This window comes from Streptomyces sp. NPDC001530, assembly GCF_042894545.1.
GTDB lineage: Bacteria > Actinomycetota > Actinomycetes > Streptomycetales > Streptomycetaceae > Streptomyces.
This window is the reverse complement of record NZ_JBIAVS010000021.1, coordinates 1-113,397: the sequence shown is the minus strand read 5'-3', so window position 1 is coordinate 113,397 and position 113,397 is coordinate 1. Positions and strand designations below refer to the sequence as shown.

Genomic DNA, 113,397 nt, shown 5'->3' with positions numbered 1-113,397 from the left:
CGGCGGCATGTCCGACAACATCCGGACCGCTTTGTACGACGCCGAGTACAGCGTGGCTCTGGTCTCGCGGGTCTCCGACGCCGAGCCCATGCTCGTACGCGTCGTCGGCAAGCACTGCGAGAGCGGCGACATCGTCGTGAAGGATGCCTTCCTGCCCTCCGACCTGGCCCCCGGCGACCTCATCGCGGTCCCGGCGACCGGCGCGTACTGCCGTTCCATGGCCAGCAACTACAACCACGCGCTGCGCCCGCCCGTCGTCGCCGTCAACGACGGCGAGGCCCGGGTGATCGTCCGGCGTGAGACGGAGGAGGATCTCCTGCGTCTCGATGTGGGCTAATAGCCGGGTCTCCACAGGGGCTCATAAAACAGGCCCTGGGGCGGCGAAAGATCTCCTGTGCGCCGCCCCTGGGAAAATGAAATAGATGTCTCACGATCCGGACGAGGGATAGAAACTCCCGTCCGGTGAGTGAGACTGGTCCAACCGAAGACGGTATGAGGAAACGAGGTCGGATGATGCGTACGCGTCCGCTGAAGGTGGCGCTGCTGGGCTGTGGGGTTGTCGGCTCAGAGGTGGCGCGCATCATGACGACGCACGCCGATGACCTCGCCGCCAGGATCGGAGCGCCCGTCGAGCTGGCGGGCGTGGCCGTACGGCGGCCCTCCAAGGTCCGTGAGGGCATCCCCGCCGAGCTCATCACCACCGACGCCACCGCGCTCGTCAAACGCGGGGACATCGACGTCGTCGTCGAGGTCATCGGCGGTATCGAGCCCGCTCGCTCCCTCATCACCACCGCCTTCGAACACGGCGCCTCCGTGGTCTCCGCCAACAAGGCGCTGCTCGCCCAGGACGGGGCCGCGCTGCACGCGGCAGCGGACGAGAACGACAAGGACCTCTACTACGAGGCCGCCGTCGCCGGCGCCATCCCGCTGATCCGGCCGCTGCGCGAGTCCCTCGCCGGCGACAAGATCAACCGCGTGATGGGCATCGTCAACGGCACCACCAACTTCATCCTCGACAAGATGGACTCCACGGGGGCGGGCTATCAGGAGGCCCTGGACGAGGCCACCGCCCTGGGATACGCCGAGGCCGACCCGACCGCCGACGTCGAGGGCTTCGACGCCGCCGCCAAGGCCGCCATCCTGGCCGGGATCGCCTTCCACACGCGCGTGCGCCTCGACGACGTCTACCGCGAGGGCATGGCCGAGGTCACCTCCGCCGACTTCGCCTCGGCGAAGGAGATGGGCTGCACCATCAAGCTGCTCGCCATCTGTGAGCGGGCCGCCGACGGAGGGTCGGTCACGGCGCGCGTGCACCCGGCGATGATTCCGCTGAGCCACCCGCTCGCCTCCGTGCGCGGCGCGTACAACGCCGTGTTCGTGGAGTCGGATGCCGCCGGGCAGCTCATGTTCTACGGGCCGGGCGCCGGCGGCTCCCCGACCGCCTCCGCCGTCCTCGGCGACCTCGTCGCCGTCTGCCGCAACCGGCTCAGCGGCTCGACCGGGCCCGGCGAGTCGGCGTACGCCGCGCTGCCCGTGTCGCCCATGGGCGACGTCGTCACGCGCTACCACATCAGCCTCGACGTCGCCGACAAGCCGGGTGTTCTCGCCCAGGTGGCCACCGTGTTCGCGGAGCACGGCGTGTCGATCGATACGGTTCGCCAGCAGGGCAAGGACGGCGAGGCCTCTCTCGTCGTCGTCACCCACCGTGCGTCCGACGCGTCCCTGAACGGGACCGTCGAGGCGCTGCGCAGCCTCGACACCGTGCGGGGTGTCGCCAGCATCATGCGGGTTGAAGGAGAGTAACCAGCAATGACCCACCAGTGGCGTGGAATCATCGAGGAGTACCGGGACCGGCTGCCGGTATCCGACAGCACGCCGGTCGTGACGCTCCGTGAGGGCGGTACGCCGCTCGTGCCCGCGCAGGTGCTCTCCGAGCGCACGGGCTGCGAGGTCCACCTCAAGGTGGAGGGCGCCAACCCGACCGGGTCCTTCAAGGACCGCGGTATGACCATGGCCATCTCGAAGGCCAAGGAGGAGGGCGCGAAGGCCGTCATCTGCGCCTCCACGGGCAATACGTCGGCTTCCGCCGCCGCCTATGCCGTACGGGCCGGGATGGTCTCCGCCGTCCTCGTCCCGCAGGGCAAGATCGCGCTCGGCAAGATGGGCCAGGCCCTCGTGCACGGCGCGAAGATCCTCCAGGTCGACGGCAACTTCGACGACTGTCTGACGCTGGCGCGCGCGCTGTCCGACAACTACCCGGTGGCGCTGGTCAATTCGGTCAACCCGGTGCGCATCGAGGGCCAGAAGACCGCCGCGTTCGAGATCGTGGACATGCTCGGCGACGCGCCGGACATCCACGTCCTGCCGGTGGGCAACGCGGGCAACATCACCGCGTACTGGAGGGGGTACACGGAGTACGCCGCCGACGGCGTCGCCACGCGGACCCCCCGGATGTGGGGTTTCCAGGCCTCCGGATCCGCCCCGATCGTGCGCGGCGAGGTCGTCAAGGACCCGTCGACCATCGCCACCGCGATCCGCATCGGCAACCCGGCCTCGTGGAAGTTCGCGCTGGCCGCGCGGGATGAATCGGGCGGTCTGATCGATGAGGTGACGGACCGTGAGATTCTGCGCGCCTACCGGCTGTTGGCCGCGCAGGAGGGCGTCTTCGTCGAGCCCGCGTCCGCCGCTTCGGTCGCCGGTCTGCTCAAGGCCGCCGAGCAGGGCAAGGTCGACCCGGGGCAGACGATCGTCTGCACGGTCACCGGAAACGGCCTCAAGGACCCCGACTGGGCCGTCGCGGGCGCCCCGCAGCCGGTCACGGTCCCGGTGGACGCGGTGACGGCGGCGGAGCGGCTCGGCCTGGCGTAAAGATTGGCGTAAAGCCTGGCGTAAGGGTGGAGCGGCTCGGCCCGGCGCACAACTGTCGGCCATGCCGCGCGCGGCCTGCCTGACGGAAAGCAATCTGGCGGAAAGCCGCCTGGCGCAAACCCGCCAGGGCAGGCCAGAGACAGGCAGACCTCGTCAGTGACGGGCGGAAACCTCGTCGAAGTCGGGCGGAAAATCGCCAGAAGCCGACGGAAACCGCCCGACGCACGGGCCACCCCTACGGCAACCCGACAGGGGGTGCACAGGGGGCTTACGACACGCATCGTGCGCCTCCTGTGCGCCCTATGTCGCCACAGAACCTTCCTTCGATAGGCTGTACCGAACCCGCCCGCCGCATATGCCGCGGTGCCCCGCCGTCATTACGGCCTCCGGGTCTTCCGTACGTATCGCAACTCATCGCAATTCATCTCAGTTCATCGACATCTCGTACATTACGCAGCTCAAGGAGAGTCATCGAGCGATGGCCGGTCCAGCGTTCCGCGCCGCCGCCGTCCGGGTGCGCGTCCCCGCCACCAGTGCCAACCTCGGCCCGGGCTTCGACGCCCTAGGCCTGTCACTGGGGCTGTACGACGACGTGGTCGTCCGGGTGGCCGACTCCGGGCTGCACATCGACATCGCGGGGGAGGGCAGCGAGACGCTCCCGCGCGACGAGAGTCACCTCCTCGTACGCTCCCTGCGCACCGCCTTCGACCTGCTGGGCGGACAGCCGCGCGGCCTCGAGATCGTCTGCGCCAACCGCATCCCGCACGGTCGGGGCCTCGGCTCCTCCTCGGCCGCCATCTGCGCCGGCATCGTCGCCGCGCGCGCCGTGACCATAGGCGGGGACACCAAGCTCGACGACGCCGCGCTCCTGGAGCTCGCCACCGAGATCGAGGGACACCCCGACAACGTCGCGGCGTGTCTGCTCGGCGGCTTCACGCTCTCCTGGATGGAGGCCGGCGCCGCGCGGGCGATCAGAATGGATCCCGCCGATTCCATCGTTCCGGTGGTTTTCGTACCGGGCAAGCCGGTTCTCACCGAGACCGCGCGCGGACTGCTGCCGCGCACCGTGCCGCATGTCGACGCCGCCGCCAACGCGGGCCGCGCCGCACTGCTCGTCGAGGCCCTGACCCGGCGCCCCGAGCTGCTGCTGCCCGCCACCGAGGACCGGCTGCACCAGGAGTACCGCGCCCCGGCCATGCCGGAGAGTGCGGCCCTCGTGGAGCGCCTGCGCGCCGACGGCATCCCCGCGGTGATCTCCGGCGCGGGCCCCACGGTCCTCGCCCTGGCGGACCAGGCGTCGGCCGACAAGGTGGCCGATCTCGCAGGTCAGGGCTGGGCCGCCAACCGGCTGGAGCTCGATGCCCAGGGGGCGAGCCTGCTGCCGCTGGCGCCCGTCGGGGTCAATTAGGCGCGCACGGTTGCCGGATTTGGAGAGGGGGAATGTTTGTTGGATCCGGTAGTGTTAACCTCAAGTCTGCACCCGAACCCACCATGTCGAGGTGCTTCGTGTCCCCGTCCGGGACAACCATTCTTCCGGGAGCCTCCCAAACTGCTTTGTGCCATGCATTGGGTGCTATGCGCTGAGCAGTACTGAGCACGCTCCGGAACCGGCGTGACCGAGCCGATGTCACCGCAATTCAGTGCCACGGCTCCGGAATCGTCATCACCAGATATGTCTTCCGCCGCTTTGGCGGACCACCGCCCCGGCACGGTCCACACATCAAGGACCAAAGCCGGACAGCACAACCGGTCGCCGAGCCAGACAGGCCGACGTCCGCTCCAGGGAAGGACCCTTCGTGAGCGACACCACCGATCTGATGGGCGCACGTGTCGAGGAGACCGCTGCCGCGCCCGCCACGGACGCCTCCGCGCCTGCCACCGGTGCCGGCTCCCGGCGGCGCCGCGGTACCGGCCTCGAGGGCATGGTGCTGGCCGAGCTGCAGCAGGTCGCATCCGGCCTCGGCATCAGGGGCACCGCGCGTATGCGCAAGAGCCAGCTGATCGAGGTCATCAAGGAGGCGCAGGCTGGCGGGGGTGCCCCGGCCGCCAAGGCCGAGGCCGCCACCGAGACCAAGCCGAGGCGCCGTGCCACCTCGAAGGCCCGTACGGGCGATGAGGCCGCTGCTCCGGCCGAGAAGAAGGCCGAGAAGCCCGCCGCCGAGAAGGCTGTGGCTCAGCAGCAGATCGAGATCCCCGGCCAGCCCGCCAGCGACGACGCTCCCGCAGAGCGCCGCCGTCGCCGGGCCACCGCCGAGGCCGGCAGCCCCGAGACGGTTGCCGCCGAGGCGAAGAGCGAGCCGAAGGCCGAGGCGCCGGTCCAGGCGCAGGGCGAGCCCAAGGGCGACAGCGCCGAGGGCGCCGACGGCCGTCAGGGCCGCCGTGACCGCCGTGACCGTGACCGTGACCGTGGCGGCCGTGACCGTGACCGCCGTGGCGGCAAGGGCGACGAGCAGCAGGGCGGCCAGGGCGGCGGCCAGCAGCGTCAGGACCGCCAGGACCGTCAGCAGCAGGGCGGCGGCCGTCAGGACCGCCAGCAGCGCGACACCGGTCCGCAGGACGACGACGACTTCGAGGGCGGCCGCCGCGGCCGTCGTGGGCGCTATCGTGACCGCCGTGGCCGTCGTGGCCGCGACGAGATCGCCGAGCCGCAGCTCGCCGAGGACGACGTCCTGATCCCCGTCGCGGGCATCCTGGACATCCTCGACAACTACGCCTTCATCCGTACGTCGGGCTACCTGCCGGGTCCCAACGACGTGTACGTCTCCCTCGCCCAGGTCCGCAAGAACGGTCTGCGCAAGGGTGACCACGTCACCGGCGCGGTCCGGCAGCCGAAGGAGGGCGAGCGCCGCGAGAAGTTCAACGCGCTCGTGCGCCTGGACTCCGTCAACGGCATGGCGCCCGAACACGGCCGCGGCCGCCCGGAGTTCAACAAGCTGACGCCGCTGTACCCGCAGGACCGCCTCCGCCTGGAGACGGACCCGGGCATCCTCACCACCCGCATCATCGACCTCGTCGCGCCCATCGGTAAGGGCCAGCGCGGTCTGATCGTGGCCCCGCCGAAGACCGGCAAGACCATGATCATGCAGGCGATCGCCAACGCGATCACGCACAACAACCCCGAGTGCCACCTGATGGTCGTCCTGGTCGACGAGCGTCCGGAAGAGGTCACCGACATGCAGCGGTCGGTCAAGGGCGAGGTCATCTCCTCGACCTTCGACCGCCCGGCCGAGGACCACACCACGGTCGCCGAGCTCGCCATCGAGCGCGCCAAGCGCCTGGTGGAGCTGGGTCACGACGTGGTCGTCCTGCTCGACTCGATCACGCGTCTGGGCCGTGCGTACAACCTCGCCGCCCCGGCCTCCGGCCGCATCCTGTCCGGTGGTGTCGACTCGACGGCCCTCTACCCGCCGAAGCGCTTCTTCGGCGCGGCGCGCAACATCGAGGACGGCGGTTCGCTGACCATCCTCGCCACCGCGCTGGTGGACACCGGATCCCGCATGGACGAGGTGATCTTCGAGGAGTTCAAGGGCACCGGCAACGCCGAGCTCAAGCTCGACCGGAAGCTCGCCGACAAGCGCATCTTCCCGGCGGTGGACGTGGACGCGTCCGGTACCCGTAAGGAAGAGATCCTGCTCGGCAACGACGAGCTCGGCATCGTCTGGAAGCTGCGCCGGGTGCTGCACGCCCTCGACCAGCAGCAGGCGATCGAGCTGCTGCTCGACAAGATGAAGCAGACGAAGTCGAACGCGGAGTTCCTGCTGCAGATCCAGAAGACGACGCCGTCGCCCAACGGCAACGACTGAGGTCAGTAAGGCAGTAAGCGCAAAGGGCCGCCCCCGTCACGCAGGTGACGGGGGCGGCCCTTTGCGCTGTCTGGGTCAGGTGTACGATCGCGCTTCTTTCACCCGTCTCATTGAACTCGTGCATCCCAGGGGGGACTTGAGTGGATATGTCCATGTCCGGGCGCGGTCGTCACAGACGTCGGATACGCATAGCCGTGCCCGTCGCGGCTGCGGGCCTGGCGGCCGCGGTCGCCGGCGCGCTCCTGATGTCGTCCGCGAACGCCGCCACCACCACGACGCCGCCGACGCCGACCGTGAAGCCCAGCACCTCCTCGCCCTCCCTGGCCGAGCTGGAGAGGCGCGTCGCGGGCGGCGTCGCGGGCGACGACACGGCGGGTCGGGCGACCACGAAGTCGTCGCTGAGCGCCAGTACGAACACCGCGACCGTCGACCCGAAGATCATCGGCGGTACCGAGACCACCATCAGCACGGCCCCGTGGATGGCCCAGCTCTGGTACTACGACGACAAGGGCACCGCCGACGAGAGCGACGACCTCGGCTTCTTCTGCGGCGGCTCCGTCGTGTCGCCGACGAAGATCCTCACCGCCGCGCACTGCGTCAAGGGCTACAACTGGTTCAAGTACGGCGCCGTCGTCACCGGCACCGCCCAGCTGCCCACCACCGACAGCTCCGGCAACACCGACCTGCACGGCGGCACCGTCTCCCTGCCCCTGCGGCAGTGGAACCACCCGTCGTACAGCTCGACGACCATCGACAACGACATCGCGGTCCTCACGCTGGACAGCCCCGTCACCGCCAAGCCGATCCGGATGACGACGTCCGGTGACACGGCCTCGTACGCGGCCGGTACCCAGGCGACGCTCTACGGCTGGGGCCGCACCAGCTCCACCTCCCAGGACATCTCCGAGACCCTGAAGACGGCCACGCTGCCCATCAACTCCGACAGCACCTGCACCGGTGCCTACGGCAGCGAGTTCATCAAGGGGCACATGGTCTGCGCGGGCAAGCCGGCGACCGGCAGCGACACCGGCACCACCACGGCGTGCAACGGCGACTCCGGCGGTCCGCTGATCGTCGGCGGCCGCATCGTCGGCGTCGTCTCCTGGGGCGTGCAGGACTGCGTCGCGGAGGGCGCGTACAGCGTCTTCTCGAAGGTCAGCACCTATGTGGGCGCGGCGTACCCGCGGGTGGACGACTCCAACCTCAGCCGTGACCACAAGGCCGACCTCTGGGTGCGCAACTCCTCCACCAAGACGGGTTACGAGAAGGACTCCACGGGCACCGCGTTCGGTGCGCGCCAGTCGTGGGGCAACTGGGACGGCGTCAACGTCGTGCTGCAGACCGACCTGAACCGGGACGGCGTCCAGGACCTCGTAGTCCGTCAAAGCGGCACTGGTGACGTCTACTGGTCGCACTACGTGTGGGCGAGCCAGAGCTGGTCCACCGACAAGATCTTCACCGGCTGGAACACCCGTACCCGCATCGTCGCCCCCGGCGACGTCACCGGCGACTACCTGCCCGACCTGCTCTCGGTCGACTCCGGCGGCACCCTGTGGATCTACCCGGGCAAGGGCAACGGCACCTTCTCCAGCCGGGTGAGCGTCGGCACGGGCTGGAACCAGTACAACTCCCTGCGCGGACACGGCGACTTCACCGGCGACGGAAAGGCCGACCTGATCGCGCGCAGCAAGACCGGCTCGTACGTCTACCTCTACAAGGGCACCGGCAAGTCCGGCACCGGAGCCTTCTCCAGCCGCATCAAGGTGCGCACCTGGGACGGCTACAACGCCTTCGACGCCCCCGGTGACGTGACCGGCGACGGCAAGGCCGACTTCCTGGCCCGTACGCCCGGCGGCACGCTCTACCTGTACCCGGGCACCGGCAAGGCGACCAGCGAGATCTTTGCCACAAGAATCTCGGTCGGTACCGGTTTCCAGCAGTACGACATCTTCGGCTGAAATCGCAGGTGAGCGGGGTTTCCCCGGATTCGCCGATGACGCAGCGTGCCCATCGCTTCACGTGGTGGGCACGCTGCGTTGTGCAACCCTTTCCCGAGTTTCCCCGTCTGACCGTACGGAGTGACCATGAAGCGGTCCGCATCGTCACGACCAGACGGGCCTAGCCCTGACAGCAGGGGGTAACCGCAGCGCACGAGGACTGAGGAGCACATGCCTGCCGAGAGCACGCCGGAGCCCGGCATACCGGGGGAGTCCGGCACGAGCGCCCCACGCCGCCGCGCGAAGGGCCGTCGTCGCAAGACCCGCAGCACACGCCGCAAGGCCCTCCTCATCACGGCCTGGACCGCCGCGGGCATCGTCGTGCTGGGCGGCACGGGCGCCGGGTATGTGTACTTCAAGCTCAACAACAACCTCAAGAGCGTCGACATCAACCAGGCCCTTGGCACCGACCGCCCGACGAAGGTCGACAACGGCTCCGAGAACATCCTGGTCCTGGGCTCCGACACCCGCTCCGGCAGCAACAAGAAGCTGGGCGGCGGCACCGACGACGGCAGCGCCCGCTCCGACACGGCGATGATCGTGCACGTCTACAAGGGCCACAAGAAGGCCAGCGTGGTCTCCATGCCGCGCGACACCCTCATCGACCGCCCCGAGTGCACCGACACCAAGGGCGTCACCCACGACGCCGCCAGCGGCGTCATGTTCAACGAGGCGTACTCCACCGGCGGCGCCGCCTGCACCGTGAAGACCGTCGAGTCCCTCACCGGCCTGCGCATGGACCACTACCTGGAAGTCGACTTCGCCGGCTTCGAGAAGCTCATCAACGAGCTCGGCGGTGTCCCGATCACCACGACCAAGGACATCAAGGACGCCGACAGCCATCTGAACCTGAAGGCCGGCAGCCACACGCTCAACGGCCAGCAGGCCCTCGGACTGGTGCGCACCCGGCACGGCGTCGGCGACGGCTCCGACCTCGGCCGCATCCAGCTCCAGCAGGCGTTCATCAAGGCCCTGGTCAACCAGGTCAAGCACATCGGCGTCCTGTCCAGCCCGAAGAAGCTGTACGACCTCGCCAACACCGCGACCAAGGCCGTGACCACCGACTCCGACATCGGCTCGGTCACCGACCTCGCGTCGTTCGCCAACGGCCTCAAGGGCATCAGCTCGTCGAACATGAACATGGTGACGATGCCGGTCCAATACGACCCGGCGAACGCCAACCGTGTCATCGTCGAGAAGGCCAAGGCCCGGCTGGTCTGGGACGCCCTCAAGAACGACCGGCCGATCCCGGCGAGCGCCACGAAGGGCACGGCGACCGGCGACGCCAAGGGCGTCGTGACCGCCTCGTAAGCAGTCGTAAGCAGTCGTACACCCCCCGGCGGGGGCGCTGGGAATAGATCACAGCGCCCCCCGGTTTTGGGGGATGCGGCCAGTCCTGGCAGACTGGTACGTCGGCCCCGGTTCACGCTCCCGCAATCCGCGGCGGCGACCCGGTGCCCTCCCGAAACTAGGAGACACCTTGAAGCGCGACATCCACCCCGAGTACGTCGAGACGCAGGTCAGCTGCACCTGTGGCGCGTCGTTCACCACCCGTAGCACGATCTCCAGCGGCGCCATCCGTGCCGAGGTCTGCTCCGAGTGCCACCCGTTCTACACGGGCAAGCAGAAGATCCTCGACACCGGTGGCCGTGTGGCCCGCTTCGAGGCCCGCTTCGGCAAGGCTGCCGCTGCCAAGAAGTAGCGAGCCCACAGCGCCGGTCTCCGGCGTCCCCTGCCCGGGGACGCCGGGACCGGCGCTTTGCGGTGCAGCCCCTTCCCCCAAGCTCTCGACTTCTCCCCCAGTGCCTTAAGGGCCTGGGAGGGACCCCCGGAGCAGCGGGGACCCCCATGCCGTACCTACGTCCCCGAGCCCACACTGGAGCTGGGGACAGTCCATTGGAGCCGGAGATGTTCGAGGCGGTCGAGGAACTCATCGGCGAGCACGCCGATCTGGAGAAGAAGCTCGCTGACCCGTCGGTCCACGCCGACCAGGCCAACGCGCGCAAGCTCAACAAGCGCTACGCCGAGCTGACCCCGATCGTCGCGACGTACCGCTCCTGGAAGCAGACCGGGGACGACATCGAGACGGCGAAGGAGTTCGCCGCCGACGACCCCGACTTCGCGGCCGAGGTCAAGGACCTGGAGAAGCAGCGCGAGGAGCTCACCGAGAAGCTCCGCCTGCTGCTGGTCCCGCGCGACCCCAGCGACGACAAGGACGTCATCCTCGAGATCAAGGCGGGCGCCGGCGGCGACGAGTCCGCGCTGTTCGCGGGCGACCTGCTGCGCATGTACCTGCGCTACGCCGAGCGCGTCGGCTGGAAGACCGAGATCATCGACTCCACCGAGTCCGAACTCGGCGGCTACAAGGACGTCCAGGTCGCCGTGAAGACCAAGGGCGGCCAGGGCGCCACCGAGCCCGGCCAGGGCGTCTGGGCGCGCCTGAAGTACGAGGGCGGTGTGCACCGCGTGCAGCGTGTGCCGTCGACCGAGTCGCAGGGCCGCATCCACACATCCGCCGCCGGTGTGCTGGTCACGCCCGAGGCCGAGGAGGTCGACGTCGAGATCCACGCGAACGATCTGCGCATCGACGTCTACCGCTCCTCCGGGCCCGGCGGCCAGTCCGTCAACACGACCGACTCCGCGGTGCGCATCACGCACATTCCCACCGGAGTCGTCGCCTCCTGCCAGAACGAGAAGAGCCAGCTGCAGAACAAGGAGCAGGCGATGCGTATCCTGCGCTCCAGGCTCCTCGCCGCGGCGCAGGAGGAAGCGGAGCGGGAGGCCGCGGACGCCCGCCGCAGCCAGGTCCGTACCGTCGACCGCTCCGAGAAGATCCGTACGTACAACTTCCCGGAGAATCGCATCTCGGACCACCGAGTCGGCTTCAAGGCGTACAACTTGGACCAGGTCCTGGACGGCGACCTCGACTCGGTGATCCAGGCGTGTGTCGACGCGGACTCGGCCGCGAAGCTCGCCGCAGCGTAAAGCCGAACAAAGTGCTGTAAGGCCGTACTTGTAAAGCCGTAGGACAACAGCTCAGCCCCGGAGGACCAGCGTGAACCTGCTGCTCGCGGAAGTGGCCCAGGCCACCCAGCGGCTGGCCGACGCCGGCGTGCCCTCGCCGCGCAACGACGCGGAGGAGCTCGCCGCCTTCGTGCACGGCGTGAAGCGGGGCGAGCTGCACACCGTCAAGGACGCGGACTTCGACGCCCGTTACTGGGAGGTGATCGCGCGCCGCGAGGCCCGCGAGCCGCTCCAGCACATCACCGGGCGGGCCTACTTCCGCTACCTGGAACTCCAGGTCGGGCCAGGGGTGTTCGTGCCCCGGCCCGAGACCGAGTCCGTGGTCGGCTGGGCCATAGACGCCGTCCGCGCGATGGATGTCGTCGAGCCGCTGATCGTCGACCTGTGCTCCGGCTCGGGCGCCATCGCGCTCGCGCTCGCGCAAGAGGTCCCGCGCTCCCGCGTACACGCCGTGGAGCTGTCCGAGGACGCCCTCCAGTGGACCCGCAAGAACGTAGAGGGGTCCAGGGTCGACCTGCGCCAGGGAGACGCCCTGGAGGCCTTCCCGGACCTCGACGGCCAGGTGGACCTGGTCATCTCCAACCCGCCGTACATCCCGCTCACGGAATGGGAGTACGTCGCTCCGGAAGCCCGGGACTACGATCCCCAACTCGCCCTGTTCTCAGGGGAGGACGGACTCGACCTCATCCGCGGCATCGAGCGCACCGCGCACCGGCTGCTGCGCCCCGGCGGTGTCGTCGTCATCGAGCACGCCGACACCCAGGGCGGCCAGGTGCCGTGGATCTTCACCGAGGAGCGGGGCTGGGCCGACGCGGCCGACCACCCGGACCTCAACAACCGGCCGCGGTTCGCGACCGCCCGCAAGGCGATGCCGTGAGCACGCGCATCGCGTTCCCCAGCCAGCAGTACGTGTACGAGGAGGCCCGCTAAATGGCACGGCGATACGACACCAATGACGCGACCGACCGCGCCACCGGTCTGCGTGAGGCCGCGTCCGCCGTCCGTCGTGGCGAGCTGGTCGTCCTCCCGACGGACACCGTGTACGGCGTCGGCGCCGACGCGTTCTCCTCGGAGGCCGTCACCGACCTCCTGGAGGCCAAGGGCCGTGGCCGTGGCATGCCCACGCCCGTCCTCATCGGCTCCCCGAACACGCTGCACGGCCTCGTCACGGACTTCTCCGAGATGGCCTGGGAGCTGGTGGACGCCTTCTGGCCGGGCGCCCTGACGCTCGTCGCCAAGCACCAGCCGTCCCTCCAGTGGGACCTGGGGGACACCCGTGGCACCGTCGCCGTGCGCATGCCGCTGCACCCGGTCGCCATCGAACTGCTCACCGAGGTCGGCCCGATGGCCGTCTCCTCCGCGAACCTCACGGGCCACCCGGCTCCCGAGGACTGCGACGCCGCGCAGGAGATGCTCGGCGACTCCATCTCGGTCTACCTGGACGGCGGCCCGACCCCGGGCATCGTCCCGTCCTCGATCGTCGACGTGACCGGCAAGGTGCCCGTGCTGCTGCGCGAGGGGGCACTGTCGGCGGAGGAGCTCCGGAAGGTCGTACCCGACCTCGAGGTGGCGAATTGACAGCCCCTGACGCGGGGCGTGGCATAGGCACGGGGATCACGGGGACCAGTGGGTCCTCCAGGGGGTCCTTCCGCATCCTCCACGTCAGCACCGGCAACGTGTGCCGCTCGCCCATCACCGAGCGGCTGACCCGGCATGCCCTGGCGGACCGGCTCGGCGACCCCCTGTGGGGCGGCCTCATCGTGGAGAGCGCGGGCACCTGGGGCCATGAGGGCGCGCCCATGGAGGCCAACGCGGAGACGGTCCTCGCCGACTTCGGTGCGGATGCCTCCGGCTTCGTGGGCCGTGAACTCCTGGACGACCATGTCATCCGGGCCGACCTGGTGTTGACGGCCACGCGTGATCATCGGGCCCAGGTCATCTCCATGGGGCACTCGGCGGGGCTGCGCACGTTCACTCTGAAGGAGTTCACGCGTCTCGTACGGGCGATAGACCCGGCTACGTTGCCGCCTCTGTCGGACGGGGTGGTCGAGCGGGCGCGGGCTCTGGTGCGGGCTGCTGCCGCTCTACGCGGGTGGCTTCTGGCGCCTACCGCGGAGGCGGACGAGGTGTACGACCCGTATGGGGCGCCGTTGCCGTTCTTCCGGTCCATCGGGGATGAGATCAACGAGGCGTTGGATCCGGTGGTGACTGCGCTGACGGGGGTGCCTGCGCGTACGTAGGCTGCCGCTGGCGTTTGTTTGCAGGGAGCCCGGCGCTGTCGGCTGTGCCCACCCTCCCCCAAGCTCTCGGCTCGCTCGAGCAGGGGGGACACCCATCGCCCCGCGGAACGACTGCCCACAGCGGTAGCGGTGGTGGCTCGCTCACGCATTGTCCACAGCAGTAGCGGCGGTGGCGGCTTGTTCGCAGTTGTAGCCGCTCTGCCCCCCGGCAGGCCCTAACACCGGGCGTCTCAGCGGCCTCGGGCCTACATTGGACGTAGCGCACCCCCGCTCAGGCCCGGAGCTCACCATGTCGGTCACGCATGCTCAGGAAGCCGTACGGCCCGCCGCTGCCGGGCCCGAGTTCGACGTGCTGCGTCGCCAGGACCCCGAGCTCGCCGAGATCCTCATCGGGGAGCTGGACCGGCAGTCCACGACGCTGCAGCTCATCGCGGCCGAGAACTTCACCTCGCCGGCCGTGCTGGCCGCGCTCGGCTCGCCGCTGGCGAACAAGTACGCCGAGGGGTATCCCGGCGCCCGTCACCACGGCGGATGCGAGATCGTCGACGTCGCGGAGCGGCTCGCCGTGGAGCGGGCCAAGGCCCTGTTCGGCGCCGATCACGCCAACGTGCAGTCGCATTCCGGGTCTTCGGCCGTCCTCGCCGCGTACGCCGCCCTGCTGCGGCCCGGCGACACCGTCCTCGCGATGGGGCTGCCCTTCGGAGGCCACCTCACACACGGGTCGCCCGCGAACTTCTCCGGTCGCTGGTTCGACTTCGTCGGCTACGGCGTGGAGGCGGAGACCGGGCTCATCGACTACGACCAGGTGCACACCCTTGCTCGTACGCACCGCCCGAAAGCCATCGTCTGCGGGTCCATCTCCTACCCCCGGCACATCGACTACGCCGCCTTCCGGGAGATCGCGGACAGGGTGGGCGCCTACCTCATCGCGGACGCCGCCCACCCCATCGGGCTCGTCGCGGGGGGAGCGGCGCCCAATCCGGTGCCGTACGCCGATGTCGTGTGCGCGACGACACACAAAGTGCTGCGCGGGCCGCGCGGCGGCATGATCCTGTGCGGCGGCGAACTGGCCGAGCGCGTCGACCGGGCCGTCTTCCCGTTCACCCAGGGCGGCGCGCAGATGCACACCATCGCCGCCAAGGCCGTCGCGTTCGGCGAGGCGGCGACTCCGGCCTTCTCGGCGTACGCCCATCAGGTGGTCGCCAACGCGCGCGTGCTGGCCGACGAGCTGGCCGATGAGGGGCTCGCCGTCACCACCGGCGGCACCGACACCCATCTGCTGACCGTCGATCCCGCGCCGCTCGGCGTCGACGGACGCACCGCGCGCGGGCGTCTCGCGGGCGCCGGAATGGTCCTCGACACCTGCGCACTGCCCCACGGGGACGCCCGTGGCCTGCGGCTCGGTACGGCCGCCCTGACCACCCAGGGGATGGGCGAGGCGGAGATGGCGCGGATCGCCGTACTGTTCGCGGGGGTGCTGCGGCAGGACATCGAGGGCAAGGACGCGCGTGAAGAAGTGCGGGAGCTGACCGGAAGATTTCCGCCCTATCCCGGCTAGAGAGGGGCAGGCGCGCCCCTGTGCACAGCCACTCGTGCAACCATCGTCGCTACCCGGAAGTCCCCAACCATATGCGCGCATCGCTAGGGTGTGGGGCTGAGATGGCCAGCGAGACCTGTGGGGAAGCCTGTGCGTGAATACCTGCTGACGCTCTGCATCACGGCCGCGGTGACGTATCTGCTGACAGGGCCGGTACGGAAGTTCGCGATCGTGGCCGGAGCCATGCCGGAGATCCGTGCGCGCGACGTGCACCGGGAACCCACGCCGCGGCTCGGCGGCATCGCGATGTTCTTCGGGCTGTGCGCGGGCCTGCTGGTCGCCGACCACCTGAGGAACCTCAACGCGGTGTTCTCGAACTCCAACGAACCGCGGGCGCTGCTCTCCGGAGCGGCGCTCATCTGGTTGATCGGTGTCCTGGACGACAAGTTCGAGATCGACGCCCTGATCAAGCTGGGCGGCCAGATGATCGCCGCGGGCGTGATGGTCGTGCAGGGTCTGACGATCCTGTGGCTGCCCATCCCGGGCGTCGGCCTGGTCGCGCTGACCCAGTGGCAGGGCACCCTGCTGACCGTCGCGCTCGTCGTCATCACCATCAACGCCGTGAACTTCGTCGACGGGCTCGACGGCCTCGCTGCCGGCATGGTGTGCATCGCGTCCGCCGCGTTCTTCCTGTACGCGTACCGCATCTGGTACAGCTACGGCATCGAGGCCGCCGCCCCGGCGACGCTCTTCGCCGCGATCCTCATGGGCATGTGCCTGGGCTTCCTGCCGCACAACATGCACCCCGCGCGGATCTTCATGGGCGACTCCGGCTCGATGCTCATCGGGCTGGTGCTCGCGGCCGGCGCGATCTCCATCACCGGGCAGATCGACCCCGACGTGATGAACCTGTTCTCCGGTTCCGAGCGCAACACCGTGCACCAGACGGTGCCCGTCTTCATCCCGCTGCTGCTCCCGCTGACGATCATCGCGATCCCGGCCGCCGACCTGGTGCTGGCCATCGTGCGGCGCACCTGGCGCGGTCAGTCGCCGTTCGCCGCCGACCGCGGGCATCTGCACCACCGGCTCCTGGAGGTCGGCCACTCGCACAGCCGGGCCGTGCTGATCATGTACTTCTGGTCGGCGCTGATCGCCTTCGGCGCCCTCGCGTACTCGGTCAACTCGGGGGCCATGTGGAGCGTGCTCGCCATCGCGGCGCTCAGCGCGGTCGGTCTGGTCCTGCTCCTGCTGCCCCGCTTCACCCCGCGCGCCCCGCGCTGGGCCGAGCACCTCGTGCCGCCGCGCTACCGCCGCCGCAGGGCCGGCGCCCCGGCAGCCGAGGCCGAGCCGTCCGAGCCGTCCGTCACCCACGCCGCGGCGGCGGCCGAGGAGCCGGGGGAGGCCCGCGAACACCGCGCCCCGGTCGCCGCGGGCGTCTCAGGAGTCAACGGAGCGACCGCAATTGGCTCCCGTGCGCGCTTCCTGGATCGACGCAACGCCGGGTCGTCGCGCTGACGCGAAGGTAAGAATCTGACTAACACGTGACCAAGTCGTGGGGGTGCAAAGCGCCCCAATACCAGACAACTTGGCGCCCTGAGTGCACAGACGCGCAGCTTCACTCTCATGTGTGACAGTCGGCACACCAACCAGGTAAAGACCTCATCAAATAGTTTGTGATACGGTTCACGAGAACCCGGGACAGAGCCGAAGGACCCTAGTGCGACGGTCCCTTGGCGTGAGGTTCTCTCTCAGCCCGGGACTACGCTCGTCCATGACGACACGCCCCCCTTAGCAAGCGGAGTTGCCGCCATGCCGTCCAATGACGCCCGGATTCTCCTTCAGGCCGCTGTGCCCACAGCTGCCGTCGGCGCGATTGCCGCCGTCGTCAGTGGTGTGGTCGCGGGCGGCAAGGGGGCCCTCGGGGCGATCGTCGCGACGCTGGTCGTGATCCTCTTCATGGGCATCGGGCTCTACGTTCTGCAGCGCACCGCCAAATCGCTTCCGCACCTGTTCCAGGCGATGGGCCTCATGCTCTACGCGGCACAGATTCTTCTGCTGTTCATCTTCGTCGCCGCGTTCAAGAACACGTCGCTGTTCAACCCCAAGGCCTTCGCGCTCACGCTCGTCGCCACCACGCTCGCGTGGATCGGCGCACAGGCGCGTGCCCACATGAAGGCCAAGATCCTTTACGTCGAACCCGACTCCTCGAAGGGCGACAAGCCCGAAAAGACGGGGCACTCGTCGTGAGGGGTAGGGCCGGGATAAAGGCGCGTAAGAGATCCTGCTATCGTCCGGTGCCAACTGCGGCATCGCGGGCGCGGGCATCTGAGCTGACGCCTGCTCAATCGCGAGGCTTGATGCCCCACAGCCGCCCCCACATCCGTAACACCAGTCCAGTGCCGAACCGCGGCTGCGCGCCGCGCCGACACAACGAGGTTGCCGTACCTATGCGCCACGCTGAAGGAGCCCGCGGTGAGTGCTGACCCGACGCAGGTGCTCGCCTTCGAGACCGATTGCCACATCTTCGACGGCTGTGGCTTCCCGGCTCCCGGCCTGCACTCGTTCCTGTTCGAGCCCCTCTGGGGCGACGGTGACAGCAACGTGTACTTCAACAAGACGATGCTCCTGGCGCTGCTCGGCTCGATCATCGTTGTCGGCTTCTTCTGGGCCGCCTTCCGTAAGCCGAAGGTTGTCCCGGGCAAGCTGCAGATGGTCGCCGAGTCGGGCTACGACTTCATCCGCCGCGGCGTCGTCTACGAGACGATCGGCAAGAAGGAAGGCGAGAAGTACGTCCCGCTGGTCGTCTCGCTGTTCTTCTTCATCTGGATGATGAACCTCTGGTCGATCGTTCCGCTCGCCTCGTTCCCGGTGACGGCGATCATCTCCTATCCCGCGGTCCTCGCGTTGATCGTCTACGTCCTGTGGGTCTCGCTGACCTTCAAGCGGCACGGATTCGTCGGCGCGTTCAAGAACTTCACCGGCTACGACAAGTCGCTGGGCCCGGTTCTTCCGCTCGCCATGTTCATCGAGCTCCTGTCGAACCTGATCGTCCGGCCCTTCACGCACGCGGTGCGACTCTTCGCGAACATGTTCGCGGGTCACACGCTGCTGCTGCTCTTCACGATCGCCAGCTGGTACCTGCTCAACGGCATCGGGATCGCCTACGCAGGCGTGTCTTTCATCATGGTCCTCGTGATGACGGCATTCGAGCTCTTTATCCAGGCGCTGCAGGCGTACGTCTTCGTGCTCCTGACCTGCACCTTCATTCAGGGCGCGCTCGCCGAGCACCACTGAGCGCCCACACCGACCACAGTCGTCCGGTGGCCAACCCCCACCGGCCCATGAAAGAGAAGGAAGAACCGGCATGTCCGCTCTCCAGACCCTCGCCGCCGAAGGCGTCTCCGGCTCCCTCGGTTCCATCGGCTACGGCCTTGCGGCCATCGGCCCCGGCGTCGGCGTCGGCATCATCTTCGGTAACGGCACCCAGGCGCTCGCCCGCCAGCCTGAGGCCGCCGGTCTGATCCGTGCCAACCAGATCCTCGGCTTCGCCTTCTGTGAGGCGCTCGCCCTCATCGGTCTGGTCATGCCGTTCGTCTACGGCACCTGATCGACCGATCAGCGACAGCCCACTAGACGAAAGGCACTGACATGAGCCAGCTGCTCATTCTGGCGGCCGAGGAGAAGGAAAACCCCCTCGTCCCGCCGATCCCCGAGCTTGTCATCGGCCTGATCGCCTTCGTCATCGTCTTCGGCTTCCTGGCCTGGAAGCTCCTCCCGAACATCAACAAGGTTCTGGAGCAGCGTCGCGAGGCCATCGAGGGCGGTATCGAGAAGGCCGAGGCCGCTCAGACCGAGGCCCACAGCGTTCTTGAGCAGTACAAGGCTCAGCTCGCCGAGGCCCGTCACGAGGCCGCGCGGCTGCGCCAGGAGGCGCAGGAGCAGGGCGCCACGCTCATCGCCGAGATGCGCGCGGAAGGCCAGCGGCAGCGTGAGGAGATCATCGCCGCCGGTCACGCGCAGATCGAGGCCGACCGCAAGGCCGCCGCTCAGGCGCTGCGCCAGGACGTCGGCCACCTGGCCACCGACCTGGCCGGCAGGCTCGTCGGCGAGTCCCTCCAGGACCACGCCCGGCAGAGCCGCGTCATCGACCGCTTCCTCGAGGACCTCGAGGAGAAGGCCGAGGCCGCGCGATGAACGGAGCGAGCCGCGAGGCCCTGGCAGCCGCACGTGAGCGTCTCGACGCGCTGACGGACTCGACGTCCGTGGACGCGGCGCAGCTCGCCGACGAGCTGGCCGCCGTCACCGCGCTGCTCGACCGCGAGGTGTCGCTGCGTCGGGTCCTCACCGACCCGGCGCAGCCCGGTGAGGCGAAGGCCGAACTGGCCGGGCGCCTGTTCGGCACCCAGGTCAGCGGGTCGACCGCCGATCTGGTGGCCGGCATGGTGCGCTCCCGCTGGTCGCGCTCGCGCGACCTGGTGGACTCCATCGAGGAGCTGACCGCCACCGCCGACCTCACGGCGGCGCAGCGGGCGGGCACGCTCGACAACGTCGAGGACGAGCTGTTCCGGTTCGGCCGGATCGTCTCCTCGAGCACCGAGCTGCGCTCCGCGCTGACCGACCGCGCCGCCGGCAAGGCGGCCAAGAGCGAGCTGTTGCACAGCCTGCTCGGCGGCCGGGCCAACGTGACGACCGAGCGTCTGGTGACGCGCCTTGTGACCGCGCCGCGTGGACGTAGCCTGGAGGCGGGACTCGAGTCCCTGTCCAAGCTCGCCGCGGAGCGCCGCAACCGCATGGTCGCCGTGGTCACCACGGCGGTCGCGCTGAGCGACGGACAGAAGCAGCGCCTCGGTGCCGCTCTGGCGAAGCTCTACGGCCGTCAGATGCACCTCAACCTCGACGTCGACCCCGAGGTCGTCGGCGGGATCCGGGTGCAGGTCGGCGACGAGGTCATCAACGGCTCCATCGCGGACCGGCTTGAGGACGCCAGCCGCCGCATGGCCGGCTAGCAGCAACTCAATACGCAGTACGTACTTACGGCCCTCGTTGGGCCGTGCAGAGGATTCCTGGGGGTCGCCCCCAGACCCCCAAAGTGAAACTTCGGGCCCAACAAGGAGAGCAGGGAACCCAGATGGCGGAGCTCACGATCCGGCCGGAGGAGATCCGGGACGCGCTGGAGAACTTTGTCCAGTCGTACAAGCCGGACGCGGCCTCGCGCGAGGAGGTCGGTACGGTCACCCTTGCCGGCGACGGCATCGCGAAGGTCGAGGGCCTGCCCTCGGCCATGGCCAACGAACTGCTGAAGTTCGAGGACGGCACCCTCGGCCTCGCGCTCAACCTGGAAGAGCGCGAGATCGGCGCCATCGTCCTCGGCGAGTTCAGCGGCATCGAGGAGGGCCAGCCGGTGCAGCGCACCGGTGAGGTGCTGTCCGTCGCCGTCGGCGAGGGCTACCTCGGCCGCGTTGTCGACCCGCTCGGCAACCCGATCGACGGCCTCGGCGAGATCGAGACGTCCGGCCGCCGCGCCCTCGAGCTGCAGGCACCTGGCGTCATGGTCCGTAAGTCGGTGCACGAGCCGATGGAGACCGGCTACAAGGCCGTCGACGCGATGACCCCGATCGGCCGTGGCCAGCGTCAGCTGATCATCGGTGACCGTCAGACCGGCAAGACCGCCCTGGCCGTCGACACGATCATCAACCAGCGCGACAACTGGCGCTCCGGCGACCCGAAGAAGCAGGTTCGCTGCATCTACGTCGCCATCGGTCAGAAGGGCTCCACCATCGCCTCCGTGCGTGGTGCGCTCGAAGAGGCCGGCGCGCTGGAGTACACGACCATCGTCGCCGCTCCGGCGTCCGACCCGGCCGGCTTCAAGTACCTTGCGCCGTACACCGGTTCGGCCATCGGCCAGCAGTGGATGTACGACGGCAAGCACGTCCTCATCATCTTCGACGACCTCTCGAAGCAGGCCGACGCCTACCGCGCCGTGTCCCTGCTGCTGCGCCGCCCGCCGGGCCGCGAGGCCTACCCGGGTGACGTCTTCTACCTGCACTCCCGTCTGCTGGAGCGCTGCGCGAAGCTCTCCGACGACATGGGCGCCGGTTCGATGACGGGTCTGCCGATCGTCGAGACCAAGGCGAACGACGTGTCGGCGTTCATCCCGACCAACGTCATCTCCATCACCGACGGCCAGTGCTTCCTGGAGTCCGACCTGTTCAACGCCGGCCAGCGTCCGGCCCTGAACGTCGGTATCTCGGTCTCCCGTGTCGGTGGCTCCGCCCAGCACAAGGCGATGCGCCAGGTCTCCGGTCGTCTCCGCGTGGACCTCGCCCAGTTCCGTGAGCTCGAGGCGTTCGCCGCCTTCGGTTCCGACCTGGACGCCGCGTCGAAGGCCCAGCTGGAGCGCGGTCAGCGCATGGTCGAGCTGCTCAAGCAGCCGCAGTACCAGCCGATGCCGACCGAGGACCAGGTCGTCTCCGTGTGGGCCGGTACCACCGGCAAGATGGACGACGTACCGGTCAAGGACATCCGCCGCTTCGAGAAGGAGCTCCTGGAGTACCTGCACCGCAAGGAGCAGGGCCTCATGACCTCCATCAAGGAGGGCGGCAAGATGTCGGACGACACGCTGCAGGCCATCGCCGACGCCATCGCGGACTTCAAGAAGCAGTTCGAGACGTCGGACGGCAAGCTCCTCGGCGAGGAAACCCCTGCCGCTGCGGGCAAGTGACGACGGAAGGGACCTGACTCATGGGAGCTCAGCTCCGGGTCTACAAGCGTCGCATCAAATCCGTCACCGCGACCAAGAAGATCACCAAGGCGATGGAGATGATCGCCGCCTCGCGCGTCGTCAAGGCGCATCGCAAGGTGACGGCCTCCACGCCCTACGCGACCGAGCTCACCCGCGCGGTCACGGCGGTCGGTACCGGCTCGAACACCAAGCACCCGCTGACCACGGAGGCGGAGACGACGACCCGCTCCGCGGTGCTGCTCCTCACGAGCGACCGCGGACTGGCCGGCGCCTTCAACTCCAACGCCATCAAGGCCGCGGAGCAGCTGACCGCGCGTCTCGAGGCGGAGGGCAAGGAGGTCGACGTCTACATCGTCGGCCGCCGTGGTCTGGCCCACTACAACTTCCGTGAGCGCAAGGTCACGGAGTCGTGGTCGGGCTTCACCGACCAGCCGACCTACGCGGACGCGAAGAAGGTCGCCGTTCCGCTGATCGAGGCCATCGAGAAGGAGACGGCGGACGGCGGCGTGGACGAACTCCACATCGTCTACACCGAGTTCGTCTCGATGATGACGCAGACGGCGGTCGACAGCCGCCTGCTGCCGCTTCGCCTCGAAGAGGTGGCGGAGGAGACGCACGTCAAGGGCGAGATCCTTCCGCTGTACGACTTCGAGCCGTCGGCGGAGGACGTCCTCGACGCCCTTCTGCCGCGCTACGTCGAGAGCCGTATCTACAACGCGCTGCTCCAGTCGGCTGCTTCCAAGCACGCCGCCACGCGCCGCGCGATGAAGTCGGCGACCGACAACGCGGGCGAGCTGATCAACACGCTCTCCCGACTTGCCAACGCGGCCCGCCAGGCCGAAATCACCCAGGAAATCAGCGAGATCGTCGGTGGCGCCAGCGCCCTGGCCGACGCGACCGCGGGGAGTGACAAGTAATGACGACCACTGTTGAGACGGCCGTTGCCACGGGCCGCGTCGCCCGGGTCATCGGCCCGGTCGTCGACGTGGAGTTCCCCGTCGACGCGATGCCGGAGATCTACAACGCCCTGCACGTCGAGGTGGCCGACCCGGCCAACGCCGGCGAGAAGAAGGTGCTGACCCTGGAGGTCGCCCAGCACCTGGGTGACGGCCTGGTCCGCACCATCTCGATGCAGCCCACCGACGGTCTGGTCCGCCAGGCCACGGTGACCGACACGGGCGCGGCCATCAGCGTCCCGGTCGGCGACTTCACCAAGGGCAAGGTGTTCAACACCCTCGGTGAGGTGCTGAACGTCGACGAGACCTACGAGGGCGAGCGCTGGTCCATCCACCGCAAGGCCCCCGCGTTCGACCAGCTCGAGTCGAAGACCGAGATGTTCGAGACGGGCCTGAAGGTCGTCGACCTTCTCACCCCGTACGTCAAGGGCGGCAAGATCGGTCTGTTCGGTGGTGCCGGTGTCGGCAAGACCGTGCTGATCCAGGAAATGATCATGCGTGTCGCCAACCTCCACGAGGGCGTCTCCGTCTTCGCGGGCGTCGGTGAGCGCACCCGTGAGGGCAACGACCTCATCGCGGAGATGGAAGAGTCCGGCGTTCTGGACAAGACCGCGCTGGTCTTCGGCCAGATGGACGAGCCCCCGGGCACCCGTCTGCGCGTCGCCCTGGCCGGTCTGACCATGGCGGAGTACTTCCGCGATGTGCAGAAGCAGGACGTGCTGTTCTTCATCGACAACATCTTCCGCTTCACCCAGGCCGGTTCCGAGGTGTCCACCCTGCTCGGCCGTATGCCGTCCGCGGTGGGTTACCAGCCGAACCTGGCCGACGAGATGGGTCAGCTGCAGGAGCGCATCACCTCGACGCGTGGTCACTCGATCACCTCGATGCAGGCGATCTACGTCCCCGCGGACGACCTGACCGACCCGGCCCCGGCCACCACCTTCGCCCACCTCGACGCGACGACGGTTCTCTCCCGTCCGATCTCCGAGAAGGGCATCTACCCGGCCGTGGACCCGCTGGACTCCACGTCCCGCATCCTGGACCCGCGCTACATCGCGCAGGACCACTACGACGCCGCCATGCGCGTCAAGACGATCCTGCAGAAGTACAAGGACCTCCAGGACATCATCGCGATCCTCGGTATCGACGAGCTCGGCGAGGAGGACAAGCTCGTCGTCCACCGTGCCCGTCGCGTGGAGCGCTTCCTGTCCCAGAACACCCACGCCGCCAAGCAGTTCACCGGCGTCGACGGTTCGGACGTTCCGCTGGACGAGTCGATCGCGGCCTTCAACGCGATCTGCGACGGCGAGTACGACCACTTCCCGGAGCAGGCGTTCTTCATGTGCGGTGGCCTCGAGGACCTCAAGGCCAACGCCAAGGAGCTCGGCGTCTCCTGACGCGAGCCCCGTGCTTGTGGCGAGAGGGGGCGGGTGCGTCCCGCCCCCTCTCCCACGCCTACTAGACTTTGACCCAACACCCGGCAGCAACGCCGGGTGGTGACCCGAGGAGCCCACCTTGGCTGCTGAGCTGCACGTCGAGCTCGTCGCCGCGGACCGCAGTGTCTGGTCCGGCGAGGCCACCCTGGTCGTCGCGCGTACCACGTCCGGCGACATCGGCGTCATGCCCGGTCACCAGCCGCTGCTCGGTGTGCTGGAGTCGGGCCCGGTGACCATCCGTACGAGTGATGGTGGAACGGTCGTCGCCGCGGTGCACGGCGGTTTCATCTCGTTCGCGGACAACAAGCTGTCGCTGCTGGCCGAGATCGCCGAGCTGTCGGACGAGATCGATGTCCAGCGCGCGGAGCGGGAGCTCGAGCGCGCGAAGGCGGAGGGCGATGCCTCCGCCGAGCGTCGCGCGGACGTCCGCCTGCGTGCGGTGGCGGCGCGCTGAACCCAGCGCGCATGGAATGACGTGACTCAGCCGCGGCCGGGACTGGAGTAATCCAGACCGGGCCGCGGCTGAGGCGATGCGGGTGCTTTTTCCCGTTCCATTACCTGCTTTACCTAGGAGACGAGGAGGTCGGTGTCGATGGTCCTCGCTCTGACTGTGTGCGGGTTGGTAGTGGCGCTCGTGGTGGTGGGGCTGTTTGTCTTCGGCCTCCGCCGTCGGCTGATCCAGCGCTCCGGCGGCACATTCGACTGCAGCCTGCGCTGGGACGTCCCCGAGAAGGGTGACTCCAGCGGCAAGGGCTGGAGCTATGGTGTCGCCCGCTACAACGGCGACCGCATCGAGTGGTACCGCGTCTTCTCCTACGCCCCCCGCCCGCGCCGCGTCCTGGAGCGCTCGGCGATCGAGGTGGCGGGCCGCCGCGCGCCCGAGGGCGAGGAAGAGCTCGCCCTGCTCTCCGACGCGATCATCCTCGCCTGTCTCCATCGCGGGACGCGCCTCGAACTGGCGATGAGCGAAGACGCGCTGACCGGATTCCTCGCGTGGCTGGAGGCGGCCCCGCCCGGTCAGCGCGTCAATGTCGCTTAGGGCCTGTTCTACGACAGTCCGCTGTTGATGGCGCTCACCAGCTCGCCGTTGCTGGTGTCGCCGCTGAACTCCCAGAAGAACGCGCCGCCCAGGCTCTGGTTCTTGGCCCAGGTCATCTTCGTACCGATGGTGGCCGGGGTGTCGTAGCTCCACCAGTTGCTGCCGCAGTGCGCGTACGCCGTGCCGGCGATCGTGCCGGTGGCCGGGCAGGACGTCTTGAGGACCTTGTAGTCCTCGATGCCCTGCTCGTATGTGCCTGCCGCGGGCCCGGTCGCCGTGCCGCCCGGCGCGTCCTGTGTGACGCCGGTCCAGCCGCGCCCGTAGAAGCCGATGCCGATCAGCAGCTTGCTCGCGGGCACGCCCTTCGCCTTGTACTTGGCGATCGCGTCGGCCGTGGTGAAGCCGGCCGTCGGAATGCCGCTGTACGAGGTGAGCGGGGAGTGCGGGGCCGTCGGGCCCTGTGCCGCCCAGGCGCCGAAGAAGTCGTACGTCATCACGTTGTACCAGTCGACGTACTGCGCCGCGCCCGCGTAGTCGGCGGCGTCGATCTTGCCGCCGGAGGAGCCGTCGGCGGTGACGGCCGAGGTGACGAGGTTGTTCGAGCCGAACTTCGCGCGCAGGGCGCTCATCAGGTTCTTGTAGGCCGCGGCGCCGCTGGTGTCGCACGACAGACCGCAGGCGTTCGGGTACTCCCAGTCGATGTCGATGCCGTCGAAGACGTCGGCCCAGCGCGGGTCCTCGACCAGGTCGTAGCAGGACTGTGCGAAGGCGGCCGGGTTGGCGGCGGCCTCGCCGAAGCCGCCGGACCAGGTCCAGCCGCCGAAGGACCACAGGACCTTGATGTTCGGGTACTTGGCCTTCAGCTCACGCAGCTGGTTGAAGTTGCCGCGCAGCGGCTGGTCCCAGGTGTCGGCGACGCCGCTGACGGACTGGTCGGCGGTGAACGCCTTGTCGTAATCGGCGTAGGAGTCGCCGATCGCGCACTTGCCGCCGGTGACGTTGCCGAAGGCGTAGTTGATGTGCGTGATCTTCGCCGCGGAGCCGGACGTCACCAGGTTCTTGACGTTGTAGTTGCGGCCGTAGATGCCCCACTCGGTGAAGTAGCCGAGCTTGACGGCGGAGCCGGTGGGCGGCGGATTCGTGGTGCCGCCCGTGGTGTGCACCGCGACCGCGCCGCTCACCGGACCGGTCTGGTCGGCGGTGTCACGGGCCTGGACGGTGTACGAGTAGTCGGTACCGGCGGTCAGACCGGTGTCGGTGTACGAGGTCGTCGTCACCGTCGCGACCTTGGTGCCGCCGCGCAGGACGTCGTAGTTCTTGATGCCCTTGTCGTCGGTGGCCGCCGACCAGGAGAGCTTCACCGAGGTGTCGGTGAGGGAGGACGCGGTCGGGGTGCCGGGCGCGGAGGGCGGGTTGTCGCCGGGGACGGTGCTGCCGCCGTCACAACTGCCGCCGTTCAGCGTGCAGTTGGAGGGCGAGCCGGATCCGGTGCCGTTGAAGCCGAAGGAGACGGAGGCGCCGGCGGCGAGGGTGCCGTTGTAGGACTTGTTCTTGGCGGTCCAGTGGGTGCCGGAGTTGGTCACGTCCGCGTCCCACGCCGACGTCACCGACGTGCCCGAGGGGAAGTCCCACTCGATCGTCCATGAACTGATGCTGGTGGTACCGGTGTTCTTGACGGTCCACTTGCCTTCGAACCCGGTGCCCCAGTCCTGGGTCTTGGTGTACGTGGCGGTGGCGGTGGTGGCCGCGTGGGCGGGGCTCGCGAGGCCGACCAGTGCGGCGAGCGGGAGGAGCAGGGTGGTGAGCCCTGCCATGGCTTTCTGTCTGGTTCTCTGCCGGAAGCGCATTGATGCCTCTCCTCTTTTGTTTGTTCGCCTCCGGGGCGCTACAGCCGGTGGCGAGACCGCGACCGTGCTCAGCCCTTCGGGCCTCCGCGCGCTCGCGCTCTCGCCACCGGCGCGCCCCTTCGGCTGGGGGGATGTCGTGGGCATGGCTAAGCGCAGTGCGGCGAGAATAGAAAGGTCTGGACCATAGGTCAATAGGTCTGGACCAGTGTGTGCGGGGCTGTATCAGACGCCCAACTCCTGGGCGAGGACGGCCGCTTGGACCCGGCTGCGCAGCCCCAGCTTCCCCAGCAGACGGCTGACGTGGGTCTTCACCGTCGCCTCCGCCATGTCGAGCCGGGTCGCGATCTCCGCGTTGGAGAGCCCTTCACCAACGCAGGACAGCACCTCGCGCTCCCTACGAGTGAGGGCGTCCAGCACGGACGGATCGGCCGTCGGCTCCCGTACCGGCTTCGCCGCGAACTCGGCGATCAACCGGCGTGTGACGGCCGGCGCGATGAGACCCTCCCCGCGCGCCACCGTCCGTACCGCCTCCAGCAGATCCTTCGCGTCGGTGTTCTTCAGCAGAAAGCCCGAGGCGCCCGCGCGCAGCGCCCCGAAGACGTACTCGTCGAGGTCGAAGGTGGTGAGCACCAGGACGTCGGCGAGCCGCTGGCCGACGACCTGGCGGGTGGCCGACACCCCGTCCAGGCGGGGCATCTGGACGTCCATCAGGACGAGATCCGGCCGCAGTTCACGGGCGAGCGCGACCGCCCGCTCCCCGTTCTCCGCTTCGCCGACCACCTCGATGTCGGGCGCGCTGCGCAGGATGAGGACGAGACCGGCGCGTACGGCGGACTGGTCCTCGGCGACGAGCACGCGGATCATGCGTCTTCTCCTTGGGTCAGGGGCAGGGTGGCGCGTACGGCCCAGATCTTGCCGGTGGGGGAGTCCTCGGGACCGGCCTCGAAGGTGCCGTGCAGCAGCGCGGCCCGCTCCCGCATCCCGACGAGACCGGCACCCGAGCCGGGAGCCCGGGGTCCGTCCCGGTCGCCGTACGGACTGCTGACGCGTACCGTCAGGGAGCCGTCGCGCTGGGCGATCCCCACCGTGACGCCGCCGGGGCAGGCATGCTTGAGGGCGTTGGTCAGGGATTCCTGGACGATGCGGTACGCCGCCAGCTCGACCGGCGCGGGGAGTCCGTCGGCGTGGTCGGCTTCCAGCACGACATCGAGTCCGTTGGTGCGGGCGCTGTCCACCAGGGCGCCGAGTCCGTCGAGGGTGGGGGCCGGGGCCGGCTCGCGCTCGCCGCTGCCGTCGCGCAGGATGCCGATCAGCCGGCGCATGTCGGCGAGCCCCTCGACGCTGTTCTCTCGGATGACGGTGAGGGCGTCCTTGGACGTCTTCGGATCGTCGAGGGAGAGCGCGGCGGTGGAGTGGATGGCGATGGCGGACAGGTGGTTGGCCACCATGTCGTGCAACTCCCGTGCCATGCGCGCCCGTTCGGCGGTGACGGCCTGAGTGCGGTCCACCTCGGCGAGCAGGGCGGTCTGTTCGGCGCGCAGGCGCTCGGCGACGGCGGTGTCCCGGTGATTGCGGACGATCCAGCCGGTGGCGGCGGGGGTGAAGGTCACCAGGCCGGTGAACGCCCCGATCAGCAGCCCCTCCGGCTTCCGCCAGGCCGCCACGGGCCACACGGTCGCGATCACCGTGATCAGCCCGGTGATCCAGGGGATCCGCCGGGCCGCGCCGGGCGAGCCGTACAGGACGGCCGCGTACACGAGGTCCGTGAACATCACGACGGTGGCCAGACTGCCGCGGGTGAGCAGGTCGGCGACGAGGGCGACGGTGCCGATGAGCAGGGCGGCCCGCGGCCGGGTCCGGCGCAGCAGCTCGCAGCCGGCCATGACGACCAGCGGAAGGAGCACGACCCAGCCCGGGTCGACCAGGGAGATCGGGTCGTCCGGCGTACGGCTGAAGAGACCGACGCCCCACAGGGCGAGGCCGCCGAGGAGCCCCCCGACGGCGATACGCACATCGTCACGATGCGGGCGGGGGAGTCGTACGGCCATGCCCCAATCCAACACGGCGCATGGGCGGATCTCCTGATCCCGGGGGCGGTTTCTCGACTACATCGAACGATGCAGTCGTCCATCGAAGGACGCAGTTTCGTCCATCGAAGGATGGAGTCGCACTTCCTCACCGGCGACGACGAATCGGGCGGATGCGGACGAGAGCCTGAAGAGGTGACCGAGAGGAGTCAGCCGTGATCGTCGCACTGATCGTCGCCTGTGAGGTCGGATTCTGGGTGCTGCTGGCGGCGGGCCTGGCGGTCCGCTACCTGCTGAAGTGGCGCCGTACCAGCGTGGCCCTGCTGCTGTGCGAGCCGCTCCTGGAGGTCGTGCTGTTCGTGGTGACCGCGATCGACATCAAGAACGGCGCCGAGCCGAGCTGGGAACACGGCCTCGCCGCGCTGTACATCGGCTTCACCGTGGCGTACGGCCACTACACGATCCACTGGCTCGACGGTCACGCGGCGCACCGGCTCGCCGGGGGCCCGCGCCCGACCGGGCCGCCCCGTTACGGGATGGCCCGGGCCAGGCACGAGGGCAAGATCTGGCTCCGTACGGTGCTGGCGGCGGCGGTCGCCTGCGTCCTCCTCCAGGCCGCGATCCGGTACGTAGGCGACGGCGACACGGAGTCGCTGCGGGCGTTCCAGTGGGTGGCGCTGCGTGCGGCCGTGATCCACGGCCTGATCGCCCTCACCTACGTGCTCTGGCCGAAGAAGGCGCCCGCCTCAGCGCTCCCCGCCCGGGACCCACAGCACGTCGCCGACCTCGCCGTTCGCGGTGCGGGCAAGAATGAAGAGCAGGTCCGATAGCCGGTTGAGGTAGGTCGCCGTGAGCGGGTTCATGACCTCTCCGTGCACCTCCAGGGCCGCCCACGTCGACCGCTCCGCGCGCCGTACGACCGTGCACGCCTGGTGCAGCAGCGCCGCGCCGGGCGTGCCGCCGGGCAGGATGAAGGAGCGCAGCTTCTCCAGCCGCTCGTTGAAGCGGTCGCAGTCCGCCTCCAGCTTGTCGATGTAGAACTGCTCCACCCGCAGCGGCGGGAACTGCGGATTCTCGACCACGGGCGTCGACAGGTCCGCCCCGACGTCGAAGAGGTCGTTCTGCACGCGGGTGAGCACCTTGACGACCTCCTCGTCGAGCCCGCCGAGCGCGATCGCCGTGCCGATCACCGCGTTCGCCTCGTTGGCGTCCGCGTACGCGGAGATCCGCAGGTCGGTCTTGGCGACCCGGCTCATGTCGCCGAGAGCGGTGGTGCCCTGGTCGCCGGTCCTGGTGTAGATGCGCGTCAGATTGACCATGAGCCCAGCGTAGTTACGCTCCGGCCTTCCGGAAGACTCGTGTGCCCACCGTCACGGCGAGCCCCGCGAAGCCGAGGGCGACCAGGGCGCCGTACAGCATGTGGGCGGTGGCGTACGAGCCCACGTATGCGTCCCGCACCGCGTCCACCAGATAGCGGAACGGCATGAAGTGGGACAGCACATCCAGCCAGCCGGGCGCCAGTGTCATCGGCAGCATCAGGCCGGACAGCAGCATGGACGGCATCGTCAGCGCGTTGACGGCGGGGCCGAACTCCTGTGGTGTACGGACCTTCATGGCCAGGGCGTACGAGAGGGAGGCGAGCGAGACGGTCAGCAGCGCGACGAACGCGAAGCCGATCAGGACACCCGCGAGGGGTGCGCGCAGGCCTATGGCCACCGCGGCGAGGACCAGCAGCACCGCCTGGAAGACGAAGAGGGCGGCATCCCGCAGCACCCGGCCGAGCAGCAGGGCCAGCCGGCTCACCGGGGTGACCCGCATGCGCTCGACCACCCCCTGGCCCTGCTCCATGATGATCGTGAAGCCCGCGAACGCGGCCCCGAACAGCCCGAGTTGGAGCAGTAATCCGGGGACCAGCACCTGCCAGGAGCTGCCCCGCGAGCCGAGCGGCAGGTCGGTCAGGAGCGGTCCGAAGAAGAGGAGGTACAGCAGCGGCATCAGGACGCCGAAGAGCATCGCGAAGCGGGAACGCAGGGTCTGGCGGGCGTAGCGCCCGAAGATCAGCGCGGTGTCGTGGAGGAGCATCGGATTCCTATACGGCTACGGGGGTTGAGTCGGCCGGTTCCGGGCCCCGGCCGGTGATCGCGAGGAACGTGTCCTGGAGCGTGGCGTCGATCGAGCCGCCGTACCCCAGTTTGAGCGCGGTCGGGGTGCCCTCCGCGACCACGATCCCCTTGTCGACGACCACGAGCCGGTCGGCGAGCGCGTCCGCCTCGTCGAGGTAGTGGGTGGTGAGGAAGACGGTGGTGCCGTGTTCGTCGCGCAGCCGGCGGACCAGGTCCCACAGCTCCGCGCGGCTCGCCGGGTCCAGGCCCGTCGTCGGCTCGTCGAGGAAGAGCACCTGGGGGCGGTGGGTGAGCCCCATCGCGATGTCGAGGCGGCGCCGCTGGCCGCCGGAGAGCGCGGATGTCCTGCGGTCGAGCAACTCCGTCAGGTCCAGGTCGCGTGCCAACTCCTCCGCGCGCTCGACGGCCTGGGCCTTCGGCAGGCGGTACAGCCGCCCCTGGGTGACGAGTTCCTCCCGTACGGACACCTGAGGGTCGACGCCTCCTGACTGCGCCACGTATCCGCAGGCGCGCCGCACCCCGGCCGGATCGGTGGCCAGGTCGCAGCCCGCGACGGTGGCCGCCCCGCCGGTGGGCTTCAGAAGGGTCGTGAGCATTCGGAGCGTGGTCGTCTTGCCCGCGCCGTTCGGCCCGAGGAAGCCCAGGATCTCGCCGGGCCGGACGGTGAGGTCGATGCTGCGTACGGCCTCCACGGGGCCGCGTTTCGTCTGGAAGGTACGGGCCAGACCGGCCGTACTGATGATTGCCATGCCGCCCAGAAAAACAGAGTCCCTGAAATTTTGCAATGACACCAAAATTTCAGCAGGCCCAGCAAAAAGCTACGATGCGGGCATGGCTGAGGGACTCAGGGAGCGGAAGAAGCGGCAGACCAGGCAGTACATCTCGGATGTCGCCACGGGGCTGTTCCTGGATCGGGGCTTCGACGCGGTGACCGTCGCGGAGGTCGCGGACGCCGCGAACGTCTCCGTGAACACCGTCTACAACTACTTCCCCGCCAAGGAGGACCTCTTCCTCGACCGCTCCCGGGGGGTCGTCGAACGGCTCGCCCGCTGGGTGCGCGGCCGGGAGAAGGGCGAGTCGGCCGCCGCCGCCGTGCTGCGCGAACTGCGCGACGAGGTCGAGGCGGTCTCGCCCCGGGTCGGCCTGATGGACGACTACGCGCGCTTCATGAAGGTCATTCACGAGGCGCCCGCGCTCCGCTCGCGGCTGTGGGCGATCGGCCAGGAGGTCGTCGACAACCTGGAGGAGGCGCTGCGCGAGGAGACCGGCGCGTCCGCCGACGACCCGCTGCCCGGGCTCATGGCCGGCCAGATCAACTGGGTGCACCAGACCGTCATGTCCGTCATCGGCCGAGAGATGATGACTGGTCGTAATCAAGACGAAGTGTCACGTGAAGTGCTGGTGCTCCTCGACGACATGGGGGAGCTGTTGAGCGAGAAGGTCCTCAACTACGCCGTACGGGCGGCGGAATGACCCATGCCGGTGTGATGTCCGTCTGATGAGACGTGACGCGCATTACTTACCGGTCACACAGGCACGCCTGAGCGCTAAGGTCCGCCGAAGAGGCAACTTGAACAGCGTGTTAAGGGGAGTCGGAGTGGCACGGAAGCTCGCGGTCATCGGAGCCGGACTCATGGGGTCCGGTATCGCCCAGGTCTCCGCGCAGGCGGGCTGGGACGTCGTCCTGCGTGATGTCACCGACGAGGCGCTGACCCGTGGCATCGACGGCATCAGGGCGTCGTACGACAAGTTCGTGAGCAAGGGCAAGCTCGAGGCCGCGGACGCGGACGACGCGCTCGCGCGCATCACCGCCACCACCGACCTGGACGCGGCCGCCGACGCCGACGTCGTCGTCGAGGCCGTCTTCGAGAAGCTCGAGGTCAAGCACGAGATCTTCCGGACGCTCGACAAGATCGTCCGCGACGACACCGTGCTCGCCTCCAACACCTCCGCCATCCCGATCACCAAGATCGCGGCGGCCACCGAGCGCCCGGAGCGGGTCGTCGGCGTGCACTTCTTCTCGCCGGTGCCGATGATGCAGCTCGTCGAGCTGGTCCGCGGCTACAAGACGAGTGACGAAACGCTCGCCACCGCGCGGGAGTTCGCCGAGTCCGTCGGCAAGACCTGCATCGTCGTCAACCGCGACGTCGCCGGTTTCGTGACGACCCGTCTCATCTCGGCCCTCGTCGTCGAGGCGACGAAGCTGTACGAGTCGGGCGTGGCCAGCGCCGAGGACATCGACCTCGCCTGCAAGCTGGGCTTCGGTCACGCCATGGGCCCGCTGGCCACGGCCGACCTGACGGGTGTCGACATCCTGCTGCACGCCACCAGCAACATCTACACCGAGACCCAGGACGAGAAGTTCGCGCCGCCGGAGCTGATGCGCCGGATGGTTGACGCCGGTGACATCGGGCGCAAGAGCGGGCAGGGCTTCTACAAGCACTGAGAACGATTCTGCGGCGCCCGGACACGGGCGCCACACCTGGCACGGAAACCGCACGCGCCTCTCGAGTATCACTCTATGAGGTGAATTCGGTATCGGTTCGCTTACAGACGGCAACCTCTGCGGCCTTCCGGCCGTCAGACCGTGCACAACAGACAGACGCGAACGCGAACAGACAGACGCGGAGTACGAGACGCACTCTCGGGGAGCGCATATGTACATCAGGGGCGACCACGCCGAGCTGGTCGTCGGGGGCCGCCTCGACGTACGCAGCGCGGCGGACGCCCGTACGGTCCTGCACTCGGCCGTCGACGACGGAGTCGGCGACCTGGTGCTGGACCTGTCCGAGCTGGACTCCTGGGATGCCACCGGGCTCGGTGTCATCATGGGGGCCCACCGACGGGCCGGGCGGTGCGGCCGACGGCTCGTGCTGCGCGGTGTACCACCGCAGATGCAGCGCCTGCTGGTCGCCACCCGGCTGCACCGGATCCTGGCGATCGAAGGCGGCATCGGGGTCGAATCACTGCCCCGGGTGTGAGACTCGCGGCGCGGGTCCGACACCCGCGGTCCGAGTGTCAGACTCGCCGCTCCGCGCGCGAGACCGCGTACGCGCCCTGACCGGCGTACGAAAGGCACCACGAGCACAATCCTCACGAAGCTGTGACGTCTCGGACGGCGCGGTACCCCGGCTGTTCGTAGATACTGTGCGAAGGTTTAGGGTTCGGCTGCCCGCCGACCGAAACCCTACGAGCGGGCACCGGACCAGAAGCGACAGCGCGGTGTGCAGCAAGGCCGGGAGGGGCTCGGCACACGACGCTTTTGGGGGGCTTGGAACATGGACCCGAACAACCGGGGATCCGAAGAGTACGGCCATGACGACGACGGCCAGGCGCCTCGCTCGCGCCCGCCGCGCGATCCGCTCACAGCTGACCTGGGTCAGCATTCGCCCGCGCTCGCCCGCACGGTCCAGCTCGTCTCGGGCGACTTCCTGCTCACCGTCAACCCCGTCGACGGCAGCGAGGTAGAGAACTGCCCGCCGCACGAGCGGCCACAGCCACCGACGAAGTTCAGCGCCGCCGAGCGCGCCGAGCTGGCCCGCGCGACCCAGCCGCCCGTGCCGCCCGGCCCCGCACAGCCCCGACTGCCGCTCCTGGAGCGCCAGGAGGAGCGCGAGCGGCTTGTACGCCTCCTCGCGCGCGGGCGCTCCGTGCGGCTCACCGGGCCCTCCGGCTCGGGCCGCACCAGCCTGCTCGACGCCGTCGCCGACGACTGCGCGGACCTCGCGCCCGACGGTGTCGTACGCCTCTCCGGCTACCGGCGCACGGCGAGCGACCTGCTGCACGACCTCTTCACCGCCGTCTACAGCGCGCCCCTGTACCGCCCGGATCGGGACGAACTGCTCCGGCTCGTCCACGAGATCGGCGCGGTCGTCGTCCTCGACGACGTGGAGTTCGGCGGCAGCGCGCTCGACGAGCTGCTCGACGCCACGCCCGAGTGCGCCTTCCTCATCGCCGCGACACCCGACGTCCCCGCGCCGTCCGCCGACTCACTCCTCGAAGAGGTGTTCCTCGGCGGACTCGACCGCAGCGGCGGTCTGGAGCTGCTGGAGCGCGCCGTCGGACGCGTCCTGACCGAGGACGAGTCGAACTGGGCGGGCGACCTCTGGTTCGAGTCCGAGGGCCTTCCCCTGCGCTTCATGCAGGCCGGGGCGCTGCTGCGGCAGCGCGACCAGCTGAGCGCCAGTGAGGGCGCAGTCGACGAGTTCGGCGTCTTCCAGGAAGTCCCGGTCGACGCGCCCTTCGACGCCGGCGACGGCCATGAGGCACCGCTGCCGTCCCTCGCCGAAGGGGCCGCGCCCGCCGCGCTGCTCGCCTCCCGGCTGAGCGACTCGGCCCGCGCCACCCTGCGGTTCGCCGTGGCGCTCGGCGGCGAGGTGCCGCACCAGGCGCACCTGCCCGCACTCGTGGGCGACACCCACGCCGACGCCGCACTCGCCGAACTGGCGAGCTGCGCGCTGGTCTCCCCGGTCGGCTCCCGCTACCGGCTCGCCGCCGGCGTACAGGCCCAGCTGGAGGCCGCCGGATACGCGGACGGCGTCGAGGAGCAGGCCCGCACCGCGGCCCAGCACTACACCTGGTGGGCCGGGCACCCCTCGGTCACCCCGGAGCGGGTCTGCGCCGAGGCCGACGCGCTGCTCGCCGCGCTCACGGTGCTGGTCCCGCTCACCACCGCCCCGCTCGGCGAGGACGACGAGAGCGCCGCCGTGCAGCTGGCCCGCACGGCCGCGCCGGCGTTCGCCGCGGGCCTGCACTGGAGCGCCTGGGAACGCACGCTGCGCTCCGGCGCCGAGGCCTCCCGGCTCTCCGGCGAGGTCGGCGAACAGGCCTACTTCCACCACGAGTTGGGCATCCTCGCGCTCTGCGGCGGCCAGCTGGACCGGGCCCGTGCCGAGCTGGAGGCCTCCATCGGGCTGCGCGGCGCCCTCGCCGACAAGCGCGGCACCGTCGCCGGCCGCCGCGCCCTCGCGCTGGTCGCCGACCGCTCCGGAGCCGTACTGCCCGGCGGGCGCACGGCGGCGGGGGAGGAGGTGCCCGACGCGCGCTACGAGGAGTCGGCGTCGCCGCCCGGTGGCGTACCGGCCGCGTTCACGCTCGCCGAACCGCCCGGCGAACCCACCACGCTGGTCACCCACCGGGCCGAGCCGGGCCGCCCCGCGGCGAAGCGCGCGGGCGTCGCGGGCCGTCTGGTGACCGGCACCCGGCGCAACCTGGTGGCCGCGGGCGCGGGCGCGCTCCTCGCCGCCGTGCTCGGCACCGTGGTGACGCTCGGCGCGACCTCGGACCACAACGGCGACACCCCGTCCGAGAAGGTCGGCGTGAACCCCTCGGCCAGCCAGGGCAGCGACGACGACAGCCTGGGCGCGGACAAGGCCAAGAAGGGCGGCGACTCCGACACGGGGGTCGTGGCCACGCCCACGGATCCGGGTCCCGATGGCACGTACGGGACGTCGGACGATCCGACGCCCTCGGACACGGACAGCGGGGAGCCGTCCGACGATCCGAGCGGGACGAAGGGGTCGAGTACACCTTCCAAGTCGCCGTCCAAGTCGCCCTCGAAGACGCCGACGACCAAGCCGCCGTCGTCTTCGCCGAAGCCGCCGACCAGTACGTCGCCCACCCCGTCGGGTACGCCTACGACGTCACCGACGCCGTCCGATTCGCCCACGCCGTCGACGACTCCGACCACGTCGGACTCCGCGAGCGGCCCCGCATCGAGCGCCCCGGCGAGTACGACGGCCAGCGCCCCGCAGAGCAGCGTGCCCGCGAGCAGCAGCGCGGCCACGTCGCCGAGCGGCGTGGTGATCTGACCGTACGAGCACAGGGAGAGGGCCGGGTCCGTGATCGGAACCGGCCCTCTTCGGCAGTGGTGCGTACGGTCAGAACAACCGCAGCTTGTCGTCCTCGATACCGCGCAGCGCGTCGTAGTCCAGGACCGTGCAGCCGATGCCGCGGTCGGTGGCGAGGACGCGGGCCTGCGGCTTGATCTCCTGGGCGGCGAAGATGCCGCGGACCGGCGCGAGGTGCGGGTCGCGGTTCAACAGCTCCAGATAGCGGGTGAGTTGCTCCACGCCGTCGATCTCACCGCGCCGCTTGATCTCCACCGCGACGGTCCGGCCCTCGGCGTCCCGGCAGAGGATGTCGACCGGGCCGATGGCCGTCATGTACTCGCGGCGGATGAGCGAGTAGCCCTCGCCGAGCGTCTCGATGCGGTCGGCGAGGAGCTCCTGAAGGTGTGCTTCTACGCCGTCCTTGATCAGGCCGGGATCCACGCCGAGTTCGTGCGAGGAGTCGTGGAGGATCTCCTCCATCGTGATGATGAGCTTCTCGCCCGCCTTGTTGATGACGGTCCAGATGCCCTCTTCGTCCCCGGAGCCCTCCTTCAGCGTGCAGGGCGGCGACATCCAGTTGAGGGGCTTGTAGGCCCGGTCGTCCGCGTGGATCGAGACGCTGCCGTCCGCCTTCACGAGGATGAGGCGGGGGGCCGACGGGAGGTGGGCGGTGAGCCGGCCCGCGTAGTCCACGGAACAGCGGGCAATGACGAGACGCATGGTCGGCAACGCTACTCGACGGGCACCGGTCCACGCGATTCGCCCACCCGCCACCCACCACCACCCTCAACGAAGAGCCTGCGGTTCGCCCCTTTTATCCCTTCGTCACCCACCACCACCCTCAACCGGGGACCCTGTGGGCCCACCCCTTTGATCCTGTAAGTCGCCTGTTCGTTCGTGGCTGATTGTGTGCCCACTGAGAGTTCGCTATGTGCGCATTCTCCTGGTGCCGTCACCGTCCGTTGCTTACCGTATAAACGGGAGGTCGCGATGCGTGTACTCAGCGTGTTCGATATCGCGAACCCCTATCCCTGTCCGGCAACCCCCGAGGTCTGGGGGTGCGAGAGGAGTACCCATGTCGCTCGACGTCTCACCGGCCCTACTCGAACAGGCCGAGCGAGGCGAGGTCGACGAAGCTGAATTCGTCGACTGCGTCCGGACCTCCCTGCCCTACGCATGGGAGATGATCAGCTCCCTGGTGGCCCAGCTGAAGGTGGACGGCGGCAACTTCGCCGACAACCAGACGCCTCCGCCGGACGAGCAGGCACGTGGCCAGCTGCTGCGTGCGCTCGCGAGTGACGCGATACGCGGCGCGCTGCAGCGGCACTTCGGAGTGCGGCTGGCCTTTCAGAACTGCCACCGGGTGGCGGTGTTCCCGCTGGACGCCTCAGTGGACGACACGCTGGCACGCTTCACCTCGGTCCGCAGTCAGCTGCTGAACCAGTCCCCGGAGTTCCGGGACTGCTGACGCGGTGATGCCGCATTGCTTGCCGCTCCGTACGCGGGAGGTGCTTTTGTACTGGGGCGGCAAGCTTCCCGCGCGTCCGGTCGGTGGCACGGCCTGGACGGCCTGTTGGACCGGCTGGACGGCATGTTGGACCCCTAGGACAGCCTGTTGGACCGGTTGTGGGCCCCGGTCACCTGAGGTGGGGCAGCACCTCGGCCCCCAGACGTCGTACGTTCTCCTCCGTCGCCGCCAAGTCCCCCGAGCCCTCGACGAGCAGGGCGAAGCGTGAGATGCCGGTCCGCTCCGAGGTCGCCGCGAGCCGGTCGGCGCACAGCCGGGGGGCGCCCACCGGGTGCAGCCCGCAGAGCAGTTCGGTGTACGCCAGGGGGTCCCGCATCGAGCGGGCGCGTCCGTCGACCGTCACATGGGCGTCCAGCCCGTGCTTCAGCCAGCCCGGCATCGCCTTGACGAGCGCCTCCACGGCGTCGGTGCGGCGGTCCGCGATCTGGCAGACGCCGGCGGAGACATGGGCCGCGGCGAGGATCTCGTCCGCGGGACGCCCGGCCGCGCGGGCCAACTTCCGCCACAGCGAGACCATTTCGGCCTTCTCCTCGTCGCCCACATGCATCCCGAGGAGCATCGGCAGCCCGCGCTCGGCCGCGAGCCGGACGCTCGCCGGTGAGGTGCAGGCGACGACGACCTCGGGACCCGGAGCGCCGCTCAGGGCCTCCGACGGCCGGGGGACGACCGGGACTTCACGGAAGCTGAACCGCTCCGAGGTGCTCGCGACGGACGGCTCGCGCAGCCAGCGCACCAGCAGATCGAGCGATTCCGGGAACCCCTTCTCGTACGCATCGAGTCCCGAACCGAAGACCTCCAGGTCGACCCAGGGGCCGCCGCGCCCGACGCCCAGCGAGAACCGCCCGCCGGACGTCAGATGCAGCAGCGCGGCCTGCTCGCCGAGCGCCACGGGGTGGGCGGTGGGCAGTACGCTGACCGCCGTGCCCACCCGGATCCGGCGGGTGCGGCCGAGCAGGAACGCGGCGAGCGTGACGGCCGACGGGCATGTGCCGTACGGAACGAAGTGGTGCTCGGCCAGCCAAACCGAGTCGAGCCCGGCCTCCTCGGCGACCTCGGCCGAGCGCACCGCCCGGTGCAGGGCCTCCCCCTGGCCCTGTCCCGGGAACTGGGCCGCCAGTACAAAACTTCCTACGTGCATCGCACTTCCTGCTTCCTCGGCTCCGACACGGAGCTCCCCCACCCGGCATAACCGCCTGACACGTGCCGAAGTCACGGCCTGGCGGAGAGATTTCCGGATTGTCTGCGAAATGGGCCGTCCGGTGGGGGATCTGTGCGGGTTGGCGGAGTACGCGTACCCCTGTGCGCGCCGCGTAGGCTGGACATGGCCCCTGCTCCCTGTATAGCTCCGTGAGGTGTCCTGTGTCCCCGCGTCGCAACCGTCCGAAGGGTGCCGGCTCGTCCGGTCGGAGCGCGGACGAGGACCGCTCGGACCGGTACGGCGGCTGGCAGTCCACGGAGAGCTGGCAGGGCGAGGAGTGGAGCGTGCGTCATGTGGCGGGCTCGAGCGCCCAGGGCAAGACCTACCGTTGTCCCGGCTGCGACCAGATGATCCCCTCCGGCGTCCCGCACGTGGTGGCCTGGCCGGAGCACTCGGGCGTCGACGACCGGCGCCACTGGCACAAGGCCTGTTGGAACGCGAAGGACCGCCGCACCTCGCGGGTGCAGCGGTCCCGTAACGCGCCCAGGTTCTAGGCGACTTCAGGCATCAGGGGCGGGGTCAGACGTCCCGGCGCTCCAGCAGCACGAACGCGCCGACGATCGCCGCCGCGGTCACCCCGGCGAGCAGACCGAGCTGCGCGCCGCCGTGCCCGTTCTCGCTGTCCAACTGGAAGATCCGGGCGAGGGCGTTGGGAGCGTTGTACTCCTGCATCTTCTCGCCGATCGTCTGCATGCTCTCGGACATCATCAGGAACGCGGGCATGATCGCGGGCACCAGCACGACACCGAGCATCGTGGTGATGGCGCCCGCCGAGTGACGCAGCATCGAGCCCACCGCGAGCGCGAGGACGCCGAGCAGCGAGACGTACAGCGCACCCATGATCACCGTGCCGCCCCACGAGACGTTCGAGGAACCGCCGTGCATCCCCGAGGTGATCAGGCCGACGAAGCCGATCGCGAAGGCCGACACGACGAACGCCACCGCGAAGAAGATGATCAGCTTCGCGGCGAGCACCCGGTGCCGCTGCGGCGAGGCCGTGAACGTCGTACGGATCATGCCCGTGCCGTACTCGGACGAGACCACCAGCACGCCCAGCGTGATCAGGCAGATCTGCCCGAGCATCAGCCCGAAGAAGGCCGGGATCGTGTAGGGCACGTCGGTGAAGTCGGAGTTCGTGGTCTGCGCGGCGACGAGGAAGCCGATGCCGATCACCAGGAGCAGGAAGATGCCGAGCGTCCACATCGTGGAGCGCACCGACTTGATCTTCGTCCACTCGGAGGTGAGCGCGTGACCGAGGTGGGTGCGGGTGACCGGGATCGGCGAGGTGTACGAACTGCCGGGCGCCGCCTGCCAGTTGGGGGCAGCGACGGCCTGCTGCGGCATTGGGGGCTGGGGCGTGCTCATCGGGCGTCCTCGGGCTTGGTCAGGTCGGGGGCGGCGGGCGCGGCGGGTGCCGCAGGCGGCTGCGTGGGGGCCTGGGGCGCGGCCTGGGCGTACGGGTTGACGTCCGCGGCACCCGGAGCCGCCGGAGCGCCGTACGGCCCCGCCGGCGGCTGTCCCTGCGGCATCGCGAACGGCTGGCCGCCCTGCTGGGGCGGCGGCGGTGCGTACCAGCCGGGCTGGCCCTGACCCGCCACCGGCATCTGCGGCGGCGGCATGGCGCCGGGCGGCAGCTCCTGCTGGAGCCCGGCCTTCTGGTCGATGGTCGAGCGGTAGTCGACGGCGCCCTGCGTCATCCGCATGTACGCCTCCTCCAGCGAGGCCTGGTGCGGCGACAGCTCCCACAGGCGTACGTCGGCGGAGTGCGCGAGGTCGCTGATGCGGGGCAGCGGCAGGCCGGTGACCCGCAGCGCGCCGTCCTGCTCGGGCAGCACCTGGCCGCCCGCCTCGGTCAGCGCGGCGGTGAGCTTCTCGCGCTGCTGCGGCTCGGTGTCCGGGGTGCGGACCCGGGCGAAGTCGGCCGAGTTGTGCGAGATGAAGTCCTTGATGTTCATGTCGGCGAGCAGCTGGCCGCGGCCGATCACGATCAGGTGGTCGGCGGTCAGCGCCATCTCGCTCATCAGGTGCGAGGAGACGAAGACCGTACGGCCCTCCGCCGCGAGGGACTTCATCAGGTTGCGCACCCAGAGGATGCCCTCGGGGTCGAGGCCGTTGACCGGCTCGTCGAAGAGCAGCACCTGCGGGTCGCCGAGCAGCGCGGCCGCGATGCCGAGCCGCTGGCCCATACCGAGCGAGAAGCCCTTGGAGCGCTTCTTGGCCACGTCCTGGAGCCCGACGACACCGAGCACCTCGTCCACCCGGCGGGCCGGGATGCCCGACAGCTGGGCGAGGCACAGCAGGTGGTTGCGGGCGTGCCGGCCACCGTGCACCGCCTTGGCGTCGAGGAGCGCGCCGACCTGGCGGGGTGCGTTCGGCAGCTTGCGGTACGGGAAGCCGCCGATCGTCACCTGCCCCGAAGTGGGGTTGTCCAGGCCGAGGATCATCCGCATCGTCGTCGACTTGCCCGAGCCGTTGGGCCCGAGGAAGCCGGTGACGGCGCCCGGCCGCACCTGGAAGGAAAGGTTGTACACGGCCGTCTTGGCGCCGTAGCGCTTCGTCAGGCCGACTGCCTCGATCATGCTCCGCACCCATCGAAAGGTTCAGGACGTCGGGGCGCACGCCCCCGTAAGGGTTAGGAGGATATCGGGGCGCTGACGGTTCCACTCAAGAGAAAGTAAAACCGCGCAGGTCACGCGGGTGTCTTGTCAGGTACGTGTCGTGCCTGGTCAGACGTGAAACGGAACCCTCCGGTTCGGGAAGCGGAATCCTCGCACGCGAAAACCGGACTCCTCCGGCATGAAAACCGGACGCCTCCGGCACGAAATCCGGCTGGCTCGGGCGGCGACTACGACAGGGAGTCGTCCAGCGGCGGCAGGTCGTCGTACAGCCGCAGCTCGGCCGATTCGTCGACGTACGGCAGGAAGTCGGTCTGCGGCAGTACCCAGCCCTCCTCGCCGAAGATCCGCGTGCCCCGCTCGCGCAGCGACCGGTTGGCCCCGGCGCGCCGCACCCAGGTGGCCGGATCCGGGCCGAGCAGCTCCCGCAGCCGCGCGGAGCCGGCGAGCAGTGAGGCGAGCAGCGCGGACTGGTCGCCGCCGCCGGGGCGGGGCTGCTCCGTGGCCGGGTCGGCGAGCACGCCGTGCGCGCTGAAGTAGATGTACGCGCCGCCGAGCCGCTCACCGGATGGCATCGTCATCGCGAACTCGTCGCCGGGGAGTATCGCCCGCCGGTAGTCCGGGAACTCGGTGTCGTCGACCGCCTTCAGCTGCGTCGAGTCCAGCCAGGCCACCACGAGCGTCGTCTCGGCGCCCCGGTCGACGTACGGCGTCCCCGCCACATAGCCCGCCGGGCTGATGTGCCCCGAGCAGCCGACCCCGATGCCGTGCACGCGCACCGGCACCATCGGCACCGTCGCCGGGATGCCGAGCCGGGTCAGCTTGTGGGCGACCTGGCCGGGGGAGGCGTTCGAGCCGACCGCGATGACCGGGTGACGGCGCCCGGTGACGACCTGGCCGAGGTCGGCGAGGGCTTCGTCGAGCCGCTGCTGCTCCTGCCGCTCCTCCACGTACCACTCGCCGAGCCGCAGCGGCCGTACGTCGAGCTGGAGCAGTTCGCCGCCGGTCAGCAGGGACGGCTCGGTGGTCGGCCGGCCGGGATAGGTGAGCGGCTGCTTCGCGGGCACGTCATCCAGGCCCAGCGCCTCGAGGCTTCGGTCCTTCGTCGTCACGGTGACGCCCTTCGGGGGTGGTCGCGCGATACGGGCACAGCGTTCCACGCGAGATGTACCCGGGGCGGGGCCTGGTCTCCCCATCTGGGCGGGGTTGGCCGGAACGGACACCGGGAATCATGCCCTCCCATTGTACGAGTGGGAGCGAAGTCGGTTACGGGGGTGGCAAGTTGGGATTAACGAGACAGCCGGGTCGGGGACGGGCGCATCCGCGGTTCCGTACGTCCGTTCGCTGGTGGATCGCCGGACGTACCGTCCACGCCCTGCTCCTGATGACGCTCGGCGCGCTGGCCGGGCTCTCCCTCGTCATCGCGACCGCCTGGACGCTGACCGAGCACTCGCCGCGGTCGATAGCCGAGCGGTTCTCGAACGAGGAGCGGCTCTTCGACCTCAGCCTCACCGTGCTGCGCGCCTGCGTCGGCACGGACAACCTCGAACCCGAACCGGACAGCACCGCGCACCAGCTGCTCGCCACCCTCGCCTCGGTCACCGGGGCGCTGGTGCCCGCGGTGCTGCTGGGCATCGTCCTGATCAAGCTGTTCGCGCTGCGGCCCTTCGTCTGGCGGCAGCGGGCCAGCATCTCGCATGCCTGGACCGCGGACTTCCCCGGCTACTCGCGCCGCCACGCGAACAGCGACGACGCGATCATCGCCGTACGTTTCTACAACCGCTTCGAGAATCTGTCGGTCGTGGACCTGCGCGCCCGCGCTCACCTGCGCTACCTGGAACGCTCCCCGCACGACGGCAGCCTCGTCATCTACAAGCAGTGGCTGAAGGTCCTGGACGCGAAGGGCGAGCCGGCCGACGAGCGGTCCTGGCTGGCGGTCGAGCGCGGGGCGCCCTTCACGGTGTGGATACCGGTCGAGGCGCCGGTGACCGAGCTGCCGTTCCGCCGCATCCAGGGCAAGGACCTGTCCGGGTCGTACGGCGTGAAGCTGCTCGTACGGCTGACCGCGCGGACCGTGGGGCTCGGCACCGAGGTCGCCGACGAGCGCTGGTTCGATCTGGAGGGCGGCGACTTCGAGCTCGGCCGCTTCGTACCGCTCCAGCCGGACCTGGACAAGGACGTGTGGCGCTGGGAGGGCTGGACGGACTTCGACGGGCTGATCCAACGGCCGCCACCCGACGAGGGTGAGGTCACGCGTCCCGCTTCCTGAGCGGACTCACGTTCCCGGTGATCTCATGCGTCCCGCTTCTTGAGCAGCGCATAACCCCCGATGAGGGCCGCGATCACCCACAGCACCATGATCGCGAGGCCGCCCCAGGGACCGTACGGCGTGCTGTCGTCGACCGGTGTCACGACCTGCATGATCTTGCTGCCGGCCTGGTCGGGCAGATAGCGGCCGATCTTCTTCGTCGCCGAGACGTTGCCGAGGATGTTGGAGATAAGGAAGAAGAACGGCATCAGGATGCCCAGCGAGAGCATCGGACTGCGCAGCATCGCCGCGACGCCCATCGAGAAGACGGCGATGAGCGTCATATAGAGCCCGCCGCCGATCACCGCGCGCAGCACGCCCGGGTCGCCGATCTGCGCCTTGTGCGGACCGAGCATCGCCTGGCCGAGGAAGAAGGCGACGAAGCTGGTGATCATGCCGACGACGAGGGCGAGGCCCGTCGCCACCGCGATCTTGCTGAACAGGAACGAGCCCCGCTGCGGGACCGCGGCGAGCGAGGTGCGGATCATGCCGGTGCTGTACTCGTTGCCCACGACCAGCACCCCGAACACGATCATCGCGAGCTGACCGAGGGTCATGCCCGCGAAGCTGATGAACGTCGGGTCGAAGGAGAGCCGCTCCCGCGCGGGCATCTTGTCGAACTCGTTCTTCGACAGCAGCGAGATCAGGATGCCGAGGGCGATCGTGACGACCGCGGCGAGCGAGAGTGTCCAGACGGTGGACGCGACGGACCGGATCTTGGTCCACTCGGACTTGAGGATCTGGGTGGCCGCCATGGTCAGCCCCTCTTCCAGTCGCTGCCCCAGGGCGGGGCCGGCGGCGGGGTCTGCGGGCGTGGTGCGTCGGCGTGCGCGTGGTACTCCACCGACTCCGCGGTCAGCTGCATGAAGGCTTCCTCCAGGGAGGCCTGTTGGGGACTGAGCTCATGCAGCACGATCTGGTGCTGCGCGGCCAGCTCACCGATGTGCTCCGGTTTGCCGCCGTCCACTTCGAGCGTGCCGCTGCCCGTCTCGACGACGGTGATGCCCGCGCCGTGCAGTACGTCGAGGAGCCGCTCGCGCTGGGGGGAGCGGATACGGACGTACGACCGCGAGTTCCGCTGGATGAAGTCGGCCATGGAGGTGTCGGCGAGCAGTCGGCCCTGGCCGATGACGACGAGGTGGTCGGCGGTCAGCGCCATCTCGCTCATGAGGTGGGAGGAGACGAAGACCGTACGGCCCTGGGCCGCGAGGGATTTCATCAGATTGCGGATCCAGTGGATGCCCTCGGGGTCGAGCCCGTTGACCGGTTCGTCGAACATCAGGATCCGCGGGTCGCCGAGCAGCGCGCCCGCGATGCCGAGGCGTTGGCCCATGCCGAGCGAGAACCCCTTGGCCTTCTTCTTCGCGACCGGGGTGAGCCCCACCGTGTCGAGGACCTCGTGCACCCGCGCCCGCGGGATGCCGTTGCTCTGCGCGAGGCAGAGCAGGTGGTTGAAGGCGCTGCGGCCGCCGTGCATGGCCTTCGCGTCGAGGAGGGCGCCGATGTACTTCAGCGGGTCCCTGAGGTGGTCGTAGTGCTTGCCGTCGATACGGACGTCACCGGCGGTGGGGTGGTCGAGCCCGAGCATCATGCGCATGGTGGTGGACTTGCCGGCGCCGTTGGGGCCGAGGAAGCCCGTCACGATGCCCGGTCTGACGGTGAAGGTGAGGTTGTTGACCGCCACTTTTTCGCCGTACCGCTTGGTCAGGCCCTCGAGCTCGATCATGCGGCCACGCTAAGTCGGGCCCTGGGGCCGTGCCACTCGAGCGGGGGCGGTCCTGCCGCTTGTTCGCCCTGGCCGGCTGCAGCGCCGTCGTGGCTTGTCGCGCCCACGCGGCGGAGCCGCACAATGTCGCAGCCCCGCGCCCCTAAAAGCGGGCCCGCACCCCCCGGCGGAGGGTGCGGGCCGCAGTTTCGCTAGCCGGTCCGGTGGTTACCGGGTCTGCTGGGCCGGGACCCCGCGGGAGATCGGCTCGTCCTCGGCCGGGGTGCCGGCGGCGGCCACCGCGGCGCCCGTGAGCGTGGCGAGCATCTCGCGGACGTTCGTGAGCTGGGCGTTGATCGAGTCGCGGCGGTTGGTGAGGGCCGCGAGCTCGCGCTCGGATTCCGAACGGATGCGGTCGGCCTTGGCGTTCGCGTCGGCCACGATGTCCTCGGCCTGGCGCTGAGCCGTTTCCACCGTCTGGCGGGCGCGGCGCTCGGCGTCGGTGCGCAGCTTCTCGGCCTCCAGGCGGAGCTGCTCCGCGCGGTGCTCGATCTCGGCGAGGCGCTTCTCGGCCTTGGCCTGACGCGAGGCCAGATCGCGCTCGGACTGCTCGCGGCGCTTGGCCAGGTTCGTCTCGAAGTCCGCGGCGGCCTGGGCGGCCTTGGCACGGGTCTCCTCGAAGAGGGCGTCCGCCTCCTCGCGCTTGGACTGCGCGTCCTTCTGGGCCTCCTGGCGCAGCTGCGAGGCGTCGGTCTTGGCCTTCTCGACGATCCGGACGCCCTCGTCCTCCGCCTTGGCCTTGCGGTCCGCAGCGAACGATTCTGCGTCGTTGCGCACCTGCTGGGCCGCCGACTCGGCGAGCTCACGGTGCTGCTCGGAAGCGCGACGGGCCTCCTCGCGCAGGTCCTTCGCCTCCTCCTCGGCGAGGCGGAGGATCTTCTCGACGCGCGCGCCGAGACCCGCGTACGACGGCTCTGCGTCGCTGACCTGGGCCTGGGCGTTCTGCGTCTCGAGGTGGAGCTCCTCGATGCGCTTTTCCAGAGCAGTGATACGAGCCAGAGCGCTGTCACGGTCGGAGACGAGCTTCGAAATGCGTTCGTCCACCTGAGCGCGGTCGTATCCACGCCGCACAAGCTCGAAGCCGTAGGGGGAAGTGTCGCTCATGGGGTTCCTGTCGAATGAGACCGGTGAGGTGATAGGTGGAATCCTAGGGGTCAAAGCGGTGTGTCATCGAGCGGATACGTGTTTGATCTGGAGAATGACACTCCTTTTGGGTGGCTAACTGTCGGAGGGCTTGCCAGAGCCTGTGCCAAAGGTCCTGGCAAAGCACGGAATCGGTGCTTCTGGCTAGCCCTCCGACGACTTGCCACCCGAACGTGTTGCGCCCGCGGCAGCGCCCGCTTTGACCCCACCGTCCTGTTTGCCGGACGGGGCCTCAAAGGACTCCAACGCCTCCAGGACGTCCTGGACACGGGAGATCTCCGCATTGATGTCCTCGCGGCGGCGGACCAGGACCTCCAGATCGCGCTTGCCCTCCTCGACCGCGGCCTTCGCCTCGCGGATCGCCTCGGACCTGATCTTCTCGGCCTCGGCGATGACCGAGCTCTTCTTCTGCTCGGCCTCCTTGAGGAGACCCTCCGCCTTCTTGACGGCGGCGATCCGCACCTTGCTCGCCTCGGAGTTGGCCTCCGACACCAGGTCCTTCGCCTTGGCCTCGGCCTCGGCGAGCTGGTCCTCGGCGGCCTTGATGAGCGCGTCGCACCGGTCGCCCGCGTTCTTCATCGTCTCGGCCGACTCGCGGCGGGCCCGCTCGTGCAGCTCCTCGATCTCCGTGGTGATGCGGTCGCGCAGCTCCTCCGCGCGCTCCCTTATGGCCGTCGCGTCCCGGCGTGCGCCGACCAGCAGCTCGTCCGCGTCCGTGCGGGCCCGCTCCACCAGGGAGTTGCCCTCCACGGTCGCTTCGGAGACCAGCCGCTCGGCTTCGTTGCGGGCCGCACCCACCATCGTGTCGGCCTGCGACTCGGCGTCCGCCGTCGTCTTCTGCGCGCTCTGCTGCGCCTCGGAGAGCAGCTTGTCGGCCTCGGCCGCCGTCTCCGAGATGAGGGTGTCGACCTGCTCGGCCGCCTCGGAGCGCCGCTTGTTGGCCTCCTTGCGCGCCTCGTCCAGCGTGCGCTCAGCCTCCTCGCGCGCCGACGACGTGAGCCGCTCGGCTTCCGCCGCCGCCTCGGCCTTGACCCGCTCCGCCTCGGTGCGGATCCGCTCGGCGTGCTGCTGCGCGGAGCCGACCGTCTCGGCGGCCTCGGCCCGCAGCCGCTCCGCGTCGCCGGTCGCGTCCGAGATCAGCTGCTCGGCCTTGGCCACGGATTCGGCCCGCACGCGCTCGGCCTCGGCGGCGGTCTCGTTCGCGAGCCGCTCGGCCTCCGACGCCGCCTCGGTGATGAGGGTGTCCGCCTGCGTGGCCGCGTCCGAACGAATCCGGTTCGCGTCCTCCCGGGCGTCCGCACGGGTGCGCGAGGCGTCCTGGTCGGCGTTCGCGATGGTGTCCGACGCCTCGGTGCGTACGCGCTGGGCGTGCTCGGCGGCGTCCGAGCGCAGCCGGTCGGACTCGGCGATCGCCTCGGCAACCGTGCGCTCCGCAAGGGACTTGGCGGCCTCCGTCTCCTCGGCCGCCTCCCGCCGGACGCGCGCCGCGTCCTCGGACGCCCGCTCGCGCTCCGCGTACGCGTCGGCGCGGACCCGGTCCGCCTCCTCCTGGGCCTCGGTCCGCGTACGGTCCGCCGCGTGCTCGGCAGCCGAGCGCAGGCCGGCGATCTCCTCCTGCGCCTGCTCGTGCAGCCCCGCCACGGAGTCGCGCACCTGCTGCGCGGTCTGCTCGGCGTTCGAGACCATCTCGGTCGCGCGCCGGTCGGCCTCCTCGACCAGCCGTACGGCCTCGGCCTGGGCCTCCTCGACACGGTTGCGCGCGGAAGCCAGCAGCTCCTCGCTCTGCTCGCGGGCCCGCTCGCGCTCCTGGTCGGCCTCCTGACGCGCGGAGCCGAGGAGTTCCTCCGCCTCGCGGCGGCGCCGGGCGGCCTCCTCCTGCGCGGCGGCCAGCGTCTCGGCGCCCTCGGTCGCCAGCCGCTCGGCCGCGGCCTGCGCCTCCGCCCGCACGCGATCGGCGGTGTCCTGGGCCTCCGACTTCAGCCGCTCGGCCTCCGCCGCGGCCTCCGAACGCAGGCGTACGGCGATGGTCTCGCCCTCGGCCCGGGACGCGGACGCGTCCGCGGCGGCCTCGGTGCGCAGCCGCTCGGCCTCGGCCTCGGCCTGCGCCTGCAGTGTGCGGATCCGCTCGGCGGACTCCGAACGCAGCCGGTCCGCCTCCTCGGCGGCCTCGCGCCGGATCCGCTCGGCCTCCGCGCGCGCGTCCGTCAGCGCCTGCTCGGCGGCGGCGAGGCGCTCCTCGGCCTCCGTGTGCCGCCGCGTCAGTTCCGCGGCGGCCTCGGCCTGGCGAGCGGCTATGGCGCGCTCGCTCTCCTCGCGCAGCCGCTCGGCGGCCCGCTCGGCCTCCGCCGTGATCGCCTCGGACTGCTCGACCGCCTCCGCGCGGTGCCGCTCGGCCTCGGCGCGGGTGCGCTCCAGGGTCTCCTCGGCCTGCCGGCGCAGCGTCGTGGCGCGCTCGATGGCCTCGGTGCGGACCCTCTCGCTGTCCGTCGTGGCCGTCGTGCGCAGCTCGTCCGCGTCGGCCTTCGCCTTGGCGAGCAGCTCCTCGGCGGTCTTGGCCGCCTCCTCGATCTGCTGGACGGCCTCGCGCCGGGCCTCGGCGCGGATGCGCTCGCCCTCGGCGACCGCGTCGGAGCGCAGCTGCTCGGCGTCGCCGCGCAAGCGGCGCGCCTCCTCTTGCAGTTCGACCGTCTTGGCGCGGTACTCCTTGGTGTCGTCCTTCGCCGTGCCCTTGAGCTGCTCGGCGATGTCGTGCGCCTCGGCGCGCAGCCGGTCGGCCTCGGCCTCCGCCTCCGTGCGGATCCGCTCGGCCTCCTCGGCGGCGGCCTTGGTGGTCGTCTTGGCTTCCTCGGACGCCTTGTTCAGTACGTCCTCGGCGGTACGGGCGGCCTTTGCGAGCTGGGACGCGGTCTCCTCGGCAGTGAGACTGCGGGCGTTCTCCTCGGCCTCCGCGACGATCTTCTCGGCCTGGGCGCGGGCCTCCGCGACGACCTGCTCGGCCTCGGACTTGGTGGTCTCGGCCTCCTTAGTGGCCTCGCTGACCAGCCGGGCGACCTGCTCCTTCGCCGTACGCGTGCGCTGCTCGTTCGCCGACTCCGCGCTGGAGAGGGTCTTGGCCGCGGCCTCCTTCGCCTCGGCGACGACCTTGTCGGCCTCGGCCCGCGCCTCGCGCAGCGCCGTCTCGGCCTGCGTCATGCGCTGCTCGGCGGCCCGGCTCAGCTCGGTGGCCTGGCGGCGGGCGGCGTCCGACTCCGTCGCCGTGGAACTGCGCAGCTGCTCGGCGTGGTCGGTGGCCTCCTGGGCCTGGGTCGACGCCGCGTTCAGCAGCCGCTCGGCGTCCGTGCGGGCCCGGCGCAGCAGCGCCTCGGCCTCCGCGCGGGCCGCCTCGGCGTCGGTGGTGAGCCGCTGGCGGGCCTCGGCGGCGATCCGCTCGGCCTCGGCGCGCGCGGTGGCCAGCGCCTGGTCGGCCTCGGCGCGCGACTCCTCCAGGAGGCGGCGGGCCTGCGACTCGGTGCGGGCGCGCAGCTGCTCCGCCCACGCCACGTTCTCGTTGACGTGCGACTCGACGGTCTGCCGGCGCTCGGCCAGTTCCTGGTCGAGCTGCTGGCGGCGGGAGACCGCCTCCTGGTGCAGCTCCGCCTGGAGACGGGCGGCCTGCTCGGCGTGCTCCTGGAGGATGCGCTGGGTCTGCGCGCGGGCCTGGCTCAGCTCGCGCTCGGCGTCCGCGCGCAACTGGTCGGCCTGGATCTGGGCGTTACGGAGCAGCTGCTCGGCCTGATAGCCGATGTCGGCGCCGTCGTAGGCAGGACGGGTCGCCAGACTGCGGCGCGCCTCGTGCAGCTTGGCGCGCAGCACCTCGACCTGATAGCCGAGATCCTCGGCGTGCTGGACGGCCTTCTCCCGCTCGGTCTTCAGCCGTTCCATCTCGGCCTCGAACCGAGAGAGGTGGTCGACGTCAGCCGCCGGCTCTCGCTCCTGGCGTTCGTAGCCCCGCACTGCGCGGTCCCATCCGTCCCCTGGTCGCAAGTCTCTCCAAACGAGCTCCGTCCATCCGCCGAACGGGGCCCCCGGGGAATGGTGTCAGATCAACGGCGGAGCATGGGCTGCTGCCCAGACGCTCGTCCCGCCCGTCCCCGAAAACCTGGACCCCGGCCCTTGGCCCTGTCGTCAAAGGCGACAGGGCCTGGTCGCCCCGACATGGCGGCGACCGCCCCCAACCCTACCGGCCCAGATATACGGGGGTCAGTGCTCAGGGGACTCAACAGGCGCCGAAGTGACCAGTTCTGTCAGGACTCCATGGCAATCCTTTGGATGCAGGAAGGTGATGCGCGAGCCCATGGACCCGCGCCGGGGCTCGTCGTAGAGCACGCGCACGCCCTTGTCCTTGATGTCGGCGGCGTCGGCGTCGACGTCCGCGGTGCCGAAGGCGATGTGGTGCACCCCCTCACCGTTCTTGGCCAGCCACTTCGCGACGGTGGAGTCCTCGCGGGTGGGTTCGAGCAGCTGGAGGTAGGAGGCGCCGCCGTCGGAGGTCTCGTTGATCTTGAGCATGGCCTCGCGTACGCCCTGCTCCTCGTTGACCTCGGAGTGGAAGACCTCGAAGCCGTACGTGGCCCGGTAGAACTCGACGGTCTTGTCGAGGTCGAAACAGGCGATCCCAATGTGGTCGATTCGCGTCAGCATGGAGTCAGTGCAGCGCTCCGGAGGTGGTTACGCAACGTGCGCGCGATCACACTGCGGCCCGGATGACGGGTGGCTTACCGCTCAGTACATTCAAGTAAACCCTCGTTCACTCCTCAGCTGTGCACGCTGAAAGGGGATCGCACCTCATGTCTGGAACGAACAGCAGTACCTCGGTGATCGTCGCGGGCGCTCGGACGCCCATGGGACGGTTGCTGGGTTCGCTGAAGTCCTTCTCCGGAGCCGACCTCGGAGGCTTCGCGATCAAGGCCGCCCTCGACCGTGCGGGGATCGGTGGCGACCAGGTGCAGTACGTGATCATGGGCCAGGTGCTCCAGGCCGGGGCAGGGCAGATCCCGGCACGCCAGGCCGCGGTCAAGGCGGGCATCCCGATGAGCGTCCCGGCGCTCACCATCAACAAGGTGTGTCTCTCGGGCCTGGACGCGATCGCGCTCGCGGACCAGCTGATCCGCGCGGGTGAGTTCGACATCGTGGTCGCGGGCGGCCAGGAGTCCATGACGAACGCCCCCCACCTGCTCCCCAAGTCCCGTGAGGGCTTCAAGTACGGCGCCATCGAGATGCTCGACGCCATGGCGTACGACGGTCTGACGGACTCCTTCGAAGGCATCGCCATGGGCGAGTCGACGGAGAAGCACAACACGCGGCTCGGCATCGCCCGTCCCGAGCAGGACGAGATCGCGGCGCTCTCGCACCAGCGTGCGGCCGCCGCCCAGAAGAACGGCATCTTCGAGGCGGAGATCACGCCGATCGAGATTCCGCAGCGCAAGGGCGAGCCCGTCGTCTTCAGCCAGGACGAAGGCATCCGCGCCGAGACGACCGTGGAGTCGCTCGGCAAGCTGCGCCCGGCGTTCACGAAGGACGGCACCATCACGGCCGGTACGGCGTCCCAGATCTCGGACGGCGCGGCCGCCGTGGTCGTGATGAGCAAGGCCAAGGCGCAGGAGCTCGGCCTGGAGTGGATCGCCGAGATCGGCGCCCACGGGAACGTGGCCGGGCCGGACAACTCCCTGCAGTCGCAGCCCTCCAACGCGATCCTGCACGCCCTGAAGAAGGAGGGCCTGGAGGTCTCGGACGTCGACCTGATCGAGATCAACGAAGCCTTCGCGGCGGTCGCGGTCCAGTCAATGAAGGACCTCGGGGTGTCCACGGAAAAGGTGAACGTCAACGGCGGCGCCATTGCCCTCGGTCACCCGATCGGGATGTCCGGCGCCCGGCTCGTACTGCACCTCGCCCTCGAACTGAAGCGGCGGGGCGGCGGCGTGGGCGCGGCCGCGCTGTGCGGTGGCGGCGGTCAGGGTGACGCGCTGATCGTGCGGGTACCCAAGGCCTGACACGCGTTTCTCAACCGACCTCTCGTGAACGGAGCTGTGATGCAGGACGTCTCCTCGCTGGTGGCCCAGGCCAGGGAAGGACGGCCGCGGGCCGTAGCCCGGCTGATCTCCCTGGTGGAGGGGGCGGCACCGCAGCTCCGTGAGGTCATGGCGGCGCTCGCTCCGCTGACCGGTGGGGCGTACGTCGTCGGGCTCACCGGGTCGCCGGGCGTCGGCAAGTCGACGTCGACGTCGGCGCTGGTGACGGCGTATCGGCGGCAGGGCAAGCGGGTCGGTGTGCTGGCGGTGGACCCGTCCTCTCCCTTCTCGGGCGGCGCGCTGCTGGGCGACCGCGTCCGCATGTCGGAACACGCGTCCGACCCCGGCGTCTACATCCGCTCGATGGCCACGCGTGGCCACCTGGGCGGTCTCGCCTGGGCGGCCCCCCAGGCGATCCGCGTCCTGGACGCGGCGGGCTGCGATGTCGTGCTGGTCGAGACGGTGGGTGTCGGTCAGTCCGAGGTCGAGATCGCCTCCCAGGCCGACACGTCGGTCGTCCTCCTCGCCCCCGGAATGGGCGACGGTATCCAGGCCGCCAAGGCCGGAATCCTGGAGATCGGCGACGTGTACGTGGTCAACAAGGCGGACCGGGACGGGGCCGACGCGACGGCGCGCGAGCTGAACCACATGCTGGGGCTGGGTGAATCCCGGGGCCCCGGTGACTGGCGGCCCCCCATCGTCAAGACGGTCGCCGCCCGGGGCGAGGGCATCGACGAGGTCGTCGAGGCCCTCGAGAAGCACCGGGCGTGGATGGAGGAACACGGCGTCCTCGGCGAGCGGCGCCTCGCGCGGGCGGCGCAGGAGGTCGAGACGATCGCGGTCACCGCGCTGCGGCAGCGGATCGGTGACCTGCACGGTGACCGCCGCCTCAGCGCGCTCGCGGAGCGGATCGTGGCGGGGGAACTCGACCCGTACCGGGCCGCGGACTCCCTGGTGGAGGGCCTGACAGAGGCCTGAGCCGAGGCTTTTTCCCGTACCTGGGGGCTGCGCCGCCAGACCCCCGCCAAAAGACTGTGCAGTTCCCCGCGCCCCTCAGGGGCGCGGGGAACTGCGCGACAAGCCCCCACCCACCCGCAGCCGAAAGGCTGGTACGGGACGGGTAGGGGCGGAGGGGGCGAGAAAAGCCTTCCCTGGTCAACTCCCGGCATCCGCTGTTAAGTTAGGCCGCATGTTCCTCCTCTTGGCATAGGGCCCGCCCAGGCCCGCGACGGACAAGACAGCAGCTCGGCGCTGCACCGTCGCGGCACTCAGGCGTCCCCTAGTCCGCCTCGCTGTTGAGGAACTCTCCGCATGTCTGCGCCCCTTTCGCGGCCCTCGTACGCCGCGCTCTTCCGCATCCCCCACACCCGCCGCACCTTCACCGCCGCCATGGTCGGCAGGCTGTCGTACGGCATCGTCTCCCTGGCCCTGATGCTGACCGTGACCCGGGCGACCGGGTCGTACGCCGTGGCCGGCACGGTCATGGCGCTGTTCGGCGCGATGAGCGTGTTCCTGTCGCCCGCGAGGGCGGCCCTGATCGACCGGTACGGCCCCCGCCGTGCCCTCCTCCCGATGGCCTCGCTCTACGCGGGCCTGCTCACGGCCTTCGCGACGGCAGCCTGGCGGCCGGGAGCCTCGGCTGCGGCACTCGGCGTGCTGGCCGTCGCCGCGGGCGCCTGCACGCCGCCCCTCGGTCCCACGATGCGCGCGGTGTGGGGCGAAGTCGTCGAGGACAGGCTGCTGTTGCAGCGCGCGTACAGCCTGGACGGTGTCGCGGAGGAGATCCTCTTCGTCTCGGGGCCGCTGCTGGTGGGCGCGGTGGTGCAGTTCGCGCCGCCGGCCGCCGGGGTCGTGCTCAGCGCCCTGCTGGTGTGGGCCGGAACGCTCGCGTTCGTGCTGTCGCCGGTCGTGGCGGGCGTACGCCCGGCCGCGGACAAGCCGGCCGCAGGCTCCGGGCGCCGGCTGCGCGGCGGGCGCGCGCTCGTGCAGCCCGTCGTCGTCGCGGCGGGCGTGGGCCTGTCCCTGGGAGCCATCGACCTCCTGGTGATGGCCTTCGCCCAGCAGCGCCATCACGGGGACGACATCGTGGCCTGGGTGCTCGCCGCCCTGTCGGTGGGCAGCGCGCTGGGCGGCCTGCTGAACGGCGCCGTCAACTGGCGCCGATCCGCGCGCGTACGGCTGCCGCTGCTGGCCGGCGGCCTGGGCCTCGCCCTGCTCGCCGCGGGACTCGCCCCCGGCCTCGGCACATTGACCGTCGCCGTGGCCTGCGCCGGCTTCTTCGTCGCCCCGGCCCTGACCACGTCCTACCTGATCGCCGACGAGGCGGCTCCGCCCGGCTTCCGCACCCAGGCGGGCGCCTGGGTCAACACCGCGGTGAACGCCGGGAATTCGGGCGGAGCCGCCGGAGTCGGCCTTCTGGTCGGCCACCTGTCCATCGGCCTGTGCTTCGCGGTCTCGGGAGCGGTGGCCGTGGCGGCCGGCCTGATCTCCGTCCGGGGCGCACGCACGACCCCGCACTCCGACAGGGGCGTGGGGTCGTGTGTGAGCAGCCAGGAACAGCCGGCAGCCTAGGGACGGCGGCCCACAGCTACCGAACCGCTACGGCTTGCCGCGCTGCCCCCGCAGATGCTCGGCGATCGGCCGCAGTGACTTGTGGAGGTCTTCCAGTGCCTCCGGGGAGAGCAGATCGATGAAGTGCCTCCGCACAGACGCCACGTGATGCGGCGCGACCTTCTTCATCGTCTCCATGCCGTGCTCGGTGAGGACGGCGTACAGCCCTCGCCGGTCGGACTCGCAGTTCTCGCGGCGCACCAGATCCGCGTTCTCCATGCGCGTGATCTGGTGCGAGAGGCGGCTCTTGGACTGGAGGGTGGCGGACGCGAGGTCGCTCATCCGCATCCGTACGCCCTCCGACTCGGAGAGGTTCACCAGGATCTCGTAGTCGTTCATGGTCAGCCCGAACGGCTGCAGGTCCCTTTCGAGCTGGTACGTCAACAGCCTGTTGACCTCCAGGTGGGTGCGCCAGGCGCACTGCTCCGCATCGGTCAGCCAGCGCGTGGCCGTCTCGGTCTCCATAAATGAAGTCTACCTAAAATGTTGAAAGGCGAACTAGTGAGGGTGGTGTGACTGTGCGCACGCGTTCGATGTCACACTCCGCAGACTACCGCTCACAGCCCGAAGCGACGCTGGAGGTCTCCCAGCTGTCCGGGAAGGCGCGGTGTGCCGGCTTGCTGTCCCTGGTGACCGGGTACCCCGCCCGCGCCCGGCACACCGGGCTCGTGCGGGACCGCGCCCGTGGCCTGCTCGGCCATGAGGGTTTCGGTGGACTGGAGCAGCACCGTGCCGGCCCCTACGAACTCGAACTGGTGCTCCTCTCCGGAGGCCCCGCCGAGGCCTGTCATCGCACGTAGACCGCCCATTACACCTGTCATGTACCCGTGGTCGTAGTGATGGCACGGGGACGGGCAGTCGGCCCAGCCGACCAGGGCCTGCGGGTCCACCCGGATCGGAGGTTCCATGAACACCACCGGACCGTTAGATGCGGCCACGAACTTGCCGGTTCCGATCAGGGTCAGAAACCCCGGCACGATCGACTGTTTGAGGGCGAGACTTGGCTGAAAAGCGAGCAAGTTGCCCGAGCGAATGGTCAGATTGCCGTTGTCCAGGTCGTAGGAATTGACGTCGAAGGCCCGGTCGGCGAGGAGCATCTTGCCCGAGCCCTCCGCCACGACCCAGTCGCTCGCGTGCAGAGGCGAATGGAACGACGTACGGACGAGGCGGTCGAGCCGGCCGTGTCCGATGCCGTTGAATTCCATCGACCCGTAGTAGGCGATCATCTTGCCCTTCTGCAGGAACCACTGGCTCCCCTTGAGCTCCACGCAGAAGGTGTACTTGTTGACGTTGTCGTCGACCGGCAGCGTCATCGGGTCGTGGATCACCGGGCCGCCCGGAGTCCCGTACGCGCTCACAGCTTCTCCTCCGAGGCCTGGACGTACACCGCGCCATTGCCGCTCAGCTCCAGCTGGAACGCCTCGCCCGAGCCGCGGCCCACCATGTCGCGCCAGCCCAGCGCCGTGGACAGCTTGTTGCGTACGTCGCCGTGGTGGGCGACGTACGCCTGGGGATCGACGTGGACCGGGCGCTGCGGGGTGATCGGGATCTCGAAGACGCCGCCGTGCGCCATGACGGCGACCGCGCCGTGTCCCTTGAGCGTCGTGGTGAACAGACCCTGGCCGGTCACCTGACCGCGGACCATGCCCATGACGCCGCCCTGCGAGCCCAGGAACATCGTGCCCTGCTGGAGCGTGCCGTCGAAGGCGAGCAGCCGGTCCGCCTCGACGTACAAGGTGTCGCCGGTGAGATTGATCACCTGGACGTGGTGGCCGCCGTGCCCGAAGAGCACCGTGCCGGAGCCCTCGACGGTCATCAGGGGAGTGGCCTCGTTCGCCAGGCGGCGGCCGATCATCGACATCACACCGCCCTGGCCGCCCTGGACGTTGGGAGTGAAGGAGACCTCGCCCCGGTAGGCGAGCATCGCGCCGCGCTGGCTGAACATGCGCTGGCCCGGCAGCACCGTGGCCTCGACCATCTTCGAGTTCACTTCGCGGAAGGGCATGTCACACGTCCCCCGCGATCGTGTTGCGCTCACTGGGCTGCACATAGACCAGACCGTCGCCCTCGAAGCGGATCTGGAACGCCTCGCCGCCGCCCTCCCCGAGCAGTGTGCGGAACGTCACACCGGACTGGAAGGACTGCCGCACGTTGCCCTGGTGCGCGATGTACGCGCCCGGGTCGACCGTCAGCGGGTACTGGGAGCTCACCCGCAGCACCACCGCCGGGCCGTCGGACATGATCGCCGCCTGTCCGTGCCCCTCGACGGTGGTCGTGAACAGTCCGTTGCCCTGCGAGGCGCCCCGTAGTCCCGTGAAGGACGTGCCGGTGCGCAGGCCCGCGTCCGTGGCGAGCAGATTGCTCGACTCCACGTACAGCTTGTCCCCCTGGAGGCTGACGAGGTTGATCTCGGAGGCCCGGTCCGCGAACCAGCAGGTCCCGTGCCCCTTCACCTCCATCACCGTCATCTGCTCACCGGTGAGGCGCCGGGTCACCATCCCCCGTACGCCCTCACCGCCCCCGCTCAGCTTCTTGAAGGCCATCTGGCCGTCGTACGCGACCATCGAGCCGTTCTTCGCCTTCACGGCGTCTCCGGTCATGTCGACGGCCAGCACCTTGCTGCCTTGAAGTCGAAACATCGCCACGCTGTGAAGGTAGCCGCCGGGTGGGGTCGCGGACAGGACCCCAGGGTGGATCCCGACCCTGATCACACCCCTAGGGTGCGCCACGCCGCACCCCGAGCCCGGGCGACCGGGCCTCCAGTGCCACAATGGTCGACGCTTGTGCTTGCGTTCACAAAGCGTTGACGACTCTCCCACCGAAGGTGACCCGTGGACATAAAGACCGCCACCGCCCTCCGCCGCCTCCGCCTGGTCTCGGCCCCCGAGGCCGTCTCCTTCCTGCTGCTGCTCACCTGCTCGGTGCTGAAGCGGACCACGGACTTCAACGCGGTGCCCGTCATGGGCTCGATCCACGGCGTCCTCTTCATCCTGTACGTGATCTTCTGGGCGGACGCCTGGAACCGCACCAAGTGGAGCACTGGGACCGGCCTCCTCTACTTCGTCCTCTCCGTGCTGCCCACCGGCGGCTTCTTCGCCGAGCGCAAGCTCAAGCGCGAGGCCGAGGACGCGGTCATCGCCTCACGCGCCCGCAAGGAAGGGATCGTGAACGCGTGATCGTCGCCTTCTCCGTGACGCCGCTCGGTGTCGGCGAGGACGTGGGGGAGTACGTCGCCGACGCCGTCCGAGTCGTCCGCGAGTCCGGTCTGCCGAACCGCACCGACGCGATGTTCACCTCGATCGAGGGTGAGTGGGACGAGGTGATGGACGTCGTCAAGCGTGCCGTCGCCGTCGTCGAGGAGCGGGCGCCGCGCGTCTCGGTCGTCCTCAAGGCGGACATCCGTACCGGAGTGACGGACGGTCTGACCTCCAAGGTGGAGACCGTGGAGCGGCACCTGTCCGCGTAGCCCTCCCCTCGACGCGAAAACCCCGGCCCTTCTGGGCCGGGGTTTTCGCGTTCCGCCCTTTGAGCGATCGCTCAAAGGGCGGTAGCGTCACATTCCACGTCGTTGAGCAGTCGCTCAAAAAGGCCACTGAACTGGGGGAACACGGATGGGGCTCTACGTAGAGGCGCATATACGAGCGGCGGTCGACGACGTGTGGGCACGCACACAGCACCCCGCCGAGCACCAGCGCTGGGACCTGCGGTTCACGGAGATCGACTACCTGCCGCGCGCGGAGGGCGAGCCGCAGCGCTTCCGGTACGCCACGCGCGTGCTGCCGTTCCTGACGGTCGCCGGAACGGGGGTGTCGGCCGGGGAGAAGGAACGCCCCGACGGCACCCGCACCTCCGCGCTGCGGTTCGCCTCGCCGCATCCGCTGTCGCTGCTCGCGGAGGGGAGCGGCTACTGGCGCTACGTGCCGGACGGCGACGGTGTGCGCTTCCTGACTGGGTACGACTACCGCCCGCGCTGGGGCCTCTTCGGGGCGCTCGCCGACCGCTGTGGGTTCCGCCCCCTCATGGGCTGGGCGACGGCCTGGTCCTTCGACCGGCTGCGGCTGTGGCTGGAGCGAGGGATCACTCCGGAGCGGGCGCTGCTGAACTGGGCGGCGGAGCTGGCCGTGCGCGCACTCGTCCTCGTCGTCGGCTGCACGGGCTTCGGGCTCGCCTCCTTCGTACGGCTCTTCGGACCCTTCGCCCCGGCGGTGGCGTATCTGTGCCCGCTGCTCTTCGCCGTGGCGATCGCACTGGCCCTGTTCCTGTCGCCGCTCCCGGGCACCCCGGCGGCCCGCCGCTGCCTGCGCACGCCACCGACGACCGTGCGCGCCCCCCGTCTCCTCGCCACGCTGGAGCCGTAGCCATGACCTCGATCTTCCGTACGGCGATGGGCGCGGACTTCGAACGGCTGCACCCGGAGCTGCGCCGCCGCTTCTCGGTGGGGCTGACGAGCGGTGAGGCGTGCACGGGCCGGGGCGTGATGGACCGCATCTGGCACGGCCGGGGATATGTGAAGCCGTTCCTGGCGCTCGGCGGTACACGCAACATCCTGGTGCCACGCGCGGGCCGCGATGTCCCCTTCACCATCGAGAACGTCCCGTACGCCGACACCTTCGGCCGTGAGACGGTGACCTTCGTGCGCACCTTCCAACTGCCCGGCCGCTCTCGCCGTTTCGACGCCCAGATGGTGCTCGGCCCCAAGAGCGACCGGATCCTCGACTACCTGGGCACGCACCAGCACCTGGCGAGCGGCCTCCACTTCCACGCGGAGCCGGACGGCTCACTGTTGATCCGCTCGGGCGAACACCGGTTCAGGGAAGGGCCGGTGGATGTCCGCGTCCCCGAGCTCATCGGCGGCGAGGCCGAGGTGAGGGAGTCCTTCGACGAGTCGACGGCTCGCTTCCGGATCCAAGTGCGGGTGGTGAACAGGAACTTCGGCCCCCTCTTCGGCTACGAAGGATGGTTCAGGGCGTCGTACGAGGACATCCGGGCGCGCGGTGTCCGGCCCGGCCTGCGCCCCGTCCGGGAGGAGGCGAGGGCATGAGCGAGGCAACGAAGACCAAGCTCCTCGAAGGTGCCCTCCGCGCCCTGGTGGAGCAGGGGATCGCCAAGACGTCGGCCCGCACGATCGCGGCGACCGCCGGGGTCAACCAGGCGCTGGTCTTCTACCACTTCGGCTCGGTCGACGAACTCCTGTCGGCGGCGTGCCGGCACGGCACGGAGCAGCGCATCGCGCTCTACCGGGAACGCCTGGAGGAGGTCGGAACCCTGGCCGAACTCCTGGCCTTCGGGCGGGAGATGCACGAGGAGGAGAAGGCGGCGGGGCATGTCGCGGTGCTCGGCCAGCTCCTGGCGGGCGCGCAGACGCACCCCCGGCTGGCGCCGGCCACGGCGGCGGGGCTGGACCTGTGGATCGCGGAACTGGAGAAAGTGCTGCGCCGGGTACTGTCCCCGACCCCCCTGGGGGAGTTGACGGACCCGGCCGGGCTGGCGCGGGCGGTGGCGGCGGCGTTCGTGGGCATCGAGCTGTACGAGGGGGTGGACGCCGAGGGAGCGACGACGGCCCTTGCCGCCCTGGAGCAACTGGCCGTCCTGACCTCGGCTCTGGAAGACCTGGGCCCGGTCACCCAACGAGCCGTCCGCCACGCCTTGCGCAAGGCGCCCCGCGCCTAGCCACCCAGCCGGCGGCGGGCCTGGCGCCACGGCGGTGTCGCTGGCCTGCGCCGGCAGGGTGCCTCCCCCACTGCCTTAACGGCGTGGGGGCACCCCCAGCGCCCACCCGTGCCGCCCCAGCGGCACGATGGCCCGCAGCTACGACATCCACGCCGGCGCGGCACCCCGTGCCGCTGCCGGGCGGGTGCCGAGGGCCCCGCCCAGTGGGGCTGTCATCTGTCAGCCGCCGGACGTCAGCGCCATCCCGAGAGGCGTCCGCTCGTACAGGACCTGGTGGCCGTACCGCCGCGAGGTGAGCAGGCCCGCGTCGCGCAGGGCCGCCAGGTGTGCCGAGACCGACGAGGGGGCGAGCCGGAGGCGGTGGGCGAGGGCGGTCGTGGTGGCGGGTTCGTCGAGCGCGGTGAGCACGGCGGCCCGTCCGCGGCCCAGGAGTCGTACGAGCGCGTCCGGGGTGCGGTCGGAGGGCTCGGCCCACAGGCCGCCGATGCCCCTGGCCGGGTAGACGAGGGTCGGCTGCCACGGTGGCTCGAAGCCGCTGATCACGTCGGGCCACGAGAACACGCTCGGCATCAGCACCAGGCCCTGGCCGCGCAGTTCCCGTTCGTGTTCGGTCTTCGCGTCGACGGTCAGGGTGCCGGGGGTCCACATGAACCGGCGGTCCAGCTCGGGCAGCAGCCCGCCCAGGCCCACCTCCGCCAGGCGCCGCGAGTGGAAGGCGACGTCCGCCTCCAGCAGGGTGCGCAGCCGGGGCCAGTCCGGCTCGATGAGCGCGTGCCAGGCGGCTTCCAGCAGGTCGGCGAGTTCCTGGATGGCGCGGGCGGGGTCGCGCAGACAGGCACGGCCGAGGGGTGACTCGAGGGCGCCGGGCGTGTCCGCGAGCGACCGTGCCGTGTCGTCGAGCGCGGCCTCCGGGTCGGCCGCGCGCACGGCCGCGATCTCCTCCTCGAAGCCGGCCGCCGGGCCGAGCGGCGGCGGGCCCAGCCAGTCCGGGGTGTGGCCGCGCCGGGGCATCAGCAGCCACAGGGGCGCCAGATCGAGCCCGGCGGCGGCCGCGCGGATCCGCCGCAGCCACCGGGCGTGATACCCGTGCCGCTCGGGCCGGTTGAGCGTGCGTACGGCCTCCTGCGTCTCCCAGAGCGGAGAGACGGCGAAACGGCACCGCAGAAGGTCGTCCTCACCGAAGTAGAACCGGAATGGCATGGCGACCCCCTCTCCCCGGCGGCGGGGCTTCGGCTCCACGGCGGCCCGGCGCTGGCCCTGCGGAACGACTGCCCACAGCGATTTGCAGTCGGCGCGAGCCCAAAGATTCGGCTGGCGCCGAAACTCTACGCCGTGTCCGGTCGTCGCCCGCACGCTCTGTGCATGCCCGATGATTCCCCCCTGGCGACCCGGCACCCGGAGCGGGTCGCCGCGGCCACCCGCCCCGCACCGCGGCAGCCCACCGGCTACGCGGCCGTCTTCCGCGTCCGCGAGTTCCGTGTCGTCTTCGTCGCCCATGCCTGTTCGCTTCTCGGGCTTGTCGTCAGTGAGATCTCGCTCTCCGTGCTCGTGTACGACCTGACCGGGTCGCCCCTGATGAGCGCGCTGACCTTCGCGCTCGGGTTTCTGCCCTACCTCGTCGGCGGGACCCTGCTCGCGGGGGTCGCCGACCGGTTCCCCGCGCGGCGGGTGCTCGTGGTGTGTGATCTCGTCTGCGCGGGATGCGTGGGCGTGATGGTGCTGCCGGGGACGCCCATCGCCCTGCTGCTGGCCATGCGGTGTGCGCTCGCCGTCGTCTCGCCGGTGTTCCAGGGGACGCGGACGGCGACCCTCGCCGACGTCCTCGGCGACGGCGAACTCTTCGTGCTGGGCCGCTCGTTGCTGCGGATCGTCTCGCAGAGCGCCCTGCTCGCCGGCTTCGGACTCGGCGGCGTCCTGCTCGCCGTCGTACCGCCGCGCGGCGCGCTCCTCATCACCGTCGGCACCTTCCTCGCCTCCGCGGCGCTCCTGCGGTTCGGCACCCGGCGCCGCCCCGCCCGGGCGACCGCCGGGACACCGCTTGTACGGGACTCCCTCAAGGGCACCCGGCGGGTCCTGGCCGACCGCCGGGTCCGGGTGCTGCTCCTGCTGTTCTGGGTGCCGCCGATGTTCGTCGTCGTGCCGGAGGCACTGGCCGCCCCGTACGCCGACGGTCTCGGCGCCGGTCCGGCCGGACTCGGCCTGCTGATGTGCGCGCCGCCGGTCGGCACGATCGCGGGCGAGCTGTACGCGGGCTCCCGGCTGCGCCCCGCCACCCGGGAACGGATCGCGCTCCCCCTGGTCTGCCTCACCCTGCTGCCCTACCTCGGCTACGCCCTCCACCCCGGCCTCGATCGGTCGCTGCTCCTGCTGGTGCTCGCCGGCGCCGGATCCGCGTACACGCTGGGCCTGGACCAGTGGTTCGTACGGGCCGTGCCGGAGGAGCTGCGCGGGCGGGCGATGACCCTCAACACGGCGGGGCTGATGACCGTCCAGGGGGTGGGCATGGCGCTGGCGGGAGTCGTCGCGGAGTTCGCCGGGGTCACCGCGACCGTGGCCGGCGCGGGGGCGCTGGGCGCCCTGGTCTGCGTACTCCTGGCCGTGGCGGCGCGGCGTACGGAAGGGGCGGCGACCGAAAGGCGAGACGGGGCTGACCACGATGTGACCGGCCGGTAAGGTCTTTGGCGTGCCGAAGCCGCTCAGTCTTGCCTTCGATCCCATCGCCCGCGCCGACGAACACTGGAAGCAGCGCTGGGGATCCGTGCCGTCCATGGCCGCGATCACGTCGATCATGCGCGCGCACCAGATCCTGCTCGCCGAGGTGGACGCGGTCGTCAAGCCGTACGGACTGACCTTCGCGCGATACGAGGCGTTGGTGCTGCTCACCTTCTCCAAGGCGGGCGAGCTGCCGATGTCCAAGATCGGCGAGCGGCTCATGGTGCACCCGACGTCCGTCACGAACACCGTGGACCGGCTGGTGAAGTCCGGGCTCGTCGCCAGGCGGCCCAACCCGAACGACGGGCGCGGCACCCTCGCCTCGATCACCGCGAAGGGCCGCGAGGTCTGCGACGCGGCCACCCGCGACCTGATGGCCATGGACTTCGGACTCGGGGTGTACGACGACGAGGAGTGCCAGGAGATCTTCGCGATGCTGCGGCCGCTGCGGGTCGCGGCGCACGACTTCGACGAGGAGTAGCGGACGAGCAGCCGACCGGTGGGGGCGCGCGAAGATCGTGCGAAAGGGGTCGTTACGCTCGTCCCCATGAAGAAGAGCGTGCTGACCAGGTACCGCGTGATGGCCTACGTCACCGGTGTGCTGCTGGTCCTGCTGACCCTCGGTGTGATCGCCAAGTACGTGCTCGACATGGACGGTGCCGCGGACTTCACGCGCGTCGTCGGTATCGCGCACGGCTGGCTCTACGTCGTCTACCTGGTCTTCGCCTTCGACCTGGGCTCCAAGGCGAAGTGGCCGGTCGGCAAGCAGCTGTGGGTGCTGCTGGCCGGGACGATCCCCACGGCCGCCTTCTTCGTGGAGCGCAAGGTCTCCCACGAGCTGGAGTCCAAGGTCGCGGACGACGCTCCCGCGGTTGCGAAGGCGTAACCACCGCCGCACTGCCACCGCCGTACGGCAACGTGCGGCGGTTTCCCATCGACATTTACTAGGACGTCCTAGTAAATTCGAGGGTATGGACGCTGACGCCATCGAGGAGGGCCGCCGACGCTGGCAGGCCCGCTACGACGCTTCGCGCAAGCGCGAGGCCGATTTCACGACGCTCTCCGGGGACTCCGTGGAGCCCGTGTACGGGCCGCGGCCCGGAGACGCATACGAGGGCTTCGAGCGGATCGGCTGGCCGGGTGAGTACCCCTTCACCCGCGGGCTCTATCCGACCGGCTACCGAGGGCGTACGTGGACCATCCGGCAGTTCGCCGGGTTCGGCAACGCCGAGCAGACCAACGAGCGCTACAAGATGATCCTGGCCAACGGAGGCGGTGGACTCTCCGTCGCCTTCGACATGCCGACCCTCATGGGGCGCGACTCCGACGATCCGCGCTCGCTCGGCGAGGTCGGGCACTGCGGGGTCGCGATCGACTCGGCGGCCGACATGGAGGTCCTGTTCAAGGACATCCCGCTGGGTGACGTGACCACCTCGATGACCATCAGTGGTCCGGCCGTTCCCGTCTTCTGCATGTACCTGGTCGCCGCCGAGCGGCAGGGTGTCGATCCGTCCGTGCTCAACGGCACGCTCCAGACCGACATCTTCAAGGAGTACATCGCGCAGAAGGAGTGGCTCTTCCAGCCCGAGCCGCATCTGCGCCTCATCGGCGACCTGATGGAGCACTGCGCGTCGAAGATCCCCGCGTACAAGCCGCTCTCCGTCTCCGGCTACCACATCCGGGAGGCGGGTGCCACGGCCGCGCAGGAGCTGGCGTACACGCTGGCGGACGGCTTCGGGTACGTGGAGCTGGGTCTTTCGCGCGGGCTCGACGTGGACGTCTTCGCGCCGGGGCTGTCGTTCTTCTTCGACGCGCACGTCGATTTCTTCGAGGAGATCGCCAAGTTCCGGGCGGCGCGGCGGATCTGGGCGCGGTGGATGCGGGACGTGTACGGCGCCAAGTCGGAGAAGGCCCAGTGGCTGCGCTTCCACACGCAGACCGCCGGTGTCTCGCTGACGGCGCAGCAGCCGTACAACAACGTGGTGCGTACGGCCGTGGAGGCGCTGGCCGCGGTGCTGGGCGGCACGAACTCCCTGCACACGAACGCGCTGGACGAGACGCTGGCGTTGCCGAGCGAGCAGGCGGCGGAGATCGCCCTGCGCACGCAGCAGGTGCTCATGGAGGAGACCGGGGTCGCCAACGTGGCCGATCCGCTGGGTGGTTCCTGGTACGTCGAGCAGCTGACCGACCGGATCGAGGCCGACGCGGAGAAGATCTTCGAGCAGATCAGGGAGCGGGGGCTGCGGGCGCACCCCGACGGGCAGCACCCGATCGGGCCGATCACCTCAGGGATCCTGCGGGGGATCGAGGACGGGTGGTTCACCGGGGAGATCGCGGAGTCGGCGTTCCAGTACCAGCGGGCGCTCGAGAAGGGCGACAAGCGGGTCGTGGGCGTCAATGTCCACCATGGCTCGGTGACGGGGGATCTGGAGATTCTTCGGGTCAGCCATGAGGTGGAGTGGGAGCAGGTGCGGGTGCTCGGTGGACGCAGGGCCGCGCGGGACGAGGCGGCTGTGCGGGGCGCGCTGGACGCCATGCTGGCGGCCGCGCGGGATGGGTCCAACATGATCGCGCCCATGCTGGACGCGGTGCGGGCCGAGGCCACGCTGGGCGAGATCTGCGATGCCCTCCGGGAGGAGTGGGGGGTGTACACGGAGCCGGCAGGTTTCTGAGGAGTTTTCTTCGCCCCCTCCGCCCCTGCCCGTCCCTTACCTGGGGCTGCGCCCCAGACCCCCTCGGTGCTTTCTTTGGCTGCGGGTGGGTGGGGGCTGCTCGCGCAGTTCCCCGCGCCCCTTTGGGGCGCAGCCCTCTACGCCTCGCTTGTCGCGCCCCTCAGGCCCAGGAGTAGCACCCGGGTGAAGCTGCGGACCCAGTCCTCGTCGGCGGGTTCGGCGCTGACGAGGGTGCGGTGCACCACGGCCCCCGCGACGACGTCGAAGATGAGGTCGGCGGTGCGCGCGGCGGCGGCCGGGTCGGACTCCGGCGGGAGCTCGCCGCGGGCGGTGGCGCGGGCGCGGCCCTCCAGGACGAGCCGCTTCTGGCGGTCGACAATCGACGTCCGGATGCGCTCGCGCAGCGGCTCGTCGCGGGTGGATTCCGCCACGACCGCCATCAGCGCCGTCTTCGCCTCCGGACGGCCCAGGATGGCCGCGAACTGAAGCACGACGCCTTCGATGTCCGCCGCCAGGCTGCCCCGGTCGGGCAGCTCCAGCTCGTCGAAGAGGACGGCCACCGCGTCGACCACGAGCTCGTTCTTGCCCGCCCAGCGGCGGTACAGCGTCGTTTTGGCGACCCCGGCGCGGGTCGCCACGTCCCCCAACGTCAGCTTGGACCAGCCCAGTTCGACCAGCGCCGCGCGCGTCGCCTCCAGGATCGCGGCGTCCGCGGCAGCGCTGCGCGGGCGCCCCGTACGGGGGGCGGAAGTGCGACTCTGCATGTCAGTGACCATATCCGGGCATGCCGACGACCATATCCGGCGGTTCTGTGAAGCCGTGAGGGAGATCACCGGGGGAGGGCGTACATCGACACCCTCGGGCAGTTACGCTACGGGTCGTAGCGAAAGCTGGTGCGCATGAGAGCGCGCGAGCGACAACCACCGGCGCCAGGTGGGGACCCGGCGCCCAGTGACACCGATCAGCGGCACGGACAACGGCAACAACGGCACCGAACAACGGCACCGAACAAGACGTAACAGGGTCGGCTTTCACCACGCTTTTCACACGTGCGCGAGGAAGGGGGAGGATGTACTCATGCAGCCACGGAACATGTCCATGAGCGGAGTCGTCGACCTCGCCGCGGTGAAGGCGGCCCAGGAGGCCAAGGCGAAGGCGGAGCAGGCGCGCGCCGAAGCGGCCAGGCAGGGCGGCGGGGGTGGGAGCGGGGCCGTGTCCCCGGCCAGTCTCGTCATCGATGTCGACGAGGCGGGGTTCGAGCGCGACGTCCTGCAGCGCTCCACCGAGGTCCCGGTCGTCATCGACTTCTGGGCCGAGTGGTGCGAGCCCTGCAAGCAGCTGAGCCCGGTGCTCGAGCGGCTGGCCGTCGAGTACAACGGGCGGTTCGTCCTGGCCAAGGTCGACGTCGACGCCAATCAGATGCTGATGCAGCAGTTCGGGATTCAGGGGATCCCGGCCGTCTTCGCGGTCGTCGCCGGGCAGGCGCTGCCGCTCTTCCAGGGGGCCGCCGGTGAGGCGCAGATCCGGGGGACCCTCGACCAGCTCGTCCAGGTGGCCGAGCAGCGCTTCGGCCTCACCGGCCTGATCGTCGACCCGGACGCCGAGCCGGCCGCCGCCGCGACCGCGCCCGAGGTGCCGGCAGGGCCGTACGACGCGCTCCTGGAGGCCGCCGTAGAGGCCCTGGACGCGGGTGACTTGGGTGGTGCCGTCCAGGCGTACAAGAACGTACTGAGTGACGACCCGGGCAACACGGAGGCCAAACTGGGGCTCGCCCAGGCCGAGTTGCTCCAGCGGGTGCAGAGCGTCGATCCGCAGCAGGTGCGCAAGGACGCCGCCGAGAAGCCCGGTGACGTACAGGCGCAGATCGCCGCCGCCGACCTGGACCTGGTGGGCGGACACGTCGAAGACGCGTTCGGGCGACTCATCGACACGGTGCAGCGCACAGCGGGTGACGACCGTGATGCCGTACGGCTGCGGCTGCTTGAGCTCTTCGAGGTGGTCGGGGGCGACGATCCGCGGGTGGTCGCGGCGCGCCGTGCGCTGGCCAGGGCCCTGTTCTGACCAGTCCCTAAACGCCGGGGCTTGTGATGCCCAGGTGAAAGATTTGCCGACAGAGCGACACGTGGCCGCGCTTTACCAAAACTTGGTAAACGCGGCCGCTGTTACTGGGAGTAAGTCAGGGGCGTTGTTCTGTCGGATTTCGTCCATTGATCAACCGTTGTGTTACCCCGCTTGACACCACCCTGCGTTGCTGTCCGATACCGACGGGTCGTTGTTCGGTTATCCGGCCGTTACTAGCGAGTAACGAACCCCCTTGTGCGGGCGGCGAGAATGCACCACGATCGGCGACGCTCGGTCCATTGCCGTACCCCGACAGCCAATCGGGTCGACGGGTTTTCTGGGTCCCCACCGAGTAGAGCCGCCGGCAGTGGCGTCGGCTCTTGGGCAGGGGGGTCTTTGCCGTTCGGCAGAGCCTGTCCAGCAGGTTGTGCGTGATGTGTGTCAGGCGCGACCAGTGGTTGTCGCTCGGGGGTGATCGCCGGTGATTCGGGCGCTGTTCGCGCCTCCGAGTACGGGCGCTCTCCTTCCCGAGGACGTAGCACTTCTCCCATCCCTGCCCGGCTGAGCCGCCGACATGGGGCAGTCAGGGCCAGGAGATGTACGTCCGAGAAGGAGGAAATATGGAGTCCCAGGTGCGTGGCGGGACCAGATGGAAGCGGTTCGCGGTCGTGATGGTGCCCAGCGTGGCCGCCACGGCAGCGATAGGTGTCGCCCTCGCGCAGGGCGCTCTCGCCGCGTCGTTCAGCGTTTCCGGTCAGTCGTTCAAGGTGACGGCGGACCGACTCGACGGTACGGGCTTCTCGCAGTACGGGGCCATCGACTCGGGTTACACCCTGGACGGCAAGAAGACGGCTCACCCCGTCGCCGTCTCGGCGTTCAAGTCCGCGTCGATCAAGGGCATGTGCCAGTCCGTGGTCACCCCGGACATCCCGCTGCTCGGTTCTGTCAGCCTCATCCTGCACGCCGGCGGTGGCGACACCCCGGTCGAGGCCGAGAACCTGTACATCGACGTCGAGGACCTCAACGCCGATGCGACGTTCCACAACATCGACATCGGTGTTGCGGCCAAGGACGCCAGCAAGGGTCCGGGCATTGCCAAGGGCGACACGGCCAACCCGTACGGGTTCGCCCAGCAGGCCGACTCGGCCACGCTGACCGATGTCAAGCAGACGGCGTGGGCGACCACCGCCGGCACGTTCAAGCTCAGCGGCCTGAAGATGTCGCTGTCCAAGGGCGTCAAGGAGTGCTACTAGGCACTCCGGGGGGCGGGCGAGGGGGCCTGCGGCTGTCTCGCCCGCCCCGCTCCTTCTCGCATCACACGTACGTCTCAGCACCACGCGTACTTCTCACAGCAAGCCGTTCCAGGGAGCCGTTTTCCATGAGCGCCGAGTCACCCGGGCAGAGCGAGCACTATCTCCGAGTCTTCCGGCGGAACTTCCGCGCCTGGAGGGGCGACCGCCCGTTCTGGGCGGGCCTGTTCGTCCTGCTCGGCGGTTTCCCCATCGCCTACTTCCCCTACGCGAACCTCCAGATCGGCCATCTGACGCTCGCGATGGCCACCACCGCGGGTGCGGGCTCCCTGATCATCGGCGTGCTGCTCGGCGTGCTGGGCATCAGCCTCTGGTTCCAGAAGCACGTACGGACCTTCGCGGGCGTGGCGGCGATCCTCCTGGCGCTGGTGTCCATCCCGGTGTCCAACCTGGGCGGATTCCTCATCGGCTTCCTGTTCGCCATGATCGGCGGCGCGATGGCGGTCTCCTGGGCTCCGGGCGAGCCCGAGGCGGAGCCGGCCAAGCCGGTGGCCCAGAGCGAGGGCGACGCCCCCGAGGGGGCGCCCGTGGGGACCACGGACAGTGTGAGCGAGCTGGGCGAGCCGAACGATCTGTCAGGAACGAGCCCGGCGAACGGGGCGAACGGGAGGCACAGTGCCGGCTGACGAGGTGACCCACGGGACTGATGTGGAGGAGTCCCGTGTGAGAACCGGGCCGCGCCACGCGGCCCCCAGGAAGCCGCTGTTCACCAGGTTCCACATGCCTGCCGGGAAGGCCGTCGCCATCGCGGCGATGCCGACAGCGGTCCTCATGGGGATGGGGTTCACGCCGACGCTCGCCCTCGCCGACGACCACTCGACGTCCAAGAGTCTGACGGCCGACGAGTACAAGGACTGCGTCGCGGCCGTGACCGGCTCCGAGGACGGCACGGACGCGTCGGACACGCCGTCGCCCTCGGCCTCGGCCAGTTCCAGCAAGTCCAACGACACTGCGGAGCCGACCCCTTCGGCCTCGGCGTCCTCGGGCGACACCTCTTCGTCGGATTCAGGTTCCGACGACAAGGACGAGCCCGCGCCCTCCGCCTCCCCGTCGTCCTCCTCGAGCACGTCCTCCTCGAGTACGTCGGACAAGTCGTCGGACACCAGTACGTCCACGCCGACCCCCTCGGCATCCGCGAGCAGCGGCAACGTGCTGGACACCATCGGCGACGCGATCGGCGACGTCCTCACGGGCGGCGGCGACTCCACGGCGAGCTCCAGCCCCTCGCCGTCCGCCTCGGCGAGCGCGAGCCCGTCCGCGACCAAGGACACCTCCGACAGCACCTCCGACACCGTCAAGGACACGACCGACACGGTCACCAAGACGGTCGAGGACACCGTGAAGGACACCACCGACACGGCGTCCAAGGCGGCCTCGGACACCACGGAGAAGGTCACGGAGGCGGCCCAGGAGGCCACCGCGACCCCCAGCCCGTCCGCGAGCTCCAGCACGGACCCGGACGACTGCCCGGTCGCCACGGACGAGGAGGGCGGTGTCGACAACGCCTCGCCGCTGCCCGACGACCCCTGGTACCTGAACGCCAGCTCGCTGCTGCTCAAGGGCGCCGACTACCAGGGCATCGTGAAGGTGAAGACGGCCAACGGGACGACCAAGAAGGTCCTGAAGTACGTCATCTCCGACGGCACCGACATCGGCGACCTGCACCAGACGGTGAAGGACAAGCAGTCCGGCAAGACCTACCACGTGCAGGCGGCCGACGGCTCGACGTCCACCATCCGCGACGGCAAGACGATCATGTACACGGAGAGCATCTCCGGCAACCTGCTCGGCCTGATCCCGGTCACGTTCAGCCCGGACAACCCCCCGCCGCTGAACATCCCGTTGATCTACTTCACCAAGGTGAAGGTCGTCCAGGCCGGTCAGTTCGGCGGATCGCTGACCGTGCCGGGTCTGCACTCGTACATCACCGACTGAGCGCAGCACCGACCGAGCGCCCCCAGAGCCCGTCCGGGAGCCGCACAACACTGAGGGCGCCCCCTTCGCGGGGGGCGCCCTCAGCGGCGTATCAGGACCCTTGGCGGGTCAGTCGCGGTCGCCGCTGCCCAGGTGGTGCACCCGGACCATGTTGGTGGTGCCGGGGACGCCGGGGGGCGAGCCGGCGGTGATGATCACGATGTCGCCGTCGTTGAACCGCTTGAGCTTGGCGATCTCGGAGTCGACCAGCTCGACCATCTCGTCGGTGCTGTTCACGAACGGCACGACGTGGGACTCGACGCCCCAGCTCAGCGTCAGCTGGTTGCGCGTGCCCTCGTCCGTGGTGAAGGCGAGGATCTGCTGGGCCGCGCGGTAGCGGGACAGCCTGCGGGCGGTGTCACCGGACTTGGTGAAGGCGACCAGGCCCTTGCCGCCGAGGAAGTCGGCGATCTCGCAGGCGGCGCGGGCGACCGAACCACCCTGCGTGCGCGGCTTCTTGCCCGGCACGAGCGGCTGCAGACCCTTGGAGAGGAGCTCCTGCTCGGCCGCGACGACGATCTTCGACATCGTCTTCACGGTCTCGATCGGGTACGCGCCCACGCTCGACTCGGCGGACAGCATGACCGCGTCGGCGCCGTCCAGGATCGCGTTGGCCACGTCGGAGGCCTCGGCGCGCGTCGGGCGGGAGTTGGTGATCATCGACTCCATCATCTGGGTCGCGACGATCACCGGCTTGGCGTTGCGGCGGCACAGCTCCACGAGGCGCTTCTGCACCATCGGGACCTTCTCCAGCGGGTACTCGACGGCCAGGTCGCCACGGGCCACCATGACCGCGTCGAACGCCGCGACGACGCCCTCCATGTTCTCGACCGCCTGCGGCTTCTCCACCTTGGCGATGACGGGGACGCGGCGGCCCTCCTCGTCCATCACCTTGTGGACGTCGGCCACGTCGTTGGCGTCGCGCACGAAGGACAGGGCGACCATGTCGCAGCCCATCTTCAGGGCGAAGCGGAGGTCCTCGACGTCCTTGTCCGACAGCGCCGGCACGTTCACGGCCGCACCGGGCAGGTTGATGCCCTTGTGGTCGGAGATCACGCCGCCCTCGATGACGACCGTCTTGACCCGGGTGCCGTCGACCTCGACGACCCGCAGCTCGACGTTGCCGTCGTTGATGAGGACCTGGTCGCCCTTGGAGACGTCACCGGGCAGACCCTTGTAGGTCGTGCCGCAGATGTGCTTGTCGCCGGGCACGTCCTCGGTGGTGATGGTGAACTCGTCACCACGCTCCAGCTCGACGGGGCCCTCGGCGAAGGTCTCCAGACGGATCTTCGGGCCCTGCAGGTCGGCGAGCACGCCGATGGCCTTGCCGGTCTCGGCCGAGGCGGCCCGGACGCGGTCGTACCGCCCCTGGTGCTCGGCGTGCGTGCCGTGGCTGAAGTTGAAGCGGGCCACGTTCATGCCGGCCTCGATCAGCGCGACGAGTTGCTCGTGGGAGTCGACCGCGGGGCCGAGAGTACAGACGATTTTCGAACGGCGCATGGGGCGATCCTATCGGTTTGTTTCGCTACGGAATATTCCGTCTGGTGGAAGATACAAATGGGCGGGCAGGTGCTCAGGCGTTGCTCTCCCCGAGCTCAGACATGGCTGCCTCCGGGCTCAGGCATTGCTCTCTCCGACCAGCTCATACGTCTGTGTGGCGATCTCCAGTTCCTCGTCCGTCGGCACCACGGCGACCGCGACCCGCGCGTCCCGCGGCGAGATGAGCCGCGGCTCGTCACCGCGCACGGCGTTCAGGTCGTCGTCGATCGCGAGGCCCAGTTCCTCCAGGCCGGCGATGGCGGCCTCGCGCACCGGGGCGGCGTTCTCGCCGACTCCGGCGGTGAAGGCGACGGCGTCCACCCGGCCGAGGACCGCGTAGTAGGCGCCGATGTACTTCTTCAGGCGGTGGATGTAGATGTCGAAGGCGAGCCGGGCCTGCTCGTCACCCTCGTCGATACGACGGCGGATCTCGCGCATGTCGTTGTCGCCGCACAGGCCGATCAGGCCGCTCTTCTTGTTGAGCAAAGTGTCGATCTCGTCGGTGGACATCCCGCCAACGCGCATCAAATGGAAGATGACCGCCGGATCCATGTCACCGGACCGCGTTCCCATCACCAGCCCCTCCAGCGGCGTGAGCCCCATGGAGGTGTCCACGCAGCGGCCGTTCCTGACCGCCGACGCCGAGGCCCCGTTGCCCAGGTGCAGCACGATGACGTTCACGTCCTGCGGCGCCTTGCCCAGCAGCCGCGCGGTCTCCCGGGACACGTACGCGTGCGAGGTGCCGTGGAAGCCGTACCGGCGGACGCGGTGCTCGTCGGCGGTCTTCACGTCGATCGCGTAGCGCGCCGCCGACTCCGGCATCGTCGTGTGGAAGGCGGTGTCGAAGACGGCGACCTGGGGGAGGTCGGGGCGCAGCGCCATGGCGGTACGGATGCCGGTGAGGTTCGCCGGGTTGTGCAGCGGCGCCACCGGGATCAGCCGCTCGATCTCGGCGAGGACCGCGTCGTCGATGACCGTCGGGTCGGTGAAGTGCTTGCCGCCGTGCACGACCCGGTGGCCGATCGCGGCCAGCTCCGGGGAGTCCAGGCCGAGCCCGTCCGCGGCCAGCTCCGTGGCCATGGCCTTCAGCGCGGCCTGGTGGTCGGCGATGGGGCCGTTCGTCTCCCGGGACGTGCCGCCCAGCGGGGTGTGCTTGAGCCGGCTCGTCTCCTCGCCGATGCGCTCGACGAGGCCCACGGCCAGTCGGCTGCCGTCGCTCATGTCGAGCAGCTGGTACTTCACCGACGAGGAGCCGGAGTTGAGGACGAGGACGCGGCTGGCGGTCACTGCTGGTAAGCCTTCTGGTCGGGGGTCTGGGCCTGGATCGCCGTGATGGCGACGGTGTTGACGATGTCCTGGACGAGCGCGCCGCGCGACAGGTCGTTGACGGGCTTGCGCAGGCCCTGCAGGACCGGGCCGACGGCGATCGCGCCGGCCGAGCGCTGCACGGCCTTGTAGGTGTTGTTGCCGGTGTTGAGGTCCGGGAAGATCAGCACGGATGCCTGCCCGGCGACCTCCGACTCCGGCAGCTTGGTCGCCGCGACGGACGGCTCGACCGCGGCGTCGTACTGGATCGGCCCCTCGATCTTGAGGTCGTCGCGCCGCAGCCGCACCAGGTCGGTGGCCTCGCGCACCTTGTCGACGTCGGCGCCCGACCCGGACGTACCCGTCGAGTACGACAGCATCGCGATCCGGGGCTCGACGCCGAACTGTTCGGCGGTGGCGGCCGACTGGATGGCGATGTCGCAGAGCTGCTCGGCGTTCGGGTCGGGGTTCACGGCGCAGTCGCCGTAGACGAGGACCTTGTCGGCGAGGCACATGAAGAAGACGGACGAGACGATCTTGGCGTCCGGCTTGGTCTTGATGATCTCGAAGGCGGGCCGGATGGTCGCGGCCGTGGAGTGCACGGAGCCCGACACCATGCCGTCGGCGAGGCCCTCCTGCACCATCAGCGTCCCGAAGTAGTTCACGTCGGCGACGACGTCGTACGCCAGCTCGACCGTGACGCCCTTGTGGGCGCGCAGGGCGGCGTACTTCTCGGCGAAGGCGTCGCGCAGCACGGAGGTGGCCGGGTCGATCAGCTGGGTGCCGCCGAGGTCGATGCCGAGGTCGGCGGCCTTCTTGCGGATCTGGTCGACCGGGCCGAGCAGCGTCAGATCGCACACACCCCGGCGCAGCAGCACCTCGGCGGCGTGCAGGACGCGCTCCTCGGTGCCCTCGGGGAGGACGACGCGGCGCCTGTCGGAGCGGGCCTGCTCCAGGAGCTTGTGCTCGAACATCATCGGCGTGAGCCGGTCGCTGCTCGGCGCGGAGACCCGCTTGAGCAGGTCGCTCGTGTCGACGTACCGCTCGAAGAGGCCGAGCGCGGTCTCCGCCTTGCGGGGCGTGGCCGCGTTCAACTTCCCCTCCAGGCCGAAGAGTTCGGCCGCGGTCGGGAAGGAGTTCCCGGCCACCGAGACGACCGGCGTGCCGGGCGCGAGGCGGGCCGCGAGGGTGAGGATCTCGTTGCTGGGCCGCTCGTTCAGGGTGAGCAGCACGCCGGCTATCGGGGGTGTGCCGGCGCTGTGCGCGGCGAGCGAGCCGACGACGAGGTCGGCGCGGTCGCCGGGGGTGACCACGAGACACCCCGGGGTCAGGGCGTTCAGGAAGTTCGGCAGCATCGCGCCGCCGAAGACGAAGTCGAGCGCGTCCCGGGCCAGCCCCGCGTCGTCGCCGAGGAGCACCTTGCCGCCGAGGGCGTGGGTGATCTGCGCGACGGTGGGCGCGGAGAGCGCGGGCTCGTCGGGAAGGACGTAACAGGGCACGGGGAGCCGCGAGTCGAGCCGCTCGTTGATCTCGGCGCGATCGGCCGCCGCCACCCGGTTCACGACCATGGCGAGGACGTCGCAGCCGAGGCCGTCGTAGGCGCGGTAGGCGTTGCGGGTCTCGGCGCGGACGGACTCGGCGGTCTGGCCGCGGCCGCCGACGACCGGGATGACCGACGCGCCGAACTCGTTCGCGAGGCGGGCGTTGAGCGCGAGCTCGTCGGGGAACTGGGTGTCGGCGTAGTCGGTGCCGAGCACGAGGACGACGTCGTAGTCCCGCGCGACCGCGTGGAAGCGGTTCACCAGGGAGGAGACCAGCTCGTCCGCCCCCTGCTCGGCCTGGAGCGCGGACGCCTCGTGGTAGTCCATGCCGTACACCGTCGCCGGGTCCTGCGCGAGCCGGTAGCGGGCGCGCAGCAGCTCGAAGAGCCGGTCGGGGCCGTCGTGCACGAGCGGACGGAACACCCCCACCCGGTCGACCTGGCGGGTCAGGAGCTCCATGACCCCCAGCTCGACGACCTGGCGGCCGTCGCCGCGGTCGATCCCGGTCACGTACACGCTGCGCGTCACGCGTGCTCTCCATCCGTTTCGTCGCTGGGTGGCTTCAGGGCTCGTGGTTTCGGGGCTCGAAAAAATAGCCCGCCGGGGTGAGCAGAACCATCTTGACAATACCTCTGCGGGTAGCTAGGGCGCCCGCCAGGACAAACGCCCTGGTGGGGCGGAGGGCAGCGACGGCCCCCTGCGGGCCGTGAAACAATCGGACTGGCTCACCGGTACCAAAAGCGAGCAGGAGACACAGCACGATGCGCATCGGAGTTCTCACCGCAGGCGGCGACTGCCCGGGCCTGAACGCAGTGATCCGGTCGGTCGTGCACCGAGCGGTCACCAATTTCGGGGACGAGGTCATCGGCTTCGAGGACGGCTACGCCGGCCTGCTCGAAGGCCACTACCGCACCCTCGACCTCGACGCCGTCAGCGGCATCCTCGCCCGCGGCGGCACCATTCTCGGCTCTTCGCGCCTGCAGCGCGACCGCCTCCGAGAGGCCTGCGAGAACGCGCAGGACATGGCGCGCGAGTTCGGCATCGACGTCCTGATCCCGATCGGCGGCGAGGGCACCCTGACCGCCGCCCGGATGCTCGCCGACGCGGGCCTGCCGGTCGTCGGCGTCCCGAAGACGATCGACAACGACATCTCCTCCACGGACCGCACCTTCGGCTTCGACACGGCGGTGGGCGTGGCCACGGAGGCCATGGACCGCCTGAAGACCACGGCCGAATCCCACCAGCGCGTGATGGTCGTCGAGGTCATGGGCCGGCACGCCGGCTGGATCGCCCTGGAGTCCGGCATGGCCGCCGGCGCCCACGGCATCTGCCTGCCCGAGCGCCCCTTCGACCCGGCCCACCTGGTCAAGATGGTCGAGGAGCGCTTCGCCCGCGGCAAGAAGTTCGCCGTCGTCTGCGTCGCCGAGGGTGCCCACCCCGTCGAGGGCACCATGGACTACGGCCACGGCGAGATCGACCAGTTCGGCCACGAGCGCTTCCTGGGCATCGGCACGGCCCTCGCGCACGAGCTGGAGCGCCGTCTCGGCAAGGAGGCCAAGCCGGTCATTCTCGGCCACATCCAGCGCGGGGGCACGCCGACGGCGTACGACCGGGTGCTGGCGACGAGGTTCGGATGGCATGCGGTGGAGGCCGCCCACCGGGGCGACTTCGGCCGGATGACGGCGCTGCGCGGCACGGACGTCGTGATGGTGCCGCTCGCGGACGCGATCACCGAGCTGAAGACGGTGCCGAAGGATCGGATGGACGAGGCGGAGTCGGTGTTCTAGGCCGCAGTACTCGGTACGTGAAACTGCGTACGAAACCTCAGTACGTGCTTCTTTGGACCATTGACCAGAAATGGTCGACGATCCGGTCGAGGAAGTCCCGGCCCGATGCGCTGGAGTCAGCGGCGGCCGAGCCTCCGCCCCAGCTCAGCGTGGCGACCATCTGCCCCTGGTAGTCGGTGTGCATCTCCTCCAGGACGCTCTCCAGGAGGTGCCGGTCCAGGGGCACCATCTTCCCGAGCGGGCGTATGTACGCCTGCCAGCGCGTCGTCATCGCGCTGCGCAGCAGCTCCGCGAGCTTGTCGTCGCGCCCGGTCACCGTGATGAAGTCGGGCAGCGAGAGGTCGAGGACGTCGGCGAGCGCGGCCGACTGCCGCTCGTTGCCGCGCCACTGGTCGGACTCCTCCATCCGCTGGTACGCGAGGAGTTCGAGGCCGACGGCGCGGGCGACGTCCTCCGGGGCGAGCCCGCGCGCTATGCGGTGTTCGCGCAATGTCCGTGGCGCGCCGATGAGCTCACCTGGCGAACACCACAGCACGCCCGCGAGCGCGGTGAGCTCGGGGCCGCTGGGTGCGGTGATGCCGCGCTCCCAGGCGGTGACGATGTCGGGCGTGACGTACGGCAGCCCGTACGAGGCTCTCATCCCGTACGCGACATGCTCGGGCCCCATTCCGAGCGCCGCCCGCAGTCTGCGGGCGGCGGGGGCGTTGAAGGGCGGGGTGGGCTGGTGGGCCTGCGGTAGGTGCACGGGCACAAAGTAGGGGTCCGGGGCAGCGGTGACTACGGTCTGTTCGGCCACAATTACGGATTGTAGGAACATACGGTTTCGGCCGTGCCGCGCCGCACTGCTGCGTGGGGGCATCGGATCGGCCCCTGAGTGAACCCAGTGAGCCGACGGTCATCCCTTGACGGCCCCACCCAGCGCGAACCCGCCTCCCAGCCGCCGGGAAACGAGTACATACAGCAAAATCACCGGAGTCGAGTAGATGACGGAGAACGCGGCCAGCTGCCCGTAGACCACCGTCCCCCGATTCCCGAAGAAGTCGTTGATGCTGACCGACGCGGGCATTTGGTCAGGCGTCAGCAGCAACATAAAGGGGACGAAGAAGTTTCCCCACATCATCACGAACGAGAAAACCGTCACGACGCCCACTCCCGGCCCCATCAGCGGCAGCACGATCCGCACCAGAGACTGGAACGCCGACGCGCCATCCGTCCACGCCGCCTCCTCCAGCTCCCTCGGGACGCCGTCCATGAAGTTCTTCATCAGCCAGATGGCGAAGGGGAGTTGGGATGCGGCGAAGAAGAAGATCGTGCCCTGCAGGGTGTCGATGAGGTTCACGCGCACGAAGAGCGCGTACACCGGAACCATGATCGCTGTGATCGGCAGGCACGTCGCGAACAGGATGGTGAGCAGGAAGGGACGGTTGAGGCGGGAGCGGAAGCGGGAGAGCGGGTAGGCGGCGAGGGCCGCGCAGACCACGGTCAGGAGGGTGCCGCCGCCGCACAGGATCAGACTGTTGAGCAGCGGTGTGAAGGTGATGTCCGGCTTCAGGACCGCGTCGAAGTTGTCCAGGGTGAGGCCGTCCGGGACCTTCACTTTGAGGTCCGCGTGCGGATCGAGCGCGGACAGGACCACCCAGGCCAGGGGGAGCGCGAAGGCTGCCGCCACCACGAGGAGCCCCGCGTCCGCCGCCAGACGCCTGCTCGTACGGCGGGAGGTGAGCGTGCGCCGAGTCGACACGGCCATCTCACACCTCCGTTCGCAGCAGCCGCATGTACACCGCCGAGAACAGCGAGCCGACCACCAGGAGCAGAAGAGCCACCGCTGTCCCGTAGCCGATCATGCTTTTCTGGAAGGCCTGTTCGTACATGAACAGGGGGAGGGTCTGGCTGCGATTTCCCGGGCCGCCCCGCGTCATGACCCAGATGAGTCCGAACACCGACAGTGTCTGCAGCGTGTTGAGCATCAGGTTCGTGCCGATCGACCGTCGGATCATCGGCAGGGTGATGTGCCACATCCGTCGCCAACCACCGGCCCCGTCCACTTCCGCCGCCTCCGTGATCTCTTTCGGGATTTCATTCAGTGCTGCCGAATAGACCAGCATCGAGAACGCGGTTCCTCGCCAGACATTCGCGAAGGACACCGCCAGGATCGGCAGCGTGAACATCCAGTTCTGGGACGGGAGATGGAGCCAGTCGAGGATGGCGTTCAAGGTTCCCTCGCGGCGGAAGAAGGCGTACAGCAGGAATCCCGCGACGACCTCCGGCAGGACCCACGCCGTGATCACGATCCCGCCCACCAGCGTGCGGACCGGCTTCGACGCGCGCTGCATCAGCGAAGCCAGCGCCAGGCCCAGGGTGTTCTGGCCGACGAGGGACGACAGCACGGTGAACACCAGCGTGAGCCAGACGGCGTTGAGGAACGCGTCGTCCTTGAAGGCCGCCCGGAAGTTGTCGAAGCCGACGAAGGACGAGTGGGCCTGGCCGGTGAGCTGGAGGTCGGTGAAGGCGATGTACGCGCAGTAGGCGATCGGGCCCGCGAGGAAGAGGAGCAGCAGGACGACGGCCGGGGCGAGCGGAAGCGCGCGGGTGAGGGAGCGGAGGGGGCCTCCCCGGCGCGGTGGGGTGACCTTCGTACCCACCGGGCGGACCGGGGACGCCGCCTGCGTGCCGACGCTCACTTCTTGATCACTTGGTTGTCGGTGGCCGTCTTCAGCTCCTCGTCATAGCCCCTCGCCGCCTTGTCGACCGAGCTGTCGCCCGTCGTCACGCCCTCCATGGCCTCCTGGATGGCGGTCGAGACCTTGGGGTACGCCGGGTACGCGGGCCGGTAGTGCGTGCTCGCCACCAGGTCCGTGAAGAACTTGATGCCGGGCTGCGCCTTCACATACGCGGGATCGGCGGCGACGTCCTTGCGTACCGCGATGCCGGAGTTGGCGATGTACCACTTCTGGGCGTTGGCCTTGGTCTGCATCGTCTCGATGAACTTGAACGCCAGGTCGGCGTTGGCGGCTTTGGCGGGGATCGCCCAGGTCCAGCCGCCCGACATGCTCACCTTGCCGGGGGCCTGGCCGTGCTGGGTGGGCATGTAGGCGAGGCCGAGTTTCTGGGACCACTCGGGCCATTCGTGGCCGGCGCCCTTCAGCCAGTCCTGCGGGAGCCAGCTGCCGTCGAGGTTGATGGCGAGCTTGCCCTTGGGGAGGAGCTCACCGCGGACCCTCGTCTGGATGTTGGGGTCGAGGGCGTCGGCGACATCGAGGCCGAGCTTCTCCTTGTAGACCGTCTCGACGAACGTGAGGGCGTCCTTGAAGCCCTGGCTTCCGGCGATCCACTTCTTCGTGGCGGTGTCGTACAGGGGGTCCGTCGTCCCGTCGCCCGTCCCGTACAGCAGCATCTCGAAGCCCTGCATGGTGGCGGCCTCGCCGGCGGGCTTGCCCGTGTAGACGTTCAAGGGCGTGACGCCCGGGACCTTCGCCTTCACCGTGCGCGCCGCCGCGAGCACGTCGTCCCAGGTCTTCGGCTGCCAATCACTCGGCAGGCCCGCCTTCTTGAAGATGTCCTTGTCGAACCAGAGCCCCCGGGTGTCCGTCCCGTCCGGGACGCCGTACGTCTTCCCGTCCTGGGCCTTGGCGGCCGACTTCGCCGTGTCGATGAACTGGTCCCAGTCCTGCCACTTGTCGAGGTACGGGTCGAGGGGCTTCAAGTACCCACTGGTGATATCCGAGTTGATGAGGAACGTGTCCTCGTAGACCAGATCGGGCGCCGTCTTCGGCGACCTGAGCATCTGCTGGAGTTTCGTGTAGTACTCGGAGTCCGGGGCCTTGATCGGGACGAGCTCGACCTTCTTCCCCGGGTTCGCTTTCTCGAACTGCTTCTTCATCTCGCCCAGGTAGGTGTCCATCACCCTGACCGAGTTGTCCGTCGACTGTTTGAAGGAGATCTTCACGGTGTCCGGATCACTCCCGGATCCCGATCCACAGGCGGTGAGCGCGGTGGCGGTGAGCAGCGTTGCGAGGAGAAGTGGGGCGGCGGTGGGGCGCACGGGCACGACCTCCTACTGGCCGACGTCATGGGTGGCCGAGATGTCTGCCCGGTGAACGTAAGGGGGCCGCTGGAGCAGGGTCAATGGCTGTGCAACGGTGCAAGTCACCAACGTGACAACGTTGTTGTCCGCGTGCGGTGGCCGGGGTCGCCGTACCGCGGTGAGGTGGTCCCGAGGTCGTGGTGTACGCGCAACCCTTTACGGGGGCTGTGGGTCCACCTGATACGAGTTGGCGCCCATTGCTCCGTTTCGTATGTCTGGGGGAGACGTCATGTCGGACGACAGGGAGCGCGGGTTCGTCGAGGGTGTGCGCCGGTTCTTCTGGTTGCCGCGGGAGGTCCCGCGAGGTCCCGCGCCGGCCCTGCCGCTGGCGCGCGTGGGGATCTTCAACGTCGCCGCGGGGGCGGGTATCGCCGCTCTCGGGTGGGGTGACCAGGTGGTGCTGATCATGCTGGGCTCGGTGTTCGCGATGGTCGACGACATGATCGAGGGCGTGCGGCACCGGTGGCCGGGCTTCGTCGTCGGCCTGGCGGCCGCGTGGGGTGCCGACAGGCTCGTGCGGGCCGGGACCTCCGCTCCCGCCGATCCCGACTGGGCCGACTATCCCGCGTTCGCCACCGCGAGCCTGGTCGCCCTCGTCGCCTTCGCGGCGATCACCCGCCTGCCCGGCCGCCAGGGGGCCGCGCTGGGTTGAGCAGGCCGGCTCGCCGGGTTGATCAGGCCGGCTATCCCTTCACCCACCGGTACTGCAACTCCGGCCGCCCCACCTGCCCGTACTGCGGAGCGCGCGCCGCCCGCCCCGCGTCCACCAGGTGTTCCAGGTACCGCCGGGCCGTGATCCGGGAGATGCCGACCGCCTCGGCGACCCCGGCCGCGGTCAGGCCCTCGGCGCAGTCCCGGAGGGCGACGGTGACGCGTTCGAGGGTCGGTGCGCTCAGGCCCTTGGGCAGGGCCGCCGGGCCCGGGGCGCGCAGGGTGGCCAGGGCGCGGTCCACCTCGTCCTGGCCGCTCGCCTCGCCCACCGCCGCGTGGAACTCGGCGTAGCGCACGAGCCGGTCCCGCAGCGTCGCGAAGGTGAACGGCTTCAGGACGTACTGGACGACCCCGAGCGACACCCCTTCCCGTACGACCGCCAGGTCCCGCGCGGACGTCACCGCGATCACGTCCGCGTGATAGCCGGCGGCCCGCAGGGAGCGGGCGAGCTGCAGTCCGTGCACGTCCGGCAGGTGCAGGTCGAGCAGGAGCAGGTCCACCGGCGTGCGGTCCAGCGCGCGGCGCGCCTCCGCACCCGTGTGCGCCTTGCCGACCGCCGTGAAGCCGGGCACCCGGCCGACATACATGACGTGCGCGTCGGCGGCGACCGGGTCGTCCTCGACGACGAGTACGCGGATGGGCTCGGGATCGGTCATACGTCGCCTCCAGGCAAGGCGGGCTCAGCGGGCGGCTCGGACGGGCTGGGCTTCGGCTCCGGCCGGGCGGGGGACGCGCCGGGTCCGCGCTCGGCGACGGCCTCCTCCGGGGTGGCCGGGGACACGGTAGGCAATGGCAGCCGCACCTCGAACTCCGCCCCGCCCCCGGCTGCCTCCCGCACCGTGAGCGAGCCCTCGTGGCGGCTCACGGCCTGCCGTACGAGTGCCAGGCCGAGGCCGCGGCCGCCGGGGCCCGCCGGTTTGGTGGACCAGCCGCGTTGGAAGACCTGTTCGGCGTGGGCCGGGTCCACGCCGGCGCCGGTGTCGGCGACCCGCAGTACCAGGACGGACTCGTCCGTGAACGCCGTCACCGTGACCCGCGCGCGCACCGTCCCCTGCGCCGCGTCCACCGCGTTGTCGATGAGGTTGCCGAGGACGGTGACCAGGTCGCGGGCGGAGAGGGAGGCCGGGAGGAGCCCGTCGTCGATGGCGCTGTCGTCGGAGACCACCAGCTCCACGCCCCGCTCGTTCGCCTGGGCCGCCTTGCCGAGGAGCAGCGCGGCGAGGACCGGTTCGCTGACCGCCGCGACCACCTGGTCGGTGAGCGCCTGCGCCAGCTCCAGCTCCGCCGTGGCGAAGTCGACGGCCTCCTCGGCGCGGCCCAGCTCGATCAGGGACACCACGGTGTGCAGCCGGTTCGCGGCCTCGTGCGCCTGCGAGCGCAGGGCCTGCGTGAAGCCGCGCTCCGAGTCCAACTCGCCCATCAGCGCCTGGAGTTCGGTCACATCGCGCAACGTCACCACCGTGCCCCGACGTTCGCCTCCCGAGACCGGGGAGGTGTTCACGACCAGGACGCGCGACGCCGTCAGGTGCACCTCGTCCACCCGTGGCTCCGCCGACAGCAGTGCGCCCGTCAGCGGTGCGGGCAGCCCGAGTTCGGCCACCGAGCGGCCGACCACCTCGTCGGTCACGCCGAGCAGCTCCCGCCCGCCGTCGTTCATCAGCGCCACCCGGAACTGCCCGTCCAGCATCAGCAGCCCCTCGCGTACGGCGTGCAGCGCGGCCTGGTGGTAGTCGTGCATACGGCTCAGCTCGGCCGCGTTCATGCCGTGGGTGGAGCGGCGCAGCCGGGCGTTGATGACGTAGGTGCCGATGCCGCCCAGCATCAGGGCGCCCGCCGCGACCCCGATGAGGGCCGTGACCTGGTCCTGGACGCGCTTGGTGATCGCCTCGACCTTGATGCCCGCGCTGACCAGACCGACGATGCGGCCGTTGTCGTAGATCGGGGTGACTGCACGCACGGACGCGCCGAGGCTGCCGGTGTACGTCTCCGTGAAGGTTTTGCCCGCCAAGGCGGGGCCGATGTGCCCGAGGAAGTGCTTGCCGATCAGGTTCTTGTCGGGGTGGGTCCAGCGGATGCCCTGCGGGTTCATGATCGTGACGAAGTCGACGCCGGTGTCCCGCTGCACCTGGAGAGCGTACGGCTGGAGGGTCTTCGTGGGGTTGGCGGTGCGGATCGCCTGGTGCACCGAGGGGGCGTCCGCGACCGAACGGGCGACGGCCACGGCCTGCCGGCCCGCCGCTTCCTCGGCTTGGCTGCGGTCGCTGACGTAGGTGAACAGCGCGTACCCGGCGACGAGGACCGCGATCAGCACGGCCTGCATGCCGAAGAGCTGGCCGGCCAGGCTGCGGGGTCGCGGGACGCGGGGGAAGCGCATGTCGTTCAGTCTGCCTCTCCTTGTAAGTGTGAACTAAATGAACGGAAGGGTGACCGCCCTCACAGGCCGGGAGATAGTCACCGCATCCCCCGGGAGCACCGCCTCCCGGATCTCCCCGGTCGTGAGCCGCACGCCGGGTTCCGCCGGTCGTGAGCCGCACGCCGGATGATGCCGACGACGTCGTCAAGGAGGGCAGCCGTGGCCAGCACACCGCAAACCGCACCTGCCGCACCCGCCGTGAAGCGGGACCGCACCCATTACCTGTACATCGCTGTCATCGTCGCGGTGGCGCTCGGTATCACCGTGGGACTGATCTGGCCCGACGCCGGGGTCGAGCTCAAGCCCCTGGGTACGGGCTTCGTGAACCTGATCAAGATGATGATCTCGCCGATCATCTTCTGCACGATCGTGCTCGGTATCGGATCGGTCCGGAAGGCCGCCAAGGTCGGTGCCGTCGGCGGTATCGCGCTCGGCTACTTCACGGTGATGTCGCTCGTCGCGCTCACCATCGGTCTCGTCGTCGGCAACATCCTGCACCCGGGTGACGGGATGCACCTGACCGAGGCGATCAAGGCGTCCGGGCACGACCAGGTGTCCGCCGACGCGCTGCCGCCGGTCGACTTCGTGCTGTCGATCATCCCGGTGACCTTCGTCTCCGCCTTCACCGAGGGCCAGGTGCTGCAGACCCTGCTCGTGGCGCTGCTCGCCGGGTTCGCGCTGCAGGCGATGGGGCCGGTCGGCCAGCCGATCCTGCGCGGTGTCGAGCACATCCAGCGGCTCGTCTTCCGCATCCTCGCCATGGTGATGTGGGCCGCTCCGATCGGTGCCTTCGGTGCCATCGCCGCGGTGGTCGGTTCGGCCGGTCTGGACGCGCTGAAGAGCCTTGCCGTGCTGATGCTCGGCTTCTACGCGACCTGTTTCCTGTTCGTCTTCATCGTGCTCGCCGCGATGCTGCGCGCCTTCGCCGGGCTGAACATCTTCTCGCTGTTCAAGTACCTGGCCCGGGAGTTCCTGCTGATCCTGTCCACCTCGTCCTCCGAGTCCGCGCTGCCGCGGCTCATCGCGAAGATGGAGCACCTGGGCGTCAGCAAGCCGGTGGTCGGCATCACCGTCCCGACCGGCTACTCCTTCAACCTCGACGGCACGATGATCTACATGACCATGGCGTCGCTCTACATCGCCGACGCCATGGGCACCCCGATGTCCATCGGCGAGCAGATCCCGCTGCTGCTCTTCCTGCTCCTCGCCTCCAAGGGGGCGGCGGGGGTCAGCGGCGCCGGTCTGGCCACGCTGGCCGGTGGTCTGCAGTCGCACAAGCCCGCGCTGGTCGACGGCATCGGCCTGATCGTCGGCATCGACCGCTTCATGAGCGAGGCCCGCGCCCTGACGAACTTCGCGGGCAACGCCGTGGCCACCGTCCTGATCGGCACCTGGACCAAGGAGATCGACAAGGAGCGGGTCGGGCACGTGCTCGCGGGGCGGCTGCCCTTCGACGAGAAGACCCTGCTGGACGACGACGAGACCGCCCCCGTGGATGTGCCCGAGCAGGGCGGCGAGAAGGAGCTTGCCAAGGCGTAAGTCTTGTAGGGGCGCCGTTCGGAAGCTGCGGGTCCGTCGTGGCTGGTCGCGCTGTTCCCCGCGCCCCTTACGGAGCGCCCCCTGGCCGGCGGGGCGCTCCCACCTGACCGGGCGTGCCCTCCTGAACAGGACGCGCCCCCCCGACGCCGAGCGGCTGGGTCCTCCCCCGTGGACCTGGCCGCTCGGCCCTTTTGGCGCCGCGGGCTCAGTCGGTCAGCTTGGTCACCAGTTCGGTGGCGCGCGAGGCGGGTACGCCCGCCGTGGTCAGCATGGTGATCACGGCGGAGCGGCCCGCCTCTTCGGGTGCCAGCAGGCCGTCGTTCACAGCCTCCATGAGGGCGAACAGCATCTGCTCGTGGACGTACGCCAGGGCCGGCGCCGGCAGCGGGGACTCGAACACGCCCTGGTCCAGGCCGCGTTGGAGTACCTCCGTGCAGGACTCGCGCACGGGCGTGAGCCGCTCGCGGATGCCCTGGACCGTGACGCTGCGCTGGGCGAGCGCGACCAGCAGCCGGTAGCGGTCGGCGACCTCCCACACGGCGAGAGTCGAGCGGCTCAGGGACTCCGCGGGGTCCTCGATGCCCTCCCGGCCCGCGGCATGCGCCGTCTCCACCGCCTCCGCGGCCCCTTCGAAGAGCGTCCCGATCAACGCCTCGCGGCTCGGGAAGTGCCCGTACACCGTGCGCCGTACGACGCCCGCGGCCCGTGCGATCTGGTCCATGGACGCGTCGGGGTCGCGCAGCAGCTCGGCGAGCGCGACGTCGAGGATGCGGCGGCGGTTCACATCCGCGCGGCTGGCGTTACCCGTGGTCATGGCTGCCATTCTGCACGCCCCGTGAGGTGATCGGCGCCCCACCACAAGGGCTCCACCTCCTTCATTTGCACAGTGCTGTGCAGTGGCCGTACATTGCACATCGTCGTGCAATTGCACGACGATGTGCAAATCGAGCGAGGAGGGGGCGACCGTACCCATGCGTCTGCGTCTCGTCATGAACGAACCGGTCGAGAGGATGGACCGGCCCTACGCCCGGCGCTGGTGGGCGCTGCTGGTGCTCTGCCTGAGCCTGCTGATCATCGTGATGGCGAACACCGCCCTCACGGTGGCGGCCCCCGACATGACCCAGGACCTGGGCCTGTCCAGCGCCGACCTGCAGTGGGTCATCGACGGCTACACCGTCCCGTATGCCGCGCTGATGCTGCTGCTCGGCGCGATCGGCGACAAGTACAGCCGGCGTGGCGCGCTCGTCCTCGGGCTCGTCGTGTTCGGGGGAGGCGCCGTCGCGGGTTCCCTCGTCGACAGCGCCACGGGGGTCATCGCGGCCCGTGCCGTCATGGGCTTCGGCGCCGCCCTGATCATGCCCGCGACGCTCTCCCTGCTCGCCGCGACCTTCCCGCGCGCGGAGCGGGCCAAGGCGATCACGCTGTGGACCGCCACGGCCGGGCTCGCGATCGCCGCCGGTCCGCTGGTCGCGGGCGCGCTCCTGGAGCACCACGGCTGGTCGTCCACGTTCCTGATCAACGTGCCCATCGCCGTGCTCGCCATCATCGGCGCCTTCGTCCTCGTACCGCCGTCCCGGGCCGCGCACCACAACCGCATCGATTACGTGGGTGGTCTGCTGTCCGTGGTCTGGATCGGCTCGCTGGTCTACATGATCATCGAGGGTCCGCACTTCGGCTGGGGCGTGAAGGCCGTGACCGCCGCGGTCGTCGCGGGCTTCGGCCTCGTGCTCTTCGTGGTGTGGGAACTGCGCCACCCGCGCCCGGTCATCGACGTACGCCGCTTCGCGAACCGCCGCTTCGCCGGCTCGAACCTCGCCGTCGCGCTCTTCTTCCTGGCCGTCTTCGGCGCCTTCTATTACCTCACCCAGCACCTCCAATTCGTCCTCGGATACGACGCGTTGGACACCGGAGTGCGCATGCTGCCCCTCGCTGGGGCCGTCTTCGCCGGCTCGGCGCTCACCGGCTACCTCACCCCGCGGATCGGCATGAAGATCACCGTCACCGCGGGCATGGTCGGCGGCACGGCGGCGCTCGCGTTGCTCACCCGGGTGGACGCGGCATCGTCGTACGGCGATTTCGTGCTGCCCCTCGTCATCCTGGGCCTCGCGATCGGCCTCGCGCTGTCGCCCTGCACGGACGCCATCATGGGCGCCTTCCCCGAGTCCGAACTGGGCGTCGGCGGCGCGGTCAACGACACGTCGCTGGAGCTCGGCGGCTCGCTCGGCATCGCCATCCTCGGCTCGGTGCTCGCGAGCTCGTACTCCTCGCACCTCTCGGACGCGACCGCGGGCAGCAAGCTCCCCGCGGGTGCCCTGTCCACGGCGCAGGACTCGGTGGGCGCGGGGTACGCCGTCGCCCAGGGCATCGGCGACAAGGCCCGGCAGCTCGGCGAGCAGGCCGCGCAGGCGAACAGCACCGAGCAGGCGGCGCAGTTGAAGGCGCAGGCCGACCAACTCGCCCACGGCGCCCGGCAGATGGCGGACGCGGTCGGCTCGTCCTTCGCGGACGCGGTCGCCCACACCAGCCTCGTCGGCGCGGTGATCCTGGGGGTGGGGACGGTGCTGGTGGCGGTGTTGCTGCCGCGCAAGGGCCGTACGGCGGAGGGCGGGTCCGGCGTCGAAGCCGAGGCCGAGTCCGAGTCCGGCGTCGCGGACGAGACCGGTGCGTCGGACGAGGCGGTGTCGGCCGAGCGCGAGCCCGTGAGCGGCGCGACGCGCTGAGCGCGCCCCGGAACCGTGACCCGTGGGCCACCGTCTCGTAGAACATGCACTACCGTGCCGTGCCGGACTGACCGGCACGGCACGGCTCGTTCTGCGGAGGACACGGGAGCATGAAGATCGACTGGGACCGGCGCACCTGCGCGCGGCGAGGGCATGTGACGTATGTGCCGGACGAGCCGGGGCTGCGGGTGCGGCTGCGTGCCGAGACGAGCCTCGGTGAGGCCTGGCGCTGTCTGCGCTGCGGCGACTTCGCGCTCGGCGAGCCGCACGGCTCGGGACCCGCGGACGAGGCCCCGCTCGTCCCGCGCGGCAAGGTGCTGCGCGATCTGTTCATCCTGCGCTTCCTGGCCGTCGAACGGGCCGTGCGCGGCGTGTTCATCGTGCTGGTCGCCGCCGCCGTGTGGAAGTTCAGCAACAGCCAGGACTCGGTGCGCCGGCTCTTCGACGAGTACCTCGATGTCTTCCGGCCGGTCTTCAAACACTTCCACTACGACCTCGACCACTCACCCGTGGTCGGCACCATCCAGAAGACCTTCGGCTACAAGCACTCCACCCTGGTGCTGGTGGCCGTGCTGCTCCTCGCGTACGCCCTGATCGAGCTCATCGAGGCGGGCGGCCTCTGGTACGCCAAGCGCTGGGCGGAGTACCTCACGGTCGTCGCCACCGCCGCGTTCCTCCCCCTGGAGATCTACGAACTCACCGAGCACATCAGCTGGTTGAAGATCGCCACGCTGGTCCTCAACATCCTCGCCGTGCTCTACATCGCCCTCACCAAGCGCCTGTTCGGGCTGCGCGGCGGCCGCAAGGCCTTCGACGAGGAGCGGCAGAGCGCGTCGCTGCTGGAGGTGGAGGAGTCGGCGGGCCTGGAGCCGTCTCACGCGTAGGCGGTTGGCGGGCCTGCAGCCGTCTCGTGCGTGACGATCGGCGGGCCTGGAGCCGTCCCACGTGTGGGCGGTCGGCGGGCTCGGCGCGTCTCACGCGTAGGGTCCGCCTCATGCGTACGGGTCGGTGATCTCCCGCAGCAGGGTCAGCGCCTGTCGCATCTGTGTCATCCGGCGTTTGCCGAGGTGGGCCTCCCACTCCTTCTCGACCTCGGCGACCACCGCGTCGGCGACCTCCTTGGCCGCCCAGGCCTTCTCCGTCCCGCACACCAGCCGGGCCCGTTTGTCCGTCGGGTCCGGCACGCGCTTCACATAACCCGCCTTCTCCAGCTGGTCGACCAGGAAGCCCGCGGTCTGCTTGGTGACCTGGGCCTGTTCGGCGAGGTCGGTCAGCCGCGTGCCGTTCGGGCCGATGCGCTGCATGACCCGGGCCTGGGCGGGCGTGAAGTCGTCGAAGCCGGCCTCCGCGAGCGCGGCGAAGACGCGGTTCTCCAGGGCCCGGTACGGGATGAACAGGAGCAGCCCCGTATTGAGCTCGCTCTCCGCCACCATGGTCGGCACTCTCCTTCTACGGCTTGACATTGGTCAGAGTCGCTGACTAATTTGGTCAGAGAAGCTTACCACTTTGAGTAGGTGGTGATCCCCGTGGGGCGCGTGACAGGTGTCGTACTGGGCGTGGACGAGTGCTGGCAGGTCATCGACCGCGAGCGGGCGAGCCTGGTGGATCTGCTGGAGGGCCTGCGCCCCGAGGAGTGGGAGAAGCCCACGCAGTGCGGCGACTGGCGGGTGCGGGACGTCGCCGCCCATCTGACGATCGCCGCGCGCGGCTCGTACGGGATGGTCGTACGGGAACTCGTGCGTGCCCGCGGCAACTTCGACCGCATGATCCACGACACCGGGGTCCACGAGGGACAGCGGCCCGTGACCGAGATCGTCGCGAACCTCCGCTCGATCATCGGCTCCCGCCGCCTCGCGCCCGGCACCACCCGCCGTGAACCGCTGCTCGACATCCTCGTGCACGGCCAGGACATCGCGCTGGCCCTCGGGCGGGAGCGCGAGATGCCCGTCGAGGCCGCCCGTGACGCCGCCGACCGGGTGTGGACCATGCGCTTCCCGCCCCGGCCCTGGCCCCTTCCACAGGGCCGGCTCGTCGCCACCGACGTGGAGTGGACGCGCGGCGAGGGGGAGGAGATCAGGGGGCCGATCGTGGCCCTGCTCCTGCTGCTGACCGGGCGCACGGCGGCGGCCGGGGCACGACTCGAAGGCATGACGCGGGCGCCGCGCCGGACGTGGTCGACCGGCCAGTGCTGGCTGGGAGGCGAACCGCCCCCCGCCGACAAGGCCGAAGCGGTGGGTGATTGAGCCCCACGGGCGCGCGAACCGTGCCCGCTTCAGCGGGCGGCCCGGCGCCCGGGGGAGGCGCCACGGGGGAGCGAAGCGGCGGGTCCGGCCAGCGGGCCCGCCGCTTTGACCGTACGGAGCACGGGGGCCGTTTCCAGCGTGCGGATCGCGTCGAGCGCTCCCAGGCGGCGGGTCAGGTAGTCGTGCAGGGCGGCCGGGTTCGGACACAGGGCCTGGGCGACCAGGTTGGTCGGGCCGGTGGTGGCCGCGACGAACGCCAACTCGTCGTGCCCGGCGAGGGTGTGGGCCACCGCGTCGAGATGGGCCGGGGCGACCGACATCCACAGCATGGCCCGCGCGGTCGCGCCCAGCAGGGTGTCGTTCATGTCGACGTCGAAGAACAGGGCCCCTGACGACCGCAGGTCGGCCAGGCGGCGGGCGACCGTCGCGGGGGACCAGCCGGTGGCCGCGGCGAGGTCGGCGAGGCTCGCACGACCATCGTGCGCGAGGGCGGTCAGCAGGGCGTGGTCGGTGCCGGCGAGCGGCCGTGGGCTGGGTGGCTCGCGTGTGTCTGGTCGTGAGCTGGTCGGCTCGCGTGTGCCTGGTCGTGAGCTGGCTGATTCGCGTGTTTCTGGCCGTGAGATGGGTGGCTCGCTCGTGCCTGGCCGTGAGCTGGCCGACTCGCGTGTGCCCGGCCGTGGGCCGGCCGAACCGCGTGTGCCCGAGTGTGGGCCGGCCGGCTGTCCTGTGCCCGACCGTGGAGGGGTCGACTCGCCTGTATTCGGCTCCAGTTGGCGCCGCTGTTGTTCGCTCAGGATGCCCGCCCTGCCGCGCCACGCGGTCGGGCCGCCGAGGTAGGTGTGCAGCAGGCAGTGCGCAGAGACGGCGGTGATCCCGGCCGTGCGCGGGATGTCATGGAGCAGCAGCGCGTGCCCGTCGGAGGCGTCGGCCGGTGTCTGGATCACGGCCAGGATCTCCGTACCGCCCGACGCCAGCCGTACCCACGACGTGTCCGAACGGCGGGCCAGGGCGTGTGCCAGGTCCTGCGCGGTGTGCGGCCCCGCGGTCAGCCGCACCAGCCACTGGGCGCGCCCCGCATGCAGCGGATCGGCCAGCCCGACCACCCGCAGCGACGCCTCCGCGCACAGCCGTCGGTAGCGCCGCGCCACGGTCTGCGTCGATACGCCGAGCACGGCACCGATCCGGCTGAAGGGCGCCCGCCCGTCGATGTGCAGCGCCTGCACCAGACCGCGGTCGATCTCGTCGAGCATGAACAGATCCCTCACCATGTGGGCGCCTGATGGAAGAAATCAACAGTCAGACCCCTGGAAGTGGAACACCGAGGGTACGCACGAGCACGCTCGTTGGCGAACGCGCCGCGGCAGGCCCGCAGGCCCGCAGGCCCGCAGGCAGGGCTGGGCGGACCGCCCCGCGTGCGGCGGGCGAACAAGCCGTCGTGCGGCGGCCGACCCCCCACACGGCACCCCGGCTCGCGCATCAACCGGCCCCGACCCCGCTCCCCGTACCGAAGGAATCCACCCATGCCGAACACCCACCGCAGCCACCGCACCCACCACAGCCCCACCACAACCAACCGCTCGCACCACACCTACCGCCACCGCTGGCCGGCCCTGGCCGTCCTCCTCGTTGCCGAGGCGATGAATCTGCTCGACGCCACGATCATGACCGTGGCCGCCCCGGCCATCCACGCCGATCTCGGCGGCCCGGTCTCGGACATCCAGTGGTACGGCGCCGCGTACACCCTGCCGTTCGCGGTGCTGCTGATCGCGGGCGGGCGGCTCGGTGACATCGTCGGGCGCAAGCGGATCTTCGGGATCGGCGTCGCCGGATTCGTGCTCGCGTCGCTGGCCTGCGCCTTCGCCCCGTCGGCCGGGCTGCTGATCACCGCGCGGGCCGTCCAGGGAGCCGCCGCCGCGCTCGTCATCCCGCAGACGATCGGACTGATCCGCGTCATGTTCGACGGGGGCGAACTCGCCCGGGCCATGGGCAGCATCGGCCCGGTCATGGGCCTCGCGGCCGTGTGCGGACCGGTGGCCGGCGGGGTGCTGACCCATGCCGCTTCCTGGCGTGCGGTGTTCTTCGTCAATGTGCCCCTGGGCGTCGGGGTGCTGCTCGCGACCCCGCTGCTCAAGGAAGACCAGTCGGCGCGCCGCCCGCGCCTCGACCTCGTCGGCACGGTGCTGGTGAGCGGGGCGGTCGGATCGCTCACGTACCCCTTGATCCAGGGCGCCAACTCCCTCTCGTACGTGCTGACATGGGGGCTCGGCCTCACGCTCTTCGCGGCCTTCGCCGTGCACCAGCGCCACCGCGCCCGCCGCGAGCTCAGCCCCCTGGTCGAACCGAGCCTGTTCGGCAATCGCGGCTTCTCCGCCGCCCTGGTCTGCTCGGTGCTCTTCTTCGCCGTCGTCAGCGGACTGATGCTGGTAGTCGTGGTGCAGCTCCAACTCGGCCCGCACATGGGGGTGTTGGCTGCCGGGCTGACGCTGCTGCCCTGGTCCTGCGCAATGGGGATCTCCTCTTGGACGGCGGGCAGGCGCCTGGTGCCGCGGTACGGGTCCCGGGTGATGTACGCGGGTCTCGGCGCGCTGTTCGCCGGTGTGCTCGGCGCCATCGGGGCGTACGCCACCGCGCCGGACACCGGCTACCCGTGGCCGCTGCTCGTCGCGCTCGCCGTGTGCGGGGTCGGCCAGGGCCTGTTCGCCGTGCCGTTCTTCACGACGGCCCTCCACCGGGTCCGCCCGCACGAGACCGGTTCGGCGGCCGGGCTGCTCAACGCGGTGCATCAGCTCGGCTCCACGCTCGGGGTGGCGCTGCTTGGGAGTGTCTTCTTCCGGGGCGGGGCCGAGGATGCTTTCTGGGCGGCAGCCGGGCTGCTGGTCGCCACAGCCGCGGCGGTGGCGTTCATGATGCCGAGGCGGGCAGCCACTTACCTTTCGGTCAGTAGCTGACCAAATAGTCGGTACTTGTGGGAAGTTGTCCCCTTCGGAAGCATGGCCACCATGACAAATGACCTTGAAAACACCGGACTTGAGAACGCGCCCGTTGACCCCACCCCGGTGGCCGTCCTCGGCCTCGGCGCGATGGGACAGGCGCTCGCCGCCGCGTTCCTCCGCGCGGGCCACCCCACGACCATCTGGAACCGCTCACCCGGCAAGGGGGACGAACTCCTCGCGCAGGGCGCCGTCCGGGCGGCGAGTGCCGCCGAGGCCGTCCGCGCCGCCGACCTGGTGGTCGTCTGCGTCGTCGACTACGACGCGGCCCAGGCCGTCCTCGACGCCACCGCCGACGACCTGCCCGGCCGGGTCCTGGTGAACCTCACCTCCGACACCCCCGAGCGCTCCCGCACCACCGCGGCCTGGGCGAACGAGCGGGGTATCGACTACCTGGACGGCTCGATCATGGTCCCGGTCCCGGCGATCGGCGGGCCCGAGGCGCTCATCTTCTACAGCGGCCCGCGGGCGGCGTACGAGAAGTACGAGGGCGCGCTCACCTCGCTGGGCGGCCGACCCGCCTACCTCGGCGAGGACCAAGGGCTCGCCGCCGTCTACGACTTGGCGCTGCTCGACTTCTTCTACTCCAGCATGGGCGGCCTCGTGCACGCCTTCGCGCTGGCCGAGGCGGACGGGGTTCCGGCGGCCTCGCTCGCCCCCTACCTGAACACCATCGCCGCCATCCTGCCGCCCATCGTGGCCGGTACCGCCCAGGACATCGACGCGGGCAGCTATCCGGGCGCCGCCGCGAACCTCGGCATGATGGCCGCCGGGGCCGGGCACGTGCTGGAGGCCGCCGAGCACCGCGGGCTCGATGTGAGCACCCTGCGCTCGGTGAAGGAGATCGCCGACCGGGCCATCGCCCGGGGGCACGCGGCCGACAGCTGGTCGAGCACGATCGAGGTCGTACGAGCGGGGTGACCGGCCGGGGGGCGCGGGACCCGGACCAGGGCGCCGAGTTCCCGCCGACGCGGGACGACGACGTGCGTAAAGCATGACGAGCCGGGGACGCGCGGGCCCTCGTTCTGGGATGCTGGCGGCGGGGGTGCCGGTATGTCTGAGACCCGGGCGCTGGTGGTCGGGGTGGGGCGCTTCGCGGCGCCGGTCGTGGCGGACGAGGAGGCCCCCGTCGGCGGCACGGCGTGGCAGCCGCTCGCCTTCGTCTACGAGGTCGTGCCCGAGGTGATGAAGGCGCTCAAGGGCGTCGGCTACGACGTGGTGTCGTCGCTGGATCCCGACGCGAGGGCGTTGCGCGCGGCGGTGGACCGTGCGGCGGAGGACGGCTGCCGGGTGGTGCATGTCGTCGCGCACGGGGTGACCGCCCGGGGAGGCGATCCTCAGCGGCTCGATGTGGTCCCCTCGGACACCCGCTTCGGCCAGGGCACGAACATCAGCGGATGGATCTCCGACGCCCAGACCGTCGGTCACCCCGTGCTGTTCCTGCTCGACCTGTGCCACGCCGGGCGCTCCGCACGGCTGCCGTTCCTGATGCCGGGGGCCGAACGGGAGGTCCATGCCTGGGTGATCGCCGCGTCGGGCGGCGACGAGTCCGCGTACGACGGACGGTTCAGCCGCGCGGTCGCCGACGTCCTGGGCGACATCGCCCGTACGGGTCTCGGCGCGGACCCGACCCGTCGGCATGTCGCCTTCTCGGTGGTCGCCAAACACATCCGCCGCCGTGTCGAGGCCATGCCCGGGCTGCCCCAGCAGGTCCATGCGACGCTGCTCGACCCCAGCATGGACGAGCCCGACCTGCCCTTCTTCCCCAACCCCCGCTACCGGCACGACCCCGCGGAACTGGCCCGGCAGCGCATCGAGCCACCGGTCCGCGCCTTCCTCGACGACCTGGACCACTTCGTCGACCGGGCCGGTGACCACTTCGTGGGCCGCCGCAGCGCCCTGCGCCGGCTGGCACCCTGGCTGGACGACGACTGCGCCGTCGGCATCCGCGTGGTCACCGGCAGCCCCGGCGCCGGGAAGTCCGCGCTGCTGGGAGCGCTGGTGTGCGCCGCGCATCCCGAACTGGCGGACGCGGCACCGCAGGTACGGCTGCGGCTGCGCGCCCAGGATCCGGCGGGCTGCCCGTCGCCGAATCCGCACCTGGCGGCCGTCCACGCGCGCCAGCGTTCGCTACGGGATCTTCTCCGGTCCCTGGCCCGCCAGCTGGGCCTGCTGCCGGCCGAGTGGACGGCCGCCGAGCTCATCGAAGCCGTCGCCGCGCTGCCGGACCCGCCGCCGATCGTGGTCGACGCGCTCGACGAGGCGCTGGATCCGGACGCGGTCACCAGAAGCCTGCTGCTGCCCCTCGCCCACGCCGCCCGCGCGGACGACAGGCCCGTGTGCCGGTTGCTGGTCGGGATGCGACCGTGGGAGCAGTTCACGGCCCTGCGCGACCTCGCCCACGACACGGGCGGACTCGTCGACCTCGACACCGTGGAGGGCGCGGAGCTGCGGGCCGACCTGGCGGATTTCGTCGCCGACCAGCTGGCGGAGTTCACGGGCTACGGTCCGCCGGGGCAGCGGGAGGTGCGGGAGCGGCTCGCCGCGTCCGTCGCCGCTCACCTGACCACCGAGGGTGCGCGGGAGCGGGGCTGGGGCGCGTTCCTCGTCGCGGGGATCTTCCTCCGGTATCTGTCGGCTGTCGAGCCGGCCACCACGCTCGACGCGGCGGTGGAACTGGGGGCCACGGTTCCGCACACGCTGCCCGACGTGCTGGACCTCGACCTGGCGGCCAATCCCGACCGGGAGTCCGTACGGGCGGTGCTGGGCGCTCTCGCCTACGCCAAGGGGGAGGGGATGCCCGCGGAGACCATCGGGCAGCTCGCGGCCGCGCTGAGCCCCGTGCCGGACGGCTTCGAGGATCCCGTACGGCTGCAAGTGCTCCTGGACGAGGGCCGGTTCTACCTCCGGACCGGGATAGAGGCCGACGGCACGACCCTGTACAGGCTGTTCCACCAGGGGCTGGCGGACCATCTTCGTGCGCATGACCCCGGCCGCGTATTCGAGGCAACGGTCCGGGTGACCGGGCGGGGCTGGGCCTCGGCGCCGGCGTATCTGCTGCGGCACGCGATGGAGCACGCCGTCGACGCGGGGCGGGTGGACCAGCTCCTTGAAGACGCGGAGTTCCTCGTCCACGCCGACACGACGGCGGTGACCCGGGTGCTCGCTCAGGTGCGCGGGCGGCCTGCCAAGCGTGTCGCCGCGATTTACCGGGCCTCCCTCGGCCTGCACAGAAACGCCGACCCGGACACGCGCCGACAGCTGTTGGTGATCAACGCCGGTCGGCACGGCGCCAGTTGGTCCATCGACCTGCACGGCCGGTATCCGTCCCCCGCGATCCGGCGGTTGCGCTGGACCACGGCGTCCGGGGTGATCGCAGCGCTCCGGGACACCCTGACGGGCCACGAGGGGAAGGTGCACGGGGTGGCGTGCACGACGGTGCGCGATCGACCCGTGGCGGTGAGCGCGGGTGCCGACGGGACCGTGCGGGTGTGGGACCTGATCACGGGGCAGCCCGTCCGGCAGCCTCTCAGGGGCCACACCGACGAGGTGTTCACGGTCGCGTGCGCGACGGTGGACGGCCTTCCGATCGCCGTCACCGGAAGCAAGGACGCCACGGTCCGCATGTGGGATCTGGCGAACGGCGGCCCAGCCGGCGACGTGTACGGGCTTCCCTACGCGGTGTGCTCGGTGGCCTGCGTGGAACTCGACGGCAGCCCGCTCATCATCACGGGCAGCACCGGCCTGAAGGATCCCGATGAGGAGTTCGGCCACGGCGCGGAACGCCTGCACTTCTTCGACCTCAGCGGGACATACGTCAGGCAGCCCGGCTACGGGTATGCGGCGGGACTCGGTCCGCTGGCACTCGCGACGGTCCTCGGCGACCCCGTCGCCGTGACCGGCGGCTGGGACGGAATCACCGTCTGGGACCTGGCCACCGGAGACTCCTGGGACTGGCCGCCGGCCGAGGAGGACACCTGGGCGAGTGCGGTCGCGTGCATCGAGGCGAACGGTGTCGCCTTCGCCGTGAGCAACGGCGCGGACGGCCGGCTGAGGCAGTGGGATCTGACCCACCGCACCGCCCTGGGCTCGTACCTCGGCGAAGTCCGGCACAGCGTCAGCGCCTTGGTCTGTACGGAGCTGGACGGCAGGCCGGTCGCCGTGTTCGGCGGCGGGGACGGCACGTTGGGGATGTGGGACTTGTCGGGGCGGAGACTGCGCGGCCAGTTCCTCAGCGGCCACAGGGGCGAGGTGACCGCTCTGGCCTGTGCATCGGTGGAAGGGCCGACGGTCGCCGTATCCGGAGGTGAGGACGGCCGGCTGAGGGTGTGGGATCTGACGGCCTGGGACCCCGCCGGAACCCTCGGCACGGGCCACTCGCTCCGCATCGTCTCGGCGGTCCGTGCGGAGATCGACGGTGTGCCGGTCGTCGTGAGCGGCAACGAAGATGGCACGGTGCGGGTGTGGGCCCTGACGTCGGGCTCTCCTGTCGGGCGGGGATCCGACGGCAGGGGGGCGGGCCCGGCGAAGTCCGAGGCGTCCCGCGAGTTCAACCGCCAAAGGGTTGCCTTCACCCCTGAGGAAGACGGCCGGATGACGCGTGCCGTCAGCGCAGTGGCGCGGACTCCCGTCGGCCGCGGGTCCGATGACCCGCGGGCCGGCGCGGTGATGTCCCTGGCATGCGCTTACTTGAACGGCCGTCAGGTGGCCGTCACCACGCATCAAGGCGGCCACACGATCCACGCGTGGGACTTGAGGACCGGAGAACGTGTCGGCATCCCCTTGGAGGACTACTCCAGCGCTGTACGGACCGTCACCTGCGCGACCGTGCGCGACCGCCCGATCGCCGTCACCGCCAACGCCGACGGCACCCTCCTCACCTGGGACCTGGAAACCCGCCGACCGCTGGGCCTGCCGCTCACCCGGCACACCGGCTGGCCCCGCGTGCTGGCGGGAACGCGGCTGCGTGACCGGCCGGTGGTCGTCACCGGGAACAGCGACGGAACCCTCTGGCTTTACGACGTGGAGAAGGAGGGCCCGATCGGTGGCGCGCTCAAAGGACACACCGCGGAGGTGACCGCCGTGGCCTGCGCCGAAGGCGCTCAACTCGCCGTGTCCGGCGACGCGGACGGCACGGCGCGGGTCTGGGACCTGGGTGCCCGCCGACAGGTGGGGCAGCCGCTCGAAGGACACACCGCCCCCGTGACGGCCGTCGACTGCGTCGACGTCGACGGGCGTACGACCGTCGCCACCGGCAGCGACGACGGCACCGTACGGCTGTGGGACGTGGCGACCGGCCGGTGCACCGAGCGCATCCCGCTCCCCGCAGAGGTGACGACCGTGACCCTGACCCACGACGGCCTGCTCGTCGTGGGGGTCGGTGCCGAACTCCTCGCACTGGAGCGAAGGCCGGAAACCGAAGAAGGAGGAACACCCTGATGCGCATCCTCGGCGTGCACGGCGTGGGCAACTACCGGCCCGGCGAGCCCCCGGAACAGGCCGCGGGCCACCTGTCCTCGATCTGGGCCACCGCACTCGGCCCCAGCACCGACGCCCCCGCCGTGCGCGTGGCGTACTACGCGGACCTGCTCAGGCACCCGGGCCGACAGGGCGGCGCCGACAGCCTCGACGTCCTCGACGACTTCGAGCAGGAACTGGTGCAGGCCTGGCTCGACGAGCTGGAGCTTCCCGAAGGGGTGGCCGCGGGGCCGGGGACCTGGCCGCTGCGGCAGGCGGTGGCCTGGATCGCGCGGACCAGGTTTCCCGGCAAGAAGGGGACGGAGTGGTTCGTGGCGACCTTCTTCCGCGAAGTCGCCGCCTACGTCCGCGACCCCGACGGCCCGCAGCGCGCCGCCGCCCGCGCACGGGTCACCACGGCGATCGCCGAGCACCGGCCGCAGGTCGTCATCGCGCACTCCCTCGGTTCCGTGGTGGCGTACGAGGCGCTGTGGGAGCTTCCGGAGACACCGGTGGAGCTGCTGGTGACGCTCGGCTCGCCGCTGGCCCTGCCGCACGCGGTCTTCCCCCGTCTGCAACCGGCGCCACAGCAGGCGCGCGGCGCGCGCCCACCCGGCGTACGGCGCTGGGTGAACCTCGCCGATCCCGGTGACCTCGTGGCCCTGCCCCCGGGCGGTATCCGCCGGGGCTTCGCCGACGTCGACACCGACGAGCACACGGTCATCCACGGTTTCGACTTCCACCTGGTGAAGAACTACCTGGCCTCGGCGGGCCTGCGACGGGCCTTGCGGGACCAAGCAGCCGGACAGGCCGGAGCGGGTGACGGCTAGCGGCCCGCCGCCGCGTCCAGCCGCGTCAGCTCCTCGCCGCTCAGCACCAGACCGGCTGCTCCCGCCGAGTCCCGGATCGTCTCCGGGCGGCTGGCGCCCGGGATCGGGATCACGGTGGGGGAGGCCGCCAACAGCCAGGCCAGGCATATCTGTTGGGGACTCACGCCGCGTTCGCGGGCCACCGCGTGGAACGCCCCGAAACGGTCCTCGGGCTCGACCTTCGACGGTCCGTCCAGGGAGCTGCGGGAGATGCCGCCCAGCGGGCTCCACGGGAGGAAGGCGATGCCCAGTTCGGCGCAGAGCCGCAGCTCCGGCTCGCTGTCGCGCACCGCGGGCGAGTACTGGTTCTGGACCGAGGCGAGGCGGTCGCCGAGGATCGCGTGCGCCCGGCGGATCTGGTCGGTGGTCGTGTTGGAGATGCCGGCCAGGCGGATCTTGCCCTCGTCGAGGAGTTCGCGCAGGGCGCCGACCGAGTCCTCGAAGGGGACGGCGGGGTCGGGCTTGTGGAGTTGGTAGAGGCCGATCGCCTCCACCCCGAGCCGCTTCAGCGAGGCCTCGGCGGCGGACTTCAGGTGACGCGGGGATCCCGTCACCGTCCAGCTGCCGTCGGCCGGTCTGCCGCGCCCGCCCTTCGTGGTCACCAGCACCTCGCTCGTGTCGCTGCCGTAGGTCGCCAGGGCGCGGGCCACGAGCCGTTCGTTGTGGCCAGGATCGGCGCCTGGCAGGTGGTACGAGTCCGCCGTGTCCAGGAGGGTCACGCCCGCGTCGAGGGCGGCGTGCACCGTGGCCAGGGCTCGCGCCTCGTCGGGGCGGCCCTCGATGGACAGCGGCATCGCGCCGAGGCCGATCGCGCCGACGCGGAGATCTCCAAGCGGTCTGTATCGCACGTCAGTTGTCCTTTCCGAGCGTTTCGGCGACCGCGCGCGGCAGCCATTCCCGTACCTCACCGAAGGTGAAACCGAGCTGCGTGGCCCGCGAGTTGTCCATCCCGTAGGAGCGGGCGAACGAGAACGGTGAGACCTCCCCGACCTCGACGCTCTGGAAGACCGTCTTGCCCTCCGGGATGTGCGCGGCGACCGCCTCGCACAACTCCTCGGTGGTGAGCAGCCCGTGGGAGGCGGCGTTCACCGGCCCGGTGAAGTCCGCGCCCGCCGTCCAGGCGAGGAAGTCCGCGATCTCCTCGACATGGATGTACGTCGCCGGGTGGTTCACCGTGGGGACGCTGATCGCCTCGCCGGTGCGGATGCGGTCGGCGTAATGGTTCAGGCGGCCCGTGAAGTCGTCGTCCCCGCCCAGGACATGGGCGACCCGGACGGCCACGTACGGGAACGCTGGGCCGTCCGCGCGGGCGCCGGCGAAGACCGCCTCGGCCTGCCGCTTGCCCTCGCCGTAGTGCGTGTCGAGGAACTCCGGGTCGTCCCAGGGGAGTTCGAGATCGACGGCGACCGTACGGGGGTCCACGGCGTCCTCGCGTACGAGGGCCGCCGAGTCCTCGTACGCGTACACCTCGACGGTGGACGTCATGACGTACCGCCGCGTGCGTCCCGCACATACCCGGCGCGCGATCTCCGCCTGCCGCGGCGTGTAGCAGACCTGGTCGATGACGACATCGAAAGTCCGCGAACCCAGCGCATTCTCCAGGGAATTCTCGTCATTGCGATCGGCGACCAGATGAATGGCCCCCGCGGGTGGTGCCGACGAGCCGCGATTGACGACGGTGACCCGATCACCGGCGGCCATCAGCCGCGCTATCAGACGCTTTCCGAAATACCGGTTTCCGCCGATGACACATATCTCGCGCACGGCGCCCTCCCCGCTTCTCATTCCGTGTGCTCCTGCCCTGTGGTCATAATTCTCCCGACGTATGGGCGAGGCCTGAAGGGGGAGTCATGGGAGATCCGGCCGCGGCACCGAAGGAACCACGGCATCTGCGCGCCACCACCAACGAAACGTCGGTGGCCTTCGACGCGCTGGACCGGCAGATCCTGGAGCTGTTGCAGAGCGACGGCCGGATCAAGCTCAGCGAGCTGGGCCGCCGCGTCCGGCTGAGCCCGGCGGCCGTCGCCGAACGTGTCCGGCGCCTGGAGTCCGCGGGCGCCATCACCGGCTACGGCGCCCATGTCTCACCGGCCCGCCTCGGCTACGGCATCCAGGCCTTCATCCGCGTCAACCCGCACGGCGGCTACACCCTCAAGCACCCCAGGACCCTGGAGCTCCTGGCCCGCCCCGAGGTAGTCGAGGTCCACCACGTCGTCGGCGAGGACTGCTGGATCCTCAAGGTGGCGGTCGAGGACACGATCCACCTGGAGGACGTCCTGGAACAGACCTCCGCGCTGGGCCGTACGACGACCTCGATCGTCCTGTCGTCGCCGGTGGGGCGGAAGTCGCTGCTGCCGCCTATTGGACGCTGATGCGGTGGGGGTGGGCGGAGTCGGCGGGGCAGACGAAGAGGTAGCCGGTGCCCCAGCGGCCGACGGCGACCTCCGTCGGGGTTTTGACGCCATCCGTACCGACGAGGGGGAGATCCTCCGCCGGCGTCCAGCTGGACTCGCGCCCGTCCCACTCGTAGCTCGCGATGGCGAGCAGCATCTCCATGGTCTGTCCGCACTCGGCGCAGTCCATCCGAGCCGGGTCCGTCAGGTGCCAGGAGGCGTACCCGCCGACCTTCCAGCCAGGCGCGATCGACAGATCGGTCTGGTAGATGAAGTCCTCCGTGTCCCACTCGTCGATGGCGTCCCGCAGCGGTTCCGGGAGCAGATCGGAGTACTGGTGCTCCACCACCTGTTCCGGATGTAGGACACATGGCTCGGGCACGTAGACGTCCGACCCGACGACTTCCGGTTCGGGCTGTGGGTCCAACACATGTGTCACGGCGCTCGAGTCACGCCAGCGCAGCTGCAGCGACATGCCGTAACCGGTTGGGCCGTGCCGGTCGAACGGGCACCAGAACACCTGGAGGAGGTCGCAGTCGGCGGGCCCCGCGGTCAGATCGGGTATGTCGCGGCGGTACAGCTGGGTCAGACCGATCATCGGGATCGGGTCGGTGTCCGCCAGCCACGGGGCGTGGCGCCCACGCCGGAGCGAGTCGAGGATCTCGCGCTCCTCGTCGGTCGGCCCGGGCCGCTCACCGGGCCCCGGCGTACGCGCCCACGCCTCCGCCAGGATGCGCCGACGGCGCCGGATGTCCGCGGGCCGCTCCCCGCTGCTCCGCCGGTGCGGCTCCGCGCACACAGGCCAGGGTTCGTCGGCGGGCCACAGCAGCGGCCCGCCGGCCGAGCTGTCCGCGACGGAGGGCTTCCCGGGGCGCGGATGCAGTCGCGTGGTGGTGCGCCGGTGGGCGTCCAGGCCGGGAAAGAGCGCCTCCACGTCGAGGGGGCGCGGCGGGGTCGTACGCCTCATCGGGCCAGTCACAGGGGTGGGTCCTCACTGTTTGCGTTGACGTCGGCGTCAAGGATTACCGTCAACGCATGCGAATCGGCGAGTTGGCGGCGCGGGCCGGGACGACCACGCGGACTCTGCGCTACTACGAGTCGCGGGGGCTGCTGCCCGCGCGGCGGGGTGAGAACGGATACCGGACCTACGACGAGCACGACCTGCGGCTGCTGCGGCAGATCAGGACGTTGCAGGACTTCGGGTTCGACCTGGAGGAGACGCGGCCCTTCGTGGAGTGTCTGCGGGCCGGGCACCCGGAGGGCGACTCGTGCCCCGCGTCGCTCGCGGTCTACCGCCGCAAGCTCGGCGAACTCGACGCGCTGATCGACGAGTTGACGGCGGTGCGCGCGAAAGTCGGTGAGCAGTTGGCGCGGGCGGAGCGGGCGCGTGACGAGCTGGCGGCCGACGCGGAGGTTCCGGGCGGCCCGGAGCCCGTATGCGCGGTGTTCGCAACGACAGAAGGGTGACCGGAGTGTTGAACGTGGCAGGCGTGGCCGAGGTGACGGACGCGGACTTCGAGGCGGAGGTGATCGGGGCGGATCTGCCCGTGCTCGTGCAGTTCACTGCGGACTGGTGCGGACCGTGCCGGCAACTCGCGCCCGTACTCAAGGACATCGCCTTCGAGGAGGGCGACCGGCTGAAGATCGTGCAGCTCGACGTGGACCGGAATCCACAGACCACCATCGCGTACGGCGTGCTCTCGACGCCCACGCTCATGGTGTTCCAGGGCGGCGAACCCGTGAAGTCGATGGTGGGCGCCCGGCCCAAGCGGCGGCTGCTGGAGGAGCTGTCCGACGTGCTCTGACCTCAAGGCCACACAAGAAATCCCCCGAGCGATTGCGCTCGGGGGATTTCTTTGCGTATATTCAATGATTCGCGACTTCAAGGGGATCGGGTCGCGGAGAAGTTCACTGGGCAGAGTATATCCGGGCGGGAGTGGAATTGTCAAACAGGGGCTCACACACAGAATTTCCCGACGATGAATTGCGGCGTGAACAGGAATTCATCGACGGGTTGTACGCGCGCGTGGACGCCCTGCGCGGTGTCACGGAGGCATCCGTCGGGGACGCGCTCGCACAGGGCAGCACGCCCATGCAGGCCCGCCTCGAACGGGATGTCCTGGTCGCCGAGCGCTCCGGCCTGCTCGCCGCGCTGAACGCCGTGGACGGTTCGCTCTGCTTCGGCCGCATCGACCTCACCACCGGCGTCACTCACCACATCGGCCGGCTCGGCATCCGCGCCGACGACGCCGAGCACACCCCGATCCTCATCGACTGGCGGGCCCCGGTCGCCCGCCCCTTCTACCTGGCCACCGGGCACACCCCGATGGGCCTGCGGCGCCGCCGGCACATCACGACCGACGGCCGGCACGTCACGGACCTGCACGACGAGATCCTCGACCTCGGCGACCACGAGCGCACCGGTCACGAGGATCCGACCGGCGACGCGGTGCTCCTCGCCGCGCTCAACTCGGCGCGCACCGGCCGCATGAGCGACATCGTGCAGACCATCCAGGCCGAGCAGGACCAGATCATCCGCGCGCCGTACCGGGGTGTGCTGGTGGTGGAAGGCGGTCCCGGCACGGGCAAGACGGCCGTGGCGCTGCACCGGGCCGCCTACCTGCTGTACGAGTACCGCGAACTGCTGGCCAAGCGCGCCGTCCTCATCGTCGGCCCCAACCCGGCCTTCCTCGGCTACATCGGCGAGGTGCTGCCCTCGCTGGGCGAGACGGGCGTGCTGCTCGCCACGGTCGGCGAGCTCTTCCCCGGCGTGAAGGCGACGGCGACCGACACCCCCGAGGCGGCCGCCGTCAAGGGCCGCGCCGACATGGCCGAGGTGCTGGCCGCCGTGGTCCGTGACCGCCAGGCGCTTCCCGACCCGGTGATCGCGATCGAGCACGACCGCGACATCCTGATGCTCGACGCCGGACTCGTCCAGGTCGCCCGCGAACGCACCCGCGAGACCAAGCTGCCCCACAACGTCGCGCGCGAGCACTTCGAGGGCCACATCCTCAACACCCTCACCGACATGCTCGCCGAACGTATCGGCACGGACCCGTTCGACGGCTCGAACGTCCTCGACGCGAGCGACATCACGCAGATCCGCGACGAGCTGGCCGAGAACCCCGAGGTGTGGAGCGCGATCGAGCACCTGTGGCCGCGGCTCACCCCGCAGCGGTTGGTCGCGGACTTCCTGGCCGAACCGGACGGCTACGTCTCGGACGAGGACGCGGAGGCTGTCCGCCGCCCGGTCACCCGTGACTGGACCACCGCGGACGTCCCCCTCCTCGACGAGGCCGCCGAACTGCTCGGCGAGGACGACCGGGTGGCGCGGGCACTGGCGGATCAGGAGCGGCGCACTCAAGTCGCGTACGCGCAGGGCGTCCTGGACGTCTCCTACGCCTCTCGTACGTACGAGTTCGAGGACAAGGACGAGGAGGATTCCGAGGTCCTCTCCGCGCACGACATCATCGACGCCGAGCGGATGGCCGAGCGCCACGAGGAGGACGACCACCGCAGCGCCGCCGAGCGGGCGGCGGCCGACCGGACCTGGGCGTTCGGGCACATCATCGTCGACGAGGCCCAGGAGCTGTCGCCGATGGCGTGGCGGTTGCTGATGCGGCGGAGTCCTACGCGGTCCATGACGCTCGTCGGCGACCCCGCGCAGACCGCCGAGGCGGCGGGGGTGGGGTCGTGGGAGGAGATCCTCTCCCCGTACGTCGAGGACCGGTGGGAGCACACGCGGCTCGCCGTCAACTACCGCACTCCGTCGGAGATCATGGACGTCGCGGCGGGGGTGGTGCGGGCCGAGCGTCCCGGGTTCGAGCCGCCTCGGTCCGTCCGCTCCACGGGCGTACGGCCGTGGGTGCGCGCCGCCGGTTCCGATCTTCCGGGCGCCGTCGCCAAGGCCGTGGCCGAGCTTGCCCCTGCCGAGGGGCGGCTTGCGGTGATCGCGCCGCGCTCACTGCACCCCTCGCTCGCCGAGCGGCTGGACGGGGTGGAGGCGGGCGCCGAGCCCGACCTCACCCGGGCCGTCGTGCTTCTCGACCCTCGGCAGGCCAAGGGGCTGGAGTTCGACTCCGTGCTGGTGGTGGAGCCTTCGCTGTACGGCACGAGTGACCTGTACGTCGCCCTGACGCGGGCCACGCAGGCGCTGGGGGTGCTGCATACCGGGGAGCTGCCTGAGTCGCTGAGGGGTGCTGGGTCGGCGTAAGGACGGGTTTTTTCGCCCCCAGACCTCGGCTAAAGCTTTAAAGACTGCGCAGTTCCCCGCGCCCCTGAAGGGGCGCGGGGAACTGCGCGACAAGCCCCCACGGACCCGCAGCCGAAAGGCGGATACGGGACGGGTAGGGGCGGAGGGGGCGACAAAACGTCTAGGCGGGTCGCAGCCAGACGGTGGCCAGGGGTGGCAGGGTCAGCTGGATGCTGGCGGGGCGGCCGTGGGCGCCGGTGGGTTCGGGTTTGACGGGGTCGGGGTTGAGGACGTCGCTGCCGCCGTAGCGGGCGGCGTCGGTGTTGAGGACTTCGTGCCAGGCGGGGATGTCCTCGGGAACGCCGAGCCGGTATCCGTGGCGGACCACGGGGGAGAAGTGGGAGACGGCGAGCAGCGGCGTGCCGTCGGCGCCGTAGCGCAGGAAGGCGAAGACGTTGTCCTCGGCGGCGTCACCGGCGATCCAGGCGAACCCGGCGGCATCGGTGTCGCGCTGCCACAGGGCGGGGGTGTGCCGGTAGACGCGGTTGAGGTCGCGGACCAGGTCGCGCACTCCCCGGTGGTCGGGCTCGGCCGCGTAGGCGGGGTCGAGCAGCCACCAGTCGGGCCCGTGCGCCTCGGACCACTCGGCGCCCTGGGCGAACTCCTGTCCCATGAAGAGGAGTTGTTTGCCGGGGTGGGCCCACATGAAGCCGAGGTAGGCGCGTGCGTTGGCGCGCTGCTGCCACCAGTCGCCGGGCATCTTCGAGACCAGCGACCGCTTGCCGTGGACGACTTCGTCGTGGGAGATGGGCAGGACGTAGTTCTCGCTGTAGGCGTACACCATCGAGAACGTCATCTCGTTGTGGTGGTACTTGCGGTGGATGGAGTCATGGGCCACATAACCCAGCGAGTCATGCATCCAGCCCATGTTCCACTTCAGCCCGAAGCCGAGCCCCCCGAAGCCGCCGGGACCGATGTGATGGGTGGCCCGCGTGACACCGTCCCAGGCGGTCGATTCCTCGGCGATGGTGACGACGCCCGGATTCCGCCGGTAGACGGTGGCGTTCATCTCCTGGAGGAAGGCGACCGCGTCCAGGTTCTCCCGGCCGCCGTGCTCGTTGGGCACCCATTGGCCCGGCTCACGCGAGTAGTCCAGGTAGAGCATGGAGGCGACCGCGTCCACTCGCAGTCCGTCGATGTGGAACTCCTCGCACCAGTACACCGCGTTGGCGACCAGGAAGTTGCGCACCTCGCGGCGCCCGTAGTCGAACTCCAGGGTGCCCCAGTCGGGGTGCGCGGCCCGCAGCGGATCCTCGTGCTCGTACAGCGGACGTCCGTCGAACTCGGCCAGCGCCCAGTCGTCGCGCGGGAAGTGTGCGGGCACCCAGTCCATCAGTACGCCGATCCCGGCCCGGTGCAAGGCGTCCACCAGGTACTTGAAGTCGTCCGGGGTGCCCAGCCGCGCCGTCGGCGCGTAGAAACCGGTGACCTGATAGCCCCACGACCCGCCGAAGGGATGCTCGGCCACTGGCATCAGCTCGACATGCGTGAAGCCCAAGTCGGAGACGTACGCCGGGAGTTGATCGGCAAGCTGGCGATACGTCAGCCCGGGGCGCCAGGACGGCAGATGCACCTCGTAGACCGAGAAGGGCGCCTCGTGCGCGGCCCGCGTCCCCCTCCCGGACATCCACTCCCCGTCCCGCCACGTGTGGTGCGACGCGTGGACGATCGACGAGGTGTTGGGCGGGGCCTCGGTGCGCCGCGCCATCGGATCGGCGCGCAGCGTGCGCGTCCCGTCGGGCCGGGTGATCTCGAACTTGTACAGCTCGCCCTCGTGGATCGCGGGCACGAACAGCTCCCACACCCCGGAGGAGCCCAGCGACCGCATCGGATATCCCGTGCCGTCCCAGAAGTTGAAGGTGCCGGCCAGGCGCACACCGCGTGCGTTCGGGGCCCACACCGTGAAGCGGGTGCCCGTCACGCCCTGGTGCACCATCGGCTCCGCGCCGAGCGCCTTCCACAGCTGCTCGTGCCGGCCCTCGGCCAGCAGATGGAGATCGAACTCGCCCAGGGCGGGTAGGAAACGGTACGCGTCCTCGGTCTCCAGGACCGTCCCCTCGTACGCCACGACCAGCCGGTACGACGCCGGGACCGCGCGCAGCGGCAGCAGACCCGAGAAGAAACCGTCCCCGTCGTCCTGCAGCTCTGCGCGCAGGTCGTCCGTCACGACGGTCACCGCCAGCGCGTACGGGCGGAAGGCGCGGAAGGCCACGCCGCCCGGCACCGGATGGGCTCCCAGCACCCCGTGCGGATCGTGATGCGTGCCGTTGAGCAGCCGCTCCCGGTCACCGGGGTCGACGCCCGCGAAGACGGGAGCGCTGCCGACGGCAGGTTCCGGGGCCGTCTTCGAAACCTTCGAAGCCTTCGAGACCTTCGCGGCCTTGCTCCCGGTGGCCTTCTTGGCGGCGGCAGCCTTCTTGGCACTGGCCGTGGCCTTCTTGGCCGTCGTTTTCCCCTCGGCGGCCTTCTTCACCGCCGTCTTCTTCGCCGCCGTCTTCTTCACGGCAGCCGTCTTCTTCGCACCGTTTTTCTTCGGACTGTCGTCGGACGGAGGGCGGGGCGTCACGGGCAGGGCCTCCTCGGCAGGGTGAGGTCGGGAAGGTGGAGCAGGTAGGGAAGGTCAGGGGGATGCGGCGAGTCGGCGTATCGCCGCCATCGGGACCGGCAGCCAGTCGGGTCGGTGCCGGGCTTCGTACAGGACTTCGTAGATCGCCTTGTCCGTCTCGTAGGCGTGCAGCAGTACGGGGTCGGTGCGTGGGTCGGCGCCGGTGACCTCGGCGTACCCGGTGCAGTACGCGGCCCGGCAGGCGTCGGCCCAGCCGGGTGCCGGGGGACGGTGCGAGTGGGCCGCGTAGTCGAAGGAGCGGAGCATCCCCGCGATGTCCCGCGCCGGCGGCTGTGGCATACGGCGTTCGGCGAGCGGTTTCGAGGGCTCGCCCTCGAAGTCGATCAGGGACCATTCCCCGGACGGGGAGCGCAGGCACTGGCCGAGGTGCAGATCGCCGTGGATGCGCTGGGCGGTCCAGGTGTGGCCCTCGGCGGCCAGGCCGGCCAGCGCCTCGAAGGCGGTCCGCAGGCCGGAAGCGTACGGACGCAGCGCGGGCACCGCATGGACGGCCGCCTCCAGGCGCTCGGTCATACCGTCGACGAGCAGCTGCATCTGCGCGTGACCCAGCGTGACCGTGGGCAGCGCACGGGCCAGCGCCGTGTGCACTTCGGCGGTCGCACGGCCCAGCGCCCGCGCCTCGCCACCGAAGCCACCGACGTCGCTGAAGCCACCGACGTCGCCGAAGCCACGGATACCACCGACGCCACCGACGTCGTCCCCCTTGGCCAGCTCGCGCAGCGCCAGCTCCCAGCCGTCCGTGGCGCCCCGCACGAAGGGCTGGAGCACACCCAGTACGTACGTCTCCTCGCCGAGGTCCGCCATCATCCAGGCCGCCGGAGCCGGTACGCGCGCGCAGCCCTCCCGGGACAGCGCCAGCGGAAGCTCCAGGTCCGGGTTGGTCCCCGGCACGATCCGGCGCAACAGCTTCAATATGAACGTATCTCCGTAGACGATCGACGAGTTGGACTGCTCCGACGTCACCAGCCGCGGCACCAGATCGTCCCGTATCTCCTGCCGTTCGTCCCGCTCGAAGCGCAGCTCGCCGATGCGGGCCCGCGAGCGCAGGGCTTCGAGGAGCAGGCCGGCGGGGCGCGGGTCGTACAGCGCTTCGTACACCGTGCGGCCGGTCAGCGGGCCCTCCTCCAGATGCCCGATCAGCGCGGGCGCGAGCCGCGGCGGCAGTGCCTCGCGCACGCCGATCAGCAGCTGGTAGCAGTCCCCGGGGTGCGGGGTGGCGCCCTGGGCGGGGGTGACCGGCTGGTGCGCGCGAACGAGCAGGTGGAGCAGGCCCAACCGGGCCGTGGGTGGCAACAGCTCCACCGCCGCCACCAGCGAGAATCCGGTCACCGGACGCCCTTTGCCCGCGAACCAGCGCTGCCGCGGCAGCCACTCCCGCAGCAGTGGATCGAGGGACGCGAGCAGTTCGGGGCGTGCGACGGGGGCCGTTGTGGAGTGGGTTACGGCTTCCGACATGGCGTCGCGTCCTTTCCCCAGAGATCCAGGGACCCAGACATCCAGGGTCCCAGAGACCCAGGGACCCGGAGATCCAGGGACCCAAAGACCCAAAGACCCGGAGACCGGGGGAGTCGGGGTGTTAGTGATGCGTGCCCAGGGCGGGGCGGGAGAAACCGCCCCGCCGTCCGGGTTCTAGACGGCGTCCTTGCGGAGCCGGAACCAGTAGAAGCCGTGGCCTGCGAGGGTCAGCAAGTACGGAAGCTCGCCGATGGCCGGAAAACGCACCCCGCCGATCAGCTCGACCGGATGCCTTCCGTTGAACGCCCGCAGGTCCAGCTCGGTGGGCTGGGCGAAGCGGGAGAAGTTGTGGACGCACAGCACCAGGTCGTCCTTGTACTCGCGCAGGAA

102 protein-coding genes (1 of these 102 only partly in view) are annotated in these 113,397 nt (G+C 70.1%); 62 read left to right on the top strand and 40 right to left on the bottom strand.

The genetic code is table 11. The annotated features are described in order from the left end of the window. From lysA to ACFY0T_RS36750, 24 genes are all read left to right on the top strand, one after another. Positions 1-337: the 3' portion of a diaminopimelate decarboxylase gene (lysA, locus tag ACFY0T_RS36865; protein WP_388880950.1), read on the top strand. The gene continues 1,055 nt to the left of window position 1, outside the view; the window shows 337 of its 1,392 coding nt (coding positions 1,056-1,392); its start codon lies off the left edge, out of view; it ends in the stop codon at positions 335-337. Positions 338-510: 173 nt separating this feature from the next. Then, entirely contained in the window at positions 511-1,803 is a 1,293-nt protein-coding gene (locus ACFY0T_RS36860; protein WP_388880946.1) for a homoserine dehydrogenase, read from the top strand. A 6-nt stretch (positions 1,804-1,809) separates the two neighbouring features. Further along, positions 1,810-2,868, top strand: coding sequence for a threonine synthase (gene thrC / locus ACFY0T_RS36855; protein ID WP_388880943.1), 1,059 nt, complete (start codon positions 1,810-1,812; stop codon positions 2,866-2,868). A gap of 478 nt (positions 2,869-3,346) precedes the next feature. Further along, entirely contained in the window at positions 3,347-4,276 is a 930-nt protein-coding gene (gene thrB / locus ACFY0T_RS36850; protein ID WP_388880940.1) for a homoserine kinase, read from the top strand. Between the two features lie 388 nt (positions 4,277-4,664). Then, positions 4,665-6,671: a transcription termination factor Rho gene (gene rho / locus ACFY0T_RS36845; protein ID WP_388880937.1), complete on the top strand. Its 2,007-nt coding sequence runs from the start codon at positions 4,665-4,667 to the stop codon at positions 6,669-6,671. A gap of 146 nt (positions 6,672-6,817) precedes the next feature. Further along, complete coding sequence (locus ACFY0T_RS36840; RefSeq protein ID WP_388881163.1) at positions 6,818-8,629, top strand: trypsin-like serine protease; 1,812 nt, start codon at positions 6,818-6,820, stop codon at positions 8,627-8,629. Positions 8,630-8,839: 210 nt separating this feature from the next. Then, positions 8,840-9,979, top strand: a complete 1,140-nt coding sequence (locus tag ACFY0T_RS36835) for an LCP family protein (protein ID WP_388880934.1) — start codon at positions 8,840-8,842, stop codon at positions 9,977-9,979. 169 nt (positions 9,980-10,148) lie between these two features. Then, the gene (gene rpmE / locus ACFY0T_RS36830; RefSeq protein WP_352052736.1) at positions 10,149-10,370 is read left to right on the top strand and encodes a 50S ribosomal protein L31; all 222 of its coding nucleotides are present in this window, start codon (positions 10,149-10,151) and stop codon (positions 10,368-10,370) included. A gap of 206 nt (positions 10,371-10,576) precedes the next feature. Further along, positions 10,577-11,653 carry a peptide chain release factor 1 gene (prfA, locus tag ACFY0T_RS36825; RefSeq protein ID WP_388880930.1) on the top strand — a complete coding sequence of 359 codons (1,077 nt, stop codon included), beginning with the start codon at positions 10,577-10,579 and terminating at the stop codon, positions 11,651-11,653. A gap of 70 nt (positions 11,654-11,723) precedes the next feature. Further along, positions 11,724-12,569 carry a peptide chain release factor N(5)-glutamine methyltransferase gene (gene prmC / locus ACFY0T_RS36820; protein WP_388880927.1) on the top strand — a complete coding sequence of 282 codons (846 nt, stop codon included), beginning with the start codon at positions 11,724-11,726 and terminating at the stop codon, positions 12,567-12,569. A 53-nt stretch (positions 12,570-12,622) separates the two neighbouring features. Continuing rightward, positions 12,623-13,270 (top strand): L-threonylcarbamoyladenylate synthase, encoded by a 648-nt coding sequence (locus ACFY0T_RS36815; protein ID WP_388880924.1) that lies wholly within the window; start codon positions 12,623-12,625, stop codon positions 13,268-13,270. Further along, positions 13,267-13,932, top strand: a complete 666-nt coding sequence (locus ACFY0T_RS36810) for a protein-tyrosine-phosphatase (RefSeq protein WP_388880921.1) — start codon at positions 13,267-13,269, stop codon at positions 13,930-13,932. Before ACFY0T_RS36815 ends, ACFY0T_RS36810 begins: the two co-directional genes overlap by 4 nt. Positions 13,933-14,221: 289 nt before the next feature. Continuing rightward, the gene (glyA, locus tag ACFY0T_RS36805) at positions 14,222-15,490 is read left to right on the top strand and encodes a serine hydroxymethyltransferase (RefSeq protein WP_388880918.1); all 1,269 of its coding nucleotides are present in this window, start codon (positions 14,222-14,224) and stop codon (positions 15,488-15,490) included. Between the two features lie 129 nt (positions 15,491-15,619). Continuing rightward, positions 15,620-16,984 carry an MraY family glycosyltransferase gene (locus ACFY0T_RS36800; RefSeq protein WP_388880915.1) on the top strand — a complete coding sequence of 455 codons (1,365 nt, stop codon included), beginning with the start codon at positions 15,620-15,622 and terminating at the stop codon, positions 16,982-16,984. A gap of 294 nt (positions 16,985-17,278) precedes the next feature. Then, positions 17,279-17,716, top strand: coding sequence for a hypothetical protein (locus ACFY0T_RS36795; RefSeq protein WP_388880912.1), 438 nt, complete (start codon positions 17,279-17,281; stop codon positions 17,714-17,716). A gap of 225 nt (positions 17,717-17,941) precedes the next feature. Next, positions 17,942-18,763 (top strand): F0F1 ATP synthase subunit A, encoded by an 822-nt coding sequence (atpB, locus tag ACFY0T_RS36790; RefSeq protein WP_388880909.1) that lies wholly within the window; start codon positions 17,942-17,944, stop codon positions 18,761-18,763. A 70-nt stretch (positions 18,764-18,833) separates the two neighbouring features. Then, positions 18,834-19,076 carry a F0F1 ATP synthase subunit C gene (locus tag ACFY0T_RS36785; RefSeq protein WP_351294146.1) on the top strand — a complete coding sequence of 81 codons (243 nt, stop codon included), beginning with the start codon at positions 18,834-18,836 and terminating at the stop codon, positions 19,074-19,076. 41 nt (positions 19,077-19,117) lie between these two features. Beyond that, a complete protein-coding gene (locus ACFY0T_RS36780; RefSeq protein WP_388880902.1) occupies positions 19,118-19,663 on the top strand; it encodes a F0F1 ATP synthase subunit B in 546 nt (181 codons plus the stop codon). Next, positions 19,660-20,475: a F0F1 ATP synthase subunit delta gene (locus ACFY0T_RS36775; RefSeq protein ID WP_388880899.1), complete on the top strand. Its 816-nt coding sequence runs from the start codon at positions 19,660-19,662 to the stop codon at positions 20,473-20,475. The genes ACFY0T_RS36780 and ACFY0T_RS36775 overlap by 4 nt, the downstream gene beginning before the upstream one ends. 122 nt (positions 20,476-20,597) lie before the next feature. After that, positions 20,598-22,190 carry a F0F1 ATP synthase subunit alpha gene (atpA, locus tag ACFY0T_RS36770; RefSeq protein ID WP_388880896.1) on the top strand — a complete coding sequence of 531 codons (1,593 nt, stop codon included), beginning with the start codon at positions 20,598-20,600 and terminating at the stop codon, positions 22,188-22,190. Between the two features lie 20 nt (positions 22,191-22,210). Next, positions 22,211-23,128: a F0F1 ATP synthase subunit gamma gene (locus ACFY0T_RS36765; protein ID WP_388880893.1), complete on the top strand. Its 918-nt coding sequence runs from the start codon at positions 22,211-22,213 to the stop codon at positions 23,126-23,128. Continuing rightward, positions 23,128-24,564: a F0F1 ATP synthase subunit beta gene (gene atpD / locus ACFY0T_RS36760; protein ID WP_388880891.1), complete on the top strand. Its 1,437-nt coding sequence runs from the start codon at positions 23,128-23,130 to the stop codon at positions 24,562-24,564. The genes ACFY0T_RS36765 and atpD overlap by 1 nt, the downstream gene beginning before the upstream one ends. A 118-nt stretch (positions 24,565-24,682) precedes the next feature. Next, positions 24,683-25,057 carry a F0F1 ATP synthase subunit epsilon gene (locus ACFY0T_RS36755; protein ID WP_095936680.1) on the top strand — a complete coding sequence of 125 codons (375 nt, stop codon included), beginning with the start codon at positions 24,683-24,685 and terminating at the stop codon, positions 25,055-25,057. Positions 25,058-25,195: 138 nt separating this feature from the next. After that, on the top strand, positions 25,196-25,642 hold the full coding sequence (locus ACFY0T_RS36750) for a DUF2550 domain-containing protein (protein WP_388880888.1): 447 nt from the start codon (positions 25,196-25,198) through the stop codon (positions 25,640-25,642). Between the two features lie 8 nt (positions 25,643-25,650). On the opposite strand, the gene ACFY0T_RS36745 is transcribed toward ACFY0T_RS36750, so the two are convergent. The 3 genes from ACFY0T_RS36745 to ACFY0T_RS36735 form a co-directional block, all read right to left on the bottom strand. Beyond that, positions 25,651-27,489: a glycosyl hydrolase family 18 protein gene (locus ACFY0T_RS36745; protein ID WP_388880885.1), complete on the bottom strand. Its 1,839-nt coding sequence runs from the start codon at positions 27,487-27,489 to the stop codon at positions 25,651-25,653. Between the two features lie 222 nt (positions 27,490-27,711). After that, entirely contained in the window at positions 27,712-28,353 is a 642-nt protein-coding gene (locus tag ACFY0T_RS36740; RefSeq protein ID WP_388880882.1) for a response regulator, read from the bottom strand. Beyond that, a complete protein-coding gene (locus tag ACFY0T_RS36735) occupies positions 28,350-29,537 on the bottom strand; it encodes a sensor histidine kinase (RefSeq protein WP_388880879.1) in 1,188 nt (395 codons plus the stop codon). Before ACFY0T_RS36735 ends, ACFY0T_RS36740 begins: the two co-directional genes overlap by 4 nt. Before the next feature lie 194 nt (positions 29,538-29,731). On the opposite strand from ACFY0T_RS36735, the gene ACFY0T_RS36730 reads away from it, so the two are divergent. After that, on the top strand, positions 29,732-30,346 hold the full coding sequence (locus ACFY0T_RS36730; RefSeq protein ID WP_388880876.1) for a hypothetical protein: 615 nt from the start codon (positions 29,732-29,734) through the stop codon (positions 30,344-30,346). On the opposite strand, the gene ACFY0T_RS36725 is transcribed toward ACFY0T_RS36730, so the two are convergent. From ACFY0T_RS36725 to ACFY0T_RS36715, 3 genes are read right to left on the bottom strand one after another with little or no spacing between them, the layout of a single operon-like run. Then, positions 30,263-30,835, bottom strand: coding sequence for a cob(I)yrinic acid a,c-diamide adenosyltransferase (locus tag ACFY0T_RS36725; protein ID WP_388880873.1), 573 nt, complete (start codon positions 30,833-30,835; stop codon positions 30,263-30,265). The genes ACFY0T_RS36730 and ACFY0T_RS36725 overlap by 84 nt on opposite strands. Positions 30,836-30,848: 13 nt before the next feature. After that, positions 30,849-31,598, bottom strand: coding sequence for an ABC transporter permease (locus ACFY0T_RS36720; protein WP_388880870.1), 750 nt, complete (start codon positions 31,596-31,598; stop codon positions 30,849-30,851). Positions 31,599-31,605: 7 nt separating this feature from the next. Further along, positions 31,606-32,388, bottom strand: a complete 783-nt coding sequence (locus ACFY0T_RS36715; protein WP_388880867.1) for an ABC transporter ATP-binding protein — start codon at positions 32,386-32,388, stop codon at positions 31,606-31,608. 82 nt (positions 32,389-32,470) lie between these two features. Between ACFY0T_RS36715 and ACFY0T_RS36710 the strand changes: the two genes are divergently transcribed. The 4 genes from ACFY0T_RS36710 to ACFY0T_RS36695 all read left to right on the top strand — a co-directional run bounded on the left by ACFY0T_RS36710 (position 32,471) and on the right by ACFY0T_RS36695 (position 37,449). Next, positions 32,471-33,112, top strand: a complete 642-nt coding sequence (locus tag ACFY0T_RS36710; RefSeq protein ID WP_388880864.1) for a TetR/AcrR family transcriptional regulator — start codon at positions 32,471-32,473, stop codon at positions 33,110-33,112. 124 nt (positions 33,113-33,236) lie between these two features. Continuing rightward, positions 33,237-34,085, top strand: a complete 849-nt coding sequence (locus ACFY0T_RS36705) for a 3-hydroxyacyl-CoA dehydrogenase family protein (protein ID WP_388880861.1) — start codon at positions 33,237-33,239, stop codon at positions 34,083-34,085. A 211-nt stretch (positions 34,086-34,296) separates the two neighbouring features. Continuing rightward, positions 34,297-34,620, top strand: coding sequence for an STAS domain-containing protein (locus ACFY0T_RS36700; protein WP_030672301.1), 324 nt, complete (start codon positions 34,297-34,299; stop codon positions 34,618-34,620). Positions 34,621-34,917: 297 nt separating this feature from the next. Next, positions 34,918-37,449, top strand: coding sequence for an ATP-binding protein (locus ACFY0T_RS36695; protein WP_388880857.1), 2,532 nt, complete (start codon positions 34,918-34,920; stop codon positions 37,447-37,449). Between the two features lie 69 nt (positions 37,450-37,518). Here the strand turns inward: ACFY0T_RS36695 and nucS are convergent, their stop codons facing one another. Next, on the bottom strand, positions 37,519-38,190 hold the full coding sequence (gene nucS, locus ACFY0T_RS36690) for an endonuclease NucS (RefSeq protein ID WP_388880854.1): 672 nt from the start codon (positions 38,188-38,190) through the stop codon (positions 37,519-37,521). A gap of 355 nt (positions 38,191-38,545) precedes the next feature. On the opposite strand from nucS, the gene ACFY0T_RS36685 reads away from it, so the two are divergent. Then, on the top strand, positions 38,546-38,938 hold the full coding sequence (locus tag ACFY0T_RS36685) for an SCO5389 family protein (protein ID WP_165340641.1): 393 nt from the start codon (positions 38,546-38,548) through the stop codon (positions 38,936-38,938). Positions 38,939-39,107: 169 nt separating this feature from the next. Here ACFY0T_RS36685 and ACFY0T_RS36680 read toward each other — a convergent pair whose 3' ends face one another. Beyond that, on the bottom strand, positions 39,108-40,136 hold the full coding sequence (locus ACFY0T_RS36680; protein ID WP_388880851.1) for an LLM class flavin-dependent oxidoreductase: 1,029 nt from the start codon (positions 40,134-40,136) through the stop codon (positions 39,108-39,110). A gap of 221 nt (positions 40,137-40,357) precedes the next feature. On the opposite strand from ACFY0T_RS36680, the gene ACFY0T_RS36675 reads away from it, so the two are divergent. Beyond that, the gene (locus ACFY0T_RS36675; protein ID WP_388880848.1) at positions 40,358-40,690 is read left to right on the top strand and encodes an ATP/GTP-binding protein; all 333 of its coding nucleotides are present in this window, start codon (positions 40,358-40,360) and stop codon (positions 40,688-40,690) included. Positions 40,691-40,715: 25 nt separating this feature from the next. Here ACFY0T_RS36675 and ACFY0T_RS36670 read toward each other — a convergent pair whose 3' ends face one another. From ACFY0T_RS36670 to ACFY0T_RS36660, 3 genes are all read right to left on the bottom strand, one after another. Beyond that, positions 40,716-41,561 (bottom strand): ABC transporter permease, encoded by an 846-nt coding sequence (locus ACFY0T_RS36670; RefSeq protein ID WP_388880845.1) that lies wholly within the window; start codon positions 41,559-41,561, stop codon positions 40,716-40,718. Continuing rightward, entirely contained in the window at positions 41,558-42,775 is a 1,218-nt protein-coding gene (locus tag ACFY0T_RS36665) for an ABC transporter ATP-binding protein (RefSeq protein WP_388880842.1), read from the bottom strand. The genes ACFY0T_RS36670 and ACFY0T_RS36665 overlap by 4 nt, the downstream gene beginning before the upstream one ends. A 266-nt stretch (positions 42,776-43,041) precedes the next feature. Next, complete coding sequence (locus tag ACFY0T_RS36660; protein ID WP_388880840.1) at positions 43,042-43,923, bottom strand: hypothetical protein; 882 nt, start codon at positions 43,921-43,923, stop codon at positions 43,042-43,044. 272 nt (positions 43,924-44,195) lie between these two features. Here ACFY0T_RS36660 and ACFY0T_RS36655 point away from each other — a divergent pair, with 272 nt between their 5' ends. After that, positions 44,196-45,080, top strand: coding sequence for a hypothetical protein (locus ACFY0T_RS36655; RefSeq protein WP_388880837.1), 885 nt, complete (start codon positions 44,196-44,198; stop codon positions 45,078-45,080). A gap of 23 nt (positions 45,081-45,103) precedes the next feature. Here the strand turns inward: ACFY0T_RS36655 and ACFY0T_RS36650 are convergent, their stop codons facing one another. The 5 genes from ACFY0T_RS36650 to mce form a co-directional block, all read right to left on the bottom strand. Further along, positions 45,104-45,874, bottom strand: coding sequence for an ABC transporter permease (locus ACFY0T_RS36650; RefSeq protein ID WP_388880834.1), 771 nt, complete (start codon positions 45,872-45,874; stop codon positions 45,104-45,106). 2 nt (positions 45,875-45,876) lie between these two features. Then, positions 45,877-46,845 (bottom strand): ABC transporter ATP-binding protein, encoded by a 969-nt coding sequence (locus ACFY0T_RS36645; protein WP_388880831.1) that lies wholly within the window; start codon positions 46,843-46,845, stop codon positions 45,877-45,879. A 207-nt stretch (positions 46,846-47,052) separates the two neighbouring features. Then, a complete protein-coding gene (locus ACFY0T_RS36640) occupies positions 47,053-47,988 on the bottom strand; it encodes a cellulose-binding protein (protein WP_388880828.1) in 936 nt (311 codons plus the stop codon). 183 nt (positions 47,989-48,171) lie between these two features. After that, complete coding sequence (gene scy / locus ACFY0T_RS36635) at positions 48,172-52,020, bottom strand: polarized growth protein Scy (protein WP_388880825.1); 3,849 nt, start codon at positions 52,018-52,020, stop codon at positions 48,172-48,174. Positions 52,021-52,266: 246 nt separating this feature from the next. Beyond that, entirely contained in the window at positions 52,267-52,707 is a 441-nt protein-coding gene (mce, locus tag ACFY0T_RS36630; protein ID WP_388880822.1) for a methylmalonyl-CoA epimerase, read from the bottom strand. A gap of 146 nt (positions 52,708-52,853) precedes the next feature. Here mce and ACFY0T_RS36625 point away from each other — a divergent pair, with 146 nt between their 5' ends. The 3 genes from ACFY0T_RS36625 (at position 52,854) to ACFY0T_RS36615 (ending at position 56,645) form a co-directional block, all read left to right on the top strand. Further along, on the top strand, positions 52,854-54,056 hold the full coding sequence (locus ACFY0T_RS36625) for an acetyl-CoA C-acetyltransferase (protein ID WP_388880819.1): 1,203 nt from the start codon (positions 52,854-52,856) through the stop codon (positions 54,054-54,056). Positions 54,057-54,095: 39 nt separating this feature from the next. After that, a complete protein-coding gene (meaB, locus tag ACFY0T_RS36620; protein WP_388880816.1) occupies positions 54,096-55,052 on the top strand; it encodes a methylmalonyl Co-A mutase-associated GTPase MeaB in 957 nt (318 codons plus the stop codon). Between the two features lie 333 nt (positions 55,053-55,385). Further along, positions 55,386-56,645: an MFS transporter gene (locus ACFY0T_RS36615; RefSeq protein ID WP_388880813.1), complete on the top strand. Its 1,260-nt coding sequence runs from the start codon at positions 55,386-55,388 to the stop codon at positions 56,643-56,645. A 27-nt stretch (positions 56,646-56,672) separates the two neighbouring features. On the opposite strand, the gene ACFY0T_RS36610 is transcribed toward ACFY0T_RS36615, so the two are convergent. The 4 genes from ACFY0T_RS36610 to ACFY0T_RS36595 all read right to left on the bottom strand — a co-directional run bounded on the left by ACFY0T_RS36610 (position 56,673) and on the right by ACFY0T_RS36595 (position 59,323). After that, positions 56,673-57,149 (bottom strand): MarR family transcriptional regulator, encoded by a 477-nt coding sequence (locus ACFY0T_RS36610; RefSeq protein WP_362501170.1) that lies wholly within the window; start codon positions 57,147-57,149, stop codon positions 56,673-56,675. A gap of 92 nt (positions 57,150-57,241) precedes the next feature. After that, entirely contained in the window at positions 57,242-58,042 is an 801-nt protein-coding gene (locus tag ACFY0T_RS36605; RefSeq protein WP_388880809.1) for an AIM24 family protein, read from the bottom strand. After that, the gene (locus ACFY0T_RS36600; protein WP_388880806.1) at positions 58,039-58,689 is read right to left on the bottom strand and encodes an AIM24 family protein; all 651 of its coding nucleotides are present in this window, start codon (positions 58,687-58,689) and stop codon (positions 58,039-58,041) included. Before ACFY0T_RS36600 ends, ACFY0T_RS36605 begins: the two co-directional genes overlap by 4 nt. Before the next feature lies 1 nt (position 58,690). Continuing rightward, complete coding sequence (locus ACFY0T_RS36595) at positions 58,691-59,323, bottom strand: AIM24 family protein (protein ID WP_388881160.1); 633 nt, start codon at positions 59,321-59,323, stop codon at positions 58,691-58,693. Positions 59,324-59,515: 192 nt separating this feature from the next. Between ACFY0T_RS36595 and ACFY0T_RS36590 the strand changes: the two genes are divergently transcribed. The 5 genes from ACFY0T_RS36590 to ACFY0T_RS36570 all read left to right on the top strand — a co-directional run bounded on the left by ACFY0T_RS36590 (position 59,516) and on the right by ACFY0T_RS36570 (position 62,354). Beyond that, complete coding sequence (locus ACFY0T_RS36590; RefSeq protein WP_388880803.1) at positions 59,516-59,860, top strand: DUF3817 domain-containing protein; 345 nt, start codon at positions 59,516-59,518, stop codon at positions 59,858-59,860. Continuing rightward, complete coding sequence (locus ACFY0T_RS36585; RefSeq protein WP_388880800.1) at positions 59,857-60,150, top strand: MTH1187 family thiamine-binding protein; 294 nt, start codon at positions 59,857-59,859, stop codon at positions 60,148-60,150. Before ACFY0T_RS36590 ends, ACFY0T_RS36585 begins: the two co-directional genes overlap by 4 nt. A gap of 145 nt (positions 60,151-60,295) precedes the next feature. After that, positions 60,296-61,042 (top strand): hypothetical protein, encoded by a 747-nt coding sequence (locus tag ACFY0T_RS36580; RefSeq protein WP_388880797.1) that lies wholly within the window; start codon positions 60,296-60,298, stop codon positions 61,040-61,042. A gap of 2 nt (positions 61,043-61,044) precedes the next feature. Beyond that, positions 61,045-61,725, top strand: coding sequence for a DUF4166 domain-containing protein (locus tag ACFY0T_RS36575; protein WP_388880794.1), 681 nt, complete (start codon positions 61,045-61,047; stop codon positions 61,723-61,725). Then, complete coding sequence (locus ACFY0T_RS36570) at positions 61,722-62,354, top strand: TetR/AcrR family transcriptional regulator (RefSeq protein ID WP_388880791.1); 633 nt, start codon at positions 61,722-61,724, stop codon at positions 62,352-62,354. Before ACFY0T_RS36575 ends, ACFY0T_RS36570 begins: the two co-directional genes overlap by 4 nt. A 219-nt stretch (positions 62,355-62,573) precedes the next feature. On the opposite strand, the gene ACFY0T_RS36565 is transcribed toward ACFY0T_RS36570, so the two are convergent. After that, positions 62,574-63,554: a DUF5937 family protein gene (locus ACFY0T_RS36565; RefSeq protein WP_388880788.1), complete on the bottom strand. Its 981-nt coding sequence runs from the start codon at positions 63,552-63,554 to the stop codon at positions 62,574-62,576. 162 nt (positions 63,555-63,716) lie between these two features. Between ACFY0T_RS36565 and ACFY0T_RS36560 the strand changes: the two genes are divergently transcribed. The 4 genes from ACFY0T_RS36560 to ACFY0T_RS36545 all read left to right on the top strand — a co-directional run bounded on the left by ACFY0T_RS36560 (position 63,717) and on the right by ACFY0T_RS36545 (position 67,738). Beyond that, positions 63,717-65,027, top strand: coding sequence for an MFS transporter (locus tag ACFY0T_RS36560; RefSeq protein ID WP_388880785.1), 1,311 nt, complete (start codon positions 63,717-63,719; stop codon positions 65,025-65,027). A gap of 10 nt (positions 65,028-65,037) precedes the next feature. Then, the gene (locus tag ACFY0T_RS36555; RefSeq protein WP_388880782.1) at positions 65,038-65,547 is read left to right on the top strand and encodes a MarR family winged helix-turn-helix transcriptional regulator; all 510 of its coding nucleotides are present in this window, start codon (positions 65,038-65,040) and stop codon (positions 65,545-65,547) included. A 66-nt stretch (positions 65,548-65,613) separates the two neighbouring features. Further along, entirely contained in the window at positions 65,614-65,952 is a 339-nt protein-coding gene (locus tag ACFY0T_RS36550; protein WP_388880779.1) for a DUF3817 domain-containing protein, read from the top strand. A gap of 85 nt (positions 65,953-66,037) precedes the next feature. Then, on the top strand, positions 66,038-67,738 hold the full coding sequence (locus ACFY0T_RS36545; RefSeq protein WP_388880776.1) for a methylmalonyl-CoA mutase: 1,701 nt from the start codon (positions 66,038-66,040) through the stop codon (positions 67,736-67,738). A gap of 137 nt (positions 67,739-67,875) precedes the next feature. On the opposite strand, the gene ACFY0T_RS36540 is transcribed toward ACFY0T_RS36545, so the two are convergent. Further along, positions 67,876-68,502 (bottom strand): TetR/AcrR family transcriptional regulator, encoded by a 627-nt coding sequence (locus ACFY0T_RS36540; protein ID WP_388880773.1) that lies wholly within the window; start codon positions 68,500-68,502, stop codon positions 67,876-67,878. Between the two features lie 313 nt (positions 68,503-68,815). Between ACFY0T_RS36540 and ACFY0T_RS36535 the strand changes: the two genes are divergently transcribed. From ACFY0T_RS36535 to ACFY0T_RS36520, 4 genes are all read left to right on the top strand, one after another. Then, entirely contained in the window at positions 68,816-69,799 is a 984-nt protein-coding gene (locus ACFY0T_RS36535) for a tetratricopeptide repeat protein (RefSeq protein ID WP_388880770.1), read from the top strand. A 620-nt stretch (positions 69,800-70,419) separates the two neighbouring features. Further along, positions 70,420-71,052 carry a DUF6230 family protein gene (locus ACFY0T_RS36530; protein WP_388880767.1) on the top strand — a complete coding sequence of 211 codons (633 nt, stop codon included), beginning with the start codon at positions 70,420-70,422 and terminating at the stop codon, positions 71,050-71,052. 125 nt (positions 71,053-71,177) lie between these two features. Next, the gene (locus tag ACFY0T_RS36525; RefSeq protein WP_388880764.1) at positions 71,178-71,735 is read left to right on the top strand and encodes a DUF6114 domain-containing protein; all 558 of its coding nucleotides are present in this window, start codon (positions 71,178-71,180) and stop codon (positions 71,733-71,735) included. Beyond that, a complete protein-coding gene (locus tag ACFY0T_RS36520) occupies positions 71,725-73,044 on the top strand; it encodes a hypothetical protein (protein WP_388880761.1) in 1,320 nt (439 codons plus the stop codon). The genes ACFY0T_RS36525 and ACFY0T_RS36520 overlap by 11 nt, the downstream gene beginning before the upstream one ends. Before the next feature lie 108 nt (positions 73,045-73,152). Here ACFY0T_RS36520 and pyk read toward each other — a convergent pair whose 3' ends face one another. From pyk to pta, 3 genes are all read right to left on the bottom strand, one after another. Continuing rightward, positions 73,153-74,583, bottom strand: a complete 1,431-nt coding sequence (gene pyk, locus ACFY0T_RS36515) for a pyruvate kinase (protein WP_388880758.1) — start codon at positions 74,581-74,583, stop codon at positions 73,153-73,155. A gap of 117 nt (positions 74,584-74,700) precedes the next feature. Beyond that, positions 74,701-75,909, bottom strand: a complete 1,209-nt coding sequence (locus ACFY0T_RS36510; protein ID WP_388880755.1) for an acetate kinase — start codon at positions 75,907-75,909, stop codon at positions 74,701-74,703. Then, entirely contained in the window at positions 75,906-77,996 is a 2,091-nt protein-coding gene (gene pta, locus ACFY0T_RS36505) for a phosphate acetyltransferase (protein WP_388880752.1), read from the bottom strand. Before pta ends, ACFY0T_RS36510 begins: the two co-directional genes overlap by 4 nt. Before the next feature lie 233 nt (positions 77,997-78,229). On the opposite strand from pta, the gene ACFY0T_RS36500 reads away from it, so the two are divergent. Next, a complete protein-coding gene (locus ACFY0T_RS36500) occupies positions 78,230-79,255 on the top strand; it encodes an ATP-dependent 6-phosphofructokinase (protein WP_388880748.1) in 1,026 nt (341 codons plus the stop codon). A 37-nt stretch (positions 79,256-79,292) separates the two neighbouring features. Here ACFY0T_RS36500 and ACFY0T_RS36495 read toward each other — a convergent pair whose 3' ends face one another. From ACFY0T_RS36495 to ACFY0T_RS36480, 4 genes are all read right to left on the bottom strand, one after another. Beyond that, positions 79,293-79,922: an XRE family transcriptional regulator gene (locus tag ACFY0T_RS36495; RefSeq protein ID WP_388881157.1), complete on the bottom strand. Its 630-nt coding sequence runs from the start codon at positions 79,920-79,922 to the stop codon at positions 79,293-79,295. A gap of 228 nt (positions 79,923-80,150) precedes the next feature. After that, a complete protein-coding gene (locus ACFY0T_RS36490; protein ID WP_388880745.1) occupies positions 80,151-81,002 on the bottom strand; it encodes a carbohydrate ABC transporter permease in 852 nt (283 codons plus the stop codon). Between the two features lies 1 nt (position 81,003). Further along, a complete protein-coding gene (locus ACFY0T_RS36485; RefSeq protein WP_388881154.1) occupies positions 81,004-81,897 on the bottom strand; it encodes a carbohydrate ABC transporter permease in 894 nt (297 codons plus the stop codon). A 35-nt stretch (positions 81,898-81,932) separates the two neighbouring features. Continuing rightward, on the bottom strand, positions 81,933-83,303 hold the full coding sequence (locus ACFY0T_RS36480) for an extracellular solute-binding protein (protein WP_388880742.1): 1,371 nt from the start codon (positions 83,301-83,303) through the stop codon (positions 81,933-81,935). A 265-nt stretch (positions 83,304-83,568) separates the two neighbouring features. Between ACFY0T_RS36480 and ACFY0T_RS36475 the strand changes: the two genes are divergently transcribed. Next, positions 83,569-83,991 (top strand): hypothetical protein, encoded by a 423-nt coding sequence (locus ACFY0T_RS36475; RefSeq protein ID WP_388880739.1) that lies wholly within the window; start codon positions 83,569-83,571, stop codon positions 83,989-83,991. A gap of 31 nt (positions 83,992-84,022) precedes the next feature. On the opposite strand, the gene ACFY0T_RS36470 is transcribed toward ACFY0T_RS36475, so the two are convergent. Both ACFY0T_RS36470 and ACFY0T_RS36465 read right to left on the bottom strand, forming a co-directional pair. Then, a complete protein-coding gene (locus ACFY0T_RS36470) occupies positions 84,023-84,706 on the bottom strand; it encodes a response regulator (protein WP_388880736.1) in 684 nt (227 codons plus the stop codon). Beyond that, positions 84,703-86,424, bottom strand: a complete 1,722-nt coding sequence (locus ACFY0T_RS36465; RefSeq protein ID WP_388880733.1) for an ATP-binding protein — start codon at positions 86,422-86,424, stop codon at positions 84,703-84,705. Before ACFY0T_RS36465 ends, ACFY0T_RS36470 begins: the two co-directional genes overlap by 4 nt. A 165-nt stretch (positions 86,425-86,589) precedes the next feature. Between ACFY0T_RS36465 and ACFY0T_RS36460 the strand changes: the two genes are divergently transcribed. Next, positions 86,590-88,002: a cation:dicarboxylate symporter family transporter gene (locus tag ACFY0T_RS36460; RefSeq protein WP_388880730.1), complete on the top strand. Its 1,413-nt coding sequence runs from the start codon at positions 86,590-86,592 to the stop codon at positions 88,000-88,002. Positions 88,003-88,207: 205 nt separating this feature from the next. On the opposite strand, the gene ACFY0T_RS36455 is transcribed toward ACFY0T_RS36460, so the two are convergent. Further along, positions 88,208-88,825, bottom strand: coding sequence for a TetR/AcrR family transcriptional regulator (locus ACFY0T_RS36455; RefSeq protein ID WP_388880727.1), 618 nt, complete (start codon positions 88,823-88,825; stop codon positions 88,208-88,210). Positions 88,826-88,979: 154 nt separating this feature from the next. Between ACFY0T_RS36455 and ACFY0T_RS36450 the strand changes: the two genes are divergently transcribed. Both ACFY0T_RS36450 and ACFY0T_RS36445 read left to right on the top strand, forming a co-directional pair. Beyond that, complete coding sequence (locus ACFY0T_RS36450) at positions 88,980-90,722, top strand: MFS transporter (protein WP_388881151.1); 1,743 nt, start codon at positions 88,980-88,982, stop codon at positions 90,720-90,722. A gap of 110 nt (positions 90,723-90,832) precedes the next feature. Further along, positions 90,833-91,606 carry a DUF2127 domain-containing protein gene (locus tag ACFY0T_RS36445; protein ID WP_388880724.1) on the top strand — a complete coding sequence of 258 codons (774 nt, stop codon included), beginning with the start codon at positions 90,833-90,835 and terminating at the stop codon, positions 91,604-91,606. A gap of 108 nt (positions 91,607-91,714) precedes the next feature. Here the strand turns inward: ACFY0T_RS36445 and ACFY0T_RS36440 are convergent, their stop codons facing one another. Beyond that, positions 91,715-92,155, bottom strand: coding sequence for a MarR family winged helix-turn-helix transcriptional regulator (locus ACFY0T_RS36440; RefSeq protein WP_388880721.1), 441 nt, complete (start codon positions 92,153-92,155; stop codon positions 91,715-91,717). A gap of 93 nt (positions 92,156-92,248) precedes the next feature. Between ACFY0T_RS36440 and ACFY0T_RS36435 the strand changes: the two genes are divergently transcribed. Continuing rightward, a complete protein-coding gene (locus ACFY0T_RS36435; RefSeq protein ID WP_388880718.1) occupies positions 92,249-92,965 on the top strand; it encodes a maleylpyruvate isomerase family mycothiol-dependent enzyme in 717 nt (238 codons plus the stop codon). 29 nt (positions 92,966-92,994) lie between these two features. On the opposite strand, the gene ACFY0T_RS36430 is transcribed toward ACFY0T_RS36435, so the two are convergent. After that, positions 92,995-94,233, bottom strand: a complete 1,239-nt coding sequence (locus tag ACFY0T_RS36430) for an AsnC family transcriptional regulator (RefSeq protein WP_388880715.1) — start codon at positions 94,231-94,233, stop codon at positions 92,995-92,997. 252 nt (positions 94,234-94,485) lie between these two features. Here ACFY0T_RS36430 and ACFY0T_RS36425 point away from each other — a divergent pair, with 252 nt between their 5' ends. The 4 genes from ACFY0T_RS36425 (at position 94,486) to ACFY0T_RS36410 (ending at position 102,242) form a co-directional block, all read left to right on the top strand. Beyond that, the gene (locus ACFY0T_RS36425) at positions 94,486-95,913 is read left to right on the top strand and encodes an MFS transporter (RefSeq protein WP_388880712.1); all 1,428 of its coding nucleotides are present in this window, start codon (positions 94,486-94,488) and stop codon (positions 95,911-95,913) included. Between the two features lie 51 nt (positions 95,914-95,964). Then, a complete protein-coding gene (locus ACFY0T_RS36420; RefSeq protein WP_388880709.1) occupies positions 95,965-96,876 on the top strand; it encodes an NAD(P)-dependent oxidoreductase in 912 nt (303 codons plus the stop codon). Positions 96,877-97,008: 132 nt separating this feature from the next. Next, positions 97,009-101,394, top strand: a complete 4,386-nt coding sequence (locus ACFY0T_RS36415) for a caspase family protein (RefSeq protein ID WP_388880706.1) — start codon at positions 97,009-97,011, stop codon at positions 101,392-101,394. Next, positions 101,394-102,242, top strand: coding sequence for a hypothetical protein (locus tag ACFY0T_RS36410; protein WP_388880703.1), 849 nt, complete (start codon positions 101,394-101,396; stop codon positions 102,240-102,242). Before ACFY0T_RS36415 ends, ACFY0T_RS36410 begins: the two co-directional genes overlap by 1 nt. On the opposite strand, the gene ACFY0T_RS36405 is transcribed toward ACFY0T_RS36410, so the two are convergent. Further along, entirely contained in the window at positions 102,239-103,129 is an 891-nt protein-coding gene (locus ACFY0T_RS36405) for an aldo/keto reductase (RefSeq protein WP_388880700.1), read from the bottom strand. The two genes, ACFY0T_RS36410 and ACFY0T_RS36405, sit on opposite strands and share 4 nt — an antisense overlap. Position 103,130: 1 nt before the next feature. Continuing rightward, the gene (locus ACFY0T_RS36400; RefSeq protein WP_388880697.1) at positions 103,131-104,066 is read right to left on the bottom strand and encodes an NAD-dependent epimerase/dehydratase family protein; all 936 of its coding nucleotides are present in this window, start codon (positions 104,064-104,066) and stop codon (positions 103,131-103,133) included. A gap of 65 nt (positions 104,067-104,131) precedes the next feature. On the opposite strand from ACFY0T_RS36400, the gene ACFY0T_RS36395 reads away from it, so the two are divergent. Continuing rightward, entirely contained in the window at positions 104,132-104,653 is a 522-nt protein-coding gene (locus ACFY0T_RS36395; RefSeq protein ID WP_388880694.1) for an Lrp/AsnC family transcriptional regulator, read from the top strand. Here ACFY0T_RS36395 and ACFY0T_RS36390 read toward each other — a convergent pair. Next, the gene (locus ACFY0T_RS36390) at positions 104,640-105,641 is read right to left on the bottom strand and encodes a hypothetical protein (protein WP_388880691.1); all 1,002 of its coding nucleotides are present in this window, start codon (positions 105,639-105,641) and stop codon (positions 104,640-104,642) included. The genes ACFY0T_RS36395 and ACFY0T_RS36390 overlap by 14 nt on opposite strands. Positions 105,642-105,709: 68 nt before the next feature. Between ACFY0T_RS36390 and ACFY0T_RS36385 the strand changes: the two genes are divergently transcribed. The 3 genes from ACFY0T_RS36385 (at position 105,710) to ACFY0T_RS36375 (ending at position 108,887) form a co-directional block, all read left to right on the top strand. Next, entirely contained in the window at positions 105,710-106,141 is a 432-nt protein-coding gene (locus ACFY0T_RS36385; protein ID WP_388880688.1) for a MerR family transcriptional regulator, read from the top strand. Between the two features lie 5 nt (positions 106,142-106,146). Then, a complete protein-coding gene (gene trxA / locus ACFY0T_RS36380; RefSeq protein ID WP_388880685.1) occupies positions 106,147-106,479 on the top strand; it encodes a thioredoxin in 333 nt (110 codons plus the stop codon). A gap of 119 nt (positions 106,480-106,598) precedes the next feature. Then, entirely contained in the window at positions 106,599-108,887 is a 2,289-nt protein-coding gene (locus tag ACFY0T_RS36375; protein WP_388881148.1) for a HelD family protein, read from the top strand. 160 nt (positions 108,888-109,047) lie between these two features. Here ACFY0T_RS36375 and glgB read toward each other — a convergent pair whose 3' ends face one another. The 3 genes from glgB to ACFY0T_RS36360 all read right to left on the bottom strand — a co-directional run. Beyond that, positions 109,048-111,492, bottom strand: coding sequence for a 1,4-alpha-glucan branching enzyme (glgB, locus tag ACFY0T_RS36370; RefSeq protein ID WP_388880682.1), 2,445 nt, complete (start codon positions 111,490-111,492; stop codon positions 109,048-109,050). 54 nt (positions 111,493-111,546) lie between these two features. Beyond that, a complete protein-coding gene (locus ACFY0T_RS36365) occupies positions 111,547-113,007 on the bottom strand; it encodes a maltokinase (RefSeq protein WP_388880679.1) in 1,461 nt (486 codons plus the stop codon). A 174-nt stretch (positions 113,008-113,181) separates the two neighbouring features. Further along, the coding region (locus ACFY0T_RS36360) for an alpha-glucosidase C-terminal domain-containing protein (RefSeq protein WP_388880676.1) at positions 113,182-113,397 on the bottom strand (216 nt) is incomplete at its 5' end.

What these genes read in the sequence shown, in the direction of transcription:
- ACFY0T_RS36840 (WP_388881163.1), top strand. Translation starts at nt 6,818, where the DNA reads ATGTCCATGTCCGGGCGCGGTCGTCACAGACGTCGGATACGCATAGCC.
- ACFY0T_RS36545 (WP_388880776.1), top strand. Translation starts at nt 66,038, where the DNA reads ATGGACGCTGACGCCATCGAGGAGGGCCGCCGACGCTGGCAGGCCCGC.
- ACFY0T_RS36860 (WP_388880946.1), top strand. Translation starts at nt 511, where the DNA reads ATGATGCGTACGCGTCCGCTGAAGGTGGCGCTGCTGGGCTGTGGGGTT.
- ACFY0T_RS36645 (WP_388880831.1), bottom strand. Translation starts at nt 46,845, where the DNA reads ATGATCGAGCTCGAGGGCCTGACCAAGCGGTACGGCGAAAAAGTGGCG.
- ACFY0T_RS36395 (WP_388880694.1), top strand. Translation starts at nt 104,132, where the DNA reads ATGGGAGATCCGGCCGCGGCACCGAAGGAACCACGGCATCTGCGCGCC.
- ACFY0T_RS36680 (WP_388880851.1), bottom strand. Translation starts at nt 40,136, where the DNA reads ATGCACGTAGGAAGTTTTGTACTGGCGGCCCAGTTCCCGGGACAGGGC.
- ACFY0T_RS36655 (WP_388880837.1), top strand. Translation starts at nt 44,196, where the DNA reads ATGACGCTCGGCGCGCTGGCCGGGCTCTCCCTCGTCATCGCGACCGCC.
- ACFY0T_RS36445 (WP_388880724.1), top strand. Translation starts at nt 90,833, where the DNA reads ATGAAGATCGACTGGGACCGGCGCACCTGCGCGCGGCGAGGGCATGTG.
- ACFY0T_RS36595 (WP_388881160.1), bottom strand. Translation starts at nt 59,323, where the DNA reads ATGTTTCGACTTCAAGGCAGCAAGGTGCTGGCCGTCGACATGACCGGA.
- ACFY0T_RS36410 (WP_388880703.1), top strand. Translation starts at nt 101,394, where the DNA reads ATGCGCATCCTCGGCGTGCACGGCGTGGGCAACTACCGGCCCGGCGAG.
- ACFY0T_RS36600 (WP_388880806.1), bottom strand. Translation starts at nt 58,689, where the DNA reads ATGCCCTTCCGCGAAGTGAACTCGAAGATGGTCGAGGCCACGGTGCTG.
- atpA (WP_388880896.1), top strand. Translation starts at nt 20,598, where the DNA reads ATGGCGGAGCTCACGATCCGGCCGGAGGAGATCCGGGACGCGCTGGAG.
- ACFY0T_RS36795 (WP_388880912.1), top strand. Translation starts at nt 17,279, where the DNA reads ATGCCGTCCAATGACGCCCGGATTCTCCTTCAGGCCGCTGTGCCCACA.
- ACFY0T_RS36565 (WP_388880788.1), bottom strand. Translation starts at nt 63,554, where the DNA reads ATGCCATTCCGGTTCTACTTCGGTGAGGACGACCTTCTGCGGTGCCGT.
- ACFY0T_RS36765 (WP_388880893.1), top strand. Translation starts at nt 22,211, where the DNA reads ATGGGAGCTCAGCTCCGGGTCTACAAGCGTCGCATCAAATCCGTCACC.
- ACFY0T_RS36785 (WP_351294146.1), top strand. Translation starts at nt 18,834, where the DNA reads ATGTCCGCTCTCCAGACCCTCGCCGCCGAAGGCGTCTCCGGCTCCCTC.
- ACFY0T_RS36530 (WP_388880767.1), top strand. Translation starts at nt 70,420, where the DNA reads ATGGAGTCCCAGGTGCGTGGCGGGACCAGATGGAAGCGGTTCGCGGTC.
- ACFY0T_RS36670 (WP_388880845.1), bottom strand. Translation starts at nt 41,561, where the DNA reads ATGAGCACGCCCCAGCCCCCAATGCCGCAGCAGGCCGTCGCTGCCCCC.
- ACFY0T_RS36610 (WP_362501170.1), bottom strand. Translation starts at nt 57,149, where the DNA reads ATGGAGACCGAGACGGCCACGCGCTGGCTGACCGATGCGGAGCAGTGC.
- ACFY0T_RS36615 (WP_388880813.1), top strand. Translation starts at nt 55,386, where the DNA reads ATGTCTGCGCCCCTTTCGCGGCCCTCGTACGCCGCGCTCTTCCGCATC.
- ACFY0T_RS36710 (WP_388880864.1), top strand. Translation starts at nt 32,471, where the DNA reads ATGGCTGAGGGACTCAGGGAGCGGAAGAAGCGGCAGACCAGGCAGTAC.
- prfA (WP_388880930.1), top strand. Translation starts at nt 10,577, where the DNA reads ATGTTCGAGGCGGTCGAGGAACTCATCGGCGAGCACGCCGATCTGGAG.
- ACFY0T_RS36440 (WP_388880721.1), bottom strand. Translation starts at nt 92,155, where the DNA reads ATGGTGGCGGAGAGCGAGCTCAATACGGGGCTGCTCCTGTTCATCCCG.
- ACFY0T_RS36560 (WP_388880785.1), top strand. Translation starts at nt 63,717, where the DNA reads ATGCCCGATGATTCCCCCCTGGCGACCCGGCACCCGGAGCGGGTCGCC.
- ACFY0T_RS36430 (WP_388880715.1), bottom strand. Translation starts at nt 94,233, where the DNA reads ATGGTGAGGGATCTGTTCATGCTCGACGAGATCGACCGCGGTCTGGTG.
- ACFY0T_RS36780 (WP_388880902.1), top strand. Translation starts at nt 19,118, where the DNA reads ATGAGCCAGCTGCTCATTCTGGCGGCCGAGGAGAAGGAAAACCCCCTC.
- meaB (WP_388880816.1), top strand. Translation starts at nt 54,096, where the DNA reads ATGCAGGACGTCTCCTCGCTGGTGGCCCAGGCCAGGGAAGGACGGCCG.
- ACFY0T_RS36365 (WP_388880679.1), bottom strand. Translation starts at nt 113,007, where the DNA reads ATGTCGGAAGCCGTAACCCACTCCACAACGGCCCCCGTCGCACGCCCC.
- ACFY0T_RS36420 (WP_388880709.1), top strand. Translation starts at nt 95,965, where the DNA reads ATGACAAATGACCTTGAAAACACCGGACTTGAGAACGCGCCCGTTGAC.
- ACFY0T_RS36460 (WP_388880730.1), top strand. Translation starts at nt 86,590, where the DNA reads ATGATGCCGACGACGTCGTCAAGGAGGGCAGCCGTGGCCAGCACACCG.
- atpD (WP_388880891.1), top strand. Translation starts at nt 23,128, where the DNA reads ATGACGACCACTGTTGAGACGGCCGTTGCCACGGGCCGCGTCGCCCGG.
- ACFY0T_RS36700 (WP_030672301.1), top strand. Translation starts at nt 34,297, where the DNA reads ATGTACATCAGGGGCGACCACGCCGAGCTGGTCGTCGGGGGCCGCCTC.
- ACFY0T_RS36500 (WP_388880748.1), top strand. Translation starts at nt 78,230, where the DNA reads ATGCGCATCGGAGTTCTCACCGCAGGCGGCGACTGCCCGGGCCTGAAC.
- ACFY0T_RS36495 (WP_388881157.1), bottom strand. Translation starts at nt 79,922, where the DNA reads ATGGGGCCCGAGCATGTCGCGTACGGGATGAGAGCCTCGTACGGGCTG.
- ACFY0T_RS36685 (WP_165340641.1), top strand. Translation starts at nt 38,546, where the DNA reads ATGTCGCTCGACGTCTCACCGGCCCTACTCGAACAGGCCGAGCGAGGC.
- ACFY0T_RS36725 (WP_388880873.1), bottom strand. Translation starts at nt 30,835, where the DNA reads ATGGTCAATCTGACGCGCATCTACACCAGGACCGGCGACCAGGGCACC.
- pyk (WP_388880758.1), bottom strand. Translation starts at nt 74,583, where the DNA reads ATGCGCCGTTCGAAAATCGTCTGTACTCTCGGCCCCGCGGTCGACTCC.
- ACFY0T_RS36775 (WP_388880899.1), top strand. Translation starts at nt 19,660, where the DNA reads ATGAACGGAGCGAGCCGCGAGGCCCTGGCAGCCGCACGTGAGCGTCTC.
- ACFY0T_RS36580 (WP_388880797.1), top strand. Translation starts at nt 60,296, where the DNA reads ATGGGGCTCTACGTAGAGGCGCATATACGAGCGGCGGTCGACGACGTG.
- ACFY0T_RS36745 (WP_388880885.1), bottom strand. Translation starts at nt 27,489, where the DNA reads ATGCGCTTCCGGCAGAGAACCAGACAGAAAGCCATGGCAGGGCTCACC.
- ACFY0T_RS36465 (WP_388880733.1), bottom strand. Translation starts at nt 86,424, where the DNA reads ATGCGCTTCCCCCGCGTCCCGCGACCCCGCAGCCTGGCCGGCCAGCTC.
- ACFY0T_RS36815 (WP_388880924.1), top strand. Translation starts at nt 12,623, where the DNA reads ATGGCACGGCGATACGACACCAATGACGCGACCGACCGCGCCACCGGT.
- ACFY0T_RS36490 (WP_388880745.1), bottom strand. Translation starts at nt 81,002, where the DNA reads ATGGCCGTGTCGACTCGGCGCACGCTCACCTCCCGCCGTACGAGCAGG.
- ACFY0T_RS36425 (WP_388880712.1), top strand. Translation starts at nt 94,486, where the DNA reads ATGCCGAACACCCACCGCAGCCACCGCACCCACCACAGCCCCACCACA.
- ACFY0T_RS36385 (WP_388880688.1), top strand. Translation starts at nt 105,710, where the DNA reads ATGCGAATCGGCGAGTTGGCGGCGCGGGCCGGGACGACCACGCGGACT.
- ACFY0T_RS36665 (WP_388880842.1), bottom strand. Translation starts at nt 42,775, where the DNA reads ATGATCGAGGCAGTCGGCCTGACGAAGCGCTACGGCGCCAAGACGGCC.
- ACFY0T_RS36400 (WP_388880697.1), bottom strand. Translation starts at nt 104,066, where the DNA reads ATGAGAAGCGGGGAGGGCGCCGTGCGCGAGATATGTGTCATCGGCGGA.
- ACFY0T_RS36540 (WP_388880773.1), bottom strand. Translation starts at nt 68,502, where the DNA reads ATGCAGAGTCGCACTTCCGCCCCCCGTACGGGGCGCCCGCGCAGCGCT.
- ACFY0T_RS36640 (WP_388880828.1), bottom strand. Translation starts at nt 47,988, where the DNA reads ATGAGCGACACTTCCCCCTACGGCTTCGAGCTTGTGCGGCGTGGATAC.
- ACFY0T_RS36570 (WP_388880791.1), top strand. Translation starts at nt 61,722, where the DNA reads ATGAGCGAGGCAACGAAGACCAAGCTCCTCGAAGGTGCCCTCCGCGCC.
- glyA (WP_388880918.1), top strand. Translation starts at nt 14,222, where the DNA reads ATGTCGGTCACGCATGCTCAGGAAGCCGTACGGCCCGCCGCTGCCGGG.
- ACFY0T_RS36750 (WP_388880888.1), top strand. Translation starts at nt 25,196, where the DNA reads ATGGTCCTCGCTCTGACTGTGTGCGGGTTGGTAGTGGCGCTCGTGGTG.
- ACFY0T_RS36535 (WP_388880770.1), top strand. Translation starts at nt 68,816, where the DNA reads ATGCAGCCACGGAACATGTCCATGAGCGGAGTCGTCGACCTCGCCGCG.
- ACFY0T_RS36720 (WP_388880870.1), bottom strand. Translation starts at nt 31,598, where the DNA reads ATGCTCCTCCACGACACCGCGCTGATCTTCGGGCGCTACGCCCGCCAG.
- ACFY0T_RS36625 (WP_388880819.1), top strand. Translation starts at nt 52,854, where the DNA reads ATGTCTGGAACGAACAGCAGTACCTCGGTGATCGTCGCGGGCGCTCGG.
- ACFY0T_RS36525 (WP_388880764.1), top strand. Translation starts at nt 71,178, where the DNA reads ATGAGCGCCGAGTCACCCGGGCAGAGCGAGCACTATCTCCGAGTCTTC.
- nucS (WP_388880854.1), bottom strand. Translation starts at nt 38,190, where the DNA reads ATGCGTCTCGTCATTGCCCGCTGTTCCGTGGACTACGCGGGCCGGCTC.
- ACFY0T_RS36650 (WP_388880834.1), bottom strand. Translation starts at nt 45,874, where the DNA reads ATGGCGGCCACCCAGATCCTCAAGTCCGAGTGGACCAAGATCCGGTCC.
- ACFY0T_RS36575 (WP_388880794.1), top strand. Translation starts at nt 61,045, where the DNA reads ATGACCTCGATCTTCCGTACGGCGATGGGCGCGGACTTCGAACGGCTG.
- thrB (WP_388880940.1), top strand. Translation starts at nt 3,347, where the DNA reads ATGGCCGGTCCAGCGTTCCGCGCCGCCGCCGTCCGGGTGCGCGTCCCC.
- ACFY0T_RS36390 (WP_388880691.1), bottom strand. Translation starts at nt 105,641, where the DNA reads ATGAGGCGTACGACCCCGCCGCGCCCCCTCGACGTGGAGGCGCTCTTT.
- mce (WP_388880822.1), bottom strand. Translation starts at nt 52,707, where the DNA reads ATGCTGACGCGAATCGACCACATTGGGATCGCCTGTTTCGACCTCGAC.
- ACFY0T_RS36740 (WP_388880882.1), bottom strand. Translation starts at nt 28,353, where the DNA reads ATGATCCGCGTGCTCGTCGCCGAGGACCAGTCCGCCGTACGCGCCGGT.
- ACFY0T_RS36735 (WP_388880879.1), bottom strand. Translation starts at nt 29,537, where the DNA reads ATGGCCGTACGACTCCCCCGCCCGCATCGTGACGATGTGCGTATCGCC.
- ACFY0T_RS36470 (WP_388880736.1), bottom strand. Translation starts at nt 84,706, where the DNA reads ATGACCGATCCCGAGCCCATCCGCGTACTCGTCGTCGAGGACGACCCG.
- ACFY0T_RS36550 (WP_388880779.1), top strand. Translation starts at nt 65,614, where the DNA reads ATGAAGAAGAGCGTGCTGACCAGGTACCGCGTGATGGCCTACGTCACC.
- ACFY0T_RS36835 (WP_388880934.1), top strand. Translation starts at nt 8,840, where the DNA reads ATGCCTGCCGAGAGCACGCCGGAGCCCGGCATACCGGGGGAGTCCGGC.
- ACFY0T_RS36715 (WP_388880867.1), bottom strand. Translation starts at nt 32,388, where the DNA reads ATGGCAATCATCAGTACGGCCGGTCTGGCCCGTACCTTCCAGACGAAA.
- ACFY0T_RS36455 (WP_388880727.1), bottom strand. Translation starts at nt 88,825, where the DNA reads ATGGCAGCCATGACCACGGGTAACGCCAGCCGCGCGGATGTGAACCGC.
- ACFY0T_RS36415 (WP_388880706.1), top strand. Translation starts at nt 97,009, where the DNA reads ATGTCTGAGACCCGGGCGCTGGTGGTCGGGGTGGGGCGCTTCGCGGCG.
- ACFY0T_RS36695 (WP_388880857.1), top strand. Translation starts at nt 34,918, where the DNA reads ATGGACCCGAACAACCGGGGATCCGAAGAGTACGGCCATGACGACGAC.
- thrC (WP_388880943.1), top strand. Translation starts at nt 1,810, where the DNA reads ATGACCCACCAGTGGCGTGGAATCATCGAGGAGTACCGGGACCGGCTG.
- ACFY0T_RS36475 (WP_388880739.1), top strand. Translation starts at nt 83,569, where the DNA reads ATGTCGGACGACAGGGAGCGCGGGTTCGTCGAGGGTGTGCGCCGGTTC.